Below are 115,343 nucleotides of genomic sequence, written 5' to 3' on the forward strand. Positions count from 1 at the left end.
GAGATCCGTCACCAGCCGGTCCGTCGTGCCGTCGGACAGCTCGACCGCGTCCCAGGACCGGCAGCCGCCCGTGGACCCGGTACCGGCCAGCGCGTCGGTCACCCCGTCCGGGGTGCGGTGCAGCGGGCGCGGCGCCCGGTCCGGGGAGAGCAGGTCCCGCAGCGACGCCCTCCGCACCCAGGGCGCCGTCAGATAGCGGACCCGGCCCGCCGCGCGCTCCACGACCAGGGCGCCCGCCGATGCCCCGTCCGCCCCGTCGACCCGGGCGAAGTCGAGCGCCGCGCCCTCGGACGGATCGGCGTTACGGGGCTCCGCGTACCGCACGACGCGCAGTCCGTCGTAGAACAGCACGACGGCCGACGCGCCCACCTCGCCCGCGTACAGCAGCTGCGGGGCCCCCATCGGAGGGCCCATGGGCGTCCGGGGCGTCGCTGACGTCCGCACTCCGCCGCCCGGCCGGGCCCACACCGTCAGCGCCCGCCGCAGCAGCCGGACGTCCTCCGTGCGGTCGCCCCGGGTGGGCCACGCGGTGAAGTCGGTACGCGGTGAGCGCCGCCAGAACGTCGCGGAGACCACCCGCAGCGCCCCCGGGTCCAAGGCCTCTTCCGCCGCCGGATTGCGTGCGTACGGGGGCGCGGCCGGATCCCCGCGCCCCCAGCCGCCGCCCGGCAGCCCGAGCAGCGTCCCGCACACGGCGGCCGCGGCGACGGCGGCCAGCGCGGCCCGCGCGTATCTGCGTCGGCGCGGCAGGTCCGGCGGCCTGGCCTGGAGCGAGCACGGGTCGAACTCGGGTGATGCCAGCAGCGCGTAGGGGGCGTCGACCCCGTCCGCCTCCCGCAGGGCCGCGTGCGGATCGGCCACCCCGGCGGCGGCCAGCTCCCGCCGGACCTCGCCGTCCGCGAGTGACTCCAGGCCGCGCAGGACGAACGCGGCGCGCGCCGGTCCGCGGAGCGCGGAGAGCCGCTGCCCCAGCGCGAGTTCATCGGCTCCACCGGAGTGCGGGAACAGCCGCAGCCCCCAGACCAGCGGCAGGGCGGGCGGCAACTGGGCGCGCTGCGGCCACCACCGCCGCGGCAGCTCCGCCGCCAGGGCGCCGCGCAGCACCCGCCGCCGGACGGAGGCGTAGTCGGGCCCGGCCGCCACCGCCGTACGGCTGGAACGGCGTGGCAGCGGGAGGCCCGCGCCCTGCGCCGGAGCGGCCCGGCGCGCGGCCTGCAGGGAGCGCTGGGCCAGGGCGTGGGCCGCCAGAACGCGCCGGGAGCGGCTCAGTGAGGGCGGCAGGACGAGATAGCCGAGCCGGACCAGTCGCGGGTAGTGCTCGACGAGCGAGGCCTCGGCCTGCTCCGCATCGACCGGGGCGGCGGCTGACGGTACCTCTGGCAGTGGGCGCACGTTCAGCTGAACGAGCGAATCGTGCGATGGTCACCCCGGGCCGGGCGCCCGGGGGCGGCCTCCTCCCCGCCCGGGACCTCGGGCGAACCCGCCCGGGACCTCAGGCGAACCGGGCCAGCTGGGGATCGACCGGGGCCGCCGTCATCCGGTTGGCCAGGGTCGACATGGTGTAGGCGCCGATCCCCAGGACCACTTCCAGCGCGTTGCGGGAGGTGTAGCCGTGGGCCAGGAACGACTGGAGGGTGTCCTCGTCCACGGCCCCGCTCGACTCGACCGCGGCGACGGTGAACCGGCGTACCGCCTCAAGCCGTTCGTCGGGGAGCGGCAGGGGGCTCTCGCCGCGCAGGGCGGCGATGAGCGCGCCGTCCGCGTCGAGGGCGGTGAGCTTCGCGGTGTGCATTGCCACGCAGAGGTGGCAGTCGTTGCGGGTGGCCATGGTCATGATCACGACCTCCCGGGAGAGCTGGTCCAGGGTGGTCGACTCGAAGAGCGCGCTCATCTTCAGGAAGCCGTTGAGCAACTCCGGTGAGGAGGCGAGCAGGGCGACGCCGGTGGGCAGGTAGCCCTGTCTCGCCGTCACGGCCGCCATGGCGGGGCGGGACGCGGCGGGGGCGGTCTCTGGGGTGTGGTCGGTGAAGACGGATGCGGGCATGGCTGACCCCTCGCGGTAAACTCGACAACGTGATTGACGAAAAGGTAAACCAGGTTGTCGAGTACCGCAATGGCTGAGCGCACCGGAGGGGGCTCGCGGGATGCCGCCGGTACGGGCTTCGAGCTGCCCATCCTGCTGTTCGCCGGCTTCCGGTCGATCATCGACGACCTCCACCGCGAGCTGGCCGGGCAGGGCCACCCCGGACTGCGCCCCGCCCACGGCTACGCACTCCAGGCGGTCGGCCGTGACGGGGCGACCGCCAGTGAGATCGGGCGACGGCTCGGCGTCTCCAAGCAGGCGGCCGGGAAGACCGTCGACAGGCTCGAAGGCCTCGGCTACGTCGAGCGTGCCGACGATCCGCAGGACGGCCGCCGCAAGGTCGTACGGCTCACCCCGCGCGGGATCGACGTGCTGACGCGGTCCGCCGCGGGCTTCGACCGGCTGCGCGCCGAATGGGTCCGGGTGCTCGGCGCGGAGCGGGTCGCGGCGCTGGAGGCCGACCTCCGCACGATGGCCTCCGCGGAAGCCTTCCGGCTCGACGTGGCGAGCTGGATCAACAGCTGAACGAGTCAGCGGGTCAACGGTCGACCGAATGTGCCGAGCACTTGGACTTTACGCACGAGAGATAGGACGTATCTGGCAAGCACCCTTCCCGGAAGCCACTCCGTGCGGCAGCATGCACGCGTCGGTACCCAAGAGATCCGACCACTCGTGGTCGAGAATGGCAGGGAACGATGGCACGACGCACCCATGTGCTCAGCGCGCTCGCACTGGCGGCCGCCGCCGCGCTCATCCCCGTACAGGCCACGGCGCAGCAGTCGGCGCATCCCGCCACCCCCTGCGGCGCACCCGTGAGACCCGCTTCGCAGATGAAGGTCGAGGCCTGCGACACTCCGGACCGGATCATCGAGAAGGCCGCGAACATCGTCCCCACGACGGGGCAGCTGGCCTGGCAGCAGCGGGAGGTCACCGCCTTCACGCACTTCGGGATGAACACCTTCACCGGCCGTGAATGGGGCTCCGGCACCGAGGACGAGAAGCTGTTCGCGCCGAAGAGCATCGACGCCGACCAGTGGATGCGCGCCTACAAGGCCGCCGGCGTCAAACAGGTCATGCTCACCGTCAAGCACCACGACGGCTTCGTCCTCTACCCGAGCCGCTACACCGACCACTCGGTCGCCCTCAGCCCCGGCAGCCCCGATGTCGTCGCCCTCTATGTGAAGGCCGCCCGCAAGGCGGGACTGAAGGTCGGCCTCTACCTCTCGCCCTCCGACGGCGCCGAACTCCCGCACGCCTGGCACGCCGACTGGGTCGACAAGATCGGCGCCAAGGAGGCCGCCGGCGAGACGCTGAGCCTGCCCGAGCGGATGGCCCTGGAGGACGGCGACCGCGCCCCCGCCGGCCAGGGCCGCTTCGGCAACGGCAGCGCCGTCACCGAGCGCACCATTCCCACCCTCGTCCCCGGTGACGACCGCGCCGCCCGGGTGAAGAGCGGCAAGCTGCCCACCTTCAAGGTGAAGGCCGACGACTACGACGCGTACTACCTCAACCAGCTCTACGAGATCTTCACCCAGTACGGCCCGGTCGAGGAGCTCTGGCTGGACGGCGCCAACCCCTGGTCCGGCTCCGGCATCACCCAGAAGTACGACGTCAAGCAGTGGTTCGACATGGTCAAGGCGCTCTCGCCCAACACCGTCGTCTTCCAGGGCCCGCAAGGCGTCCGCTGGGTCGGCAACGAGTCCGGCGTCGCCCGCGAGACCGAGTGGAGCGTCACCCCGCACACCACCGACCCGTGGACCGGCCTCGGCAGCCTGCCCAACGACTCGACCGACCCCGACATCGGTTCCAGGAGCAGGCTCCTCGAACCGGGCGTCAACTACCTCCAGTGGTACCCGGCCGAGGCCGACGTCTCCAACCGCCCCGGCTGGTTCTACCACCCGGAGGAGAAGCCCAAGACCCCGGCGCAGCTGATGGACCTGTACGAGAAGAGCGTCGGCCGCAACGCCTCGCTGCTGCTCAACGTCCCGCCCGCGCCCGACGGCCGGATCGCGGACGAGGACGTCACCTCGCTGACCGCCTTCGGGGCCGGTCTGCGCCGGGTCTACGGCACCGATGTGCGCAAGAAGGGTCCGGGCCCGTACACCTTCGACCGGGTCGCCGTCCGTGAGGACATCCGGCACGGACAGCGGGTGGAGAAGTTCGCCGTGGAGGCCCGGATCGACGGGACGTGGCAGCGCATCGCGGACGGCACCACCATCGGCCACGAGCGCATCCTGCCGCTGCCCGAGGCCGTCACCGCGACGGCGGTGCGGGTCAAGGTCCTGGAGACCAGGGCGAAGCCGTACCTGGGCGCGACGACCCTGCACATCGCCGCCGCGCCGGACAAGCCCTAACCGCGGTCGAGATACGCGAGTACGGCCAGAACGCGGCGGTTGTCGTCGTCGGAGGGCGGCAGGCCGAGCTTCCCGAAGATGTTCGAGGTGTGCTTGGCCACCGCCCGCTCCGTGATCACCATATGGGCGGCGATCGCCGCGTTCGAACGGCCCTGTGCCATCTGTTCCATGACCTCCTTCTCGCGCGGCGTCAGCCCGCCCATCGGCTTGTCCTGCGAGCGCCGCGAGAGCAGTTGCGAGATCACCTGCGGGTCCATCGCGGTGCCGCCCGCCGCGACCCGGCGGACCGCGTCGATGAACTGTTCGGCGTCGAAGACCCGGTCCTTGAGCAGATAGCCGATGGCGCCGTTGCCGTCCGCCAGCAGCTCACGCGCGTACAACTGCTCGACGTGCTGGGAGAGCACCAGCACCGGCAGGCCCGGTCTGGCGCGCCGGGCCGCCAGTGCGCACTGGAGCCCCTCGTCCGTGTGGGACGGCGGAAGCCGGACGTCGACCACGGCGACGTCCGGCTGCAACTCGGCCAGGGCCCGGGTGAGTTCGGGCCCCGTCTCGACGGCGGCCGCGATCTCGAAGTCGTACGCCTCCAGCATGCGCACCAGGCCGTCGCGCAGCAGGAAGAGATCTTCGGCTAGGACAACTCGCAAGGGATCTCCATGGTCACCATGGTGGGACCGCCCGCGGGGCTGCTGACGGCCATGATGCCGTCGAATGTACCGAGTCGGCGTTCGACTCCGCTCAGGCCCGAGCCCGATCCGGTGGTCGCACCGCCCTTTCCGTTGTCCGTGACGGAGATCCGCAGCATGTGGTCGCCGTGGTGCAGGTCCACCCAGATCCGGTCCGCGCCCGAGTGCTTCGCGGCGTTCGTCAGGATCTCGCTGACCGCGAAGTACGCGGCCGACTCGACCGGCGCCTCCGCGCGGCCGCTCAGCTCCACCTCGACCTCGGTCCCGATCGGCATCCGCAGCGCCAGCGCCTTGACCGCGTCACCGAGCCCGCGCTCCGCCAGGACCGGCGGATGGATGCCCCGCACCAGATCACGCAGCTCCGTGAGCGCCTCCGCGGACGACTCACGGGCCATCGCCAGCAGCTTCTTCGCCTGCGCCGGGTCCTTCTCGACGAGCGCCTCGACGGTGCCCAGATTCATGCCCATGGCGACCAGCCGGGCCTGCGCGCCGTCGTGCAGATCGCGCTCGATGCGCCGCAGCTCGGAGGCGGCGGTGTCGACCGCCTCGTGCCGGGTCTCGGTCAGCCGGTCGATGCGCAGGGCCAGTTCCTGCTCGTGCGTGGGGGCCAGCACCGAGCGGGCGATCGCGAAGTGCGCGTGCAGCAGCCGCTCGCTCAGCAGCACCCCGGCCCCGAAGATCACCACGCCGAGCGCGGCGGCGGCGAGCGCGGTCGCCTGGCTGTCGACGGGCACGAACCCGTACCAGTACCGCTCGTCCGTGTAGACCCGCCACAGCCCCGCCGCCAGGACGAAGCCCTCCAGCGGGTAGATCATCAGTACCGCCGCGAGGATCGACACGACATAGCCGGCCGTCATGTCGACCAGCAGCCACCACATGTCCCGCCAGGTGGCCGGGTCCTTCAGTATCAGCGTGGTCCGCTCCACCTGCCCGGTGAACCCGCTGCGGACATCCTCCGGGAACGGCCGGTACGGGACCGGGATCCGGACGTCCGACCAGGTGATCGCCAGCAGCCGACGCTGATTGGCGTGCTTGCGGACCGCCGTCATGACGTATGGGGTGGTCACCAGGCCGATGCCCACCGGGACGAGCGCGATGGAGACCACCGCCAGCACGAACAGCGTGACCGACCCCACGATCGACGCGAACGACAGCACCAGCCCGCGCCCAGCGGCCAGCAGTGCGGCCCTTGTCCGTCCGCGCGGCGTGTTCATATCGGTCCCTCTTCTCTCGCCGGCACTCCTGGCGGCCCCGGTCCGCACACAGTCTGACGCCTCGGGCGGCCCGGCCGTCAGCCGCTCTGACACCCGGCGGGGGTGTACCCAGCACCACCCCCGCGGCCTCGTCCTACGTCGCGGGGGAGTGGGTGTTCCAGCGGCTGGGGCGGCGGTCCCCGGATCCCTAGATTCGAGGTGTCTCGACAACCGGTCCTTCCACCGGTTCTTCCACCGGTTCTTCCAACGACTCTTTCAGGGGGCGAACACGCCATGAGGCGTAATCTCGCGGCACGTATCGGTGTGTGGAGCGCACACCACCGAAAGACGGCCATTCTCGGCTGGCTGCTCTTCGTCGTGCTCGCCGCGGGCATCGGCGGTGCGTCGGGCATGGTCGAGATGACCGACGCGGAGAACGGTGCGGGCGACTCGGCGCGGGCCGAGCAGATCCTCTCCGACGCCGGCCTCAGCCACCGGGCGGGCGAGCTGGTCATGGTGTCCTCCGAGCGGCCGGACGGCTGGCGGACCGCGGCGCGGGAGCTGGCCACCGCGCTCGGGAAGACCGGTGAGGTGACGGGCCTCAAGGCCCCGGTCCCGGCCGAGAACGGCAAGGACGCACTGATCACCTTCGAGATGAAGGGGGACGCCGCCACCGCGTCCGACCGGGTGCAGCCCGTCCTGGACGCCGTCGAGGGGGTCCAGAAGGGGCAGCCGGACGTCACGGTCCACCAGTTCGGCGACGCCAGCGCCGGGAAGTGGCTCGGCGACCTGCTCTCCGACGATTTCAAGAAGGCCGAGTTCACCGCCGTACCCCTGGCCCTGGGCATCCTGCTGGTCGCCTTCGGAGCCGTCGTCGCGGCGCTGCTGCCCGTAGGGCTCGCGCTGACCGCCTGCATGGCCGCCTTCGGTCTGCTCTCGCTCGCCAGCCACCAGCTGCACCTGTTCCAGACCACGTACTCCGTGATGTTCCTGATGGGCTTCGCCGTCGGCGTCGACTACTGCCTCTTCTACCTGCGGCGCGAGCGGGACGAGCGGGCCGCGGGACGCGACGCCGAGACCGCGCTGCGGATCGCCGCGGCGACCAGCGGCCGGTCCGTCCTGGTCTCCGGGCTGACCGTGATGGTCGCGATGGCCGGCATGTTCCTGTCCGGGCTGCTCCTGTTCAAGGGCTTCGCCGTCGCCACGATCATCGTGGTCTTCATCGCCATGATGGGCTCCGTGACGGTACTGCCCGCCCTGCTGTCCTGGCTGGGCGACCGGATCGACGCCGGTCGCGTGCCGCTGCTCAACCGGCGGAGCAAGCGGGGCGCGAAGAAGGAGAGCGGCCGGATCGCCGGAAAGCTGCTGCGGCCCGTGCTGTCCAGCCCGAAGTTCTTCGCCGCCGCCTCTGTCGTCGTCCTGCTGGTGCTCGCCGCGCCCGCCCTCGGCATGAAGACCGAGTCGCTCGGCCTGGAGAAGCAGTTCGGCTCGCACTCCGAACTGGCCGTCGCCTACCGCCACATCAGCGAGACCTTCCCCGGCGGCCCCGCCCCGGCCCAGGTGGTCGTCGAGGCCGACGACATCGAGGCCCCCGCCGTACGCAAGGCACTCGACGGCTTCGACAAGGTGACCGTCCACCGGGCGCAGAACGTCGCGGAGATCGAGGTCCCGATGGAGCGCGGGAAGGCCGATCTGACCGAACTGCGCGAGCACCGGCTGCCCGCCGCCTTCGACGGGACGGGCGCCCGCGCCTATGTGACCGGTGAGACCGCCGGGTCCGTGGACTTCACCGCCCAGCTCAAGAGCGGCATCGCGCCCGTCTTCCTCTTCATCGCCGCGGTGACGTTCCTGGTGATGCTGTTCTGCTTCCGCAGCTACGTCATCGCCGTGACCGCGATCCTGCTCAACCTGCTCTCGGTGGCCGCCGCCTACGGAGTGATGGTCGCCGTCTTCCAGCACGGCTGGGGCGCCTCGCTGATCGGCTCCGAGGGCGTCGGCGCGATCGAGTCCTGGATGCCGCTCTTCGTGCTCGTCGTCCTGTTCGGGCTCTCGATGGACTACCACGTCTTCGTGGTCTCCCGGATCCGCGAGGCCCACGGCCGGGGCCTCGCCACCCCGGCCGCGATCGACGAGGGCATCCGCCGGACGGCGGGCGCGGTGACCGGCGCGGCCGTGATCATGGTGGCGGTGTTCGCGGTCTTCGGGACGCTGTCCATGCAGGACATGCAGCAGATGGGCGTCGGCCTGGCCGTCGCGGTGCTGCTGGACGCGACGATCGTCCGGATGGTGCTGCTGCCCTCCGTGATGGCGCTGCTCGGTGAGCGGAACTGGCGGACCCCGCGCGGACTGTCCCGGCTGCCCGCCCTGGACCACAGCGAGCCGGAGCCCGGCCCGGCGCCTGACCCGGTGGGCGCGGTGCGGCACGGCTGACACCCGGCGGAGCAGAGCGGATAGGGGTGGGCCCCGGTTCCGGTACGTACCGGAACCGGGGCCCACCCCTATCCACCGCCCGTGCTGTACTGCCTGGGTCAGGGCGTGTACTTGTAGCCGACGCGCCGCACCGTCTGGATCGACCGGCGGTACTCGGCGCCCAGCTTGCGGCGCAGCCGGGCGACATGGACGTCGACGGTGCGCCCGTCGCCCACGTGCCCGTAGCCCCAGACCGTGGTGACCAGCTGGTCACGGGTGTGCACCCGGTTCGGGTGCGCCACCAGGTGGGAGAGGAGCTCGAACTCCAGGTAGGTGAGGTCGAGCTTGTCCCCGTTCACCGAGGCGGTGCGCTGCACGGGGTCGATGCGCACCGGGCCCGCGCCCGGTTCCTCCAGTACCTCCGGCACCACGTACTGGCCGGCCCGGACCGCCGCGGCGGGCGGCTGCTGGTCGGCGGGTACGAGCACCAGGTAGCCGACCATCGGCGGCCGGCCCGGCAGCGCCGGCAGGGTGTGCTGGGGTGCGGGCAGCCAGGTCGTGCCCGGCGCCAGGAACGCGGCCACGTCGGCCGGCTGGAAGACCTCGTCCGGCGCGACGGCCCGCAGCCGGTGCCGGTTGGGGGAGGGGGGACGGGAGGTGGTGGCCGCAGCGGCCGCCGACTGGGCCGCGGTGGCGGCGGATACGGCGGAGACGGTACGAGTGTTCGCCATGGGGTCAGCTCTTTCGCGCGAGGAGTCGTCTGTGGACGGACTTGCTGCGTGCGCGCGGACCGAAGACCGGGGTGAGCGGCTTTAGGGGGCCAGCGCGTTCAACGCGCGGCAACACACCCGGTCGAAGTCGTGATGCTGACGGGAAGGCCAGAACGGCTCCAGGTCGCTGCGACCTGTCGAGGTGTGCTGGATGCTGGCCATGCCCCCATTGAACCAGAGGAAACGGCCCCGCAGCAGACCTATCCCAGCCGTCGGTACGGACCCTTGGTGTTGAATCCCTCACCCCGGACGTACGAAGAGGCGCCCACCGGCCGTGCGGTGGGCGCCTCTTCGTACGCCGGGCGTGTGCAGGCGTGTGCGTGCGTGCGCGGGCGGGATCAGACCTGGGCGGCCTTCTCCAGCGCGGTGCAGCAGGTGTCGACGATCAGCCGCGTGACGACGTACGGATCGACGTTGGCGTTGGGGCGGCGGTCCTCGATGTAGCCCTTCCGGTCCTGCTCGACCTGCCACGGGATACGGACGGAGGCGCCGCGGTTGGAGACGCCGTAGCTGTACTCGTTCCAGGGGGCGGTCTCGTGCAGACCGGTCAGCCGGTCGTCGATGCCCGCGCCGTAGTGCTTGACGTGGTCCATCGGCTTCGAGCCCTCGCCGAGCGACTCGCACGCGGTGATGATCGCGTCGTAGCCCTCGCGCATCGCCTTGGTGGAGAAGTTGGTGTGCGCGCCCGCGCCGTTCCAGTCACCCTTGACCGGCTTCGGGTCCAGGGTCGCGGACACGTTGAAGTCCTCCGCGGTGCGGTACAGCAGCCAGCGCGCGATCCACAGGTGGTCGGAGACCTCCAGCGGGGAGACCGGTCCGACCTGGAACTCCCACTGACCGGGCATGACCTCGGCGTTGATGCCGGAGATGGCCAGGCCCGCCTTGAGACAGTTGTCGAGGTGCTTCTCGACGATCTCGCGGCCGAAGATCTCGTCCGAGCCGACGCCGCAGTAGTAGCCGCCCTGCGCGGCCGGGAAGCCGCCCTCGGGGAAGCCGAGCGGCCGGTGGCCGTCGAAGAACGTGTACTCCTGCTCGATGCCGAAGACCGGCTCCTGGCCCGCGAACTGCTCGGCGACCGGGCGCAGCGAGGCCCGCGTGTTGGACTCGTGCGGGGTCATGTCGATGTGGAAGACCTCGCACAGGACCAGCACGTCGTCGCCGCCGCGGATCGGGTCCGGGCAGGTGAAGACCGGCTTCAGCACCCGGTCGGAGGCGTGGCCCTCGGCCTGGTTGGTGCTCGATCCGTCGAAGCCCCAGATGGGCAGCCCGGCCACATCGGACGACGGGGAACCGGGCATGATCTTCGTCTTGGAACGGAGCTTGGCGGTCGGCTCGGTGCCGTCGATCCAGATGTACTCAGCCTTGAACGTCACGGAAGCCATCCTTTAGGGGTGCTGCGGTCTATGCAGCGCAGCTTCGCAAGACGCGATTTCCCGTCCGTTGCTCTCGTGTGAACCCCGTGTTACCTGGGTTTCCCGCACGAGACGGGCGTGTTTTACGGGCCTCAGCCGTGGGCCCGGTCCGGCCGTCGGCCCACTCGGGGCGAGCCGCCGGACAGCGGAACCGGCCGCGTCGTATACGGGGCTCGCGCGAGCCACCGAGGGTGCGCCGGTCCGGGGCGATCCTCATCGCATTCTCCGAGGCGCCGTCCGCACCGGGCACACTTGTGCCATGACGACATCCGTGAAACCCCTGCGTATCGGCCTGGTCGGTACCGGCCCCTGGGCCGGCCACACCCACGCGCCCGCCGTCGCCGCGCACCCCGGCGCCGTGCTGAGCGGGGTATGGGGCCGCCGGGCCGAGGCCGCGCGGGAGCTGGCCGAGGCCCATGGCACCCCGGCGTACACCGGTGACGCGGGGCTCGACGAGCTGTTCGCCGCGAGCGACGCCATCGCGTTCGCCGTGCCGCCGGACGTCCAGGCGCCGCTGGCCGCCCGCGCCGCGGCGGCCGGCTGCCATCTGCTGATGGACAAGCCGGTGGCGACGAGTGTCGCGGCCGCCCGCGAGGTGGCGGAGGCGGCGGAGCGGGCCCGGGTCGCCTCCGTCGTCTTCTGCACGCTGCGGTTCGCCCCGGAGACCTCGGCCTGGATCGCGGAACAGCACGCGGCGGGCGGCTGGTTCACCGCGCACGCCCACTGGATCGGCGCCCTGTGGGCCCCCGGCGCGGACAGCGAGTACGCCGCGTCCCCCTGGCGGCACGAGAAGGGCGGCCTCTGGGACGTCGGCCCGCACGCGCTCTCCGTCCTCATCCCGGTGCTGGGCGACGTGACCCGGCTGACCGCCGCCCGCGGCCCCGCCGACACCCACCACCTCATCCTCCGCCACGCCTCCGGGGCCTCCAGCACGGTGACGCTCACCCTGTCCGCCCCGCAGGCCGCGACCGGGGTCGAGGTGCAGCTCAGGGGCGAGCACGGCACGGTCGGGCTGCCCCGGTGGGACGGCGCCGTGGGTGCCTTCCGGGCGGTGGTGGACGCGCTGATCGAATCGGTGCGTACGGGGGTGCCGCACCCCTGCGACGTACGGTTCGGGCTCCGGCTGACGGAGCTGCTCGCGGAGGCCGAGGCACAGACGGGGGCCGGGGCCGGGGAGTAGCCGGCGCTCCCGGGACCGGTGGCGGGTCAGGGCCGCGGGGGTGTGCCGGCCGGTCCGGCGGCGGGGCCCTTTCCCGGGGCCGCGTCGCCCGGTCCCCGCGACAGCGCGGTGTGGAAGCCGTCCAGGAAGCGCCGGACGGCGGCCACCTCGGCGTCGTCGAAGCCGCGCAGCAGCTCGACGGCGCTCCCGATCGCCGCGCTCGACCCGGCCTGGCTGCGGCTGCGCGAGGCGGCGGCCGAATTCCCCTCGGCCCGGCCGGTCACCGGACCCCGCCCGACCCCCGAGGCCCTGCGCGCACTCGACATACCGGCCCTGGTACTGCTCGCCGGACAGGGCCGGGCCCATGACGCGGCCCGCGTGGCGGCCACCGCGAACAGGCTGCTGCCGCACGCGGAGACGGCCGTCCTGCCGGGCGTCTCCCACCACGCCCTGCCGCTCCACGGGCCGACGGCCGCCGAACTCAGCCGCAGAATGGCCCAGTTCCTCGGCGAGGCGCGATAGAGGCCCGCGGCCCCCGCCTCAGCGGCCCATCGCGTTCCGTACCGCCTCGTCCGTGCGCGCGACCACGGCGGTGCCGTCCTCTGCCGTGATGATCGGCCGCTGGATCAGCTTCGGATGCCCGGCGAGCGCCGTGATCCACCGCTCCCGCGCCTCTGCATCGCGCGGCCACTCCCTGAGCCCCAGCTCCTTCGCGTCCGCCTCCTGGGTCCGCGTGATGTCCCACGGCTCCAGCCCGAGCCGGTCGAGGACATCCCGGATCTCGTCCGGCGACGGCACGTCCTCCAGGTAGCGGCGGACGGTGTAGTCGGCGCCCTCCGCGTCGAGCAGCCGTACCGCGCCGCGGCATTTGGAACAGGCGGGATTGATCCAGATCTCCATGGGGCCAACGGTACGGGATGGACCCGCGAAAACCCCTCTGGCCAGGGGCGATTGTCAGTGCCGGGCAGTAAAATGGAGGGAGTTCGTGAGGGTTCCACCACCGTGCCAGGAGGTTGCCAATGGCCGTTGCCGCAGTCACGACCACGCCGCTCCACAAGCCCCTGCAGAAGAAGCGCCTGCCCGCCGGCCGTCCCCGTGAGTGGTACGTCACCCACAACCGGCGGCTGAAGGCGATGCGCCTGGCGATAGTCCTGCTCGACAGCGGAGTTCACCAGCCGTCGAGCGCGAGCAACGCCCGGATACGCACGGCCGCCGAGCGCCTCGGCATCCACCCGCCGTCCGACACCACCTGCCGCATGGTCCGCGCGCTCATCCGCTACGGCCGCTGACCGGAGCCGCCGGTCCCGCCCGCCGCGCCCCCGGGAGATCCGGGGGCGCGGCCGCGTCTCAGTAACCGTCGCAGGTGGCGGTGGCGAAGGCGCCGGAGGCCCGGTCGGTCCGCCGGGTGACGTCGTCCACCTCCACGGAGCACGCGACGTCGCCGCCGGACCTCCCGAGGCTGACGGCGAACGAGCCGCCGTGCATGAACCCCCTGGTCTCCAGCTCCCCGGCCCACGGCAGCGTCCGCAGGGTCAGCCGCCCGGTGGACAGGGCCTCGCCCTGCCAGGTGCTGTAGGTGAGTGTCACGTCCTTGGCGGTGCCGGTGACCTCGTACCTGATCCGCAGCCGCTCCGAGCTCTGCTCGGAGAGCCCGTGGGCCAGCACCGCGGAGACCGCGCCCGCGGCCAGCGCCAGGAGCACGACGGCCATCAGCAGCACCCACGGCCAGAGCCGCCGCCGAGGGGGCCGCGACCCGTCCGGCTCGCCCGGCCCGTCATCGGTCACCTGCTCGCTCATGCACCCACCCTCCACGCTCCGGCCCCGCCCCGCGACCCCGCCGCCCCTCACCCGTCCGGCCCACAGTGCGTGCGGCACCACCTGCCGCCGCCTTGACTTGGGACGGTCGACGAGTGCTGGGAGGCGCGATGACGAGGCGAGGCGTACGGGGCCTGGGCGCCGTGCTGGTGGCCGTGGTCGTGGCGGCGGGGGCCACGGCATGCTCGGGTCAGCCTGACCTCAAAGCGGACAACTGATCGTTGCCATCGACTAGTTGGCCATGAGACGGTGATTTCGAACACTCCGCACGGTCGTCGCGGGGGGCACTCTTCGGCCGACAGAACGGGAAGCCGTCTCCATGAGTCATCCGAACGACCCCGGCCCGTCGGCGGGAGCGGGGACGGGCCGGCTCCTCGCGGTCAGTGACCTGCACGTCGGCATGGCCGAGAACCGGCTGATCGTCGAGTCGTTACGCCCGTCCGGCGACCAGGACTGGCTCATCGTCGCCGGCGACGTCGCCGAGAAGATGGCTGACGTGGAATGGGCGCTCAAGCTGCTCTCCGAGCGGTTCGCCCACGTCATATGGACCCCCGGTAACCACGAGCTGTGGACGACGGAGAAGGACCCGGTGCGACTGACCGGGCAGGCGCGCTACGAACGCCTGGTCGAGCTGTGCGGAAAGCTGGGTGTGAGCACACCCGAGGACCCGTTCCCGCTGTGGCGGGGACCGGGCGGACCGGTTGCCGTCGCGCCGATGTTCCTCCTCTACGACTACACCTTCCGGGTCCCGGGCACGGCGACCAAGGAGGAATCCCTCGCCCGCGCCCAAGAGGCCGGCGTCATATGCACGGACGAGTACCTGCTGCACCACGACCCGTATCCGGCGCGGGAGGACTGGTGCCGGGCCCGGGTGGCCCTGACCGAGCGGCGGCTCGCCGCGCACGCCCCGGACATCCCGCTGGTGCTCGTCGGCCACTGGCCGCTGATACGGAAGCCCACCTCGGTGCTGTGGCACCCGGAGTTCGCCCAGTGGTGCGGAACGGAACTCACGGCGGACTGGCACCGCCGTTTCGACGTCGAGGCAGTCGTGTACGGGCACCTCCACATACCCCGCACCACCTGGTACGACGGGGTGCGCTTCGAGGAGGTGTCGATCGGCTACCCCAGGGAGTGGCGCAAGCGGGGCCACCCCCACGGACTGCTGCGCCGGATCCTGCCGTACGAACCGCCGCCGAAGGAGCCGGACGGCCGCGGTGAAGCGGCCGGGAGCCGGCAGGGGAAGGTGTCGTGATCGAGCGGCTGGTCCCTGCCTCGGTCTCCTGTGCCTGCTCCCGCGAGGACCACGGGGACGCCGACACGCTCTTCCCCGAGGAAGCGGCCCAGGTGGCGCGGAGCACGCCCGCCCGCAGAGCCGAGTTCGCCTCCGTCCGTGCCTGCGCCCGGCGGGCCATGGCCCGGCTCGGCCTCCCGCCCGTGCCCGTCCTGCGCGGCCCCAGGGGCGCGCCACTGTGGCCACCGGGACTCGTCGGCAGCATGACGCACTGTCAGGGCTACCGGGGCGCGGCTCTGGCCAGTGCCCGCGAATTCCGCTCGCTGGGCATCGACGCCGAGCCTCATGTTCAACTACCCTCTGCAATCCGCCAGGTGGTCGTGTCGGCCACGGAGGAACGGTGGATGGCTGTCCAGCGGCCGGCCCTCGCCATCCACTGGGACCGGCTGCTCTTCAGCGCCAAGGAAAGTGTCTTCAAGGCCTGGTATCCGCTGACCCTTCTCGAACTCGACTTCAATCAGGCGGAGATCGTTTTCCGTCGCACGGAGCAGGACGCCTCCGAGGGCACCTTCACCGCCCGACTGCTGTGCCGTGCACCCGGGATGCCGGGATCCTTCGAGGGCCGCTGGCTGGTATCGGGAGGCATCGTGGCCACCGCGGTCACCGTCCCGGCCGAATAACGAGATCTTGGAAAAAGTACTGCCCGACTCGATCGAGTGTATATATGCTCGTCGGGATTTCTTCGTGAGGAGGAGACCGGTGTCAGGTGAGAATTTGACGGCGCTCGCGCTTGAGGATGCCAGTGCCAATAACTCGCCGATCTTCACGTTATTCGACTCGGAAACGGTTGATGAACTCACCCGTGATCACATCCTGCGGCTGGCGGTCGGAGTGCTCGGCGCCGTTCGGATCAAGGGATTCTCCTCCCTGGCGGACTGCGAAGACGTGATGCGCAGTCTCGCCACGTGCGAGTTGGGCGGATACGACGAGGCGCTGATATTCCCGAGGATCGCGAAGCTGGGCCCCGCAGCGTACGACTTCTACGGTGACTACGGTCTCGGTGAGCGCTATTGGGAGCACGCGGAACAGTCCGTCACAACTCGGTCCACCCTGCTCCGCGGCGGCGACCCGATGGATGTCGCCCGGCAACGGCTGCGTTCCGCCTGGGGCGATGATCTGATTCCCGCGACGTCGGGCGGCCGGGAACTCTTTTCCGGCATGATTCGCGAGATCGCGAGCGGCGCGAAGATCCATTTCGATGAGATCGTCCGGGAATTCCCCGGTGTTCTCGATGAACCGCCCGCCAGTTTCCTGACGTTCAACTGGTATCTCTCGATGCCGGACGGCGGGGGCGAAACCCGTGTGCACCGCCACAGGTGGCAGCCGTCCGACGAACGGTACCGGGACGGCTACGGGTACACCGAAGAGGCCGTGAAGGGCGAACCGGTCGCCGTCGTCCAACCCGAGGCCGGGGACGCCGTCATCTTCGACTCGCGGAACTTCCACGCGGTCGAGCCGCCCCGGGGCGACGGGCGAAGGGTGAGCCTCTCCTTCTTCCTCGGAGTGACCGGCCGGGGGCCGCTCGCCATCTGGTCGTGACCCGTCCCGTGCGCCTGGTACCACTTCTGCCGCAGTCCAGGAAAAGGGGGATATATGCGTCTCAATGAGGAGCAGGTGGGGCTGTTCCGGGACCAGGGCTTTCTGCTGGTGGAGTCGGTCTTCGACGGGAGAGAGGTCGATGCCCTCCGGGAGGCCTTCCGCCGGGACGGTCTGATACCCGGTGAGCAGCGGATCATGGAGGAGCACGGTGACACCGTGCGCGCGGTGTACAGCTCGCACCGACGGCAGCCCGAGTTCGCGGCTCTGGTGCGGTCCTCCCGGCTGCTCGGTCCGGCACATCAGCTGCTGGACGAGGAGCTCTACCTCTACCAGTTCAAGGTGAACGCGAAGCCTCCGTTCACCGGCGACCTCTGGGCGTGGCACCAGGACTACCTCGCCTGGAAGATCGCCGACAACCTTCCGGCACCGCGACTGCTCAACGTCGGCCTCTACCTCGACGACGTGACCGAGTTCAACGGCCCGCTGATCTTCGTCCCCGGTTCGCACCGGAACGGCCTGGTGAGCGAAGGCAGACGGCAGGAGCAGAGATCCGAGCAGCATCTGGACCCGGACGACATACGGCTGACCGAATCCCAGATGGCCGGGCTCGTCCAGGAACACGGGATGCAGAGCCCCAAGTGCCCGGCCGGCTCCGTCGTGTTCTTCGACCCGGAAGTCGTCCACGGCTCCGCCCCGAACATGTCGCCCTTCCCGCGCAAGCTGCTGATCGCCACCTACAACCACGTGGCCAATCAGCCCCGCCCCGTGCAGGAACCACGGCCCGAGTACCTCATCTGCCGTGACACCAGGCCCCTCAGGGCGGCCGACGAACCGCTGGACTCCATCGTCGGAGGTGGGACGAAGTGAGCGAGCGTGCGGCACATGAGACGACCACGGGCAAGGCGGTCGTGCTGGAGGAATTCGGTCAGCCCCTGGTGCTCCGCGAGTTCGACGTCCCGCCCGCGGCACCCGGCGGGCTGGTCGTGGAGAGCCGCTTCGGCGGTATCTGCGGGACCGATCTCCACCTGCGGCAGGGCCACTTGGCCATACCCACCCCACTCGTGCTCGGGCACGAAGGACTCGGCACCGTGCACGAGCTGGGTGCGGGGACGGACCGGGACGCCCACGGCTCCCCGCTCGCGGTCGGCGACGACGTCATGTGGGCCTCCTCGATCGCCTGCGGACAGTGCGTCTTCTGCCAGGTGCACCGCGAGCCGACGCTGTGCGAGAACCGGCGGACCTACGGGGTGAACCGCCCGACCACGGAGGAACCCGCGCTCTCCGGCTCCTGGGCCGAATACATCGCGCTGCGGCGGGGGACCACGGTCGTCAGGCTGCCGGCCGGCGTGGGGCATGCGGCCGCGATGTCGCTGGCCTGCGCCGGGCCGACGATGGTGCACGCGCTGTACGAGCGTCGCCCGGTGCGCGTCGGTGAGGTGGTGGTGGTGCAGGGCAGCGGCCCCGTCGGGCTGGCCGCTGCCGCGCTGGCGCAGCTCGCCGGCGCGTCGAAGGTCATCCTCGTCGGAGGCCCGGAGCAGCGGCTCGGCCTCGCGGCCAAGGCGGGGATCGCGGACCACCACGTGAATCTGGTCGAGGCCGAGGACCTGAACGGCGCCATGGACCGGGTTCTCGACCTGACGGGCGGGCGCGGCGCCGACCTGGTCATCGAATGCACCGGGGTGCCCGCGGCGATCAGCCAGGGAATGCGGTTCTGCCGGCGCGGCGGCTCGTACCTGATCATCGGCCAGTACACCGACAGCGGTGACACCGTGATCAATCCCCACCAGATCGTCCACCGGCAACTCGACGTCGTCGGATCCTGGGCGTTCAGCGGCGCGCACCTCGTCGAGTACGTACGGCTGCTGCCCGCTCTCGCCCGCCGATTCGATTTGGCCAGTATGGTGACGACTTTTCCCCTGGAGGACCATCGTGCCGCTCTGGAAGCGGTGGCGAGCGGAGCGGTGATGAAGGCGGTATTCGTCAGTCGTCCGTAATTTCCGGCAGCGGGACAGGGCTTGCTCCAGTGGGCCCCAACTCGTAGCCTGACCAACCTGGTTGGTGCCCTTTGGAAGCGTCGTCGGATTTCGTCCGCAAAAGACGGAACTACTGACGCGCACGCTCACTCGGAAAGGTCGGACGTACGTTATGGAAGGCAAGTCCAAGTCATTACTCTTCCGAAACCGCGACTTCGGTCTGCTGTGGTCGGGTGAGTCGGTAAGTCTGCTGGGCAGCGAGATCAGCATCATCGCGTTGCCCTCATTGGCTGTGCTCGTCTTCGGTGAAGGTACTTTGGGCGTCGGTGTCCTTGTTGCGCTGCAATGGATACCGTTCGTACTCCTCGCACCACTGCTGGGTGTGTTCACCGACCGATTCCGTCGCAGGCCGTTGATGCACTTTGCCAACATCGGGCGTTTCATCACGCTCGGATCGTTGCCGCTGGCCGCCGTGCTGGGCCATCTCACCGTGACCCACCTGTATGCGGCCGCGCTGGTCAAGGGCATATTCGACGTGGTGTTCCAACTCGCTTACCAGGCGTATTTGCCTAATCTGCTGGAGCGGGAGGATTTCGCGGACGGAAATGCCAAGACCCAGCTGAGCCGGTCGCTGGCGGTCGTCCTGGGCCGTTCCGCCGGTGGTGGTCTGGTCGGCCTCATCGGTGCCGCCAAGGCCGTCACGGCCGATGCCTTCTCGTACCTGGTCTCAAGCCTCACTCTGCTCTTCATCCGGTCGAAGGAGCCGGCCCCCGCCGTCGCGGCGCGCGGATTCGGCGCGACGCTCGGGGAGCTCAAGGCCGGGGTGGCGCTCACCTTCGGCAACCGCCTGCTGCGCTATCTGACGCTGATGGCGACCTTCGGCAACATGGCGGTCTCGATGACGCTCGCGATGATCATCGTCTACGCGTACAAGGACCTGGACTTCGGTCCGGGACGACTGGGCCTGGCACTCGCGGCCGGCGGCTTCGCCGTCGTGGCCGGGGCGATGCTCTCCCGGAAGATCAACGCCAAGTACGGCATGGGCCGGACCCTGATCTTCACCCACCTCGTGCTCGGTGTGGCGTTCGTGCTGCTTCCCACCGCCCAGACGGGCGGCACGGCCTTCGCCTTCACGGTGATCGTCGTCTCGCAGCTCATCTCCTCGTTCACCTCCCCGATCGCGAACGTCGGCATCATGACGCTCATCCAGAAGGCCACGCCCCCGCAGGCCATGGGCCGGGTGGGCGGTGTGGCGCTGCCGTTCGTCTGGGGGGCCAACGCGATCGGCCCGCTGCTCGGCAGTGGCATCGCGGCGATCTCCAACAACGCGACGACCTTCTTCGTGGCCGCGGCGATGGCGTGGATAGCGACGATCTGGATCGTCCTGGGTTCTGTGCACACGCTCTTCGACGAGGTGCCGGTGGAGTTGCGGGTCGCAGTCTGAGTCATGGCGCAGGACCGTAGAAGGGGATGAGCTGCCTTGCAGGACCAGGACCAGGACACGACAGACAGCCTCGCGGCCAAGCGCAGACGGCTTGCGGCGATGCTGGCCGATACCGGACGAAGCACGGCGACCCGCACCGGCCCCGTTTCCTTCGCGCAACGGCGCCTGTGGATCCTGGACCGCCTGGTCCCGGGCAGCAGTGCCTACAACGTTCCCATCGTTCTGCGGACCCGGACCGCTCCTGATCCGGGCGCGCTGGGCAAGGCGCTGGGCGAGGTGATCCGGCGCCACGAAGTCCTGCGCACGGTCTTCCTCAGCAGTGACGGCGTCCCGGTCCAGCGGGTGTGCGCCCCCTACGAGCCGGTGGTCGACGTCTGCGACGTCAGCGCGGAGAGCGACCCGCAGGCCGCCGCGGACCAGCGGGTCAAGGCATCGATCAGGCAGCCGTTCGACCTCGCCAAGGGGCCCTTGCTGCGCGTCCTGCTCGTCAGGACGGGCCCGGAGGACCATCTGATCTGCCTGACCGTGCACCATGTCGTCTGCGACGGCTGGTCGATCGTGACGCTGTTCCGGGAGCTGGACGGGCTGTACGGAATGGTCCGCGACGGAGCCGAGGCACAACTGCCGCCCGTGGAGCAGCAGTACATCGACTTCGCGCTCTGGCAGCGGGCCCGGCTGTCCGGCGAGCGGGCGAAGGAGCTGAGCGCCTACTGGAGCGAGTGCCTCGACGGCGCACCGGGCCTGCTGCAGCTGCCCCTCGACGCCTCCCGGCCGGTCCACCACCGTGCCAACGGCGGGATCCACGAGTTCGCCTTCCCCGACCGGCTGCGCGAGGACATCCTCGCCTTCGCCGCGCGGGCGAGGACGACCCCGTTCTCCGTGGTGCTGTCCTGCTTCACCGCGCTGCTGCAGCGGTACAGCGCCCAGGACGACATCGTGGTGGGTGTGCCGGCCGCGGGGCAGACCCACAGCGAGCTGCAGTCGATGATCGGGTTCTTCGTCAACACCCTCGTCATGCGCATGGATCTCAAGGGCAGGCCGAGCCTGAACGAGGCGGTCGGCCGGGCCCGCGAGGTCGCCCTCGGAGCGTTCGCCCATCAGGACATGCCGTTCGAGAAGCTCGTGGTGGAGCTCCAGCCCGATCGCAACCCGACGGTCACGCCGATCTTCCAGGTTCTGTTCAACTTCCAGTCGGCGTCCAACGAGAGACTGCGGCTGCCGAACCTGGACGCCGCGCTCGTGCCCTTCGACACCGGGATCGTCCGCTTCGACCTGGAGTTCAACGCCTTCGTCGGTGAAGACGGGATGGGCGGGTCCTGGCTGTACAACCGTGACCTCTTCCCGGCGGCCGCCATCGCCCGGATGTCCGGACTCCTCGAACGCCTCCTCTCCGCGGCGGTCGCCCGGCCCGACGTCCCCCTCAGCGTCCTCGACCTGTTCGAGCCCGCCGATCTCGACGAGTTCGGCCGGGTCGGCGGCACGGCCCAGGAGCCGGTCCGGCCCGCGCCGCACCGCACGGAGCCGGGCCCGTCGCTCGTCCGCGTCCACCCGCCGTCGAGTCCGGACGCACACCGGCTGAGCGGCGAACTGCTTGCGGCATGGCGCGCGAGGGAATCCGATCCCGCACTGCGCCGGGCGGTCGCCCGGCGCGCGCACGGCTTCGAACTGCCGGCCGGGAGCGTGGCGGTGATCGCGGCGGACGCCCGTACCGTCGAACCCGACGAGGCGCTGTGGGTGCTCGACGCGGGCGCGCGGCTGGTGCTCGTCGAGGCCGGCGACGGACTCCTGGAGGCCGTGCTGGACGTACTGGCCGAGGAGGACGTCCACACACTCGGCATCGCGCCCGGCCTGCTGCACCAGGTGATCCGGGCCGTGGAGCGGGGAGAGGCCGCGCCCCGGCCGCGCCGGGTCCTAGTCACGGGTGAGGCCTTGGGCCTCGGCCTCGAACGGCGCTGCCTGCGGGCCCTCCCGGACACCGAGTTCTGGTCGGTCTACCGAGGCGCGGGCATCGGTGACATCGCGAGCCGCAGGTGTACCGGAGACGTTCCGGCGGGCCATGACGTGGCGGGCACCGTCTGCGCGGGGCTGGCCGTACGGATCCGGGACGCCGACGGGCAGTTCGTTCCCATCGGGGCGCCGGGGCGGGTGTGCGTCAGCACCGGGCCCGACGCGGCGGACGAGACCGGGACCGGCGATCTGGGCCGGTTCAGGGAGGACGGGACGCTGGAGGTGCTCGGCGCCGAGGCGGCTCAGACCTATGTGCGGCAGGTCCGGGTCCCCCGGGGCGAGATCGAGGAGACGCTGGCGGGCCACGGCTCCATCGGTGACGCGAGGGTCGTGTCCTCGTCCGACGGCAACGGCGAAGGGCCCGCCCGGCTCACCGCCTGTCTCACGCCCGCGGGGGAGTGGGGAGACCTCCCGCACCTGCGCGACTCGGTACGGGTGCACGCACAGCGGCTGCTGCCCGGCGTCCTCGTACCCGACGCGTATCTCTTCCTTGAGGAGCTGCCGTTGACGGGCCGGGGAACGGTCGACCTGGCGGCTCTGCGCGACATGGAGGGCGCAGAAGAGGCCGAGGACGAACGCGTCGCGCCGCGCACCGACACGGAGCGGCTGCTCGTCGAGATCTGGCGCTCCGTACTCGGGGTCGCGGAGGTCGGGATCCACGACAACTTCTTCCTGCTGGGCGGGCACTCCCTGCTGGCGATCCAGCTGATGAGCCGCGTGCGCCGGGCGACGCGCGTCGATCTCCCCGTGAGCGTGCTGTTCCGCTACCGCACGATCGCGGACCTCGCCGCGCGCATCGTCACCGTCTCCAGCGGCGGCGGGGCCGGCGGCAACCTGGTCCGGATGCAGTCCGGTTCCGCGCCACTGCCCCTGGTCGTGGTCCACCCCGCGGGCGGCGGCGTGTTCTGCTACGGCCCGCTGGCCACCGCGCTCACCAACCGGACGGTGTACGCCTTCGAGGGACGGCACCCGGGGGCCTCGCTCACCGCGCTCGCCGAGCACTATCTCGGCCAGTTGCCCGACGAGATCGTGGACGCGCCCTTCGCGCTCGCCGGCTGGTCACTGGGCGGCGTGGTGGCGTTCGAGATGGCCCGCGTCCATGCCGCGAACGGCGGCCCCGCCGTGCCCCTGACCCTGATCGACTCCGCCCTGTTCGAAGGGGATCCCGCGGCGCCCGATGCCGAGGCACGGCTGCTCGACGGGTATCTGCAAGGGGTGCGCGCGGACTTCGACCTGGCGCTCCCGGCCTCGCCCGACATGGCGTCGCTCCCGCCGCGCCGGGTGTTCGCGGACATCCTGGAACGCCTCGGCCCCGATGTGCCCGAGGTCCTCGACCTGGAGGAGATGATGCGCCAGTACTCCGTCTACCGGTCGCACATCCGGAACCTGGCGGGCTACCGGCCCGAAGCCCCCTACCCGGGGAGGGTGCACCTCCTGCAGGCCTCCAAGTCGCCCGCGGCGGCCCCGGCCTGGCGCCCGTACGCGCCCGAGCTGGTCGTGTCCCGGGTGGAGGGCGACCACTACAGCATCATGCGCAATCCGGGGCTCGCCGCCGTGCTCGCGGAGCTCGAACGGGTCCTCGCGGACGATCCCGCCTCGGAAGGGGGACCGGTCCGGTGACGCGGATACAGGACGCGGCAACCGTCGTCGGCGCGATCGGCGCGGCGGCCGCCGAGCACGCCGCGCTCCCGGCGATCGTCGACGGGGCGGACACCCTCTCGTACGAGGAGCTCTGGCGCGACGCGGGGAGGCTCGCGCGGCGCCTGCGCTCACGGGGCGTGCGGACCGGGGACATCGTCGCGCTGGCCGCCGCGCGCTCGCCCGCCCTCCTGGTCGGGCTGCTCGGCATTCTCCGCTCCGGCGCCGTGGTGCTGCCCCTGGACGTCACCTATCCGGCCGCCAGGCTGCGGATGATGCTGGACGACAGCGGCGCGGCCGTCGTGGTCGGCCAGGAGCACACGCTGGGACCGTTCACCGCCGACGGGCGGGAAGCCTGCGTACTGGAGGAGGCGCTGAGCGGTGAGGACGGCGGAGCCGGAGAGGAGCTGAAGGAACCGGATCCGGCTGACGGCTGCTATCTGCTCTACACCTCGGGGTCGACCGGTGGCCCCAAGGCCGTGCTGATGCCGCACGCCGGCCTCGCCAACCTCGTCCGCTGGCAGACCGGGGCGTCGGGCTGCGGCCCGGGGAGCCGCACCCTCCAGTACGGCGCGATCTCGTTCGACGTGTCCCTCCAGGAGATCTTCTCCACCTTCGCCGCCGGCGGGACGCTGGTCTGCATCGATCACGAGACCCGCCGCAATCCGGTCCGCACGTGGGAACTCGTCATCGCGGCCCAGGTGGAGCGGATCTTCCTCCCGTACGTCGGACTTCAGTCCCTCGTCATGGTCGCCGACGCGGTCGACGTGGAGGCGGCGTCCCTGCGGGAGATCATTCCCGGGGGCGAGCAGCTGCAGTGCACGCGGGCCCTGCGCGAGCTCATGGCACGGCTGCCGGGGTGCCGTCTGTTCAACCACTACGGCCCGGTCGAGACACACGCCGTCACGCACCATCCACTGGAGGCCGATCCCGCCCGGTGGCTGGCCCTCCCCCCGATCGGCACCGCCATACCCGGCAACCGCGTCCACGTCCTCGACGCCGACGGCCGTGAGCTGGGCGTGGGCGAGATCGGCGAGCTCTACGTCGCCGGTGCGCAGGTGGCGTACGGCTACTGGAACCGCCCCGGTCTGACGGCGGAACGCTTCCTGCCCGCGCCCGACGGCCACGGCGAGCGGATGTACCGCACGGGTGACCTGGTGCGCAAGCGTGCCGACGGCGCGCTCGACTTCCTCGGGCGGGCCGACGACCAGGTGAAGGTCCGCGGGTTCCGCATCGAGCTCGCGGAGGTCGAGGCGGCCGTCAGCGACCACCCGGCCGTGAGCGCCTGCGGGGTCACGGTCGCGGGTGACGAAGGCATCGACCGGGTCCTCGTCGCCTTCGTCCTGGCGAAGGAGTCCCTCGACGCGGACGCCGTGCGCGAGGAACTGCGGGAGCGGCTGCCCGACCACATGGTCCCCGGGGCGCTGACCGTGGTCGGGTCACTGCCGCAGTTGCCCAGCGGAAAGCTGGACCGCCGCGCCCTCCGGCTGATGGCGGACACCCACATGGCGGCGGCCCGGAACACCGGCTACTGACCTCCGCGCGGAGGCCGCTGTCACGAGGGGAGCGTCATCCGCCGTGCCAGCAGCTTCTCGTAGAAGGGCAGATGGAACCGCAGGTACCCGGCGAGTGTCGCGTTGTTGTCCGTGGTGGTCTCGTACGGGGAGGCCACCTCGGTGAAACCCTTCGTCCTGCTGGTCGACTCGTGCCACCGCCGGGTTCTGCGCCACTCCTCCCGCATCCCGGGCTGCCAGGACAGCGCCTCTTCCCGGTAGCCGATCCCCACCCCGGCGCAGTACGCGGCGACGGTGTCGGCGGGCCGCGCCATCAGAAGGTCCGAGTCGACGACCAGCGGCTCACGGCCCGTCGCCTCGACCGCGTCGTAGATCCCGGCCAGCCGCGCGAACCCGACCTCGTCCCGCTCCAGCGAGGGATTCAGCGCGAAATGCGAGGCGATCGCCTCCCGGGGGTGGCGGATGATGAAGGTGTGGGTCGCCTCCGCGAGGAACGCGGAGTCGGCCAGCAGGCCCGGGTAGTGGAAGTCCGTGGTGTCCTTGAAGAAGACCGGACGCCGCGCGGAGAGCTCCCGCAGCGCCGCGATCACCTCCGCCTCGCTGCGGGCCTGGACAGGTCCGACCTCGGCCACCCCGAAGTCCGCGACGTGCGAGAAGGGTTCATGAACCACGAGGAAGTCGCCCCGCTCCGCCATCATCCGCATGAAGGCCGTCGAGCGGCAACGCGGGGCGCTCCACAGCGCGAGGATCCGGGGACCGTTCTGCTTCGGCAGTGCCACTTTTCACTCCTGTGAGCGAGGTCGGAGGTCGATTCCGGAGACCGGCGTGTGCGGGTCCGCGGTCACCTGAGTGAGCAGCTCCACGACCTGGTCGATGCGCCGCAGACCGGTCTCCCGCTCCCACAGGCCGGTGTTGATCTCCAGCATGACCAGGAAGGCGTCCGCACGGATGATCCCGTGGAACGACAGCTCGTACCGGGCGGTGCCGTGCGAGAGGAGCTCGTAGCGGGATGTGCAGCCGTCCAGTTCGAGCGGCATCCAGTCGGCGAGCTGCAGTTCGCAGGTGACCTGGTAGAGGGGGTGGCGGTCCGGGCGCCGGTCGGGGCGGACCGCGTCGAGGATTTCGGCGAACGGCAGCCGCTGATGCTCGTACGACCGGAGCAGGCTCGCGCTCACCCGGTCCAGCAGCTCACCGAAGGCGGGGTCGCCCGAGCAGTCCACCCGCACGGGGACGACATTGAGGAAGCAGCCCATCAGCTGCTCGGATCCTCGCCTGGAGCGGTTCTCCGCGGGGACGCCGATCACGAAGTCGTCCTGCCGGCCCAGCCGGTGCAGCAGGACCACGACCGTGGTGAGGAAGACGGTGTAGGCGGTCACCCGGTGTTCCCGGGCAAGCCGGCTCATGGCGTCCGCGAGTTCCCTGGGCACGCGTCGGGCCAGGAACTCGCCCTCGTAGCTGGGCCGTTCGGGGCGAGGCCGGTCGGTGGGAAGGTCGAGCTCGGGTGCTCCGGCGAGCGTTCCCGTCCAGAACCGGCGCAGCCGGTCGCCTTCCCGGCCCGCGAGCATCTCCTGCTCGCCCGAGGCCAGCTCCGCGAAGTCGAGTACGAGCTCGTCCAGCTGTACGGGACGCCGCCCGGTCCGCGCGTTGTAGAACGCGGAGAGCTCGCGCATGAAGATCGTCATCGAGACCTCGTCGGTGACGAGGTGGTGGAACAGCAGGTGCAGTACGTGCTCGTGCTCGCCCAGCCGTACCAGGCGCGCGCGCACCAACGAGTCGCTCGTGATGTCGAAGCCCCCGTACGCGGTCTCCTCCTCCAGGGCCCGGCTCTGCTTCTGGAGGATGCTCGGCGGCAGGTGGCTCAGGTCGGTCACGGGGACGTCGAAGCCGCGGAACGGCGCGATCCGCTGCACGGGCTCGTTGTCGGTCTCCACGAAGTTGCCGCGCAGCCCCGCCTGCCGGGCGACGACGTCACCCACCGCGGCGCGCAGCGCGTCACCGTCCAGCGGTCCGTCGATGCGCAGCAGCAGGGGAATGGTGTGGGTGAGGAGCCCCGGGTTCACCTGCTCGGCCAGCCAGAGCTGCTTCTGCGCGGCGAGCAGCGGGACGAGCCGCTCGTCCCGGTCCGGGCGGGGCGGCGGCGCCGGTTCCGCCACGGGTTCGCTCTCCGTGGCGGAGGCGAGGAGGCGCAGCACGTCGTCCAGGTACGGATACCGCCGGCGCAGTTCCTCCGTGAGCAGGCCGGGCGTCGGGTTCTCGAACAGGATCCGGATACCCATCTCCGCGTCGAGGCTCTCGCTCACGTTCGCCACCAGCCGGGCGGCGAGCATCGAGTGGCCGCCGATGACGAAGAAGTCGTCATCGGGCCGCACCACCGGCAGTTCCATGGTCTCCGCCCACAGTTCGCACACCACGGAGAGCAGGGGGTCGTCGGAGGGCGAGGCGGGCGCCGCGGGGGCGCTGTGCGTCACCAGCTCCACGCCGGACACCAGCTGCACGGCGCCGGTCGGGCTCAGCCGTGCGGTGAGGCCCGTGGGGAGGACATGGTCCTGGTGGGTGACGTACAGAGGGGCGGGTGTGTAGGCGGACAGCGCGGGCGCGCCGTCCCCGAGCACGAGCCGGCCGGACTCGGGTGCGAGCACGACCGGCCATTCCCGGGGCAGCCCGGTGAGATCCACCGCCAGGACGGTTTCCGTGCCCGGGAGGGGGAGCGTCCGGATGACGCGCCCCCCGGGCTTCTCCCGCAGCCGTACGAGGTCGGCGTCGGTGATCGCACCGTCCACGACGGTGAGCGCGCCGGACCCGGGCGCGCCCATTTCGGCGCTCAGGGCCGATCTGACGGGCGCCTGCGCCTCGTGTGCGGCACGGCGTACGCCGTCGGAGGGGCCGGAGGCGAACGTGACGCGTGACAGGGGCAGCCGGGGCTCGTCGAGCAGCGCCCGCAGGAGCCGCTCGTAGTCCTTCATCAGCTCGGCTATGCCCTGCTCGGTGTAGAGCGCGGTGTCGTACTCGATCCAGGCCGCGGCGGTGTCCTTCGTGGCCTCGAATTCCACGATGGTGTCGAACCGCCCCCGCCTCCGCCGGACCTCGACCGGCGTGATCGGAAGACCACCGAACGAGGTGGTGCCCAGTGCGTCGAGCCTGGGGAGGAAGAGGTGCTGGATGAGCGGGGTCCGGCTGGGGTCGCGGGCGGGTCCGGCCAGCGCGAGGATGCGGCTCAGCGCCAGGCGTTCGTGGTCGACGGCGCTCGCCACCGTGTTTCCGCAGCGTTCGGTGAGCACCTCGAAGGAGGGGTCGCCGCTCAGGTCGAGGCGCAGGGGCAGCGTGTTCGCGAACTGGCCGACGAGATCGGCCGTTCCGGGGGCCGACCGGTTCGCCGCGAGGACGCCGAGGACGAAGTCGGCGGCCCCGGTGGACCTGTTCACCAGCGCGGCGAAGGCGGCGAGCGACACCGCGTAGGCGGTGGTGCGGTGCTCGCGGGCGAAGGCCACCAGCCCGGGGCCGAGGGCGCCGGCGAACCGGAACTCGCTCCGGTGCCCCTCGGTGCCCTTGAGGGCGGGGCGGGGGCGGTCGGTCCGCAGGTCGAGCGCGCTCGGGACGCCGGCGAGGTTGGCACGCCAGAATTCCCCGTCGGTCCGCTCCGCGAGGGGGAGCAGCGCCTCGCGCTCCCACTGCGCGAAGTCCCCGTACTGGAGACCGGGGTCCGGTATGGGGGAGTCCGCCCCTGACAGTGCCGCCGCGTAGTCCCGGCTCAGCTCGTCCACGATGACGCGGACCGCGGTGATGTCTGCGATCAGGTGGTGGACCGAGAGGGCGAGGACGTGCTCGTCCCCGGCGAGTCTCACCACGAGAAGGCCGAGCAGCGGTCCCGTCGCCAGGTCGACGGGGGCCGCGGCGAACGCGCTCGTCGCGGCGTGCATCGCCGGCTCCCGCTCGCCCGCCGCCCGTCCGCTCAGATCGAGCCAGGTCAGTGGTGGGGAGGACGGTGCGGGCAGCACGCGAAGGGCCGGTTCGCCGTCCGCCTCGTCCACCGTGCTGCGCAGAATTTCGTGCCGTCGTATCAGCGCGGATACCGCGTGGGCGAGGGCGGAAGGAGAGAGCGCGCCCCTGATCCGCATGGCGGTGCATTCATTCTGCGCCGCGCCGGAACCGCCGGCGTGGAGAAAGTGCTGCTGGATAGGGGCCAGTGGCACTCGGGATTTCTCCCCCTGCATATCTCCCCCATCAAGGATCACCACAACTACGCCTCCAAGTACGTTAGTTGACAGAACACGGCAGTGGCAGTGGATGCCGGACCTCGCTACGATCGCCCCGGTCGTGAGGATGTCGCGGATTGTCGAAGGAAATGGGTGGGCAGAACAGATGACGATGTCGAAGTGGTTCCTCAAATCCCCCTCGGATGACGCGGAGTACCGTCTTTTCTGCTTCCCGTACTCGGGTTGTGGCGCTTCGATGTTCCTGAAGTGGCCGTCCAGGCTCGGTGCGGTCGAAGTGCTGCCGCTCCAGCTTCCAGGCCGGGAGAACCGGATGCGGGAGCCGCACTACGGGACGTACGAAGAGCTCGCGGCGGACGTGGTGGACGGGATCGCGGGGTACCTGGACCGGCCGTACGGGGTGTTCGGGCACTGCGGCGGTGCGCTCCCCGCCTTCGAGACCGTGCTGCGGATACAGGAACTGGGGCTCCGCCCGCCCGAGCGCTGTTTCGTCTCCTCGCAGGTCGCGCCGCAGGACGGTCCGCACGGCCGGTTCCTCGGCCTGTCGGAGGACGGTCTGCGGGCCGAACTCTCCGGCCTCTTCGGTGAACTGGGATCGGCCGAGCCTCCCGCCGAGATGGTCGACATGTTCCTTGAGGTCATGACCGCCGACCTGGAGGCGAACAGGCGTTATGTGAAGCCGGCGGCGGGCCGTGCTCCCTGCCCGCTCACGGTGGTGGGCTGGGAGCACGACCACGAGGTGCCCCACGAGCTGATGGGCGGCTGGGCGCGGTGGGCCGAGGCCGACAAGGTCGTCCTCCCCGGCACGCACTACACCTTTCTCGGCGCACCGGCGGAGCTGATGGAGCGCCTGCGCTCCGGCCTGGTGGGCGGCTGACCCGCTGCCTCATTCCGCCAGGCCCGCAACCGCGCCCGGCGAGGCGAGATGCGCCTCTCCCGCCTCCCGCCAGAGCTGGCCGGCCGTGCCCATCCGGGTGCCCTCCACGGAGGCGATCCGGTAGGCCGTCGCCACGGTCGAGTGGGCCAGCATGCCTCGCACCCCGTGGAGGTGAAGAGCCTGGCGGGTGGATTGGAGGGCGTGCTCGGTCGCGGCCGCGAGCACCTGGGCGGCGTGGGCGGTGCAGTCCTGGCCCAGGTCGTGCCGCCAGGCCGCCTCATGCAGCAGAAGCCGCCAGCCGTCCGCCGTCCCGACCAGGTGGGCGAGCCGGTGGGCGACCGTCTGGAGCTCCACCAGCGGCCGCCCGAACTGCATGCGGTGATTGACATGACCGCGCGCGGTATCGAGGGCCCGGTCGGCGACGCCGAGGAGGACCGCCGCCTGCCTGATGCGCGCCGCGTCCAGGCTCCGCCGCAGCTCACCGCCGTCCGGGGTGGCCGGCGTCGCGGCAGCTCCGGTGAACTGCAGGCGCCGGCCCGGCAGGCCCAGCAGCATGCTCGTGCGTGAGACCGAGGTCGCGGGGTCCGGCTGGACGACGTACCAGCGAGCGTCTCCGCCCTGGGCGACCGCGCGGACCACCGCGAGGCTCACCTCGCAGTCCGGCAGGTGCTCACTCTCGCCCCAGAGCCGGTTGGCGCTGTCGGCGCGCAGGGTCGGTGCGGTGTGCACACCGATCGTGACGGCGTGAGCCGTGCCCTTGAGGACCTGCCCGACCAGGGAGTCCGGCAGTTCGCCGGCTGCCGCGAGCTCCAGGGCCAGTACGGTCTCCCGGTGGGCGGCCAGCGGGACGAGGCCGCGCCCCAGCTGCACGTTGACGACGATGTCCGCGCTGAGTCCGAGCCCGAACCCGCCGAGCCGTTCGGGAAGGCCGAGTTCGGGCACCCCGATCGCCGCGAGCTCGGCCTGGACGTCGCTCGTCCTGCTGAGAGCGGCGTCCACCGCGTCGGCGAGCTGGACCTGAAAGGGGTCCATCTGAAGATCCACGCCCTATCCCCCTGTCTCCACGTCGTCGAGCAACCGGGCACCGGTGACGATGTCGAGCAGAACTTCCGAGGCGCCGCCCGAGATCGTGAGCCCGGGGGCCTCGCGGTAGGCCGCCTCCAGCGCGGAGCCGCCGGTCTCGAAGCCCGGCTCGATGACCTGGGTGCCCAGGGCGTCGAGCGACCACCAGGAGATGGCCTGGGCGGTCTCGCTGCAGTGCCACTTGGCCAGCGAGGCGTCACTGATGTCGGGTCTGTCCTCCTGCAGGTGCTGAAGGGCGCGGCAGGTCAGGAGCCGGCTCGCGTCGAGCCGCGCCCGGTGTTTGGCGAACTCCGCCGCCTCCGCGCCTCGCGCCCCGCCCGTGTCCCCGTCGTGCGCGGTGAGACTCTGCGCCGCGAGGCCGAGCCAGTGTCCGGCCCTGGCGTAGTAGTCGAGCCCGCTGCGCTCCGCGGCGAACATCCGGGTGATGAGCGACCAGCCCTGCCCCGCGGCGCCGAAGAGCGCCTCGGGGCCGACGTGTACGTCCACCAGCGAGATGTCGTGGAACTGCTCGTCGGCGAGGCTGGGCAGCGGACGCACGGATACTCCCGCCGTGCTCATGGGGACGAGGAAGAGGCTGATCCCCTGGTACCGGCTCTCGCTGTCGTCCGTCCGGACGGCGCACAGGGCGACGTCGGCGTAGCCGCTCTTGAGGTTGTAGGTCTTGCGTCCGTTGACGACCCAGCCCTCGCCGCCCGGCCCCCGGGTGGCTCGGGTGGTGATGCTCGCCAGGTCGGAGCCGTGTTCCGGTTCGGTGAAGAGGATGCACGCGGTGAGGTCCCCCGAGGCGAGCCGGGGCAGGAGCGTGCGTTTCTGTTCCGGTGTGCCCGACTGCAGAATCAGGGAGCCGACGATCTGGACGGAGATGTAGTAGAGGCTCTGCGGTATTCCGTGTCTGACCAGCTCTTCCAGGAGTACGACGGTCTCGGTGAAGTCTCCGTCCCGGCCCCCGTATTCGGCCGGCCAGGAAGGGGCGAGAATACCCGCGCGCCCGAGATGACGGTAGAGCTCCCGGACGTCGCCGTCCATACCGTCGTCCCTCTGGTGCACCACCTGCAACAGGCGACGGGTCTCCGCGGCCGACAGGGTGGATTTGAGCTCTTGTCTGAAGTCAAGGGTTCTGTTAGGGACGCCGAAATCCATGGCTTGATCCTTGTCGAGACTCGATGTCAACACTACTGTGGCACACGTTCACAACCTTCGCAGTGCTTTGACAGCCCCTCAGATGGTTTGCTGTGCAGTGGAGTTGAGGATTCCGAGGCCGCACAGAGCGCGAAGCGTAAGACCCGAACATGCCATTCCGGTTTAACTGCTCGTCACTCTTGGTGGACTTGGAGAGAAATGAGTCAGCAAAGTGAGTTACTCCGAAGACTGCGCGGTATGTCGGCAGACCGCAGGGCGGATCTGATTTCCCGTCTCGACAATGTCTCACGAGGCGTGCGCACCGCACCATTGTCCTTCCGGCAGGAACAGCTGTGGCTGTTCGACAAGGTTTCCGCAAGCGGCGCGGCGTACGGACTCGGCTTTTCCATTCGTCTCCATGGGCCGCTCGACGAGCGTGCGCTGGAACTCGCGCTGAATGACGTGCTGGAGCGGCACAGCGTGCTGCGCTCCGTGTTCCCGCACGAGCACGAGACCGGGGTCCAGGTCGTACGGCCGCAGAGGCCGGTCCCGCTGGAGAGCGAGGCCTGCGGACCACAGGGCCCCGGGGAACACGGGGCGAGGATCGTCCGTGCGGAGCTGCGGAAGGGGTTCGACCTCAACGCCGAGGGCCCCGCGCGCTTCCGGCTGCTCCGGGTGTCCGCCGTCGAGCACGCCCTCGTCCTCGTCACCCACCACCTGGTCATGGACCCACGCTCCCTCGAAGTGCTGCTTCCCGATCTCGCGGAGGCGTACCGGGCACGCCGGGCCGGACAGGAGCCGTCCTTCGCCGGGGACGCCGCGCAGTTCGGCGAGTACGCGAGCTGGCAGCGCGCCTGGGTGGACGGCGAGGAAGCCAGGGACTGCGCCGAGTTCTGGCAGCGCGCCCTCGCCGCCTGGGAGAACACCGAACTGCCGGCGGACCGGCCGAGGTCCCGGCTTCTCGATCTGACCTCCGCCGCGGCGAGCAGCCCGCTCCCGCCCGAACTCGCGGCCTCGGTAAGAACACTCGGGGAGCGGCTCGGTGTGCCGGGCAAGGACGTCCTGCTGGGCGCCTTCTACGCGCTGCTGGCCCGGCACACGGCCGCCACCGATCTCACGGTCGGGATGCGGCACACCGTGCCCGGCCCCTTCGCACCCGGGCAGCTGGTCGGAGACTGCGGCAACCTGCTGCCGCTGCGCCTCGAAGGGCTGGACGGCCTGTCGTTCACCGAAGTGGTCCGCCGGACCAACGCCGTACGCGAAGAGGCCGAGAAGCACGGCGGCATCCCGTTCAAGCTCGTACTGGACGGCCTCCACCTCGACCCCGACCCGGCCAGACTTCCGCTGGTACAGATCGGCTTCGACGCCCGGACGCACGCGCCCGTGACCGCGTCGGCGGGCGGACTGAGCATGTCCGCCGAACAGCTGGACACGGGCGCCAGCCCCTACGAACTGTCCCTGGAGACCGTGCTCGACGGCCCGGAACCCGCGGTGACCGTCCGCTACGCGACAGCGCTGTACCACGAGTCCACCGCGCAACGGCTCGTCCACCGCTATCTGCGCCTGCTCGCGGCCGGCTGCGCCTCTCCCGAGGCGTCCCTGACCAGCATCTCGATCACGGGCCGGGACGAGCGGGAGAGCGTTCTCGACGAGTGGAACGCCCGCCTCGGACCGTACTCCGCGGACGCGGTGCACCAGGTGTTCCAGCGCGTGGCCCGGGAGCACAAGGACCGGGTCGCCCTCGCGGCGAGGGACGGGGAGACGACGTACGGAGAGCTGGAGACGCGGGCCAACCGGCGCGCGCACCGGCTGCTGGAGCTCGGGGTGGAGCCAGGAACCTGCGTGCCGGTCCTGGTCAGGCGCGGGCGCCCCTTCGTCGAGGCGATACTCGCCGTCCTGAAGGCCGGCGCCGCCTACGTACCGGTGGACCTCGGCCAGCCCGCGGAACGGGTCATGTCCATCCTGGCCGACTGCGACGCCCGGGTCGTCCTCGCCTCCGAGGGCGCGGAGGGACTGCTCGGAGCGACCGGGGTGCGCGTGGCGCACATGGAGGACGACGTATCCGGACTGCCCGCCACCGCACCCGACGTGGAGGTGCACCCGGAGCAACTGGCGTACGTCATCTACACGTCCGGATCCACGGGCGTGCCCAAGGGCGTCCTCATCGAGCACCGCAACATCACCGGCTTCATCCGGACCGTGCGGGACATGTTCGGCCTCGGCCCGCGGGACCGCATGCTGCAGTTCGCGTCCGTCGGCTTCGATGTCTCCGTGTTCGAGATCTTCGGCGCGCTGCTGTCCGGCGCCCGCCTGTACATGGTGGACGACGAGGAGCGGTCCTCCATCGACACCATCGACGCGCTCATGGCCGACCAGCGGATCACCGTCATCGACCTCCCGCCGGCGATCATGGAGCTGCTCACGCCCGAGCGCTATCCGGACCTGCGCGCCGCCTTCGTCGGCGGAGAGGCGTTCTCCGGCGAGCTGACGACCCGGTGGGCACGCCACTGCGCGTTCACCAACGGCTACGGCCCGACCGAGACGACGGTGACGGTGGTGGCCAAGCTCTGCGAGGGACGATGGGCCGAGTCACCGCCGATGGGCCGGGCCATGAGCAACCACCGCGCCTACGTGCTGGACGAGGACGGAGGACTGCTCCCGGCCGGCGCCGTCGGTGAACTCGCCATCGCGGGCAGGGGACTCGGGCGCGGATACCTGGGCCGCCCCGACCTCACGGCCGAGCGCTTCAGACCCGATCCGTACGGCCCGCCCGGCTCGCGGATGTACCTGACGGGAGACCTCGCGATCTGGCGGGACAACGGTGACCTCGCCTTCCTCGGCAGGGCCGACCGACAGGTCAAGGTCAGGGGCGTGCGGATCGAACTCGGTGAGGTCGAAGCCGCGTTGCAGGCCGTCCCCGGAGTCGCGCGGGCCGTTGCCGACGTGGCGGTCGACCCGCACCGCGGCACGCTGCTCGTCGCGTACGTGGTGCCCGAGGACGGAACGGAACTGCAGCTGGACGCCGTGCGGTCCGCACTGGGCAACCGGCTGCCGCCGACCATGATCCCCACCGTGCTCGTACCGCTGTCCGACGTGCCGCTGGCCCAGAGCGGGAAGGTCGACCGCAGGGCGCTGCCCGCGGTCGAGTTCGCCGGGCTGGAGAGCGCGGACGACAGCGACCTCCAGGACTCCACGCCCACCGAGCGCACCGTGGCGAGCGAGGTCTTCGCCACGCTGCTGGGCACCAGGGTGGCCAAGCACGTCAACTTCTTCGCCCTCGGCGGTACGAGCCTCCAGGCGATCCGGATCGCCCCCCGGGTGAAGACCGTGTTCGGCGTCGACGTACCGATCGCCGAGTTCTTCTCGGCGCCGACCGTCGCCGGACTCGCCCGCATCATCGACGACGCGCTCGCCAGGGAGAGCGAACGGCGCGACCAGCTCGCGAGCGCGCTCGATCTGGTGGAGGGCAGGAGCGACGAGGAGATCGCGGAGATCGTCCGCTCCAGATTCGGTGACGCCTCGTGACAGGGGCCGTGTTCACCGCCGAATCGCCGTGGATCCGCAGGTCGGCCAGGGCCGCGCCGGCGGTGCGGCTGATCTGTATGCCCTACGCGGGCGCGGGCGCCTCCGTCTACCGGGCCTGGCCCGGCCTCCTGCCCGATTCGGTCGAGGTCCTCGCGCTGCAGCCGCCGGGCCGGGAGGACCGCGCGCGGGAGGACCCGCCGGTGGACCTACGGGCCCTGGTACGCGCCTGCGCCATCGCGCTGCGGCCCTTCTGCACCGGGCGATTCGTGCTGTACGGGCACTGCGCCGGGGCTCTCCTCGCCCATGACGTGGCCCATGAGATGGCCCGGCGCTTCGACGTACGGCCGAGGCGCCTGATCGCGGCCGCCCAGCCGGCCCCGTACGTCGCCTCCGCGCAAGCGCCGCTGTACGAGCTCCCCGACGAGGAGTTCACCGAAGCGGTGCGCCTGCGGGGCGGGCTGCCCCGGGAACTGCTCGCCAACCCGGACATGCTGGAGTTCCTGCTGCCCATGCTGCGAGCCGACTTCGCGCTGTGGGAGCGGTACGAGCACGAGCGGCGGCCCGCGCTCCCCTGCCCGGTGACGACCCTGCGCGGCCGGGACGACCCGGTCGTGAGCGGTGATCTGGCGCGGACCTGGCGGGAGTGCACCGAGCAGGGCCACGACCACCACGAGGTCGACGGCGGCCACTACTTCGTCAACCGGATGACGCGCGGGACCGCACGGACGATCGCCCACGCGGTACTGGCCGAGTGAGGGGGGAAAGCGTGAGTGACAACGGCGGGACGCCGCGCACCGCACCGGCGGACCTGACGGGGATCGGCCTCCTCGCGGGCGCCGTTCCCGGCGTACGCGAGGCGGTGGCGGTCACCCGCCACCGGGTGAGGACACCCGAGGCATCGGGCGGGCCGAACCCCGAAGACCCGCCCGCCACGGGGGCGGCGGCCGGAACCCCGGTCCCGGACGACCGGCCGGCCGTCAGCACCGGCCCCGTACAGAGGATCCCGGCGGACGGCGTGGAAACGCTGACCGAGGCCCTGCTCAGGGCGGCGGAGCTGGCGCCGGACCGGGGCACGACCTTCGTGCTCCGGGACGGCAGTACGGACCGGCAGACCTACCCGGAGCTGCTGGACGAGGCGCTGCGCCTGCTGGCCGGACTGCGGGGGGCCGGAGTCGGCCGGGGCGAGGCCGTGCTGCTCCAGTGCGCGGACAGCCGCGCCTTCCTCACCGGATTCTGGGCCTGTGTGCTCGGCGGCTTCCTGCCGACTCCGGTGGGGCCCGCGCCCGACTACACGGCGGACAACGCCGTCACACGCAAGCTGCGGTCGGCCTGGCAGCTGCTCGGCAGGCCCTTCGTGCTGACCGACACGGAGCTGCGGGACAGCGTCGCCGGTCTGGGCCGTGGCTGGGGGGCCGGGTTCAGGGCCGGCTCCGTCGCGGAGCTGACAGCCGAAGAGGCCGCGGAACCCGAGACCGCCCACCCGGACCAGCCGGTCCTCAACCTGCTGACCTCGGGCAGCACCGGAACGCCCAAGTGCGTGCGGCACGCGCACAGGTCCGTCGTGGCGCGCAGCTACGCGACCGCCCAGGCCAACGGATTCACCGAGCACGAGATCACGCTGAACTTCATGCCCCTCGACCACGTCGGCGGCATCGTCATGTCGAACGTGCGGGACGTCTTCCTGCGCTGCGAGCACATCAACGCGCTCACGGACTCCCTCGTCCGCCGCCCGGTGAATCTCCTCGACTGGTGCGAGCGCTTCGCGGTCACCAACACCTGGGCGCCCAACTTCGCGTTCGCACTGGTCAACAAGCACGCCGAGGAGATCGAGGCGGGCAGCTGGGACCTCTCGCGACTGCGGCACATCTGCAACGCGGGGGAGGCGGTGGTGCCGCGCACCGCGCACCGGCTCCTCGAACTGCTGGCCCCCCACGGTCTGCCGCCCCTCGCGATGGTCCCCTGCTGGGGCATGTCGGAGACGTCGTCGGGAGTCACCTACTCCGCGATGGACGCGCGTGACCCCGCGGTGGGCACCGTCTCCCTCGACCCGGCCTCCCTGGACGGCCCGCTGATCGCGCTTCCGCACGGCACACCGCGCGCCGTCGTGCTCGCAGACGCCGGACCCCCGATAGCCGGAGTCGGCCTGCGCATCGTCGACCGCGAGGGCGAGGTCCTGCCCGAGGGCCGCGTCGGACGGCTTCAGGTCACCGGAGACACCCTGCTGCTCGAATACTTCGGGAACGAGCCCGCCAACGCGGCGAGCTTCACCGGCGACGGCTGGTTCGAGACCGGGGATCTCGCGTTCCTGCGCCAGGGCCGCCTCACGCTCACCGGCCGCGAGAAGGACATGGTGATCGTCAACGGCGCCAACCACCCCGTGTCCGACATCGAAGCGGTGGTCGAACAGTGCCCCGGGGTACGGCCGGCCTGCGCCGCGGTGTGCGCCGTCCGCGACGAGGAGGCCGACACCGGCGCGCTCCTGGTGTTCTTCGTACCCGCCCAGGACGCGGCCGGAGACCTCGACGGCACCGTCACCGCCATCCGGGCGGAACTCGCCCGGGACCTCGCGCTGCGCCCGAAGGCGGTCGTACCCGTGACCGCCGACGAGTTCCCCAGAACGGCCAGCGGCAAGATCCAGCGCAATCAGCTCGCAGAGGCCTATGCGGACGGGCGGTTCGACGGCCGGCAGTACGACCGGCGGCCCGCCCGCGACGAGACGGCCGACGACTGGCTGCTCGAACGGGTCTGGACAGCCGTGGACCCGGCCGGCGCGGCCCGACCCACCCGGCCGGTCCTGCTGTACGCGCCGGGGGACAGCGCCCTGACGGCACACCTCACCGCACTCCTCCCCGGCGGACGGATCAGGGTGCTCTCTGCCGGAGACCGGCCGAGGACCCCCGGGCCGGGGCACGCGGAGGTGGACCCCCTCGACCCGGAGCAGCACGAGCGCGCCCTCGCCCATCTCACCGGAAGCCTCGACGAGCCGCTCCGCGTGCTGTACGCGTGGGGGAGCGAGCCGGGACCGACGGCGGCCGGGACGGCACCGGACGGCCTCGCGGCGGCGCACCTGCTGGTCGCTCTCGGCGCCCTCGCGCGGGCCCACCCGGACGCCGAGGTCACCGTCCTCACCCGGCACGCCCTCGGCGTGGCGGCGGACGACGCGATCGACCCGGGCCGGGCGGCGCTGTCCGGCCTGGTCCGCAGCGCCGCCGCCGAGGGCCTGCTCGCCTCGGTCGGGCTGGTCGACGTGCCCGCGGAAGCCGACGCCGCCGAGAGCGCGCGGCTCGCGCTGGCCGGGTACGGAACCGACACGGTCGCCGTCCGCGAAGGCGTGGCGTACGCGCCTCGGCTGCGGATGACGGCCAGGCCCACCGAGCTCGGCGTACCGGCCGAGGCCCTGCGGCCCGGCGGCACCTGTCTGGTCATCGGTGGTCTCGGCGGTCTCGGCGCGATCGTCTCCGAGTACCTGCTCGCCGCCATGGGCGCCCGGCTCCTGATCACCGGACGCACCCCGGAGGCCGAACTGCCCCGCACGGGAGCCGATGCCGTGCTCCGCGATCTCCGGGAACTGGGCGATGTGCGCTACGCCGCCGTGGACGTCGCCTCCGCGGCCGCACTCCGCGAAGCGGTCGCCGAGGCGGAGAAGCACTGGGGGCGACCCCTGGACCTGGTGGTCCACACCGCGGGCGCGTCCCCGGCCCCGCAGTGGGAGGACCTCCCGGCGCATCAGTTCGGCAGGGAGAGCGTCCCCTGGCTGCGCACCATGCTGCACTCCAAACTCGAAGGCGGGGCAGCGGTCGGGGAACTGCTCGACGGCCACCCGGACACCGGTGTGGTGCTGTTCTCCTCGGTCAACGGCTTCCTCGGAGGCACCGCCTACAGCGCCTACGCCGCGGCGAACGCGGCGCTCGACGGCTTCGCGCACCGCTGGGCGGCCGGTGGCCGGTATGTGCGCTGTCTGGCCTGGAGCATGTGGGCCGGTGTGGGCATGAACGACGGCAGTCCGCTGATCGCCGCCGCACAGCGCCGCGGACTGCGGCTGATCGAACCCTCCGACGGGCTGGGGCTGCTGCTCGCCGCCCTGAACCAGCCCCGGCCGTACCTCCTGATCGGCGCCGACCCGGGCAACCCCCACCTGGCGGTACACCTCGCACCGGACCAGTTCGCCGGCGGCAGCACCGTGGTGGCCGTGGTCCCCGACGGTACGGTCGAACCCGAGACGGTCAGGAGCGCCGTGGCAGCCGCTCTCGCCCGGCGCGGCGTACTCGCCCAGGTCCTGGCCGTCCCGCAGATCGCCAGAGACACGGGGGGCGCCCCCGACGCCGGCCGGATCCTCGCCCACCGTGACGGCGCCGCCGGGCCCTCGCGGTACGTGGCTCCGCAGGGGCCGACGGAGTCGGTGGTGGCCCGGGTCATCCAGGAACAGCTGAAGCAGGGCCCGGTGGGACGGGAGGACTCGGTCTTCGCGCTCGGCGGCGACTCGATCCAGGTACTGCAGGTGGCGGGCAGCCTGGGCGAGTGCTTCGGGCGGGAACTCCCGGTCAGGCTGCTGTACGTCCACCCGACCGTCCGGGAGCTCGCCACGGCCATCGACGCCGGCGGTTCCGCCTGACTCGGCAGCCGGTCGCGCCCCGGACCGGGGCGCGACCCACCCGTAACCCTCAGACTCTGACGGCCTGTTGGATCACCGTGGCGACCTCGGCCCGGTGGTCGGTGAGGAAGAAGTGTTCACCGGGGCGGACGAACAGCTCGAACCGCTCCGAGGTCATCTCGCCCCAGCCGCGCATCTCCTCGGCCTTCACCTCGGGGTCGGCGTCGCCGCACCACCCCAGCACGGGGCAGCTCAGGGCCGGGCCCGGCGTGTACGTGTACCGCTCGATCAGGGCGAAGTCGGCACGCATCATCGGGATCAGGACGTCGAGCAGCTCTTCGTGCGCCAGGATCTCCTCCGAGGCGGCCCCGTAGTCGCGGAGTACCTGCACGAACTCGGCCCTGGGCAGCGTGGAGAACCGGGCCACCGGGCGGCGGACGGGCGGGGCGGGGCGGCCGCTGACGAACAGGAAGTCCGCCGGACCGCCCAGCCGTTCGAGGCGCCTGGCCACCTCGAACGCGATGATCGCCCCCATGCTGTGCCCGAACAGCAGGGGCCTGGTGGGGGCGCGGGCGATCAGGGCCGCGATCTCGTCGGCCAGGGCCGCCATGTCGGTGGGGCCCGGTTCCGCCATCCTGGGGCCCCGGCCGGGCAGCTGGACGGGGACGAGTTCGACCGTGTCGTGGAAGCGCGGGGCCCAGGACGCGTAGTAGCCGGCCGTCCCTCCCGCGAAGGGGAAGCAGTACAGGCTCGCGGAGGCGCCGCCGAGCCGGAACCGGTCGTCGAACCAGGAACCGGCCCGGACCCCGGCCGGGGGGCGTGGCGACCCGGTCATCCAGCGGCCTCCGAGAGGGTGCGTTCGGTGACCCCGGCCCGGGGGGTGAGCCGCACCGGCATGTTCTTGTAGCCGGCCACCAGGTTCGATGCCAGATGAGTCACCTCGCCGGCCGGTTCGACCCGCTCCACCAGATTCATCAGCTCGTCCAGGAAGATGCGCAGGCCGAGAGTGGCCAGACCCGCGCCGATGCAGTAGTGCGGCCCGACACCGAAGGCGACGTGCTTGTTCGGCTGCCGCGTCACGTCGAACTCGTACGGCCGGTCGAAGACCCGCTCGTCCCGGTTGGCAGAGCCCAGCCACACGCTCACCGGCTCGCCCTCCCGCAGGGTCCTGCCGTGCAGCTGGACATCGCGCAGCGCGTAGCGCATGAAGTGGCTCGCGGGGGACGACCAGCGCAAGGTCTCCTGGACGCACAGCCGCCTGAGGCCCACGTCCTCGCGGACCCTGCGGAACTGCCCCGGATGCTCGGCCATCAGGGCCACCAGCGTGGACGTGACGTGCGGTGTCGTGACGTTCGCGCCCAGCAGGAGCGCGTAGCAGTTGAGGACGAGCTGCTGCTCGGTCAGCGGAGCCCCGTCGACGTCCATCGCGCGCAGAATGCTCAGCAGATCACCGCCGTCGGCGTCGGAACGCCGCCGGGAGCGGACTTCGCTCAGGAAGAAGTCGAACAGCTCGTGGTGCGCCTGGCGGAGCGTGGCCTTCGAGTCACCGACCGAGTAGTCGGGGTCGTCGTAGGCGATCGTCATCGCCGTCAGCTCGGACATGCGCCGCCAGTTCTCCCGCGGCAGACCCATGAGCGTTCCGGTGAAGGCCATGGGGAACAGCAGCGCGGCCTGCGCCATGTCGAACACCCCGCCGTCGAGCGCCGGGCGCAGCAGGTCGCGGACGATCGCGCGTATCGGCTCCTCCTGCGCGGCGACGGCCCGGGGAGTCAGTGCCCGGTTCACCGGTTCCCTCAGCATCCGGTGCCGGGGCGGATCGGTGTCGGGCATCATCTCGTCGGAGGCGAAGTCGGGCATGCTCAGATCGATGATGCACAGCATGGTCCCGCGCCGGGAGGTGAACGACTCGTAGTCGCGCAGGACCATCGAGACGTCCTCGTGCCGCGTCAGCACCCAGAACGCCTCGCGGCCGTCGGCCGGGTCGCAGTAGTAGGCGGGGTCGTGCTCCCGCAGCCGAGCCCAGAGCGCGTGCGGATCGGCGGACGCGTAGTAGGTGGAGTCGAGCAGGTCGGCGTCCTTGAACTCGGCAGGGCCGAAGGGAGGTCGGGTAAGTCGCATGTCAGGCTCCTTCGCCGGTGTCCGCGAGCCGGGCGTTCACCTCGTGCGTGAGTTCGGTGACGACCGTGGCCCGGTAGAAGACCCTGGGCGTCAGCCGCACCCCGAATTCCTTGTCGATGACGTCCAGCAGCTCGATCGCCGACAGCGAGGTGCCGCCGAGCGTGAAGAAGTCGTCGCTGTCGCGGACGTGCTCGACCTTCAGTACGCGCCCGTAGACCTCGGCGATCTGCGTGCTTGTGGGATCAGGCATCAGGCATCCACCTCTACGGCTTCGGGTTTTCCGATGACACGTAGCGCGGCCGCTCCGATCGCGGCCGCGCTGACGCCGGCTTCCTCCAGGGCTTCCCGGTGTCCTCGTACGACGGTCCCCACGCGGCCGCGTACGGCCACCCGCAGATGCGGTACGGGACAGTGCTCACCGGCCGTCTCCGCCACGGCGTCACCGAGCCCGCCGTGGGGGCGGTGCTCCTCCACCGTCACCAGCCCGGCGGTGGCTCTCGCGGCGCGCACCACCGTCCCGGTGTCCAGCGGCGAGAGGGTGTGGACCTGCACCACGCGGCAGCGCACCCCGTCGGCCAGGAGCTCGTCCGCCGCCTGGAGGGCCATCAGTACGGGGAATGGCCCCATGGCCATGAGCGTGACGTCGTCGCCGGTCCGCAGGGTCACCATGCGCCCGAGTTCGAAGCGGGGAACGATGTCGTGCACGGCGGGAGTGGCCGAGCGTCCCAGGCGCAGGTACGCGGGTCCCGGCAGGGCGTGCAGGGAACGCAGTGCCGGGCCGATCTCCGACGCGTCCGCGGGCACCACGACGGTCAGGTCCATCAGCGCCCTGGCGACGGCCAGGTCCTCCAGCCCGTAGTGGGTCGTTCCGAAGTGCGTCGCGGAGAGGCCCGCGTGGGTGGCGACGATCCGTACGGGCAGTTCGTTGCCGACGATGTCGATCTTGAGCTGCTCGGCGGCCCGCATCGTGGCGAACGTGGCCATGGTGTGGACGTAGGGCAGGTAGCCGCGGGAGGCCAGGCCGGCGGCGATGCCGAACATGTTCGCCTCCGCGATTCCCACATTGACGTATCGCTCGGGGAACCGGGTGCCGAAGGTGTTCTCCAGACCGCCGGTGTCCGAGTCGAGGCAGATGACGCGTTCGTCGGCCGCTGCCAGTTCGATCAGCGCCCTGCGGTACGCGAGCCGGGGGGACTCCGGCCCCTTCCTGTCCGGCCCGTCCGGTGCGGCCGTCATGAGGGTGCCTGCGCTTCCAGGCTCGCGTACGCGCGTTTGAGCAGCTCCGGCCGCAGCGTGACGTAGTGGCTCGCCGTCTTCCCCTGCAGGAACGACACCCCTCGCCCCTTCAGCGTCCGCGCGATCACCGCGACGGGGCGCTCGCCGGGCCGGCGCAGGGCCGTGCGCAGGGCCTCCAGATCGTGTCCGTCGACCGTCCGCGTCTCCCAGCCGAACGCCTCGAACCTCGCGGCGAGGGGTTCGAGGCCCACGCGGTCCTCGGTCGGCCCGGTGATCTGGAGCCGGTTGCGGTCGATGACGGCGACGATGTTGTTGAGCCGCTGGTGCCCGGCGAACATCGCCGCCTCCCAGACCGTCCCCTCCTGCAACTCGCCGTCACCGAGCAGCAGATAGACGCGGCCGGAGCCGCCGGAGAACCTCTCGGCAAGGGCGAGGCCGGAGGCCAGGCTCAGGCCGTGTCCGAGCGAGCCGGTGGGGAATTCGACCCCGGGCAGTCCGCGGGGCGGATGCCCGAAGAGCCGGCTCCCCGGTGTCGCGTACCGGGTCAGCTCCTCCGGGCCGAGCCGTCCGGTGGCCGCGAGCGCGGCGTAGAGCGCGGGTGCGGCATGCCCCTTGCTGAGGATGAAGGCGTCCCGTTCGTCGAGGACTTCGCCGTAGAGCACGGCGAGGATGTCCGCGCAGGAGAGGCTGCCGCCCAGGTGCGCGCCCTGTGGCCCCGCGGCCATCCGCACGATGTCGCGACGCAGCCGGTGGGCGAGTTCCGCGAGCCGGCGCGTCATCGGGCGCCGTCCGTGAAGTGCCGGCGCCAGTCGTCCGTGCCCTGTGCGCGGGCGATGTCGCGGACCAGGTCGAGGTGCTCCCAGGCCTTCTCGAAGCCTCGGGCGTACAGCGGGAGCACGTCGGCGGCCGCCGGATTGAGGTGGCGCCGCTGAAGACAGAGCGAGCCGTCGATGACCTGACAGGACGAGGGGAACCGGGCGGCGATGTCCTCGTACGTCAGGTCCGCCGGGCGGAAGGCGGGGTGCGCGGGCAGCGGAGCCACCTGGTACTGCGAGACGGGCACTCCCTCGGCCCTGAGCACGCGGTGCAGCGCCCGGCGGACCGCGGCGGGCGCGATGCCCGCCATGTCCATCTCCTCCGGCACGAGGAGCAGCCGGATGATGTGCCAGGCGTGCGAGCGGTCCTCCGGCACGCGGGGGACCCGGAGCCCAGGCAGCGCCGCGAGCCGGCCGAGCAGGGCGGTGACGGCCAGGTCCCGGTCCTTCGAGTAGGCCGGGAGGCGGGTCAACTGCGAGCGGGTGAAGGCTGCTTGTACGGGGCCGAGCCGGGCGTTGCCGCCCGCGCCGTGCGCGATGTAGGTCCGGGTGGCTGCCGGTGCCCGCTCGCCGAAGTTCCGCAGCGCGAGCGCGGCCTCCCGCAGCGGACCGGAGTCGGTGGTGATCAGCCCGCCTTCCCCGCAGGTCGGCAGGTTCTTGCTCGGGTGGAGGCTGAAACAGCCGAGCACACCGAGCGCTCCGGTTCTCCGGCCCCGGTAGGTGGCGCCGTGCGCCTGCGCCGCGTCCTCGACCACCGCCAGTGCACCGGCCTCCGCCGTGGAGGCCAGCGCGTCCATATCGGCGGGCAGTCCGTGCAGATGGACGGGGAGGAGCGCCGCGGTCCGCCCCGTCAGCACCTCGGGCACCCGCTTCGGGTCCAGCGTGTACGTGTCGGGGGCGATGTCGGCGAACACCGGAGTGGCGTCGCACTGGAGGACCGCGTGGGCGGTTGCGTTCATGGTCAGCGCGGGGATGACGACCTCGTCCCCGCGGCCGATGCCGAGCGCGCCGAGCGCCACCCGCAGGGCCGCGGTTCCCGAGCTCACGGCCACGCAGTGAGCCGTTCCGACGTGCTCGGCCCATTCCCGCTCCAGCGCGGGGACTTCCACCTCCCCGGCCGCTGTCGCGGTCAGCCGGCCCCCGTGCAGCACGCGGAACACGGCCTGCTCGTCCTCGGACGTGACGACCGGCCAGAGCGTCGTCGCGGACGCGCCGCCGGAGGGGACGGCCGGTGTTCCGCCGAGCATCGCGAGCTTGCTCATCACACCTCCTTCGGCTTGTCTTCCCAGTGCGTGAGTACGCCTTCGAGGCGCTGGAGGCTCTGTTCCCAGTGCACCAGCAGCCGCCTGCCCAGGGCTGTCACCCGGTCCACGGGCGGGCTGTCCGCGACGGCTCCGTGTGCCGAGCCGACGCGCAGTCCCGTCCAGCTGTGTGCCACCAGGTCGACCCAGCGTGCGGCCTCCACCAGGTCGGGCCGCTCGAACCGCAGCCCCGCCCGGGTGAGGAAGGTGCTGTGCAGGCTCGTCTCGGCCTGGGCCGGCCAGCCGAGGACGTAGATCTCCTGGAGGGCGCGCGGGCCCTCGCGGCGGATCCGTCCGGGCAGCTCGTCGAGGAGGCGCGCGAGGACCGCGGGGCCCTCGGCCGCTCCGGTGCCGCGCATCGAGGCCACGTTGTCCGTCAGCACCTCGCGCAGCCAGGGCGGCGAGAGGGTGGGCTGCGGCCCGGTGGTGCGTACCTCCAGCCAGCGCCAGGCCGGGGAACTGCCCGCGAAGAACGGGTCGCTCGCGTCGTCGACGGCCAGGGAAGAGCGTGCCTTTTCGAGAACGGAACGGGGCAGGTCTCCGCGGTGGGCGGGCGGCATGGGGTCGGCGATCCGGTACACGTCGCGCTCCGGCTCGTACGCCGTGACGACGAGGAGGTGGGCCGCGTGGACGTCGTGGTAGGCCGGCCGGAAGGGCAGGTGGTAGTTGTTCACCGCGACGACGGGGGAAACGCCCCGCGCGAGTGCGGCCAGCACGTCGTGGTGGGCCGCGGCGGCGTCGCGAGGACTGTGCCAGCGCAGCGATACCGGGTGATGCAGGCAGAAGTATTCTTCGATGCGGTCACCGGCCGGATGGAAGTATTCCACCGATTCGACGGGGCCCCTGGGTGCGGAAAAACGCCATCCGGCGCCGAGTGCCTGGACCGGGTCCCATCCTGCACGTTCGAGTACGTAACCGATATCCATCTGCAGACAACTGCTCAGATCGTCGTACCAGGAAACAAAAGAGCCCCCTGCCGGGGCGTTCACCGAACGGTCTCGATGGTGAGGGCGAATACATGTAAGGCCGGGTTGTCGGGCAGCCGCAGTGCGCGTACGGGCTCTCTTCGCGTCACCGGTATCCGCACGGCCCACAATTGACCTGACAGGTTGTCCTGACGGTGGTGCGGATAGTGCATCGAGGGTGATGCCGCGGCAAGGGATTCACCGAAGTGTGCCTGCGCGGGCCAGAAATCAGAGACCCTGATCCACTCCGGATCGACCGCGCCGGAGGAGTAATGGATGTGGACGGTCTCCTCGCAGCGCCGTTCGGCGGTTGCTAATAAGTGCAGCCATTCCGCTTTGCTTTCGGGAAGCTGTAGATATTGGGCTTCGCAGCGGATGTTGTCGGGCTCGGAGTTGACCTTGTTGGTGGCCTCGAAGGGGACTCCGTCTACCGAGAGCCGGCCGGAAGGGATGGTTTCGAGTTGCAAACTGTTCCCCCAAACGTTGAGTCGGCCGTCACTCAGGTTCTGCCTTGCGGTAAGGGCGACGTTGTTGAGATGCGGTGCCAGATCGACCGCTGTCATGGTGTGTACACGTGACGTCTCTACGGGCAGAAAGTGGCTCACTCCTTGGCCCTCATCGATTCATGTGGGGTACCTGGGACAGCGCCTGCACTGGGGCTGGATGCTAGGCGACGCACTCAGGCCGAAGCAAGACTTAATGTTCTCATGGCCTACTCTTGACTGCCCCGTGATTCGAGTGTTCTACTTCCGCTGGATGTCAGGTCCATGCTCCTGGTGAGGGGAAAGTCAATATGACTGGTTCACCCAGCGAATGCCCTGAGTGTCACGCAACCGTTGCTGTGGACGCGGACGTGATGATCGCGGAGATTATTGACTGCGTGGATTGCTCCACAGGACTTGAGGTGGTGTCCGTGGACCCATTGATCCTCGCCCTGGCCCCCGAGATCGAAGAGGACTGGGGAGAATAGCTCGGTAGCGGGCGGCCTGGAAAGATCCAATGACGGGGGACGGGGGGCGAGTGCGGTCGTCGTATCCAGTAGTGCTGATTGCCACGCGTATCCGTGCTGAGGAACGCATGTTGCTCGAAGCGTTCCGGCGCCGCGCGGTGTCCTGCGTGCACGTGGACGACCGCTCTCTGGTCTACCGGGTGGGTGGACCGCCGCCGGAATGGCGTGCTGTTCTCAACCGTGCGATTTCAGCGACCAGAAGAATCGAAGTAAGCAGACTGTACGAGGCGTTGGACATCCCGGTGTTCAACTCGCTTGCCACACTGACGTGTTGCAGCAGCAAGATAGCCGGTTCGCTCGCCCTGCACCATGCCGGACTGCCGATCCCCGCGACCGCGATCGCGCTCGACGCCGCGTCCGGCGGTGCGGCGGTCGCCGAGGTCGGGTTCCCCGCCGTGGTCAAGCCCGTCGTCGGTTCCTGGGGGCGGGGCCTCGCCAAGGTCAACGACGCCGACGCCGCCGAGGCCGTCTTCGGTCTGCGGGACCAGCTGCCCTCACCGGTCCAGAAACTCCCCTACACCCAGGAGTTCGTACGCGGCCGCGACATCAGGGTGCTGGTCGTCGGCGGCCGGGCGGTCGCCGCGATCGAGCGGGCCGGCGAGCACTGGGTGCGCAATACCGCCCGGGGAGGGCAGGCACGGGCCTGCGTGCTCGACCCCGGGCTCACCGAGCTCGCGGAAGGCGCCGCGGCGGCGGTGGGCGGCGGCATCCTCGGGGTCGATCTCCTTGAGACGGACCAGGGGAGCCGGCTCGTGATCGAAGTCAACGGCGGGGTGGAGTTCCACGGCCTCGCGGCCGCGCATCCCGGGATCCCGGTCGCCGACGTGATGATCGACTACGTGTTGGGCAGGACTCCATGAAGGTTTCGGTCATCGGCGCTTCCGGCTATGCCGGCGGTGAACTCGTACGGCTGGCTCTGGGACACCCGGACCTCGACCTTGTCCAGGTGACGTCACGACGCCATGCCGGTGGCACGCTCGGAGTCGCGCACCCCAACCTCCGGCACCACACGGACATCACGTTCACGGCACCCGACCGCCTCGAAACCGTCGATGTCCTCTTCACCGCGTTACCCAAGGGCGAATCCCTGAGCCTGCAACCGAGGCTGAGCCGGGCCGCGACCCTGCTCGTGGACCTGGGGCAGGACTTCAGGGACCCAGCCACGAGCACGGATCCGCCCTTCGTGCCGGGACTCCCGGAGCTGTACAGGGCAGAGCTGGTCGGCGCGGACCGGATCAGCGTCCCCGGCTGCATGGCGACGGCCGCCACCCTGGCCATCAAGCCCCTGGCGGAAGCGGGACTGGTGGCCGGTGACGTCATCCTCGACGCGCGCACGGGATCCAGCGGCGCGGGAGCGGCACCGGGCGAGGCGACCCACCACGCGGAGAGACAGCACGCCTTACGCGTGTACCGGGCGGCCGGACACCGGCACGAACGGGAAGTCGGCCGGATGTGCGGGATCAGGGCGCGGATGACCGTGACCGCCGTGCCCCTGGTCAGGGGCGTCCAGGTCATCGCGCACATCCGCCCGCCCCGGCCGGTGTCCCGCGCGGAGATCTGGCAGACCTACCGCCGGCACTACGCCGGTGAACCGTTCGTCCGGCTCGTGGCCCGGCGGGCGGGACTGCACCGGCTGCCGGATCCGCAGTTCCTGACCGGCAGCAACTTCACCGACATCGGATTCGACGTCGATGACGACGGCGAACGCGTCGTCGTCGTCGCGGCGCTGGACAATCTCGTCAAGGGCGCCGCCGGGGGAGCGGTCCAGAGCATGAACGTCGCCGCGGGAATCCCCGAACGGACCGGCGTGGACTTTCCCGGATTGCACCCGGTGTAGGCGGGTGGCGGCCATGGACGGCGTACTCGTGGTGAAGCTCGGCGGCGGCCTGGACCCCGGCCGGACGCTCGACAATGTCGCGGCTCTGCACGGTGCCGGGACCCATGTGGTCCTCGTGCACGGCGGCGGAGCCGAGGCGGACCGGCTCGCCGGACAGCTGGACCGCCCGGTGCGGGCCATCGAGGCGCCCGACGGCACCCGGAGCAGAAGGACGGACGAGGAAGCGCTCGACGTCCTGGCCATGGCGCTGCTCGGCCGGGTCAAACCCGCCCTGGTCGGCGGCCTGCGGGCAAGAGGGGTGAGCGCGGCCGGACTGTGCGGCGCGGACGGCGCACTGCTGACGGCCGAACGCAAGACGGCGATCAGAAGCCGGGAGAACGGCAGGGTGCGGCTGATCCGCGACGACCGCGCGGGCCGGGTCACACGCGTCGCCCCGGCCATCCTGCGCACCCTGCTCGCCGGCGGCCTCCTCCCCGTGGTGTCCCCGCCCGCGGCCGACGAGGAAGGGCGGCTGCTCAACGTCGACGCCGACCAGGTCGCGGCGGCGATCGCCACGGCACTGGGCGCGGACGCGCTCGTCCTCCTCACCGACGTGCCCGGCGTGCTGCGCGACCCGGCGGACCCCGCGTCGGTCATGGCCCGGCTCGACTGCTCCGGACCCGAACAGGCGGCCGTCGGCGGCCGGATGCGGCACAAGGTGCGCGCCGCGGTCCGGGCCGGCCGGGGCGGGGTCCGGCACGTGGTCATCGGCCACGGCGGCATCGACGGCCCGGTGGACTCCGCGCTCAACGGCGCCGGAACCCTCGTGGTCGGAACACGGCAGGTGGGCGCGTGACCTCTTCGGCCGACCATCTCACCTGGCTCCTCAGATCGATGCTGTCCATCCCCTCCGTCTCCGGGCACGAGGGCCGGCTGGCCGTCTTCCTCGCGGAGCAGATGGAACACCTCGGCATGGACACCCACATCGACGAAGCCGGAAACGTGCACGGTGCCGCCGGGCCCGTGGGCGCGCCGACGGTGCTGCTCCTCGGGCACATCGACACCGTCCCGGGCGCCGTCCCCGTCTGCCGGGTGGGCGACCTGCTCTACGGCCGCGGCGCGGTGGACGCGAAGGGCCCCATGGCCGCACTGATCACGGCCGCGTCCCGCGCGACGAACGTACGCGCGGTGGTGGTCGGCGCCGTGGGGGAGGAGGTGGCGGGCTCCCGCGGAACCCGCCACCTGCTGCGCACGATGGCACCGCCCGACGCCGTGGTGATCGGCGAGCCGAGCGGCTGGGACGGCGTCTGCCTCGGATACAAGGGCAGGGTCGGAGTGGAGTACGAGGTCACCAGGCCGCCCCTGCACACCAGCAGCCCGGAGCCCACGGCCGTCGAGGCGGCCGTCGGCTTCTGCGCCCTGGTGAAGGACTACCTGCGGGCCCACCACGGGTCGGCGGATCCCGTCGCGTTCGACGCGGCGGCGGGCACCGTGGTGAGCCTGCGCGGAGACCTGAGCCGCGCCGAGGCGTTCCTCACCTGCCGAGTGCCCCTCGGATTCGACTTCGACGCCTTCGAGCGGCATCTGCGCCGCCACAGCGACGGCACGGTGGAGTTCGACGAGAGGGTCGCCGCGGTGCGCCGGCCGAGGAGCGATCCCGTGGCCAGGGCGATGCGCGCGGCCATCATGCTGCAGGGCGGCGAACCCGTCCTGAAACTGAAGGCCGGAACCTCGGACATGAACGTGGCCGACCGCTGGGGGGTGCCGATGGTCGCCTACGGGCCCGGCGACGCCCACCTGGACCACACGAGCGACGAGCACATCGTGCTGCCGGAGCTGCACAGATCGGTCGCCGTGCTCGACACGGCGCTCTCCCGGCTGGCCACGCTGCTGAAGAAACGGGCGGCGGACGCCACCCGGCCGCGAGAAGTGCTCTCCAGTGGCACGGGATGAGGGGAAGACGATGCGCGTCGAAGGACACATCGCGATGATCACGGGCGCGGCCCGTGCCCTGGGGCGTTCCCACGCCTTCACCTTCGCACGCGAAGGCGCCGACCTCCTGCTGGTCGACCGGTGCGAGGAGGACGGGCCCTACCGGCTCTCGAGCCGCAAGGAACTGGAGGAGACCGCGGCCGAATGCCGCCGCCTCGGCGGCAGGGTCCTGACGGCGGTCGCGGACGTACGGAGCCAGGAGGCCGTGGACGCGGCGGTCGCGGCGGGGCTCGAAGAGTTCGGCCGGATCGACATCCTCGTCAACAACGCCGGTCTGCTCGCCCCCGGCGGGGTCCGCTCGCACGAACTCAGCGAGCGGGACTGGAACCTGGTCATCGACGTCAACCTCAACGGGACCTGGCGCTGCTGCCGCGCCGTGCTGCCCGGCATGGTCGCGCAGCGCTCCGGCACGATCGTGAACACGGCCTCGGTCGGCGGGCTCGTCGCGTACGAGATGTATTCGAGCTACGTCGCCTCCAAGCACGCGGTCGTCGGCCTCACCAAGGCGCTGGCCCTGGAGTACGGCCGCTCCGGAATCCGGGTCAACGCGGTCTGCCCGAGCACGGTGGCCGCCGACGACCGCCTGGACACCGAGAGTACGGCGGCCGTGGCCCGGACCATGGGGGCGAGCCTGGACGACTACGAGCGCAGCTCCTCCTCGTACCACGCGATCGGCCGACTGGTGACCGCCCAGGAGGTGTCGGAGGCCTGCCTCTGGCTGGCCGGCCCCGAATCCGGCGGCACCACGGGCACGGCACTGGCCGTGGACGGCGGCTTCACCGCGCGCTGAGGCAGGCACCGCAATCCGGGAGAGGGAGGAGCGAAGTGACTGAGCAACGGGACGGGACAGGCCAGCGCGACCCGCTCGAACAGCGGCTCGCGGCGCTGGCGCCCGCACAGCGGGACCTCGTGATGCGGATCATGGAACAGAACACCCCGGACGCCGCGGCCCGCGTCCGGCGACGGCCGCCGGACCTCACCGAGATACCCGCGTCCTTCGAGCAGGAGCGGCTGTGGTTCATGAGCGAACTGCTCACGCACGGGGAGATCTTCCATGTGCCGACGGCGCTCAGGGTCAGCGGCCGGCTGCACGTCGACGCGCTGCGCCGGGCCCTCGACCGGCTGACCGCCCGCCACGAAGCCCTGCGCACGGTGTTCGTGGCGAGCGCAGAAGGCCCCCGGCAGATCGTCCTCGACAGCGTCGGCATCCCCCTCGTGGTGCACGCGCGCGGGAACGAGCCGGACCCGGAGGCGGCGGCTCGCGGACGGGCCGCCCAGGCGATCGCGGAACCGTTCGACCTGAGCACGGGACCGCTGCTGCGCTGCGAGCTGTACGAGCTGGACGAGGACGATCACCTGTTCGTGATCGTCCAGCACCACATCGTCTCCGACTACTGGTCGCTCGGGATCCTGCTGAGCGACCTCGGGGCGCTCTACGCCGCCGAGCTCGGCAGCCCGCTGGAGCTCGAACCGCTCGACCTCCAGTACCCCGACTTCGCGCACTGGCAGCGCGAGACCATGGACCGCGACGCGATGAAGCCCCAACTCGACTTCTGGCGCGACACCTTGGACGGCATACCGGAGGCGCTCGACCTGCCGACCGACCGCCCGCGCCCGGCGATCAGAGCGAGTCAGGGCAGATTCCACCGCGTCGAGTTCGACCCGTCGCTCGTCGCCGCCATGCGGCAGCTCGCCCACGAGAACTCCACCACCCTCCATGTCGCCTTCCTCGCCCTCTACTTCGGCCTGCTCTCCCGGCTGACCAGACACGAGGAGCTGGTCGTCGGCGTGCCGGTCGCGGGCCGGACCAGACCCGAACTGCAGCACATGCTCGGCTACTTCCTGAACTGGCTGGCGATCCGGGTCGACGTGAGTGGGCGGCCGTCGCTCCGAGAGCTCGTGGGGCGCACCCGGGATGCCTTCAACGCGGCACTCGCCCACCAGGACGTGCCCTTCGACATGCTGGTGCGCGAGCTTCAGCCGGCCCGGGTGCCCGGGGTCACGCCGGTCTTCCAGACGAGCTTCAGCCTGCGCGACGGTGCCCCGGAGCCACCTGACCTCCCCGGCCTCGATGTGAGCTTCGCCGACCTCGACGGCGGTGCGACGCACTTCGACCTGATGGCGGAGCTGTGGTGCGAGGACGACCGCGTCGTAGGCTATTTCCCGTACGACGACGAGCTGTTCGACGAGTCGACCGTGGCCTCGTACGTGCGGTGGATGGCACTTCTCATGAGGGCGGGCACGGCGGACCCCGGTCAGCCGCTCTGTGACGTACCGCTGATCACTCCCGCCGAGCACGAAGAACTCGCCGGCGCACCCGCCGCCGGCTTCCGCGACATCACCACCACGCTGCACGCCCGGTTCCGCGACCGGGCCGCGCGCGAGCCGGACGCGATCGCGGTCTGCGACGAGCGGAGCGCCCTCTCGTACGCGGAGCTCGACCGGCGCGCCGACCGTCTGGCGCACGTACTGCTCGGCCACCGGGCAGGGCCCGGGACGACGGTGGGGCTCATGGTCGAGCGGACCGCCGACCTGCCCATCGCCGTGCTGGCCGTCCTCAAGTGCGGCGCCGCCTACCTCTCCATCGACCCGGACAGCCCGGCCGACCGGACCGCGAGCCAGTTCGCGGACTGCGCCGTGCCGGTCGTGATCGCGTCGCCCGAGCTGACCGGGCGGCTGCCCGAGGGCCCGGCGCGGCTCGTCCCGCTCGACTGGGACGCCCCCGGGCTACGGGACGCGGAGCGGGAGCCGGTCGAGGTCGCGGTGGACCCCCGGTCCCCGGCCTACGTCATCTACACCTCGGGTTCGACCGGCTCCCCCAAGGGCGTGGTGGTGTCGCACGCCAATGTGCTGCGGCTGTTCGCCGCGGCCGACCGGGTCTTCGACATCGGCGGCGACGACGTGTGGACGCTGTTCCACTCCTCCGCCTTCGACTTCTCCGTGTGGGAGCTGTGGGGGGCGCTGCTGTACGGCGGCCGGCTCGTCGTGGTCCCGTACTGGGTGACCAGGGCGCCGGACGCCTTCCTCGAACTCCTCGAACGCGAAAGCGTGACGGTCCTCAGCCAGACCCCGTCCGCCTTCCTCCAGACGGCCGACGTCGCGTTCGCCAGGCGCCCCCATCTGGCCCTGCGCTACGTGGTGTTCGGCGGCGAGGCGCTGAACTTCGGCGCCCTGGCCAAGTGGTTCGAGGTGTCCGGCGAGCAGGGCCCCGAGCTGGTCAACATGTACGGGATCACCGAGACGACGGTGCACGTGACGTTCCGGCGGGTCGTCCGCGGAGACACCGCCGAGACGGACTCCCTCATCGGGGAACCGCTGGCGGACCTGTCCCTCTATGTGCTCGACACCGAACTGCGGCCCGTTCCGCCGGGAATACCCGGCGAGATATTCGTCGGTGGCGGCGGGGTCGCCCAGCGCTACCAGGGTGACCCGGCGCTGACGGCGCTGCGGATGCTCCCGGACCCGTACAGTCCCGTTCCCGGCGCGCGCATGTACCGGACGGGGGACATCGCCCTGCGCAGGCGGGACGGCGAGCTGGTCTACCGGGGGCGCTCCGACCAGCAGTACAAGATCCGCGGACACCGGGTGGAGCTCGGCGAGATCCAGTCCGCCCTTCTCGGCCTCGAAGAGGTGGCCAGGGGCGCGGCCTTCGTCGCCGAGGACCGGGGCACCGGCCCGGCGCTCCACGCCTGTGTGGTGCCGGCGGTGGAGCCCGCGCCGACGCCCACACAGATTCGGCGCAAGCTGCTGCGGACCCTTCCCGACTGGATGGTTCCCACGGTCGTCATGGTGCTGGACGAACTGCCGCTCACGCGTAACGGAAAGCTGGACCGGCGCGCGCTGACGGCACTGCGGCGCGAGGACGTCCAGCAGCACGCGCCCTCGACGCCGCCCAGCGGAGCGGTCGCAGAAGCCCTGGCGGCCGTCTGGGAAGAGATGCTCGGCGTCAGCGGGATCGGCGCCGAGGCCAACTTCTTCGAGCTCGGGGGGCACTCCCTCATGGTCGTGCAGTTGGTGTCGAGGATCCACGCCGCGTTCGGGAAGGAGATCCCGATGGAGACCCTGTTCCTGAAGCCCGGACTCCAGGCGATGGCTGACGCCGTCGAAGAGACCGGGATCTCGGAGAACACCGGCCTCGCGGTGGAGAGCGAGGACTGGATCGACGGGCTCTCCGAGTCCGAACTCGACGCCATGATCGCCGCGATGTCGGAGAGCGCGGAGGAGGGGGACCGATGAGCACGAATTCGATGACCACCGTGCCGGGCATGGTGGAGCACCACGCGAGGACGAGGCCCGACGCGCCGGCGATCCAGCACGGCGAGGACCGGGTCACCTACGCAGAGCTGAACGAGCGGGCGAACCGGCTGGCGAGGGTCCTGCTGGCCAACGGGGTGGGGCGGCAGGAAGTGGTCGCCGTCCACCTCGTACGGTCCATCGAATGGGTCGTCTCGATGCTGGCCACCCTGAAGGCGGGCGCCGTCTGCATGTCGCTCGACCCGAAGGCCCCCTCGGAGCGGACGGCGCGCGCCATCGCCCGCACGGCCCCGCCGGTCGTCCTGACGAGCGCGAGCGGGGCCGGGGAGCTGTCGGCGGGGGCGGCCCGGGTACTCGTGGTCGGGGAGGCGGAGGCGGAGGCGGCTCCGGGCGCGGAGACCGGTGATCCCGGCATCCCGGTCGGACCGGCCGACCTGGCGTTCGCCATGCACACCTCGGGCTCCTCGGGCAAGGTGAAGATCGTTCTGGCCCAGCACAGCTGGCTCACCCACGGGGTGTCCCACGGTGTCGCCGTCAACCGCACCGGCCCCTCGGACCGCGGGTCCTGGCTCGCGCCGACCGGTGCGGGGATCTCCGTCCACGAGGTGTGCATGCTGCTGTGGGCGGGGGCCAGCACGCACATCGCGGAGCCGGAGGTCGTGGCATCGCCGCCCGCCCTGCGCGAGTGGCTGCTCGACCACGGAATCACGCAGACCTTCGTCATCACCCCCGTGGGCGAGGTGCTGCAGTCGCTCGACTGGCCGCAGAACTGCTCCCTGCGGCTGATGACCGTCGGCGGGGACAAGCTGAACCACTGGGCACCGGAGGGCCTTCCGTTCGAAGTCACCGTCTCCTACGGGTCCCTTGAGGCCTTCCAGATCGCCAACTCGCTGTACCCATGGGAATCGCGGTGTACGGCCGCCACGGCTACGGCCGACGACCGCGCCGCCGCGCCGCCCGTGGGCCGGCCGCTGCCCGGGGTGCGCGTGCACCTCCTTGAGGAGGACCTGACTCCGGTGGCCGAGGGGACGATGGGGGAGGTGTGGGTCGACTCGCCCGCTCTCGCGCTCGGCTATCTGGCGGATCCCGCGCTGACGGCGGACAAGTTCCGCCCGAACCCCTTCGGCGCCCCGGGCAGCCGGCTCTACCGTTCCGGAGACGCGGGACGGCTGAGGGCCGACGGGGTGCTGGAGCACCGGGGGCGCATCGACGACGTGGTCAAGATCCGCGGGCACCGCGTCGAAGTGGGCGAAGTGGAATGGGCGCTGGGCCGTCACCCGGACGTGGCCCGGGTGTGCGTGGTGGGGGTGCGGGAGGAGGGGCAGAACCAACTGGTCGCCTGCCTGGTCACGCGCGGGCCCGTCACCCCCGGCGAACTGCGGTCCCACGCGGTGCGGCACCTCCAGGAGTTCATGGTGCCCGTCGCCTACGTACTCATGGACCGCCTGCCCGTGAACACCTCCAACAAGATCGACCGGCTCTCGCTGCCACCGGCCGACTGGCGCAAGTGGCGGCCCGCGCAGCCCTACCGCGAACCTCGGGGCGAGATTCCACGAGGGCTCGCCGGGCTGTACTCGGAACTGCTCGCCGTGGACCGGGTGGGCGCGGACGACAACTTCTTCGAGCTCGGCGGCGACTCACTGCTCGCGGCCCGCCTGCAGGCCCGGATCGACGGCCTCTTCGGAGTGAAGGTCGCGCTGCGGGACCTGATGGCGGCCGGAACGCTGGAAGAACTGGCCGGGCAGGTGACGCTGCGGCGTGCGAACGATTCCGGCGGTGAGACGCTTCCGCCGATCGTCCGAAGGAATCGGTGAGGAAACAGACAGCTCGGAATGTCCGTCACGGTCAACGTACGTACTTTATTCGGCCAGGAGGTAGCAGAATGAGCAATACAGGCCGCGACTATCACGTCGTCGTCAACGCGGAGCAGCAGTATTCGATCTGGCTGGTGGATCGTGAAATCCCGGCCGGCTGGTCGGAGACGGGCTTCAGCGGCCCCAAGGACGCCTGCCTGGAGCACATTTCCCAGGTGTGGACCGACATGCGCCCGCTGAGCCTGCGCGCCAGGACCGATTCGGGAGAGGTGTCCCGCAGCGCTCCGGCGTGAACTCGGTTCGTTGAGGTGAGTCTTGTGCGCTGAGAAATCCGTACCGCTCGTTGTGTGGATCGGTTGGTCCCGGGACCCGAGGTAAGTGGAGGAATTGTGGGCGAGATTGTGGGCGAGCAGCAAGTTCCCGAAACAGACGAAGCCGTTGCCATCATCGGAATGAGTTGTCGTTTCGCACCCGACCTCGACTCGCCCGCGAAGCTGTGGGCGACCCTCGTCGAGGGCCGCAGCGCGGTGAGCGAAATGCCGGACAAGCGCTGGGAGCCCTACGCGGCACAGAGCCCGGAGGCGACCGCGATTCTGCGGAGGACCACCCGGAAGGGAATGTTCCTCGAAGACATCGAGGGATTCGACGCCGACTTCTTCAAAATCACTCCGCGAGAGGCGGAGTACCTCGATCCGCAGCAGCGCATCCTGCTGGAGATGGCCTGGGAGGCGCTGGAGGACTCCGGACTGCCGCCTCTGGCCCTGCGCGGCTCCGAATCCTCTGTGTTCATGTCGGCCAACTCCAACGACTACGGCCGCCGGCTCCTGGAGGACCTGCCCAGATCCGGAGCCTGGGCGGTCAACGGCACCACCTTCTACGGCATAGCGAACCGGATCTCCTACTTCCTGGACATCAACGGTCCCAGCATGGCCGTCGACACCGCCTGCGCGGGATCCCTGACCTCGCTGCACCTGGCCTGCCAGAGCCTGCGGCTCGGCGAGACGTCCACGGCCATCGTGGGCGGCATCAACATCATGGCGAGCCCCGCCCTGAACGTCGCCCTCGACGCGGCCGGCGCGACCTCGCCCGACGGGCGGAGCAAGGCCTTCGACAAGGCCGCCGACGGCTACGGACGTGGCGAGGGCGCGGGCGTCATGGTGCTCAAGAGGCTGGTGGACGCCCGCCGCGACGGAGATCCGGTGCGCGCGCTGATCCTGGGCAGCGGTGTGTTCCAGGACGGCAGGTCCGACGGCATGATGGCGCCGAGCGCCGACGCCCAGGAACACATGCTCCGCCAGGTGTACGGCCGGGCCGGGATCGCCCCCGCCTCGGTCGGCTACGTGGAGGCGCACGGCACCGGCACCCCGGTCGGTGATCTGGCGGAAGTACGGGCCCTCGCCCGGGTCTTCGGCGCCGGCCGGCCGGCCGGCAGCCCCTGCATGCTGGGCAGCCTCAAGCCCAACATCGGCCACGTCGAGGCCGCTTCGGGTATCGCCGGCGCCATCAAGGCCGTACTCGCGATGGAGCACGGCGAGCTTCCCAGGAGCCTGCACACCGAGGCCAACCCCGACCTCGAACTCGACAGCGGCGGTCTGCGCCTGGTCAAGGAGACGACACCCTGGCCCGCCGGCGAGCAGCCCCGCCGGGCAGGCGTGTCGAGCTACGGCGTCGGCGGAACGATCGCCCACCTGATCCTCCAGGAAGCCCCCGCACCGGCCCCGTCGCCGGATCCGCAGGAGGTTCCCGTCTCCGGGACGCTCCCGGCCAACACGCGCCGGCTGTTTCCGCTGTCGTCGATGTCCGAAGCCGGGCTACGCTCCCTCGCCGGGGTGACGGCCGACCGGCTGCGCGAGAACCCCGGCGTCTCCCTGGACGCCGTCGCGCACACCCTGGCCCACCGCCGCTCGCACCTGGAGGCGAGGGCGGCGCTGGTGGCCGGCTCGGTCCAGGAGCTCGTCACCGGACTGGACACCCTGGCCGCCGGGGAGCGCACCCCCGAGCTGATCACCGGACGCTCCAACCCCGCGCGGGGCTCGGGGGTGGTCTGGGTGTTCTCCGGGCACGGGGCCCAGTGGACCGGAATGGGCCGGGAACTCCTGCGCGAAGAACCGGCCTTCGCCGAGGCCGTCGACGCCCTGGCGGAGATCTTCGGCGAGGAGCTGGGCTGGACACCTCGCGAGGTCATCGACAACGGCGGGCCGTGGACGGTGTCCGTGGTCCAGGCGATGACGTTCGCGATGCAGATCGGCCTCGCGCGGACGTGGCGCGCCAAGGGAGTGACGCCCAGCGCGGTCATCGGGCATTCCGTGGGCGAGATCGCGGCGGCGGTGGCCGCGGGCGCGCTCGACATGGAGGAAGCCGCCCGGTTCGCCTGCCGCCGCGCCGCGGCACTGCAACGCGTCGCGGGCCTCGGCGGGATGGCACTGGTCGGAGAGTCGCTGGCCGATGTGGAGCGCCACCTCGCGGGCTGGGACGACATCGTCGCCGCGATCTCCGCGAGCCCCAGGTCGACCGTCGTCTCCGGCGACCGCGCCGCGGTGGAGGGCCTCATCGACGAGTGGGGTTCCGCGGGGATCCAGGTCAGACGGGTCGACACGGACGTGGCGTTCCACAGCCCGCACGTCGACGCGGTCCTGGACGAGGTCACGGCAGCGGCCGGCCGGCTGACCGCGAAGGAGCCGCGGATCACCCTGTACAGCAGTGCGCTCCCCGACCCGCGTTCCCGCGCGGCGAGAGACGGGGAGTACTGGCGCACGAACCTGCGCGAGCCGGTCAGGTTCGCCCAGGCGGTGCGGGCGGCCCTCGATGACGGCGAGCACACCTTCCTGGAGATCTCCACGCACCCGGTGGTCGCGCACTCCATCACCGAGACCGCGGAGGACGCCGGGGCCGAGGACGTTCGCGTCGCGGTGTCCCTGCGGCGCGACGTCTCGGAGACGGGCCGGCTCCTTCGTAGTCTCGCCGAACTGCACTGCGACGGCGTGGAGATCGACTGGCCGGGCCGCGAGGGCACGCTGCTGCCGCTGCCCACGACCCAGTGGCAGCACCGCCCGTACTGGATCTTCCCCGAGACGACGGGCGAGAGCCATGGCCGTGGACACGACCCGGACAGCCACACCCTCCTCGGCGGCCGGATGACCGTCGCCGGCGCACCGGCCCAGCAGGTCTGGCAGACGCACCTGGACATGGACAGCCGCCCCTACGCGCAGAGCCACAAGGTCGTCGGCGTCGAGACGGTACCTGCTTCGGTCGTCCTCAACACCTTCGTGACGGCGGCGGCGCACGGCGACTCGGTTCCGGGGCTGAAGGACATCGTCTTCCGCACACCCCTGGCGGCCCTGCCTCCCCGGGTGGTGCAGGTCGTGCTCGACCAGAACCAGGCGCGCCTCGCGAGCTGCATCCAGCGGGACGCCGGTGACTCGACGGCCACCCAGGAGCTGGAGTGGCTGACGCACACCACCGCGACGGTCGACAGGACGGCGGTGGCCGGCACGCGGCCGATGGAGGACGTCCGGGCCATCAGGGACCGTTGCCCGGAGGAGTGGACCTGGACCCGGGTCGACACCATGTTCAGGAACATGGGGGTCGAGGGCTACACCTTCCCGTGGGTGGTCACCGAACTGCGCCGCAACGAGGTCGAGCAGCTGGCCACGGTGATCATCGACCACGAGCCCAAGCTCCACCCGAGCAGCTGGACCGCGGTCATCGACGGCGCCCTCACGGTCAGCGGAGTGCTCGTGACCAAGGAGGACGCGACGACCCTGCGTACGTCCTCGCACATCGAGGCCATGGTCTTCCGAGGCCCGCCGCCCGGCCGGGTCACGGTGCACACCACGCGTTCGGCGACCGATCCCGACACCACCATCGATGTGCTGGTGGCCGACGAGAACGGTCAGGTGGTGTGCGAGGTCACCGGCCTGCGCTACACGATCGTGCAGGACCGGCCGGGCGGCATCATGGCGCCGAGCGAGCTCGTGCACGAGCTCGACTGGCGGTCCGTCGAGCTCCAGGACGGCGTCACGCCCGGACAGCTGGTGCTGCTGGGCGACGACTCCGTCACCGGAGCGCTCGCCGGCCACCTGGGCAGATCCGGCGTCCGGTGTGTCCGCGTCGAATCGGCCGCGGACCTGGAGAAGCTGTCACTCGACACACCGGGCGCGCTGCTGGTGGCCCCGACGCCGCAAGGCGTCGGTGAACCACCCGAGTCCGCCGCGGAGCGCAACGCGTGGACCCTGATCGACGCGGCGCAGTCGCTGAGCCGCCGTCTTGCCGAGCGGGCGGACCCCACCGCCGAATCACCGCTGAAGCTGTGGTGCCTGACCCAGGGCGTCCGCGAAGCGGAACAGGAGTCGGCCCTCGCCCACGCGCCGCTCTGGGGAATCTCCCGGATCGTCGCGGGCGAGCGCCCCGACCTGTGGGGCGGGGTCGTCGATGTCCCGGAGGCCGCCGCCCTCGACAGCGACGCCGCGGACCGGCTGCTCAAAGCCCTGTCCGGCCTCCCGGGCAGTGAGGACGTCATCTCGCTGACCAAGGAGGGCGCTTCGGTGGCGCGGCTGACCCGGATCGACCGCGCGGCCGGCCCCGGCTCCGTGCAGTGCCGTCTCGACGGTACGTATCTGATCACCGGCGGCGTCGGGGCACTCGGCCTTGAGGTGGCCCGTCATCTGGTGGACCGGGGCGCCCGCCGCCTCGTACTCGTGAGCAGGCGCGGACTGCCGCCGCGGGCGCGGTGGGCCGGGATCGAGGACGCCGGGACGCGGCGCCAGATCGACGCCGTCCTGGCCCTGGAGGCACTGGGCGTGACGGTCCGCGTGCTCGCGCTCGACATAGCGGACGCCGAGAGGGCCGCGGCGGCACTCGACCCCTCGGCGCTCGGGCTGCCGCCCATCCGCGGTGTGGTCCACGCCGCGGGAGTGGTGGCCGACGCCCTGGTCGACAACGTCGACTTCGACGGACTGCGCCAGGCGATGGCACCGAAGATGCGCGGAGCGATGGTCCTGCACCGCATGTTCCCGCCGGGAACGCTCGACTTCTTCGCGCTGTTCTCCTCGTGCGGACAGCTCGCACGACTGACCGGCCAGGCGAGCTACGCGGCGGGCAACTCCTTCCTCGACGGACTCGCCGCGTACCGCAACGCCGGCGGCTCCACGGAGACGACCAGCCTGGCGTGGACCTCGTGGCGCGGAGCCGGCATGGCGGAGACCACCGCGGGCACGACGACCATCGAGGCGGAGTCGCGCGGTCTGGGCAGCATCTCCATCACCGAGGCGTTCCGCGCCTGGTCGTTCAGCGACCGTTTCCACAGCCCGTACTACGCGATCATGCGGGTGCTCCCCGAGCGGCGGCTGCCGGTGTTCAGCGAGCTGACGAGCGTCACGGAGACCGAATACGCCGGTGAGGCGGCCGGCAGCGTCACCGACTGGCTGGAGCTGCCGGAGGAGGAGCTGCGGGACCGGGTGGCGCGGGACGTCAACGAACAGGTGGCCGCCGAGCTCAATCTGCCGGCCGCGGACATCGACCCGAACCGTCCCCTCGTCGACCTCGGCGTCGACTCGGTCCTCACCGTGGGGCTGCGCGTGCGGCTGAACCGAAGGTTCGGCATCGACCTGCCGCCGACGATCCTGTGGAGCAATCCGACGGTGGCCGCCCTGGCCGATTTCCTGGTCGACGACCTGAGGAGCCAGGCGGCGGACCTCGATGTCCAGCCGGCCGGTTGAGCCCTTCCGGCACCCCGGCCACAGGACCCGTCTCCAGAGAAGCGGAAGAAGCGGAAGAACCCCTCGGAGGAACCATGGCAGCAGCGCGGCAGGACCTCATCGACCGGCTCGTGCGGGAGTTCGACTGGCACGATCCCGAGTACACACCCGACGTGGCGCAGGACGTCAACCGCGAAGTGCGCGAGCAGGCGGCGGTGACCTACACCGCGGCGCACGGAGGGCTGTGGGTCCTGTCGCGCCACGCCGACGTCAGAGCGGCACTCAAGGACCACAAGACCTTCAGTTCGGGGTCCGGCGTCTTCTACCCCAGAGCCGCGGGGATGCCGAAGTTCTCCCCGATCGAATTCGACCCGCCGGAGCACGGAGAGCTTCGCGCGCTCATGGCGCCGCCCCTGCACAACGAGGAGGTCCGGCGCCTCGAACCGCGGATCCGCACCCTTGCCACCGAGCTCATCGAACCCATCGTCGAGCGCGGGTACGGCGACTTCTCCGCCGAGCTGGCGAACCCGTTCGCGATCGGAGTGCTCGCCCTGACCATCGGCCTCTCGGAGCAGGCCCAGGGCAGGGTCCGCGAACTCACGAGCAATCTGTGGAAACACCTGTCCAAGGACAGCGAGGCGGACAGCTTCTGGCCGCAGTTCCGCGAACTGCTCGCCGAGGAGGTGCGCGACGCCCGAGCGAACCCGGGGGACTTCTACATCTCCCGCCTGGCCAACGCGGAGATCGACGGGGAGCCGATCTCCGACGAGCGGCTCCACTCCGTCATCGTCTCGCTGTGCATAGCGGGACACCAGACCACCCTGAACACCCTCAGCCGCATGCTGTGGCACCTCGCGGGCAACCCCGAGCTCCAGCACCGGCTCAGGGAAGAGCCCGATCTCATGTCGGTCGTGGGCGACGAGACGATGCGCCGGTGGTGTCCGACCGACCGCTTCACCCGGTTCACGACGCGTGAGGTGACGATCGACGGCACGGTCATTCCCAGCGGCTCCAGGGTCGTCCTGCTGCTCGACGCGGCCAACCGGGACCCGGCGAAATATCCCGAGCCGGAGGAATTCTCGCTCGATCGCGGAAATTCGCACCAGCATCTCAGCTTCGGATTCGGTATCCATCACTGTCTCGGCGCGTCCCTCGCCAGGCTGGAGTTCAGGACGGTGCTGCGTGAACTGGCGCAGCACCCCGTCTACCACCTCACGGAAGAACCGGACCGCCACTTCGAGAACGGGCGTCACATTGTCTTCGACCGGGTGCCGATCCGATTCGCGGAAAGGCCGACGCATGGATAGCCGGAACGATGACATGCCGGAATCCGAAGCCCCCGCTCTTGACGGGCTGCTGAGGATCGCCGGCGGTATGTGGGCCTCGCAGACCCTGTGCGGGGCCGTCGACCTCGGGCTGTTCGACTTCCTGGCGGAGGGGAAGGGGGCCTCGGCGGCGGAAGTGGCCGAGGGGCTCGGTGTCGCCGGCCGGCCGGCCGAGATCCTCCTGACCGCGTGCGCCGCACTCGGACTGCTGCTGCCGGACGGTACGCACGGGAAGGACGTGCGTTACGTCAATACGCCGGCCGCAGAGGAGTACCTGGTGCGCGGCAGGCCGCGCTATTTCGGCGACTACATCGAGATGCTGAGGAGCCACACCTCGCCGGGATGGCTGCGCGTCACCGAGGCCATCAGGTCCGACAGCCCGAGCCGGTGGGCCCCGGACCAGCAGGAGAGGATCTTCGACGCCGACAACCGCGCGAGCACCTTCTGGGACGGCCTCCGGCCGCTGTCCTCGATGACCGCCGGTGTGCTGGCGGCCGAGGTCGATCTCAGCACGACACGGAGGCTTCTCGATGTCGGCGGCGGCGGTGGGGCCTTCGTGATCGAGCTGTGCCGGCACTACCCCCGGCTGGCCGCCACGGTGTACGACCTGCCGCACGTGTGCGCGTACACCGCGGGGAAGATCGCGGACGCCGGACTCTCCGACCGGATCGGCACGCACCCGGGGGACTTCTTCCAGGAGCCGGAGCTGCCGACCGGGCACGACGCCATTCTGCTGTCCATGATCATGCACGACTGGGACGAGGCGCGTAACCGGGAGCTCCTCGCCAAGTGCTGTCGCGCACTGCCCAGCGGTGGCCGGCTCGTGATCAGCGAACTGCTCGTCAACGACGAGAAGACAGGTCCGCTCGACGCGGCTCTCATGAGTATGAACATGCTGGTCGGGACGTGGGGCCGCAATTACACGGCGGCCGAATACAGCGAGTGGCTGCGTGCGGCGGGATTCGGTCAAGTGAATACGGTTCGCTTCTCGGCCCCCGGAGCGAACGGTGCGGTACTCGCACGAAAGCCCTGATCCGGATGAGCCCCCGGAGACACGCTGACACGCTCGCGGCACCCGCTGCGCGACCGCGCTCCTCTCCCTCGAATGGGTGAATGAATGCGGCTGTGCGGGTGCCGCACCGGTACCCCGTGCGAAAGTCGTGGAGGCGTGGCCCTTTTGGTTTGTACCGGTCGAAGGTGCTGACGTCCGGACATCTCGCGTCCGGGCCGCATCTCCTGAGTTGAGTTCTGGATTCGATCATGGCGATCAGTGTGCAGGTGACGTTCGACGCCCGGAATCCCGCCAGGCAGGCGGAATTCTGGGCTCTCGCTCTGGATTACGTGGTGCAGCCACCGCCGCCGGGATATGAATCATGGACGGAGTTCGCGCAGGAGATCGGGCTGCCCCCGGAGCGCTGGGACTCGATGGCCGCGGCGGTCGATCCGGACGGTGTCGGGCCCCGGGTGCTGTTCCAGAGAGTGCCCGAGGGCAGGACCGTCAAGAACCGTGTGCACCTTGATGTGCAACTGCGGTCCGGGGAGGGGCACACGCCGGACGCCGGCGTGACGAAGCTGACCGAGCACGTGTCGAAGCTCGTCGACGCCGGGGCGAAGGTGGTTCGTGAGGTCAGGGAGCCGACGGGGAACTGCACCGTGATGCAGGACCCCGAGGGCAATGAGTTCTGCGTGGCATAGAAGTACCTTGATCAAATTCCGTCAATTGAACGAAGTTGGCCGAGAAGGCCCTTGTGTCTTACCGGGTGTGAATTCTCGTTGCGGAATCATGTCGAACATCTATAATCACTACATTGCCCGCATGGCCTGCGGTAGTGAACCGCCCGGAAGGAGCATCGTCATGCCCAAAGGACTCACTCAGGATGCAGGTTGGCAGATCGGCGTCTCCGCGACGCTTCCTTTCCCGCGTTCGGTCGTCTGGGAGTTCATGGTGAGCCCCGAGGGCATCGCGCTCTGGCTCGGCGAAGGGGCGGAGCTTCCTCCGTCGCCCACCAAGGGGACGACGTTCGAGACGGTCGACGGCGTGACCGGGGAGATCCGCAGCTACCGGCCGCTCGACCGCATCCGGGCCACCCGCGGCACGACGACGGTACAGCTGGCGGTCTCCAGCTCCGGCGACCGAAGCGTCCTGCGTTTCCACCAGGAGCACCTGGCGAGCGCGGAGGAGCGCGAGCAGCAACGCGCCCACTGGCAGGGCGTGATGGAGCGGGTCACGAAGGAGCTGAGCTGATCGGCGGAGCCGGTCCGCTCACCGCGACAGACCGAAGAGGGCCGCTTCCCCACCGGGGAAGCGGCCCTCTTCGGTGTTTCTGACCTCAGGCCGGCGGCCGGGCTGACCGGCCGCCCCGCCCCTTAGAGGTCGAAGTACAGCTCGAACTCGTGCGGGTGCGGGCGCAGCTGGATCGGGGCGATCTCGTTCGTGCGCTTGAAGTCGATCCACGTCTCGATCAGGTCGGGCGTGAAGACGCCGCCTGCCAGGAGGTACTCGTGGTCCGCCTCAAGGGCGTCGAGGACGGCCGGGAGGGACGTCGGGACCTGCTGGACGTTGGCGTGCTCCTCGGGAGCCAGCTCGTAGAGGTCCTTGTCGATCGGCTCCGGCGGCTCGATCTTGTTCTTCACGCCGTCCAGGCCGGCCATCAGGAGGGCCGAGAAGGCGAGGTACGGGTTGGACGACGGGTCCGGGGCGCGGAACTCGACGCGCTTGGCCTTCGGGTTGGAGCCCGTGATCGGGATACGCATCGCGGCCGAGCGGTTGCGCTGCGAGTAGACCATGTTGACCGGGGCCTCGAAGCCGGGGACCAGGCGGTGGTAGGAGTTCACCGTCGGGTTGGTGAACGCCAGCAGCGACGGGGCGTGCTTCAGGATGCCGCCGATGTAGTAGCGCGCCATGTCCGAGAGGCCCGCGTAGCCCTGCTCGTCGTAGAACAGCGGGTCGCCGCCGGCCCACAGGGACTGGTGGACGTGCATGCCCGAGCCGTTGTCACCGAAGATCGGCTTCGGCATGAAGGTCGCGGTCTTGCCGTTGCGCCAGGCGACGTTCTTCACGATGTACTTGAAGAGCATCAGGTCGTCGGCCGCGGCGAGCAGCGTGTTGAACTTGTAGTTGATCTCGGCCTGGCCGGCGGTGCCGACCTCGTGGTGCTGGCGCTCGACCTGGAGGCCGTTCTTGTCCAGCTCCAGGGAGATCTCCGCACGCAGGTCGGCGAAGTGGTCCACCGGCGGGGTCGGGAAGTAGCCGCCCTTGTAGCGGACCTTGTAGCCGCGGTTGTTCTCCTCCGACCCGGTGTTCCAGGCGCCCGCCTCGGAGTCGATGTGGTAGAAGCTCTCGTTCGCCGACGTCTGGAAGCGGACGTTGTCGAAGACGTAGAACTCGGCCTCGGGGCCGAAGTACGCGGTGTCCGCGAAACCGGTGGAGGCGAGGTAGGCCTCGGCCTTCTTGGCCACGTTCCGCGGGTCACGGCTGTACTGCTCGCCGGTGATCGGGTCGTGGATGAAGAAGTTGATGTTGACGGTCTTGTCGCGGCGGAAGGGGTCGACACGGGCGGTCGACAGGTCCGCGCGGAGCGCCATGTCGGACTCGTGGATGGCCTGGAAGCCGCGGATCGACGAGCCGTCGAAGGCGAGCTCCTCGGTCGGGTCGAAGACCGCCGCCGGGATGGTGAAGTGCTGCATCACACCGGGCAGGTCGCAGAACCGGACGTCGATGAACTTGACGTCTTCGTCGGCGATGTACTTCTTCACGTCGTCGGCGTTCTGGAACATCCAACTCCTCCTACTCCCGGCCCGGGGTGGGACGGGGTTGCAGCTCGTTGTGCGGCCAGTGCGGTGGCACACGCTGGACCCGACCATAGGCAGACCGGATTTCTCAAGCATGACCCATTTGTTTCGCTGAAGTTAACCGGGCCGGGTGTGAGTAGCGCCTCGTGACCGTGCGGTGACCGGTTCCGGACGGGTTCCGGGCGGGTTCCGGGCAGGTTCCGGACCGGTTTCCGGGGGCGCAGGAACGCGGCCGCTCCACCCGCCCGGCAGCGGCCGGGGGCGGGCGCAGTACCGTGGTCGGGTGGACAATAGGCAAGCAATCGGATCGTGGCTCTCCGGGCCGCGTGCGGCCGCCGAGGACATGGGCGCCGACTTCGGGTACCGGGGCAAGCGGCTCGGGCTCCCCGAGCAGGGACCGGGGGCCGCCGCGCCGCTCGGCCGCCGCTTCGGCGCGATCTTCATCGACTGGGCGCTGTGCATGGTGATCGCATACGGGCTGTTCGCTCGCGGTGACCAGCAGGCGGCCGGCAACTGGGCGGTGGGGATCTTCCTCGTACTGAGCCTGCTCACCGTCGGCACCATCGGCTGCACGCCCGGCAAGCGCCTCATGGGCATCAGGGTCGTCGCGGAGGGTGGCGGACGGCTGGGGCTCGGGAGGGTGCTGGTGCGCACCGTGCTCCTGTGCCTGGTGATCCCGGCCCTGGTCTGGGACCGCGACGGCCGGGGGCTGCACGACCGGGTGGCCCGCGCCGTCCAGATCCGCGGCTGAGACCGGATACCGCGCGCAGGACGGACAGAGACGGATACGGAGAGGGCGGGTCCGAACCAGGAGTTCGTGACCCGCCCTCTCCGTATCCGGAGGCCTGCTCCGTACGTCAGCGCATCTTTCCGCCGCGCGGCATCCGCATGCCCTTCGGCATCGGGCCCTTCGGCAGCGGCATGTTGCTCATCAGGTCACCCATCGCGCGCAGCCGGTCGTTGGCGGCGGTCACCTGGGGGCCGGTCAGGACACGCGGCAGCTTCAGCATCTTGGTGCGCACCTTCTTGAGCGGCACCTGGCCCTCGCCGTTGCCGACGATGATGTCGTGCACCGGTACGTCGACGACGATGCGGGCCATCTTCTTCTTCTCGGCAGCGAGCAGGGACTTCACCCGGTTCGGGTTGCCCTCCGCCACCAGCACGATGCCCGCCTTGCCCACGGCACGGTGGACGACGTCCTGACTGCGGTTCATCGCGACCGCGGGCGTCGTGGACCAGCCGCGGCCCACGCGGTCCAGTACCGCCGCGGCGGCGCCCGGCTGCCCCTCCATCTGCCCGAAGGCGGCCCGCTCGGCACGCCGTCCGAATACGATCGCCATCGCGAGGAGGGCGAGCACGAAGCCCAGGATGCCCACGTAGATCGGGTGGTTGATCAAGAAACCGATCGCGAGGAGGACACCGAAGGTGACGATTCCCACACCCGCGACGACAAGACCGATCTTGGAGTCGGTCCGCCTGGTCATCTTGTAGGTCAGAGCGATCTGCTTGAGCCGCCCCGCGTTCTCGGCGCTGTCCGCGCCTTCAGTGGTTTTTGCCTTCCTCGCCATGCAATGAAGTTTACGTGGCCTAAGAACGGTGCTCGGCCACGGCCTCCAGTACGGACTCGGACTCGACCCGGTCCTTGGCCCGGCGGCGGTCCTCCAGGACGGCCGTCCAGGCGTTTCGGCGGGCGGTGCGCTGGCCGCTGCTCAGCAGCAGCGACTCGACGGCGCGGAGGGCGTTGGTGACGGACGGAATGGCTGTGGCGCGTACCGGCGCGGCCTGCATCGTGGAAGTCCCCTCGGAACGGATGCGCGGACTGAGCGGCGCTCAGTGGGCGGACTGTGTTGCGCGGACTGGATACGGAAGCGGCGTGGCCAGCGGCCGGGAAGCCACTGCGCTGCGTGCATCCAGGGTCACTGCTCGGTGTTACCAGCGCATGACCGGTCGGTCAAACACCAATGAAACCTTGATAGCGGCGCCGCGCACGTCGGCGCGGCCCATCCGCGCCTCCGACCTGCGAGGAGCGGACGGGCTGCGTCGAATCAGCTATTACTGCTCAGTAACTACTTGTGCCCGGTTTCACACGGGCGTCCGGCTACGCGGTCGGCGCGGCGGCGGCGTCGCGCCGCTCGACCGCCTGCTGGAAGAGCCGGCCCGCGCGGTACGAGGAACGGACCAGCGGCCCGGACATCACACCGGAGTAGCCGATCGCGTCGGCCTCTTCCTTGAGCTCCACGAACTCGTGCGGCTTCACCCAGCGCTCGACCGGGTGGTGGCGCGGGGTCGGCCGCAGGTACTGGGTGATCGTGATGAGCTCGCAACCCGCGTCGTGCAGGTCGCGGAGCGCCTGGCTCACTTCCTCGCGGGTCTCGCCCATGCCGAGGATCAGGTTGGACTTGGTCACCAGACCGGCCTCGCGGGCCCGGGTGATGACCTCCAGGGAACGCTCGTACCGGAAGCCGGGGCGGATCCGCTTGAAGATCCGCGGCACCGTCTCCACGTTGTGCCCCAGCACCTCGGGGCGCGAGGAGAAGACCTCCGCGAGCTGCGCGGGCTCGGCGTTGAAGTCGGGGATCAGCAGCTCCACCTTGGTGTAGCCGCCCTCCCGCTCCGCCGTCTGCGCGTGGATCTGGCGCACGGTCTCCGCGTACAGCCAGGCACCGCCGTCCTCCAGGTCGTCGCGGGCGACGCCGGTGATGGTGGCGTAGTTGAGGTCCATCGTGACGACGGACTCACCGACGCGGCGGGGCTCGTCCCGGTCCAGCGCCTGCGGCTTGCCCGTGTCGATCTGGCAGAAGTCACAGCGCCGGGTGCACTGGTCGCCGCCGATGAGGAACGTGGCCTCGCGGTCCTCCCAGCACTCGAAGATGTTGGGGCAGCCCGCCTCCTGGCACACCGTGTGCAGACCCTCGCTCTTCACGAGCTTCTGCAGCTGGTTGTACTCGGGGCCCATCTTCGCCCGGGTTTTGATCCACTCGGGCTTCCGCTCGATGGGGGTCTGGCTGTTCCGGACCTCAAGGCGCAGCATCTTGCGCCCGTCGGGTGCGACAGCGGACACTCCGGCACTCCCCTTTGCTTTCACTGCATTGGATTCTTCGGCGAACACCAGGGTACGCCCGTGGTTCATGCGGCTTTACGTCTGGACCAACCGGTGGCCGGCAGGGCCTATTCCCGGTGCGGTGTTCCGAGCGTCACGCCGTGGCCACGGCATCGGCCGGGCGCTCGATGACGCGCGGAGCGAGTTCGGCGTTCTCCAGGACGTCCCGCAGGTGCTTCTCGACGACCGGGAGCACGTCCGTGATGGTGAGATCGCGGCCCAGCTCGTACGCCAGTGAGGTGACGCCCGCGTCCCGGATGCCGCAGGGCACGATCCGGTCGAACCAGGTGTTGTCCGGGTTCACGTTGAGGGAGAAGCCGTGCATCGTCACGCCCTTGGCGACCCGGATGCCGATCGCGGCCAGCTTGCGGTCCTCGCGGCGCTGTCCGGCGTTGGACGGGGCGTACTCGGGGCCGTTCAGCCGGGCGTCGAACTCCTCGTCCTGGAGCCTGGGGTCGAAGTCCAGGGAGAGGCCGCCGATCGCCGGACGCTCCTCGACCGGGTCCCCGAGCACCCATACGCCGCTGCGGCCCTCGACCCGGCTGGTCTCCACCCCGAAATCGGTCGCCGTACGGATCAGCGCGTCCTCCAGGCGGCGGACGTGCGCGACGACGTCCACCGGGCGCGGCAGCTTCTGGATGGGGTAGCCGACCAGCTGGCCCGGCCCGTGCCAGGTGATCTTGCCGCCCCGGTCCACGTCGATGACCGGCGTGCCGTCCAGGGGGCGCTCGCTGTCGAGCGTGCGCCGGCCCGCCGTGTAGACGGGCGGGTGCTCCAGCAGCAGACAGGTGTCGGGGACGGTGTCCTCGAACCGCGCCGCGTGCACCTCGCGCTGCTTCTGCCAGGCCTCCCGGTAGTCGACGGATTCCTCGCCGAATCCCAGACGGACGAACCGAAGCTCAGTCACGGCAGCAGCCTTTCTCCTTGCGGTGCCGGAAGTGGGGAAGTCTCCCCGCGCCACGTCACCATGCACCGAATCGCGCCACCCGCAACTGTACGACCGGCGTTCGGGTGCCGGCCGGGCAGGTGGTTCCCGTCAGCTTCTCCGCAATCCTCACACGATCGGATGAAAGTGAAGCGAAGGGGGCCGAGGTCGCCCCGGAGGCCGCTAAATTCGCGCCGTTCCATAAGGGCTGCCCGCCCGGCCCCGAAGGCAGGAGACCGTACAGCTGATGTCGGATCGACCTCCGCAGCGCACGCCCAACCGCCGACTCGCCTCGCTGATCACCGAAGCCGGGTTCTCCAACGCCGGCCTCGCCCGCCGGGTGGACCAGCTCGGCCTCGAACACGGCCTGGACCTGCGGTACGACAAGACCTCCGTGACCCGCTGGCTGCGCGGACAGCAGCCGCGCGGGACCACCCCGGCGCTGATCGCGGAGGTCTTCACCCGGCGGCTGGGACGCAGACTCTCCGCCCAGGACCTGGGCCTCGACGCCTGCGCCCCCGTCTACGCGGGCCTGGAGTTCGCCGCCACCCCCGCGGAGGCGGTCGACATCGTCAGCGGGCTGTGGCGGAAGGACTCCGGCAGCCATACGGAGCTGCGGAAGATCGCCTTCACCCCGGCAGGACTGGTCGTCCCCAGCCGGGACTGGCTGATCGGCCGGGCGGACGAGTGGGTGGCGCGCGGCATCGAGCCCGGAGCGGTCGTGGGGGCGGCCGGCGGACCGGTGAGGAACGGTGGCGCTCCCGGCACCCAGCCACCCGGCGGCCCACGCGGGACGTCCGGACCGTCCGGACCGAACGGTGGCTACGGCGCCGGAGCGAACGGGCACCCCGGCGGCGGTCTCGGCGTGGTGCCGGAGCAGGGCGGGGCCCCCGGTCCCGGCTCCCGGAGGCCCGTCCCGGTCCGCCCGCCCGGCTCACCCCTGGCCCACGGGCTTCCGGGAGCCCTCGTTCCGCCGGGGACGCCCGGGACGCCGCACGCCCCGGCTGTCCCGGGCGTTCCGGGCGTTCCGGGCGTCCCCGGCGTGCCCCGGCAGCGGCAGACGGAGCGGGGCTCCGGCCAGAAGGTCAGCAGCGGAGACGTCGCCGCCCTCAGGTCGGTCGCCGAGCTCTTCCGCACCCTCGACAACGCCTACGGCGGCGGCCATGCCCGCCAGGCCCTGGTGCGGTACCTGGAGCACGAGACGGAGCCGATGCTGCGCGGCACGTACGACGAGGCCACCGGGCGTCGGCTGTTCGCCGCCGCGGCCGATCTGACCCGCCTCGCGGGCTGGACCTCGTACGACATCGCCGCGCACGGGCTCGCCCAGCGGTACTTCGTGCAGTCCTTACGGCTGGCCCAGGCCGCAGGGGACCGGGCCTACGGCAGCTACGTACTGATCACCATGAGCAGGCAGGCCGTCTACCTCGGGCACGGCAGGGAAGCGGTGCAGCTGGCGCGGGTGGCCCAGCAGGGCATCGGCTCGGCGGCGCCGAACGCGGTACTGGCACTGCTGCACGCGGTCGAGGCGCGCGGGCACGGCGTCCTCGGGGAGGCCAAGGCCTGCCTGGCCTCCCTGGCGCGGGCCGAACGCGCGCTGGAGGTATCGCGTCCGGGAGACGAAGTGCCGCACTGGGCGCGCTACTTCGACGAGGCCCAGCTCGCGGACGAGTTCGGGCACTGCCACCGGGACCTCCAGCAGTACCGGGCCGCCGCGCAGCACGCGGAGCGCTCGCTGCAGCTGCGGGCCCCCGCGTACGCCAGAAGCAGGCTGTTCTGCCGGGTGGTGCTGGCCTCCGCGCGGCTCGGGCTCGGGGAGCTCGACCAGGCCTGCCGACTGGGCGCGGAGGCCGCCCAGCAGTCGGCCGAGATGCGCTCGGTGCGCGCCACCGAGTACGTACGCGACTTCGAGCGCCGCCTCGAACCGTTCCGGGACGCCGCCCCGGTACGCGGGTACCGGGAGCGGGTCGCCGCACTCGGCTGACACCCCCTAGGCCGCCTCCGGGAACGCGGTGGTGCTGGTGCGGCCGGGCCGTACGTCCAGGTCGGTGAGGATCGCCTCGGCCGCGCGGCGGGCCGAGGACAGCGCCCCTTGGACCGTGCTCGTGTCGCGGTGGTCGCCGCACACGTACAGCCCGGCGAGCAGCCGGACCGGGCGGTGGAGGTCGTGCGGCGCCGCCATGGCGGGCACCGCCTCCGGGTCGTGGTGGGCGGCCAGCAGCTCCCAGTCGCCGGTCGGCGTGCCGTGCAGCACGGCGAGATGGGCCAGGACCGCGCGGTCCAGGTCGGGCGGCGGGGTGCCGAGCACCGTCGAGCTGACCAGCGTCCGGCCGTCCGGGGCGCGGGCCGGGTCGACCTCGCTCATCACCGCGGTGTGTGCGACGGGGCCCGAGCGGTCGGCGTCCAGCACCAGGGAAGCGCCGGTCCGCGGGGGAGCGGGGGCGGTGTGGTGAAGCACCGTCACCGGGTGGAAGGACGGCACCCGTAGACCGGGCAGCAGTTCGGCGGCGGCGCCCGCGCCGGTGGCCAGCAGCAGTGAGCGGCAGCCCAGTTCGCCGTGCTCCTTGGTGCGCACCGAGGTGATGTCGGCCGCTGTGACATGGACGCCCGTCCGTACCGTGCCGGGCGGCAGCGCCGCCGCCAGCAGCTCGGGCAGCGTGCCGGAGCCCCCCGACGGCACGCAGAGCCTGCCGCTCGCATAGCTGCGCAGGGCCAGATCGGCGCACCGGCTGGACGTGGTGAGCCCGGGGTCGCTGAGCAGCGCGGTGAGCAGCGGGCGCACGAAGCCGTTGAGCGTACGAGGGGAGAGGCCGCGGCCGGGCAGGGCTTCCAGCGCGGTCCGTTCGGGCCGGGCCAGCACCCGCGCCCGGGGGGTCGCGGCCAGCCGGGACAGCGCCGCGCCGAGCCTGGCCTGGTCTATCGCGCCGCCCATGGCTCCGGTGATGGTCCCGCCGAGCGGCGCCCTGGAGGCGCTCGCGAGGGCGCGCGCCGCCTTGAGCGCGCCGCGTGCGTTGCGCGCGCCCCGGGCGCTCCGTATCTCACCGGTGCGGTGGTGGCGGCCCTCGCTGTGGACGAGCACGCCGGGGGCGAAGTTCCGCAGGACGAGTTCGCCGAGCCCCGGTGCCGCGTACAGCTCGGGATAGGAGGTGTTGAGGAGCGGGCCGAGGAGGTCGAGCCGGAACCCGTCCACCTCCTCCGTCATCATCCGGCCGCCGACCCGGGGGCCGGCCTCCAGGACGCTGACGCTCACTCCCGCGCTGGTCAGCTGGTGAGCCGCTGCCAGGCCGGCGATCCCGGCCCCGATGATGACGACGTCCGCGTGGTGTGCCGTGCTGAGCACGTGCCCTCCCCGAGTCGGCGCGATTGGTGGGAGGGTTGTGCCCTCAACAGGCCACCGGAATGCGCGAGTTCGACATGAGGCTAGGAGTGCGGCCGGATATCGGCGCAGTCGCGCGCACCGGGGCACCGGTGCACGGGGTCGCACATCCGTCTGAATTCGTCTACGGGTGGGGTTCCTGGCGTCGCTGGGGCTTCCGGGGTCCGGGGCATCCGGCAGCCGGGGGTGGCGGCGGGCCCGCCGCCACGGTCCGGAACGGGCCGGATCAGCGCAGTGCCGCGCGGATGGCGGCGTCGATCCCCGGGAAGGCGAACGAGAACCCGGTGTCCAGCAGCCTTCCCGGCAGCACCCGCTGACTGCCCAGTACGTCCCCGGCGAATTCGCCCAGGGCGATCCGCAGCGCGGGCGCGGGCGCGGTGAAGAGGGTGGGGCGGCGCAGCACCCGGCCCATGGCCGCCGTCACCTCGCCGTTGGTGACGGGGTCGGGGCCGGTCAGGTTCACCGCGCCGGACAGCGCGGGGGTGTCGAGGATGTGCCGCAGGGCCGCGATGTGGTCGTGCAGCGCGATGAAGCTCCAGTACTGCCGCCCGTCGCCCAGCCGCCCGCCGAGCCCCGCGCGGAAGAGCGGGAAGAGCCGGCCCCAGGCCCCGCCCTCCCGGGCGACGACCAGCCCGGTGCGGGCGTGCACGGTCCGCACCCCCGCCTCCTGCGCGGCGGCCGTGGCCTCTTCCCACTCCACGCACACCGACGGCAGGAAGCCGTCGCCGGGCGGTGCGCTCTCGTCGACCGCCCGGTCACCGGTGTCGCCGTAGAAACCGATCGCGGAACCGGCCAGGAGCACCTTCGGCGGGGTGTCGAGCGAGGCGACGGCCTCCGCGATGGCGGCGGTGCCCAGCACCCGGCTGTCCCGGATCTCATGCTTGTACGCCTCGGTCCAGCGGTGGTCGCCCACCCCCGCACCGGCGAGGTGGACGACGGCGTCGCAGCCCACCAGTCCGGCCACGTCGACGTAGCTCCGCTTCGGGTCCCACTCCACCTCGTCGCCGGACCGGGCCGGGTGCCGGACCAGCCGGACCACCTCGTGCCCGTCGGTGCGCAGGGAGCGGACCAGGGCCGCTCCGATGAGTCCGGTCGATCCGGTGACGGCGATACGGGAGTGCGGCATGGGGCCATCCTGCCGTACCGGGCGGGCAGAAGGGGCGTGGCACAGTTGCGCGCATGTCCGAGATTCATACGCACCCGGCCCACTCCGTCCGTCCCTCGGTCCTCTCCGACGAAGCCGCGCTCGGTGAACTGGACCGCGCCACCTGGTCGACGCTGCACGCCGTGTCGCCCCGGCCGCAGCCCCCGTACGCCCCGTTCTTCGACGACGCCCACCGGCCGCCGGACTTCCTGGTGGCCGAGGTACGGGACGAGACGGGCGGGACACGGCTGGCCGGGTACACCAGGCTCGTCCCGCCGACCCCGCTGGCCTGCAACACGCACGTACGCCAGATACAGGGCCTGGCCGTGGCCGACTGGGCGCGCGGCCGGGGGATCGCCAGGGCGCTGCTGCGGGCGGCGATGGCGGCGGCGCGCGACCAGGGCGCGAACCGGCTGACCCTGCGGGTGCTCGGGCACAACGCGCCCGCGCGGGCGCTGTACGCCTCGGAGGGGTTCGCCGTCGAGGGGGTGCTGCCCGGTGAGTTCTTCCTGGCCGGCCGCTATGTCGACGACGTGCTGATGGGGCGCTCGCTCGCGCCCTGAGCGGTTCCTGCGCCCGGTGGGGCTCAGCCGCCGCCGAACCGCTCCTGGAGCGACGGGAAGCGCTCGGCCAGGGCCGCGCCGTCCTCGATGCTGAACGGGATGCCCTCCGGCTCTGCGGGCTGGGGCGGCAGCCCGAGGTCCGGCGTGACCACCCCGGTGAGCTGTTCGTACGCCTCGTCGGCGGCGTATCCCAGCTCCTCCGCGTCCCCGTCCAGCTCCTCGTCGAAGTCGTCGAGGAGCTCCGCGAGGCTGTCCGGATCGTGTACGGCGCCCTCGAAGGCCTCCCGGCCCTGGCCGATCAGCCAGCAGCGGAAGTAGTCGAAGGCGTCGTCGCTCGCCCCGCCGAGCAGCAGGGCGGCGGCGCCCCACAGCTCCCAGCGGTAGGCGCGGTTGTAGCGGGCCTCGAAGTGCCTGGCGAAGTCCAGCACGGAATCGGGATCGAGCTGCACCAGCCGTTCGACCAGCAGATCGGCGTGGTCCTCGGGGTCGCCGTCGGCGGCCTCGCGGGTGCTGTCGATGAGCTCCCAGAATTCCGTCTCGTCCATCACGGGTCCAGCATCTGCCCTGGCGGCGGGCGATGCACGCGGAGACACCGAAATGAAGCCTTACGGTCTCCGCCGCGGGGGTGATCGTCACCGGGGCCGCCGGTAGAGCGAGTGCAGCCGTTCGGCCGCGTCGGTGAAGCGGGTCCGCAGCCCGTCCGGTTCCAGGACCTCCAACTCCGGTCCCAGGGAGAGCAGCTGGCCGTACGCGACATCCAGGGACTCGACCGGCAGAGTGACCGTGACCCAGCCGTCGGGCCCCGGCGGCCCGGCCGCGTCCAGGGCGTCGTGGGCGGCGGCCCGGTCCACGGTGTGCGGCAGCCGGGCGGCCGCGGTCTCCGAGAGGCGCAGCGTCACCTCGGTGCGCAGGAGCGACCGGGCGAACTGTGCCGCGCGCTCGTCCCAGAACCCCGGCAGGTGGAAGCCCTCGTCCCGGACGAACCGGGTGTCGGACACGGTGACGGCCGTGAACCGGTCGATCCGGTAGACCCGGAAGTCGTCCGCGGCACGGGCGCAGAGGTACCAGACCCCGGCCTTGAGTACGAGTCCGTACGGCGACAGCTCCCGCTCCACCTCGGTGTCCCCGCCGGGCCGCCGGTAGCGCGCCAGCACCTTCCGGTCGTCCCGGACCGCCTCCGCGACGGCGGGCAGCAGCGCGGGGGTGACCGGTTCCCGGTACCAGCCGGGCGCGTCCAGGTGGAAGCGGCGGCTGACCCCGGTCGAGGCGTCCCGCAGGGAGGGCAGCAGGGCCGCAGAGACCTTCAGCCGGGCGGCGTCCCCGGCGTCCGCCAGCCCCATCTCGCGCAGCGCGGAGGGCAGCCCGGAGAGGAAGAGCGCCTCGGCCTCGTCACGGGCGAGCCCGGTGAGCCCGGTGCGGTACCCGCCGACGAGCCGGTACCCGCCCGAGCGCCCCCGCTCCGCGTAGACCGGGATCCCCGCCTCGGAGAGCGCCTGGGCGTCCCGGGTGACGGTCCGCTCCGACACCTCCAGCTCCTGGGCCAGCTCGGCGGCGGTCATGGCGGGGCGGTTCTGCAGGAGCAGCACCATTCTGATGAGCCGGGCAGCACGCATGCGGCCATTGTGGCCGCGGTGAGGCGACGTGTGCCCGGGGGCTCAGCCTCTGCCGGACGGGCCGGACGGGCCGGACGGGCCGGAGGAAACGGAGGACGGGGAGCGGGGTGGGCCCGCGCCCCGTCCTCCGGGCCGTCAGAGCCCGTACCGCTCGCGCGCGTCCTTGACCGCGGACGCCGGCACCTCGCCGCGACGCGCCAGCTGGGCCAGGGCCGCGACGGTGACCGACTGCGCGTCCACGCCGAAGTGGCGGCGGGCCGCATCGCGGGTGTCGGAGAGGCCGAAGCCGTCCGTACCGAGCGAGGACCAGTCCTGCTCCACCCACTGGCTGATCGAGTCCGGCACCGCGCGCATCCAGTCGCTGACCGCGAGGACCGGACCCGGTGCGCCCTCCAGCGCCTGGGTCACGTACGGCGTCCGCTGCTCACCGCGGAGCAGCGCCTCGTCGCACTCCAGTGCGTCGCGGCGCAGCTCGCCCCACGAGGTGGCGGACCAGACGTCGGCCGTGACACCCCAGTCGGAGGCCAGCAGCTCCTGCGCCTCCAGGGCCCAGTGGATCGCCGTACCGGACGCCATCAGCTGGAGGCGCGGCGCGTCCGCCTTCGCGGGCGTGCCCTCCTTGAACCGGTAGAGGCCCTTGACGATGCCCTCCTCGACGCCTTCCGGCATCGCGGGCTGCGGCTTCGGCTCGTTGTAGACCGTCAGGTAGTAGAAGACGTTCTCGGCGTCGGGGCCGTACATCCTGCGCAGACCGTCCTGGACGATCACCGCGATCTCGTACGCGAACGCCGGGTCGTAGTTGAGCGACGCCGGGTTCGTGGACGCGATCAGGTGCGAGTGGCCGTCCGCGTGCTGGAGGCCCTCACCGGTCAGGGTCGTACGGCCGGCGGTGGCGCCGACCACGAAGCCGCGGCCGAGCTGGTCGCCGAGCTGCCAGAACTGGTCGCCCGTGCGCTGCCAGCCGAACATCGAGTAGAAGATGTAGAACGGGATCATCGGCTCGCCGTGCGTCGCGTACGACGTGGCGGCGGCGATGAAGTCGGCCATGGCGCCGGCCTCGGTGATGCCCTCGTTGAGGACCTGGCCGTCCTTGGCTTCCTTGTAGTACATCAGCTGGTCGCGGTCGACCGGGTCGTACGTCTGGCCCAGCGGCGAGTAGATGCCGGCCGACGGGAACAGCGCCTCCATGCCGAAGGTGCGGGCCTCGTCGGGGACGATCGGAACCCAGCGCTTGCCGGTCTCCTTGTCCCGCATCAGGTCCTTGGCGAGGCGGACGAAGGCCATCGTGGTGGCCAGCTCCTGCTTGCCGGAGCCCTTCTTCAGCGCGGCGAACGCGCGCTCCTCGGGCGCGGGCAGCGCCACCTGGTGCACCCGGCGGGCCGGGGCGGGGCCGCCGAGGGCGGCACGGCGCTCCTGGAGGTAGCGGACCTCGGGGGAGTCGGCGCCCGGGTGGCCGTACGGCACCAGGCCCTCGTCCAGCTTCGAGTCCGGGATCGGCAGCTCCAGCAGATCGCGCATGGCGCGGAACTGCTTGCCGTCGAGCTTCTTCATCTGGTGGTTGGCGTTGCGCGACTCGAAGCCGGGGCCGAGCGTGTAGCCCTTCACCGTCTGCGCCAGGATCACCGTAGGAGCACCCTTGTGCTCCAGCGCCGCCTTGTACGCCGCGTACACCTTGCGGGCCTCGTGGCCGCCGCGCGAGGTGTGGAAGCACTCCGCGATCTTCGCGTCCGTGAGCAGCTTCGCCAGCTCGGCGAGCGCGGGCTCGGCGCCGAAGAAGTGCTCGCGGATGTAGGCCACGTCACGGGTGGCGTACGTCTGGAACTGCGCGTCCGGGACCTCCCGGAGCCGGCGCACCAGCGCACCCGTGGTGTCGAGCTGGAACAGCTCGTCCCAGGCGTTGCCCCAGAGCGTCTTGACGACGTTCCAGCCGGCGCCGCGGAACGCGCCCTCCAGCTCCTGGACCACGCGGAAGTTGGCGCGGACCGGGCCGTCGAGGCGCTGCAGGTTGCAGTTGATGACGAAAGTCAGGTTGTCGAGCTGCTCACGGGCCGCGAGGGCGAGGGCTGCGGTCGACTCGGGCTCGTCCATCTCGCCGTCGCCCAGGAAGGCCCAGACGTGCGAGTTCGACGTGTCCTTGATGCTGCGGTTGGTCAGGTAGCGGTTGAAGCGCGCCTGGTAGACCGCCGAGAGCGGGCCGAGGCCCATCGAGACGGTGGGGAACTCCCACAGCCAGGGCAGCCGGCGCGGGTGCGGGTAGGACGGCAGACCGTCGCCGCCCGCCTCCTGGCGGAAGTTGTCGAGCTGCTGCTCGCTGAGCCGGCCGTCCAGGAAGGCGCGGGCGTAGATGCCGGGGGAGGCGTGGCCCTGGATGTAGAGCTGGTCGCCGGAGCCGTCCCCCTCCTTGCCGCGGAAGAAGTGGTTGAAGCCGGTCTCGTACAGCCAGGCGGCGGAGGCGAAGGTGGCGATGTGGCCGCCGACGCCGAACCGGGAGCCTCGGGTGACCATCGCGGCCGCGTTCCAGCGGTTCCACGCGGTGATCTTCGACTCCATCTCCAGGTCGCCGTCGAACGCGGGCTCGGCGGCGGTCGGGATGGAGTTGACGTAATCGGTCTCCAGCAGTTTGGGCAGCGCGAGACCGGCGCCCTCGGCATGCTGGAGCGAGCGGCGCATCAGGTATGCGGCGCGGTGCGGGCCTGCGGCCTTGGTGACGGCGTCCAGGGAGGCCGCCCATTCGGCGGTCTCCTCGGGGTCGCGGTCCGGGAGCTGGTCCAGCTCGCTCGGAAGCTTTCCTACGGGGTCGGTCATGATCGCCGCCTTCCGGTGAGGAGGGGGGTGGAGAAAGGTCCCTGACTGGCAGGACAGGGCGATGGGGCCGGTGGGCCCGCGGATGAACTGTAAGTCTCCGATCGATGATCGATCAAAGGATGAAAGGCAAAACTTCTCGATATGGAGAAAGTGGCATGGCGTGCCGCAGAACAGGGCACGCAGTGACGGGATATAGCGCCCAAAAGGGGCGCTCAACTGCACAGGCGAGCGCCACTCGCGTCACATGCGCACCATGGTCGGCGCCCGTCCCGCTCAGGTGCCCGCCCGTGCAGCCCACCCGCCCCTCCCGCTCAGGCGCGCGGGGCGCAGCCGAGCACGTGTGCCTTGACCATTACGCCGATGTCCGGGTCCTTGCGCAGGAACGCCTCGATGAGCGCCTCGTGCTCCTCCGCGTACGACTTCTGCACCGTGCCGAGCCAGCGGATCGAGAGCGCGGTGAACACCTCGATGCCCAGCCCCTCCCAGGTGTGCAGCAGCACGGCGTTGCCGGCCGCCCGGACCAGCTCGCGGTGGAAGCCGACCGTGTGGCGCACCTGGGCCTCCCCGTCGGCCAGCCGGTCGGCCTCGTACAGCGCGGTGACGTGCGGGGCGAGCCGTGAGCAGTTCTCGCCCAGCCCGGGGGCCGCAAGCTCCGCCGCGATCTGTTCCAGGCCGGCCCGGACCGGGTAGCTCTCCTCCAGATCGGCCGCGGTGAGGTTGCGGACCCGGACGCCCTTGTTGGGTGCCGACTCGATCAGCCGGAGCGTCTCCAGCTCCCGCAGCGCCTCGCGCACGGGGGTCTGGCTGACCTCCAGTTCGGTGGCGATGCGCCGCTCCACGATCCGCTCGCCCGGCTTCCAGCGCCCGCTGACGATCCCGTCCACGATGTGCTCGCGGATCTGTTCGCGCAGCGAGTGGACGACGGGCGGGGTCATGTGGGGCTCCTTCGGGCAAACCGGTGCTGCCTGCACCCAACTCGGCTGCCGGAGCGACCGGTGGTGTCTAGACAATACGGCGGCGCCCCCGCCCGGGAGTGTTCCGGACGGGGGCGCCGCTGGTGAGGCTGGTTACAGCCGCGGTGCTCAGAGGCCGAGCTCGACCTCGAACTCACCGGCCTCCAGGATCGCCTTGACCGAGGTCAGGTAGCGGGCGGCGTCGGCGCCGTCCACCAGACGGTGGTCGTAGGAGAGCGCGAGGTACGTCATGTCGCGGACACCGATGACGGTGCCCTCCTCGGTCTCGATGACGGCCGGGCGCTTGACGGTGGCGCCGATGCCCAGGATGGCTGCCTGGTTCGGCGGCACGATGACGGTGTCGAACAGCGCACCGCGCGAACCGGTGTTGCTGATGGTGAAGGTGGCACCGGACATGTCGTCCGGCGTCAGGCCGCCACCGCGGGCCTTGCCGGCCAGCTCGGCGGTCTTCTTCGAGATACCGGCGATGTTGAGGTCGCCCGCACCCTTGATGACCGGGGTCATCAGACCCTTCTCGGCGTCCACGGCGATGCCGATGTTCTCCGAGTCGAAGTACGTGATCGTGCCTTCGTCCTCGTTGATCCGGGCGTTGACGACCGGGTGGGCCTTCAGCGCCTGGGCGGCGGCCTTGACGTAGAACGGCATCGGGGAGAGCTTGACGCCCTCACGGGCCGCGAAGGCGTCCTTCGCCTTGTTGCGCAGCTTCATCAGCTTGGTGACGTCGACCTCGACGACCGTCGTCAGCTGAGCCTGCGAGTGCAGCGCCTTCATCATGTTCTCGCCGATGACCTTGCGCATGCGGGTCATCTTGACCGTCTGACCGCGCAGCGGGGAGGCCTCCAGCTTCGGCGCCTTGGAGGCGGCCGGAGCGGCGGCGGGTGCCGGGGCAGCGGCGGCGGCCTTGGCGGCCTCCGCGGCGGCGACGACGTCCTGCTTGCGGATACGGCCACCGACGCCGGTGCCCTTGACCTCGCCCAGGTCGACGCCGTTCTCGGCGGCGAGCTTGCGGACCAGCGGCGTGACGTACGCGCCGTCGTCACCGGAGGTCGCGGCCGGAGCAGCGGCCGGAGCCGCCGGGGTGACCGGAGCCGGAGCGGCGGCCGGTGCCGCGGGAGCGGCCGGAGCCGGAGCCGGAGCAGCGGGCGCCGGGGCGGCCGGAGCCGGAGCGGCGGGAGCTGCCGGGGCCGGAGCCGGAGCGGCGGCCGGGGCCGGAGCGGCGGCCGGGGCCGGGGCAGCGGCAGCCGGAGCAGCGGCCGGAGCGGCGCCGGGGGCACCGATGACGGCCAGCTTGGCACCGACCTCCGCGGTCTCGTCCTCGGCGACGACGATCTCCAGCAGCACACCGGAGACCGGGGCCGGGATCTCGGTGTCGACCTTGTCCGTGGAGACCTCAAGGAGGGGCTCGTCCTCCGTGACCTCCTCGCCGACCTCCTTCAGCCAGCGGGTGACGGTGCCCTCGGTGACGCTCTCACCGAGGGCCGGAAGGGTGACGTCGGTGCCGGAGGCACCACCGGCGGGGGCGGCGGCGGGAGCCTCGGCCGCGGGGGCCGGAGCCTCTGCGGGGGCCTCGGCGGCCGGTGCCGGGGCCGGGGCCGGGGCGGCCTCGGGCTCGGGCTCGGCGGCCGGCGCACCGGTGCCGTCGTCGATGAGGGCCAGCTCGGCGCCGACCTCGACGGTCTCGTCCTCGGCGACCTTGATGGAGGCCAGGATGCCGGAGGCGGGAGCCGGGATCTCGGTGTCGACCTTGTCGGTCGATACCTCAAGCAACGGCTCGTCGGCCTCGACGCGCTCGCCCTCGGCCTTCAGCCAACGGGTGACAGTGCCCTCGGTGACGCTCTCGCCGAGCGCCGGAAGGGTTACGGAAACCGACATGGTTTCAGTTGCTCCTTACGAATGTGCGGAAGTAGGTCGGTCGTCGCGCCCGTCGACTGGTCAGTCGTGGGAGTGCAGAGGCTTTCCGGCCAGGGCCAGGTGGGCTTCGCCCATCGCCTCGTTCTGCGTGGGGTGGGCGTGGATGAGCTGCGCGACCTCGGCCGGCAGCGCCTCCCAGTTGTAGATCAGCTGGGCTTCGCCGACCTGCTCGCCCATACGGTCACCGACCATGTGGACGCCGACCACGGCACCGTCCTTGACCTGGACGAGCTTGATCTCGCCCGCGGTCTTGAGGATCTTGCTCTTGCCGTTGCCCGCGAGGCTGTACTTGAGGGCGACGACCTTGTCCGCTCCGTAGAGCTCCTTGGCCTTGGCCTCGGTGATACCGACGGAGGCGACCTCGGGGTGGCAGTACGTCACCTTCGGGACACCGTCGTAGTCGATCGGAACGGTCTTCAGACCGGCCAGCCGCTCCGCGACGAGGATGCCCTCGGCGAAGCCGACGTGCGCGAGCTGGAGGGTCGGGACCAGGTCGCCCACGGCCGAGACGGTCTCCACGTTCGTCCGCATGTACTCGTCGACGAGGACGTAGCCGCGGTCCATCGCGACACCGGCCTCCTCGTACCCGAGGCCCTGCGAGACGGGGCCGCGGCCGATGGCGACCAGCAGCACCTCCGCGTCGAAGGTCTTGCCGTCGGCGAGGGTCACCCGGACGCCGTCCTGGGTGTACTCGACACCCTGGAAGAACGTACCGAGGTTGAACTTGATGCCGCGCTTGCGGAACGCGCGCTCAAGAAGCTTCGAGCTGTTCTCGTCCTCGACCGGGACCAGGTGCTTCAGGCCCTCGACGATGGTGACGTCGGTGCCGAAGGACTTCCACGCCGAGGCGAACTCGACGCCGATGACGCCGCCGCCCAGCACGATCGCGGACTTCGGGACCCGGTCCAGCTTCAGCGCGTGGTCCGAGGAGATGACGCGGTTGCCGTCGATCTCCAGGCCCGGCAGCGACTTCGGCACGGAGCCGGTCGCCAGGAGCACGTGGCGGCCCTGGACGCGCTGGCCGTTCACATCCACCGAGGTGGGGGAGGAGAGCCGTCCCTCACCCTCGATGTAGTGCACCTTGCGGGAGGCGATGAGACCCTGCAGACCCTTGTACAGGCCCGAGATCACGTCGTCCTTGTACTTGTGGACGGCCTCCATGTCGATGCCCTCGAAGGTGGCCTTGACACCGAACTGGTCGGCCTCGCGCGCCTGGTCCGCGATCTCACCGGCGTGCAGCAGGGCCTTCGTGGGGATACAGCCGTTGTGCAGGCAGGTGCCGCCGACCTTGCCCTTCTCGATCAGAGCGACGTCCAGGCCCAGCTGCGCTCCGCGCAGGGCCGCGGCGTAACCGCCACTGCCACCGCCGAGGATCACTAGGTCGAAAACGGTGCTGGCGTCGTTCGCCACGTCACGTCCTCCATGCATGTGCGCCGTACGCCGGGCCCCGTCATCGGGGTGTGACCGGCCGGTCGGCTGGTGTGCGGCCGCTTTTGTCATTCGGCCCTGTGGTGGGGGCCCTGTCCTGCCGAGAACCCATCTTCGCACTTGTTGACGGTGGGCGGGACGCGGGGCCCTGGTCCGGGACGGACGATCGTCCGTCTCAGCGGGTTACCGCTGCGTAGGGAGGGCTGATTTCGTCGAGAGCGAAACCCGCCCGGACCCGGCAGCGGTGCCGTGGGTGCAACACGGACGGCCCCGGACGTATGCCCGGGGCCGTCCATCAGCTACGTGCTCAGCCGAGGTCTCCGGCCGCCGTGCGCTCCGCCAGCTTCACCAGGGTGCGGACCGCGGATCCGGTGCCGCCCTTCGGCGTGTAGCCGTACGGGGCGCCCTCGTGGAAGGCGGGACCGGCGATGTCCAGGTGCGCCCAGGCGATGCCCTCGCCCACGAACTCCTTCAGGAACAGGCCGGCCACCAGACCGCCGCCCATCCGCTCGCCCATGTTGGCGATGTCGGCGGTCGGGGAGTCCATGCCCTTGCGCAGGTCTGCGGGGAGCGGCATCGGCCAGGAGGCCTCACCGACCTCCTCGGCGATCTCGTGGATCGAGGTGCGGAAGGCGTCGTCGTTGGCCATGATGCCGAACGTGCGGTTGCCCAGGGCCAGCACCATCGCGCCGGTCAGGGTCGCCACGTCGACGATCGCGTCCGGCTTCTCCTCGGAGGCGCGGGTCAGCGCGTCGGCCAGGACCAGACGGCCCTCGGCGTCCGTGTTGAGCACCTCGACGGTCTTGCCGCTGTACATGTTGAGCACGTCACCGGGGCGGGTGGCGTTGCCCGACGGCATGTTCTCCGCCAGCGCCAGCCAGCCGGTGACGTTGACGCGCAGGCCCAGGCGGGCGGCCGCGACGACGGAGGCGAACACGGCGGCGGCACCGGCCATGTCGCACTTCATCGTCTCGTTGTGGCCGGCCGGCTTCAGCGAGATGCCGCCCGAGTCGTAGGTGATGCCCTTGCCCACCAGGGCCAGGGTCTTCTCCGCCTTCGGGTGCGTGTAGGCGAGCTTCACCAGGCGCGGGCCGCGGGAGGCGCCCTGGCCGACACCGAGGATGCCGCCGTAGCCGCCCTTGACGAGCGCCTTCTCGTCGAGCACCTGCACCTTGACGCCGTGCTCCTTGCCGGCGGCGGTGGCCACGGCGGCGAAGGACTCGGGGTACAGGTCGTTCGGCGGGGTGTTGATCAGGTCGCGGGCGCGGTTGATCTCCTCGACCAGCGCGACGGCACGCTCCGCGGCGGCCTTGAACGCCTTGTCGCGGGGCTTGGCGCCGAGCACGGCCACCTCGGCGAGCGGCAGCTTGGCGCCACTGGAGGCCTTGGGGGCGAGCTTGTTCTCGCCGCGCTGGTAGGCGGTGAAGGCGTACGCGCCCAGCAGGGCGCCCTCCGCGATGGCCTCGGCGTCCTCGACGGTGCCGATGGGCAGCGCGAAGCCGGCCTTCTTCGAGCCGGTGAGCGAGCGGGCGGCGGAGCCCGCGGCCCGGCGCAGGGCCTCGGCGTCGTAGGCGCCGTCCTTGGCCGGGACCGGGCCGAGTCCGGCCGCGATGACGACCGGGGCCTTCAGGCCGTCGGGCGCGGGGAGCTTGGTCAGTTCGCCCTCGGCACCACTGGCGCCCAGGGTCTCCAGGACGGCGGCGAGCTTTCCGCCGAACGCCTTGTCGACGGCCTCGGCGCCCGGTGCGAGGACCAGGTCCTTGTCGCCCTTGGCGACACCGACGACGAGTGCGTCGGCGCGCAGTGTCGCCGCACCGGAGGTGCTGAGAGTGAGAGCAGTCACGGTGGTGAAATCTCGCTTCCGTAGAGTTCTGTGCCGGTCGAGGGGGTGGGCCGACCGTGCCCGGCGCATCGTAGACGCCGCCGCAATGTGCCGGGAATGAGCCTACGCGCGCCCTTGGTGCCCGATCACGGCGGCGGGCCGAGTACGCGTCCGGGCCGTCGTAAGGTTGTCCTGCCGGGATGATCTTCCTGGGGGGAACGGGCCACGACCGCAGCGCGGTTGGCGGCACGTCGGTGAGCGGGGAGAACGATGCGAGAGCGGCTGGCCGCAAGGGTGACCGGAGGGCCGGCCGTGCTGCCCGTCGCCGTACTGATTCTGCTGGCCGTGCTGGCGGGCTGCACCTCGGCGCCGGAATCCGCCGGGGCCGGGCCGTCCGCCGGGGCCCGCTGGCAGCCCGAGCCGGGCACCGACTGGCAGTGGCAGCTCTCCGGCCGGCTGGACACCACCGTGGACGCCCCGGTGTACGACATCGACGGCTTCGATCACGGCGCGTCGCAGGTGGCCGCGCTGCACCGCAAGGGGCGCAAGGTCATCTGCTACCTCTCCACCGGCGCCTGGGAGGAGTTCCGCCCGGACGCGGACGACTTCCCGGCGGCGGTCCTGGGGAAGAGCAACGGCTGGGCGGGGGAGCGGTGGCTCGACATCCGCCGCACCGACGTGCTGGAGCCGCTGATGGAGGCCCGGATCGCGATGTGCGCGAAGAAGGGCTTCGACGCGGTGGAACCCGACAACATGGACGGCTACCGCAACCGCTCCGGCTTCCCGCTGACCGCCGCCCACCAGCTGCGCTACAACCGGCTCGTCGCCCGCGCCGCCCACCGCCACGGCATGGCCGTCGGCCTCAAGAACGACCTCCCGCAGATCCCGGAGCTGGTGGGGGACTTCGACTTCGCGGTCAACGAGCAGTGCGCCCAGTACGAGGAGTGCGAGGAGCTCAGCCCGTTCGTGAAGGCGGGCAAGGCGGTCTTCCACGTGGAGTACGAGCTGCCCGTGGCCCGGTTCTGCGCCGGCTCCCGGCGGCTGGGGCTGAGCTCGCTGCTCAAGAAGTACGAGCTCGGCGTCTGGCGCGAGCGGTGCCCGGCGGCCGGAGCCTGACCGGACGTCTCAGCCGAGCGTCAGCCCCATCAGGGTCACGGTCGCCGCCGTCTCCGCCAGCGCCCCGAACACATCGCCGGTCACCCCGCCGAACCGCCGCACGCAGTGCCGCAGGAGCAGCTGGGTGACCGCGAGAGCGGCCGCGGCGGCGAGCCCGTACCTCAGCGCCCCGTACCCGCCGAGCAGCGCTCCCGCGCCCGCGCAGGCCGCCACCGTCACGACCGCGACCGCCACCGCGCCCCGCACCGGCACCGCGCCCGCCACCGCGGCGCCCAGCCCCTCCGGGCGGGCCGCTGGGACCCCGTCGCGGGAGGCCAGGGTGAGGGCGAGCCGGGCGACGACGCCCGCCACGACGGCCGCCGCCGCGCCCCGCGTCCAGCTCTGCGCGTACAGCTGCTCAAGGGCCGCCACCTGCGCGAGCAGCGTGAACAGCAGGGTGATCACACCGAACGGCCCAATGTCGGACTGCTTCATGATCCGCAGCGCGTCCTCGGCCGGTTTCCCGCTGCCGAGGCCGTCGGCGGTGTCCGCCAGACCGTCGAGGTGCAGCCCCCTGGTGAGGGCGGCCGGCACCGCGGCGCTGACCACGGCGGCGAGCAGCGGCCCGGAGCCGGACAGCAGCAGCAGGCTGCCGGGCACCGCAGCGAGGACCCCCACGACCAGACCGGCCAGCGGGGCGCACAGCATTCCGGCCCGCGCCGCCGCACGGTCCCAGCGGGTGACGCGGACGGGGATCACGGTGAGGGTGCCGAAGGCGAAACGTATGCCGTGGCTGTTCAGGGAGGTCACGGCGCGCAGGCTAATCGGTGGGCGCGGCCGATAGATTGTCCGAAACGCCATGGAGCGGGGCGAAAGCGGCTTATCGGGAGTGGGTGGCATGGGTCACTGGTTCGATCAGAACATCGTCGAGCCGGGGAAGCTGCCCCTGCTCCTGGCGCTGGCCTCCTTCGTGCTGACATTCGGGATCACCAGGGTCATCACCCGGATGATCCGCGCCGGCAAGGGACCGTTCCGCAACTTCACCCCCGGCGGGGTCCACGTCCACCACGTGGTGCCGGGGGTGCTGCTGAGCGTGGTCGGCGGCTTCGGGGCGGTCGGCAGCGGGCGGCACGGTGTCACGGCCGGGATCTGTGCGGTGGTCTTCGGTATGGGCGCCGGGCTCGTGCTGGACGAGTTCGCGCTGATCCTGCATCTGGACGACGTGTACTGGACGGAGCAGGGCCGCCAGAGCGTGGAGGTCGTGGTCCTCACCGCCGCGCTGGTGCTGCTCGTGCTCGGCGGGTTCTCGCCGCTCGGCGTGAACGACCTGAGCGACGATCAGCAGCAGGGCCGGCTCAGCGCCGTGCTCACCGTCGTCGTCAACTTCTGCTTCGTGCTGATCTCGCTGTTCAAGGGCAAGGCGCGGATGGCGGTGGTGGGCACGCTGGTCCCGTTCGTCGCCCTGATCGGCGCGGTCCGCCTCGCCCGGCCGGCCTCGACGTGGGCGAAGCGGTTCTACCGCAACCGGCACCGGGCCCGCTCCCGCTCGGTGCTGCGCGCCTACCACCACGACGTCCGCTGGGCGGGCCCGCGCCGCAGGTTCCAGGACCTGATCGGCGGCGCGCCCGACCGGGTCCCGGCGCCCACGCCCAAACCCTGACGGCGGCGCAGCAGCCTGCGCCGGTCGTGCCGGGCCGAGACCGCGCACAGCAGGAGGGCCGCCGCGATGGCCGCCAGATGCTCCTTGCCCGCCAGGTTGTCCTTGAGGACGACCTCGGCCACCATCGCCCCGATCACCAGCGCCCCGGTGAACCAGGCCCGGTGGACGTGGGCGAGGTAGACCGCCAGGGCGACCACGGCGGCCGAGGGCCCGGTGTCGGTCTCCAGCGCGTCCGAGAGGGGCAGCCCGAAGAGCCCGTCGGGGCCGACCGCGACGCCGATGCGCGCGTACAGCGTCCCGGCCAGCGTCGCGACGTACGCGATCAGCAGCGTCCGCCACCGGCCCAGGCAGATCTCGGCGATTCCGAACACCAGCAGCAACTGCGCCAGCGCACCCCAGACGGGCAGGTCCGGCGCGGGCACGAACAGCGACAGCGGGGTACGCAGCAGAGCCGCCCACAGCGGATCCTCGGCCCGCACCGCACCGAGCGTCTGCACCGGCCCGAAGCCCCAGGACCGGTTCTGCACCACCTGGAGCAGCCCGGTGAGAGCGACCGCCGCCGGCGTCATCGGGACGGCCCGCAGCCGCTCGGCTGTGAGCGCCGCCCGTACGGTCGCCCACAGCGGACCCCACTCCCGGCGGGCCGCCCGGCCGAGGGCGCGCACCGGTCTCATCCACGCGGTCCGAGGTGCGAGCGGTGCAGCCACTTGGGCAGTCCGGGCGCCTCCAGGAACCCTTCGGCGCGGCCGGCCGCGATGCCGATGCGCAGCAGGTCGGAACTCTTCTCGAAGAGCAGGAAGCGCGGTTCCCAGATCGGCCGGTACTTGGCGTTGGCGCGGTAGAGCGATTCGATCTGCCACCAGCGCGAGAAGAAGCTGAGCAGCGAACGCCACATTCTGAGCACAGGCCCGGCACCGAGCCGGGAGCCCCGTTCGAAGACCGAGCGGAACATCGCGAAGTTCAGCGAGACCTGGGTGATGCCGATCTCCTCCGCCCGTTGCAGGAGTTCGATGACCATGAACTCCATCAGGCCGTTCTCCGCGTCCCGGTCACGGCGCATCAGGTCGAGCGAGAGTCCGTTCGGGCCCCAGGGGACGAAGCTCAGCACGGCGCGCAGCTCGCCCTGTTCGCCCTCCTCCGGGGACGTGCCGGTGTACCGGCATTCGAGCATCACGCACTGCCCGTCGGCCGGGTCACCGAGCCGGCCCAGCGCCATCGAGAAGCCGCGCTCGGTCGCCCCGTCCCGCCAGTCGTCGGCCCGGCGCACCAGTTCGGCCATCTCGGCCTCCGGGATCTCCTCGTGCCGGCGCACCGTGACCGCGTAACCGGCCCGCTCGACCCGGTTGTACGCCTGGCGGACGGTGCGCATCGCCCGTCCCTCCAGGGTGAATTCGGCGGTCTCCACGATCGCTTCGTCCCCGAGCTCCAGGGCGTCGAGCCCGTGCCGGGCGTAGACGGTGCCGCCCTCCTCGCTCACCCCCATCGCCGCCGGGGTCCAGCCGTGCTCGCGCGCCTCGGCCAGCCAGGGGCCGATCGCGCCGGGCCAGGCCTCCGGGTCGCCGATCGGATCACCGGAGGCCAGCGAGACCCCGCCGACCACCCGGTAGGTGACGGCCGCCTTGCCGGTCGGGGACCAGATGACGCTCTTCTCGCGGCGCAGGGCGAAGTATCCGAGCGAGTCCCGGTCGCCGTGCTTGCCGAGCAGGACGCGCAGCGCCTCCTCGTCCTGCGGGCTGATCGGGTCGACCGCCCGGCGGGAGCGGAAGGCCGCGTAGACGACGGCGATCAGCAGCAGCGTGGACATGATGTTGATCACGACGTTGACCCAGCCGGGCGTGCTGATGCCGGGGAACCGGGAGTCGTTGTCCGCGACGGACACCAGCCGCAGCGCCCCGTAGCGCCAGCGGTCCAGGAACGTCGAACGGGCCTCGTCGTGCGCGGTGTTGGTCGCGGCGACCAGGGCCGCCGCGATCAGCGAGGTGACCAGCAGCCCGACGACCGCCACCAGCGCGGCCAGCTTCGGATTGGACCGGTCGCCCTTCGCGTAGAACTCGCGCCGGCCGAGGGCCAGCGCGAGGACGAAGGAGCCGGTCAGCGCCAGCGAGATCCAGTTCTGCGGGTACCGGCGGATCTCCGGGAAGCCGATCACCGATGCGAAGAGCAGCAGCGTGAGCCCGCTCAGGACCATGTTGACGATCCACGCGGCGCGTTTGCGCCGCCGCATGGTGACCGCGAGGAAGAGCGCCACCACGCCGGAGGAGAAGCCCGCTGTGAGCAGATAGGGCGTGAAGTAGTTCTCGGTGTTGTGGCGCCGGAGATCCTGTCCGAAGGTGACCCAGGCGGCGCTCAGGAAGTTGATGAACGACACGACGCGCAGGTACCAGATGGCGAAGGCCGCGCCGCGTCGTGACCGGACGGTGCTCTGTGCCGGGACGGCGCCCTGCCCGGCTTCCTCGCTGGCCAATCTGACCTCTCCCATGAAAAGCGATCATATGGGGCATCGCACTTCATAAAGGGCCAGCCTGCGGACGGTGTCCGGCGACCGCAGCCCGATCGGTCAGCTGCTTCTCGTCAGTTCCCGGCCGGTTCGCTCTCGTTGGCCCCTTCGCCGGCGGCCGCCTCGCCGTCGTCCCCGTTGCCGGGCTCTTCCTTCTCTTCCTCTTCGTCCTCTTCGGCGGCCGGTGCGCGCTCGGGCAGCTCCGCCGCCAGCGCGGCAGCGGCCTGCACGAACGGAAGTGCAAGCAATGCCCCGCTTCCTTCCCCGACCATGACGCCGTGGTCGAGCAGCGGGTTGAGCGCCATCCGGTCCAGCGCCTTCGCCTGCGCCGGCTCCCCGCTCACGTGCCCCGCCAGCCACCAGTCCGGCGCCCGGAACGCCGCCCGCTGGCCGACCAGCGCACAGGCCGCGGAGACCACCCCGTCCAGCACCACCGGCAGCCGGCGCACCGCGCACTGGAGCAGGAAGCCGGTCATCGCCGCCAGATCCGCGCCGCCCACCGTGGCCAGCAGCTCCAGCTGGTCGCCCAGCACCGGCCTGGCCCGGCGCAGCGCGTCCCGGATCGCCGCGCACTTGCGCATCCACGCCAGGTCGTCGATGCCCGCGCCGCCGCGCCCGGTGACGACCGAGGCGTCGGTGCCGCACAGCGCCGCGATCAGGGTGGCCGCGGCCGTCGTACCGCCCACGCTCAGGTCACCGAGCACCACCAGGTCCGTGCCGGAGTCGGCCTCCTCGTCGGCGATCGCCATCCCGAGGCGCACCGCCTGCTCGGCCTCCTCCGCCGTCAGCGCGTCCTCGATGTCGATCCGGCCGCTGCCGCGCCGCACCCGGGTCCGTACCACCTGCTCGGGCAGCAGCTCCGGGTCGCAGTCCAACCCGGCGTCGACGATCCGCACCGGTACGCCGAACCGGCGGGCCAGCACGGCGGCCGGTGTCGCCCCCTCCAGCGTGGCCCGCACCAGCTCGTAAGCGGTCCCGGCCGCCCGGCCCGAGACATCCAGCGACGCCACCCCGTGGTCACCGGCGAACAGCACCACCCGAGGCTGTTCGATCGGCCGGACCGGTACGGCCTGCTGGGCGGCCGAGAGCCATTCACCCAGCTCGTCCAGGCGGCCGAGGGCGCCCGGGGGCACCGCGAAGCGCTCCCGGCGCTCCTCGGCGTCTCGCCGCACACCACCGTCGGGGCGTTCGATCAGGTCGGAGAAGTCGTCCAGATTCACGGGGGTCTGCCTCGCGGGTCGATACGTCGTGTGGGCCGGGGGAGCCCGGCGGCGGACTCGGAGACCGCCGTGACCTCCCCTTGCGGAACAGTACCTGCCGCGATTTCCGGCCCCTGCCGGTACGCCGTGCCCCTCAGCAGCTCAGCCGCGCAGCGGCAGCGACTGCCCGGCCACCACCAGCAGTACCTGTTCGCACTCATCGGCCACCGAGGCGTTCAGCCGTCCCAGCTCGTCCCTGAACCGCCGCCCCGCCGCGGAGGCGGGCACCACCCCGGAACCGGTCTCGTTGGTCACCAGGACGACGGTGCGCCGCGTCCCGCGCACCGAGGCCACCAGCTCGCCCGTCCGCTCGCGCAGCGCGCTCCGCCCGCCACCGGCCCACGAAGCGTCGTCCCAGGCGTCCACCCGGTCCATCGCGTCCGTCAGCCAGAGCGAGAGGCAGTCGATCAGCAGCGGGGGCCCGTCCGAGGACAGCAGCTCCGCCAGCTCGCAGGTCTCCTCGGTGCGCCAGGCGGCGGGTCTGCGCTCCCGGTGCAGTCCGACCCGGGCCGCCCAGTCCGCGTCGCCGTCGCGGGCGCCGCCGGTCGCCACGTACACGACCTCCGGATACGTCTCAAGGCGCCGCTCGGCCTCGACCGACTTCCCGGACCGCGCGCCGCCGGTGATCAGGGTGCGCCGGGGGACGTCCGGTGCGGCGTGGTACCCGCCGACCGGCAGCGTCGTCCCGTCCGGCACGGCCCGCGCCCCGGCGGCCGTGAGCCGGCGGTCGAGCGCGGGCCCGTACGGCGCGTCATGGTCCAGATGGACGGCGACCACCTCGGTGGCCGGCCCGACCGCCTCGACGGCCCGCAGCCGGGCCACGGCGTCGGGCCTGCCCACGACATCGCAGACCACCATGTCGTACGGCTCCGCCATCCGGTCGGCGAGACCGGCGGGGGCGCCGCCCGGCGGCAGGTACAGCAGCCGCTCGCCCTCCGGCGCGATCACCTCGTACCCGGTGCCCGGCGCGTCCATCGGCACGGCCCGCACCCGGTGTCCGCTGATCAGCGTCAGCACCTGCCCGTCCGGCACCCGGCCCGCCGGAGGCAGCCCGGGAGGCAGCTCGACGGCGGGGCCGTCGTGCGGATGGGTGAGCAGCACCTGGCGTACGCCGGTCAGCGAATGCCCCGCGCGGGCGGCGGCGAACACCGCCCCGGGGGTGAGATCGAGCAGCAGCGCGTCATCGACCAGCAGAGCGGTCGCGGCCCGGCTGCGCGGTCCGTGGGCGGTGGCGCAGGCGGCGCAGGGGCATTCCGGCCGGGGCAGCCCGTCGGGGGCTCCGGTGCCGAGCAGAGTCAGTTCCACGGTCCGATCCTCCCGCGTACCCGCACGGGGTGCGCGACGTGGGGTGCACCGGCGTGCCCGCCCCCCTCCCCCGCAGGTCCGGAGCCACTAGGCTGCGGAGCGTAACAAGTGACCCAGGAGGCGGACATGGCGTGGACGTGGCGGTTCGAGAAGTCCGACGGTACGGAGACGGAGCCGGCCCTTCAGCCGGAGGAATTCACGACGCAGGGCGACGCGGAGTCCTGGATCGGTGAGTACTGGAAGGAACTCCTCGACGGCGGGGCGGCTCAGGTGACGCTCTTCGACGACACGACGAAGATCTACGGCCCGATGAGCCTCCAGGCCGAGCAGCCGGAGCAGGCGGAGCAGGGCTGAGCCGGACGGCCGCCGGGCGCACCCCTCGGGGTCCGTCCGGCGGCCGCGCGGCCCTCCCGCGCGCCCGCCCCGGCTCTCAGATCTCGCCCAGGGTGACCTGCGCGGTCTTGTCCGCCTCGCTGCGCTGATACGTCACGGTGACCTTCTCGCCCGGCTTGTCCGAGGCCAGGGCCTCCGACAGGGACGTGATGGTGGTGACCTGGGTGTCACCGATCTTGGTGATGATGTCGCCCACCCGCAGCCCCGCCTTCTCCGCCGCGCCGCCCTTCGAGAGGCTGACGATCGCGACCCCGGCGGGCTTGTAGCTGTTGTCGACGACGGTACGGCCGGTGATGTCCAGCGCCGCCCGGCCCGAGTCGGTGACCTTGCCGCTCTTGATGATCTGGTTCGCGACCGTCTTCACCATCGAGACCGGGATCGCGAATCCGATCCCCGGCGCGGCACTGCCGCCCAGCTGCGGGTCGGTCGCCGCCAGCGTCGGGATGCCGACGACCTCGCTGTCCAGGTTGACCAGCGCGCCCCGCTGTTGCCCGGGTTGATCGCGGCGGAGGTCTGCACCATGTTCGCGATGGTGGCCCCGGTGCCGCCGCCCGCGCTGCTCTCGCTGACGGTCCGGCCGAGCGCGGAGACGATCCCCTGGGTGACGCTGCTGGACAGCCCGAGCGGCGATCCCATCGCCAGCACGATCTGCCCCACCGCGACCTTGTCCGAGTCACCGAACTTCGCGGCCTTGAGCCCCTTGGGCACCTTGTCGAGCTTGATGACGGCGAGGTCCTGCTCCGGGTAGGCGGCGACCAGCGAGGCGCTCAGCACCCTCTCCCCGGTGGCCGAGCTGACCTTGAAGGTCTTCTCCTTGCCGACGACGTGGGCGTTGGTGACGATATGGCCCTCGGTGTCGTAGACGATGCCGGAGCCGAGGCTGTCCGACGCGTCGATCTGCACCACGGAGGGCAGCACGTCCTCGATGACGGACTGGTATTCGGCCTGCAGATCGCCGGTGGCCTTCGAGGCCGAGCCCTGTTGGACCTGCCCGGCCTTCGTCGCGCCGGGCCCGGAGGAGTTCGAGTTCGAGTCCGAGCAGCCGCCGGCCAGCGCGATCGCACAGACACCCGCGGTCAGAGGCAGCAGCAGCCGGCGCGCACGGAGGCGGGAGTGAATGGAATTCATGTCCGGATTATTGCTTTCAACCCCATTGGTGGCTCGTTGAGCGCACCCGCCCGAGCGCAGCCGGGGCGGCCTCTCAGCCCCGCACTCCGCACAGGTGCAGCAAGGCCGCCACCCTGCGGTAGGGGTCCGTGCGGCCCGCCCGGTCCTCCGCCGCCAGCACGCGTTCCAGCTCCGCCGCGGCGGGCAGCGCCACGTCGTTGCTCACGTTGTCCGTGAAGACCCGCACCCCGTACCAGGCGTGCAGCGGCGCCGCGATCCCGGCGAGCGTCGCGGTGAGGGCGTCGAGCCGGTCCGCGCGCACGGACACCCCGAGCCGGTTGGTGTAGCGGTCGGTGTCGAACGCGGCCAGCGCCGCGTCCCAGTCCCCGGCGGTCCCGGCCCGCATCGCCAGCGCGTCCGCGTTCCGCACGAGCAGCGACAGCAGCCCGCCGGGTGCGAGCATCCGGGCCAGCCCGGCCACCATGGCGTCGGGTGCCTGGACGTACATGAGCACGCCGTGGCAGAGCACCACGTCGAAGCTGCCGGGCAGGAAGTGCACCCCGGTGTCCTGGCCGTTGCCCTCGATGAGCCGGACCCGTTCACGGATCCCCGCGGGCTCGCCCGCGAGCGCCTCACGCACGGTCCGCAGCATCTCGGTATCGGATTCGAGCCCGGTCACGGTGTGCCCGGCGCGGGCGAGGCGCAGTGCCTGCGTGCCCTGGCCGGTACCGACGTCCAGGATCCGCAGCCGCTGCCCGACCGGGAAGCGGCCCGCGATCTGCTCGTCCAGCTGCCGGGCGACCAGCTCCTGGCGGACGGTGTCGCGCAGCCCGCCGAGCCCGTCCAGCCACGCCGAAGCGGCTCCGGAGAACCGGGCACCGGCATCACCGGGCCGGCCGGCGGACGCGCCGCCGGCCGAGCCGAAGAGATCCGTACTCAGGGCCGCTCTCCGCGCTTGACCTGCGGCTTGGGCAGCCGCAGCCGTCGCATCTGGAGCGTGCGCATCAGGCCGTAGGCGACCGCGCCGCGCTTGGGCGTATCGGGGAACCGCTCGTTCAGCTGCTTGCGCAGCCGGAACGTCAGCCCGATCGAGTCGACCACGATCAGCACGATGACGCCGAGCCAGAGCAGCAGCGAGATGTTCTGGATGCCCCGCACCTGGATCACGCTGAGAATCAGGATGACCACGGCGAGCGGCAGGAAGAACTCCGCGATGCAGAAGCGCGAGTCCACGAAGTCACGGACGAAGCGCCGCACCGGGCCCTTGTCACGGGCCGGCAGATAGCGCTCGTCACCACTGGCGAGCGCCTCACGCTGCTTGGCCATGTCCACGCGGCGCGCCTCGCGCTGGCGCTTCATGGCCTCCTTGCGGTCGGTCGGCGCTCCACTGGAGGCACGACGGCGCTGCGTTTGGGCATCGCTGCGCTTGGGGGTGGGGCGACCTTTGGGGGCCTGCGGGTCGCGGGGCGTCTTGGAGAGGTCCGCCGTCACCTTGCCGGTGGGGGCCTTCTCTTCCTTGGAGCGGCTACGGAACACAAGGCCCAAGGGTACGGGGTCGATCGCCGCGGCCCCAGGCCGGCCGGGAACGATCCGGCAACGGCCGGCGTCCTCAGCTGTGTACGAGCGGGACGATACGGGCGTTGCGGGTGGGATGACAGGGGCATCACAACCGGGGTGATCCGGGTGCTGTCAACGGATTCCCCGAGCTTCACCTACTCCCTGCGCCGGAGCGCCGGGCGGTGTCAGTCGTCCTTGGGGAGGAGCACATCCTTGCTCGAACAGTGCGGTAATAGAGACAGGGCCCGTACTGTGGGTTCTGTTGGAGTGCTGGAGCCCAGTTAAGTCAGAAGGGGGCGCGCGAAGCCCATGAGCGGTGTCATGAAGCGTATGGGGATGATCTTCCGCGCGAAGGCAAACAAGGCCCTTGACAGGGCCGAGGACCCGCGCGAGACCCTCGATTACTCGTACCAGAAGCAGCTGGAGCTGCTTCAGAAGGTACGCCGCGGTGTCGCCGATGTGGCGACGTCGCGCAAGCGTCTGGAGCTGCAGCTGAACCAGCTGCAGGGCCAGACCTCGAAGCTGGAGGACCAGGGCCGCAAGGCACTCGCGCTCGGTCGCGAGGACCTGGCCCGCGAGGCGCTGTCGCGCCGGGCGGCCCTCCAGCAGCAGGTCACCGACCTGGAGACGCAGCACACCACGCTGCAGGGTGAGGAGGAGAAGCTCACTCTCGCGGCCCAGCGGCTGCAGGCCAAGGTCGATGCCTTCCGTACCAAGAAGGAGACGATCAAGGCCACCTACACCGCGGCCCAGGCGCAGACCCGGATCGGGGAGGCCTTCTCGGGCATCTCCGAGGAGATGGGCGATGTCGGCCTGGCGATCCAGCGGGCCGAGGACAAGACCCAGCAGCTCCAGGCGCGCGCGGGCGCGATCGACGAGCTGCTCGCCTCCGGCGCCCTGGACGACCCGACCGGCACGGCGAAGGACGACCTCACCGCCGAGCTGGACCGGATCTCCGGCGGCTCCGACGTGGAGCTGGAGCTGCAGCGCATGAAGGCCGAACTGGCCGGCGGCTCCTCCTCGCAGCAGGCCATCGAGGGCGGCCCGCAAGACGCCGCCCAGCAGCAGTCCCAGGACCGGTCCCCGCACAAGTTCGACAAGAATTAAGGCAGCGACATGATCGTACGGATCATGGGGGAGGGCCAGGTACTCCTGGCCGACAGTCATCTCACCGAGCTCAACAAGCTCGACAACGAACTGCTCGCCGAAATGGAGAGCGGCGACGGCCCCGGCTTCCGCTCCACTCTCCACGCGCTCCTCGCCAGGGTGCGCGAACTCGGCACGCCCTTGCCGGACGACTCCCTGGAGCCGTCCGAGCTGATCCTGCCGTCACCGGAGGCGACCCTCGAAGAGGTACGCGCCATGCTCCGCGACGACGGTCTGATTCCCGGCTGAGAACCGGCGGCTCCAGCACCCGCACCGACAGTGCCCCGCGCCCGGTCCGCCGGACGCGGGGCACTGTCGTGCGTACGACGGCCGGCCGACGGCATTCCGCTCGCCGCGGGCCGGACCGATTCCCGCGCGACACGCCGTAACGTTGCTTGACGTGACCACCCTCGGAACCGGCGTGCTGCGCGTCCGGCACTGGCTGCGCGACCATCCGCTCGCGCTGGACGGAGCACTCGCCCTGTGCGTGCTCACCGCCATGATCATCGGCTCGTTCGCCGACCCCGGCTCGCACAGCGGACACACCTTCGGCACCCGCACCCCCGACGCGGGCAGCGTGCTGCTGATGGTGCTGGGCGCCCTCGCCCTGGTGTGGCGCCGCCGCCACCCGATGGCCGTGCTCGTCGCCACCTGCGGACTGACGGTCGTCGAGCTGGTGCTGGTGGACCCGCCGGCCCCGGTGGTGATGAGCGTGGTCATCGCGCTGTACACCATCGCCGCCCGCACCGACCGGCCCACCACCTGGCGGGTCGGGCTGCTCACGATGGCCGTGCTCACCGCCGCCGCGATGCTCTTCGGCTCCGCGCCCTGGTACAGCCAGGTGAACTTCGGCGTCTTCGCCTGGACCGGGATGGCGAGCGCCGTCGGGGACGCGGTGCGCTCCCGGCGCGCCTTCGTCGACGCGATCCGGGAGCGCGCCGAACGGGCCGAGCGGACCCGCGAGGAGGAGGCCGGGCGACGGGTGGCGGAGGAGCGGCTGCGGATCGCCCGCGACCTGCACGACGTCGTCGCCCACCACATCGCCCTGGTCAACGTGCAGGCCGGGGTCGCGGCCCACGTCATGGACAAGCGCCCCGACCAGGCCAAGCAGGCGCTCGCCCACGTCCGCGAGGCCAGCCGCTCCGCCCTCAACGAACTGCGGGCCACCGTCGGGCTGCTGCGCCAGTCCGGCGACCCGGAGGCGCCGACCGAACCCGCCCCCGGCCTCGCCGTCCTGGACGAGCTGGTGAAGACCGTGCGCCGGGCCGGGCTGCCCGTCGAGGTGGCCTGCGCGGCCGGCGGGAACCCGCCGCTGCCCGCCGCCGTGGACCTCGCCGCGTACCGGGTGATCCAGGAGGCGCTGACCAACGTCCGCAAGCACGCGGGCCCCGGCGCCAAGGCCGAGGTGAGCGTCGTACGGGTCGGGGCCACCGCAGAGGTCATGGTGCTCGACAACGGCCGGGGCAACCAGGGCGGCACGGCCGACGGGGGCGGCCACGGACTGCTCGGCATGCGGGAACGGGTCACGGCCCTGGGCGGCACCCTCAACGCCGGACCCCGTTACGGCGGAGGCTTCCGCGTCCATGCGATCCTGCCCGTCAAGGCCCTCCCGCAGCAGCCGGATCAACCGGACATGGCGGGCCGGACGGGGGAGAACGCATGACACCGGCCATCAAGGTCCTGCTCGCCGACGACCAGGCGCTGCTGCGCAGCGCGTTCCGGGTGCTCGTCGACTCGGAGCCCGACATGCGGGTGGTCGGTGAGGCGGCCGATGGTGCGGCAGCGGTGGAGCTGGCCCGCTCGACCGGCGCCGACGTGGTGCTGATGGACATCAGGATGCCGGGCACGGACGGGCTCACCGCGACCCGCATGATCAGCGCCGACCCCGAACTCGCGGGCGTACGCGTGGTCATGCTCACCACCTTCGAGGTGGACGAGTACGTGGTCCAGTCGCTGAGGGCCGGTGCCTCCGGCTTCCTGGGCAAGGGCGCGGAACCGGAGGAGCTCCTCAACGCCATCCGGATCGCCGCGGGCGGCGAGGCGCTGCTCTCACCGGCCGCGACCAAGGGGCTGATCGCCACGTTCCTGGCGCAGGGCGGCGGTTCGGGCGAAGAGGGGCCGGGTGCCGCTGAGTACTCCGCGCGCCTCGCGGCCCTCACCACCCGGGAGCGCGAGGTGCTGGTCCTGGTCGCGGCCGGGCTCTCCAACGACGAGATCGCGGAGCGCCTGGTGGTCAGCCCGCTCACCGTCAAGACGCATGTGAACCGGGCGATGGCGAAGCTGGGCGCCCGCGACCGTGCGCAATTGGTGGTAATCGCCTACGAATCGGGCCTGGTGCGCCCCAGGGCGGAGTGAGGGTGCAGCCGCGGCGTACTCCAGCTGCGGTATGCGGCGGATAAGAAAGCGACCTGGGATTGACGCTTTCGGCTCCGGCGGTAGGAGATCGTATAAGTGGGCGGGGTCTGTCCCCGAGTTACCCGCCCACCTGCCGCGTAAGCCACAGAAGAGAGACCCACCCATGTCCTGGCTGTCCAGATTCAGCCTCGCGCAAAGGGCCCTGATCGGGCTGATCTCGATCGTTGCGCTCGTGTTCGGAGCGATCGCGATCCCGCAGCTCAAGCAGCAGCTGCTGCCCACCATCGAACTCCCGATGGTGTCGGTGCTCGCCCCCTATCAGGGTGCGTCCCCCGATGTGGTCGAGAAGCAGGTCGTCGAACCGCTAGAGAACTCGATCAAGTCCGTCGACGGCGTCACCGGAATCACCTCCACCGCCGGCGAGGGCAACGCCGTCATCATGGCGTCCTTCGACTTCGGCGACGAGGGAACGAAGCAGCTCGTCGCGGACATCCAGCAGGCGGTGAACCGCGCCCGTGTCCAGCTGCCCGACAGCGTCGACCCGCAGGTCGTCGCCGGTTCGACCGACGACATCCCGACCGTCGTCCTCGCCGTCACCTCCGACAAGGACCAGCAGGCCCTCGCGGACCAGCTGGACCGCACCGTCGTCCCCGCCCTTGAGGACATCGACGGCGTCGGCCAGGTGTCCGTCGACGGTGTGCGGGACCTCCAGATCTCCGTCACCCCCGACGACAAGAAGCTCGCCGAAGCCGGTCTGAACGCGGCCTCGCTCTCCCAGGCGCTCCAGTCCGGCGGCGCGACCGTCCCGGCCGGTTCCTTCTCCGAGTCGGGCAAGAGCCGCACCGTCCAGGTCGGCGGCGCCTTCACCTCGCTGAAGCAGATCGAGGACCTCCGGGTCATCGGTCAGGACCCGACGGGCAAGCCCGGCGAGCCGGTCCGGGTCGGTGACATCGCGACGGTGAAGCAGGAGCCCGCCACCGCGGACTCCATCACCCGCACCAACGGCAAGCCGAGCCTCGCCGTCATGGCCACGATGGACAAGGACGGCAGCGCCGTCGCCATCTCGGACGCGGTCAAGGAGAAGCTCCCCGACCTGCGCAAGGACCTCGGTGCCGGTGCGGAGCTGACCGTCGTGTCCGACCAGGGCCCCGCGGTCTCCAAGGCCATCTCGGGCCTGACCACGGAGGGTGCGCTCGGCCTGGTCTTCGCGATCATCGTCATCCTGATCTTCCTGGCCTCGCTCCGCTCGACCCTGGTCACCGCGGTCTCCATCCCGCTCTCCGTGGTCCTCGCGCTGATCGTGCTCTGGACCCGTGACCTCTCGCTCAACATGCTCACCCTGGGCGCGCTGACCATCGCGATCGGCCGGGTCGTCGACGACTCGATCGTCGTCCTGGAGAACATCAAGCGTCACCTCAGCTACGGGGAGGAGCGCCAGTCCGCGATCCTCGCCGCGGTGAAGGAGGTGGCCGGAGCGGTCACCGCCTCCACCCTCACCACGGTCGCCGTCTTCCTGCCGATCGGTCTGGTCGGCGGCATGGTCGGAGAGCTGTTCGGCTCGTTCTCGCTGACCATCACCGCGGCCCTGCTGGCCTCCCTGCTGGTCTCGCTGACGGTCGTCCCTGTGCTGTCGTTCTGGTTCCTGCGCTCCCCCAAGGGCAGCGTGGAGGACCCGGAGGCGGCCCGCCGCAAGGCCGAGGAGAAGGAAGCCCGCAGCAAGCTCCAGCGGCTTTACGTCCGGGTGCTGGGCTTCGCCACCCGCCGCCGCATCGTCAGCGTGGTCATCGCCGTCGTCGTGCTGATCGGCACCTTCGGCATGGCCCCGCTGCTGAAGACCACCCTCTTCGACCAGGGCGAGCAGGAAGTCCTCTCCATCAACCAGGAGCTGGCCCCCGGCACCAGCCTGGCCGCCGCCGACGAGGCGTCCAAGAAGGTCGAGAAGCTCCTCGCCGCCGACAAGGGCGTCGAGGAGTACCAGGTCACCGTCGGCTCGTCCGGCTTCATGGCCGCCTTCGGAGGCGGCACGGGAGCCAACCAGGCCTCCTACCAGGTCACGCTGAAGGACCCGGCCGAGTACGACGCCACGGAGAAGCGCCTCGACGAGGCCCTCGGCAAGCTCGACGGCATCGGTGACACGACCATCGCGGAGGCGGGCGGCTTCGGCAGCCAGGACCTGAGCGTCGTGGTCAAGGCCGCCGACGCGGACGTCCTCGCCAAGTCCTCCGAGCAGGTCCGAAAGGCGGTGGCGGGTCTCAAGGACGTCTCCGACGTCCAGAGCGACCTGTCGCAGAGCATCCCGCGCATCTCGGTCACGGCAAACGCCAAGGCCGCCGACGCCGGATTCACCCAGGCCACCCTGGGCGCGGCCGTCGCGGGCGCCGTGAAGGGCACGCCTTCCGGCAAGGCGATCATGGACGACACCGAGCGCGACGTCGTCATCAAGTCCGCCCACCCGGCCGCCACCATGGCCGAGCTGAAGAACCTGCCGCTCGGCCCGGTCAAGCTCGGCACGATCGCCGACGTGAAGCTGGTCCCCGGACCGGTCTCCATGACCCGGATCGACGGCCAGCGCGCCGCGACGATCACCGCCAAGCCCGTCGGTGACGACACCGGCAGCGTCAGCGCGGCACTCCAGAAGAAGGTCGACTCGCTGAACCTCCCGGACGGCGCCACCGCCACCATCGGCGGCGTCTCCGAGGACCAGAACGACGCCTTCGCCAAGCTGGCCCTGGCCATGCTGGCGGCCGTCGCGATCGTCTTCATGCTGCTGGTCGCCACCTTCCGGTCGCTCATCCAGCCGCTGATCCTGCTGGTCTCCATCCCGTTCGCCGCCACCGGCGCGATCGGCCTGCTCCTCATCACCGGCACCCCGATGGGCGTCGCGGCGATGATCGGCATGCTGATGCTGATCGGCATCGTGGTGACCAACGCGATCGTGCTGATCGACCTGATCAACCAGTACCGCCGACAGGGCATGGGCGTCGTCGAAGCGGTCATCGAGGGCGGCCGCCACCGTCTGCGCCCGATCCTGATGACGGCACTGGCGACCATCTTCGCGCTCCTCCCGATGGCGCTCGGCGTCACGGGCGAGGGCGGCTTCATCTCGCAGCCGCTGGCCGTCGTGGTCATCGGCGGTCTGGTCACCTCGACGCTGCTGACGCTGCTCCTGGTGCCGGCGCTCTACGCGATGGTGGAGCTCCGCAAGGAGCGCCGCGCGAAGAAGAAGGCCGACAAGCGCGCCGCGAAGGCGGGCGTCCCGGGCCAGGCCGATTCCGAAGAGGCCCGGGAGACCGAGCCCGCGCAGGCCTGACCGAGTTCGGAGCCCGATACGACGGAGAGGGCCCCGTCCCACGCGAGTGCGTGGGACGGGGCCCTCTCCGTTTCTACGGCTTCCGCCTGCTGCCTCTTGCTACTTGAGTGAGGAGACGAACGCGCCCCAGGCCTCGGTCTGGACGACGAGCGAGGGTCCGGCGGGGTTCTTGCTGTCGCGCACGGGGACGATGCCGGGGAAGTCGTCGGTGATCTCGACGCATTCGCCGCCGTTGGAATTGCTGTAACTGCTGCTGCGCCAGTGGGCGGTGCTCAGCTCGGGGGAGTGGTTCATGGTGGGTATTCCTCCATCGCGGTCCGGTTCGGTTCCGCCGACTCGTCCGGGCTTTCGCTTGCCGCCCGAGCCGCCGTTACTTGAGTGAGGAGACGAACGCGCCCCAGGCCGCAGCCTCGACCACGAGCGCGGGTCCGGTGGGGTTCTTGCTGTCGCGCACGGGGATGACGCCGGAGAAGTCGTCACTGACCTCCACGCATTCGCCGCCGCTCGCGTTGCTGTAACTGCTGCTGCGCCAGCGGGCGCTGCTCAGCTCGGGGGAGTGGTTCACGGTCGGTAGCCCTTCATCGCGGTACGAATCCGTTCCGCCGACTCGTCCAGCGTGAGGGAGTTGGCCCGCAGCACGTCGTACTGCTGTCGCCACCTCTTCACTGCGGCCGGATCCTCGTAGAGATGACCGGCACGGAAGCTCTCCTCGTACGCTACGCAGACGCCGTCCGGCGGAGTCAGCAGAGTCAGCGCGCCACCCAGCAGCCGGTGGAGCCCAGCGCTGAACGGCATCACCTGAACCTTACTGTTCGGCGCGTTCACCTGCTCCAGCAGTGAAGCCAGTTGCTCGTGCATGCAGTCCGGGCTCCCCAGCGGCCGTAGCAGCACGCTCTCGTCGATGATCGCCCACCGGAACGGCGGATTGTCCGACCGCAACCGGTCCTTCCGCGACATCCGCGCTGCCACGAGCTCCTCGACCTGCTCCGGGCAGAGATCCTCGTCGCAGCGGATCAACGTGCGCGCGTACTCCTCGGTCTGTAGCAGCCCTGGCAGTGTCTGCGCCCCGTACTGCTCTATCACTTCGGCACGGGACTCGAAGTCCATGTACCGCTTGTACTGGTCGGGATGGATCTCGCGCCGGGCGAGCTCGTACAGCCCGTGGAAGCGGTCGTCCGTCCCGAAAGCGATGTCCAGCCGGCTGGGGATGTCCGGTGGCGGCATCAGGTCGGCCGTCTCGATCCGGGCCAGCGTGCTCTTGCTGGAGTTCACGATGTCCGCGAGCTGTACGAGCGACAGCCCCGCCCGCTCGCGGTGGCGGCGCTGCTCGGAACCGAAGTAGTGGCGGGCGGACAGATACGGGGTGAGGGCCTGGGGTTTGAACGTCACGGTGCGTGCCTTTCGTGCGTCCCGTTCCCAAGGACGGGACGGTGGCACCCTGTTGGGGCGAGGTTCCCCAGGGCGACGATTGCGGCACACACCGTAACCGCCCTTTCGTGCCGCGCACCAGAGGGCCTTCTCCGAAGGTGGTCATCGACGCGATGTTCGACGCGCAAGGCGAGGCCATGCGGCTGCTCCCGTGGACCAACGAGCACGGCGGTCCGTGCTGGCTCAGCACGGCGAGCCCCGACGGCCCGGTCTCCCGGATGGCCGACGAGCTTGAGGCCGACCTGATCGCCTCCGCCGAGTACGTACTCGAAGAGGCCCGTGAGGTACTGGCGGAGACCGTGGTCGGGGAGCAGGAGCTGCGGTTCGCGGGCATCCGGCTCGCCGAGTCGCTGGGGGACACCCTGCGGATCGCGGCGAGCCGGGGCGGGCGGTTGACGAACGGGGAGGGCTCCGGCTGACGGGACGGTGAGTCTCAGGCGGGACCGGTCAGGGCCTGGACGATCCGGAGCCACGTATCGCCGTGCGGATGGGCGTGCTGGACGCTGAGGGCGCAGATCTCCCTCAGCAGCCGGACCCGGATCTCCTCCCGGGCCCGGGGCAGGAGCGTGGCCAGGTCGTTCGGCTCCACGGCGTCGACCGCCCCGGAGAGCACCATGCTCGCCTGGGCGTGCGTGAGGGAGGACAGCTTGTCGTCGAAGACCTGGCCCTCCACGGCCGCCGCGTGCATCAGCGCGGTGCCGTCCCCGGCGTCCAACGCGCGCTCCACGTAAGCCTGGAGCGCGCCGCGGTCCTCGACCAGGCGGAACGCGGCGTCCAGCCCCTCGGCGCGGGCGACATCGAGGACGGCGACGTGCGTGAGCGGGGTGGCCTCGGGCGGCTGGACCTGGAGGAGGCGGGGGTGGTCCTGGAGGAAGGCCCGCGACTCCGCCCAGTCCGTGCAGTCCACCCACTCGGCCAGCTGCTCCCTGAGAATCAGCGGATCGTAGGCGGCGGTCACGCCATGGTCCATGACGATCTCGCGGAGCGCGGCATGCCGCTGAGCGGTGCCGGGGTCGAGGAGAGCCGCTTCTTCGAGGGCGGCCGCCGTCTCCGGGCTGCTGAGCGCCTCGGCGTTCCGGGACCAGAAGTCGCGTGACTCCGGCCAGTTGGGCGCGAACATCCAGGAACTGACGAGGTTCAGCGTCTCCGGCGACAGTTCGAGCCAGGCCGGTACGGGAGAACCGGTCTCCGCCTCCCACGCCGTGCGGACGGCCTGGGGGTCGCCGTACCCGCGCAGCGCCCGGCGGGCCCGTACGGTCACGGCGTTCGCGCCGGAGCCCGGCTTGGACTCCCCGTCGAGAAGGGCCACGAGCTCGCGTACACCGGCCGAGGCGTGGGGCGCGGGGCAGCCCAGCAGGAAGATGCTCCGCTCGGCACCGAGACGGTGGCCGGTCGCGGGGTGGGCGGAGGCGAACTCCGCCACGGTCTCGTCGAAATGCCGGACCGCGGAGGTGTGGTCGCCGGTGCGGGCGAGGGCCTGCGCCAGGTTGACGAGAGCGGAGACCAGGTTCTTCTCGAAGGCTTCGGGATTCTCCAGCGCCAGCGTCCGGTAGGCGGCGGCCGCCTCCTCCGCCGCGCTCACCGCTCCTTCGGCGTCGTGGTCCGCCTCCAGGTGCTGGCTGAGGTTCTGGAGGGCGGAAGCCAGCTCGGGGAGGTGGACGCTGCCGGGTTCTTCCCCGATGAGCCCGCGCAGGATGCGGACGCCCTCCCCGGCCGCCTCCAGGGCTTCCTTCCGGTTGCCGGTGGCGCCGAGATTCTGCGCCAGGGTGCCGAGCGAGCCCGCGAGCGCGGAGCGGAGAGCGGGCTCATGTGCGGCGAGTTGACGGAAGAGGGCGACCGCTTCCTCCGAGGCGCTCAGACCCGCCGCCGGGTCTTCGGCCCCGTGCAGGTGGGCGGCGAGACGGGTGAGTGCCGTGGCCAGGTCCTGCCGGAAGGCGGCGGGCTGCTCGGCGGCGAGCGCGCGGCGGATGCCGACCGATTCCTGGGCCGCCGCGAGCGCTCCCGAAACATCGCCCAGGTTCGCGCGACGGTTGCCGAGGTCGCTGAGAGCGGTGGCGTACCGAGGCAGGAAGGCCGCCGGGTCCCCGGCGGCCAGACGCCCCCAAAGGGCGGTCGCCTCCTCGGCGTTGGGCAGGGCCGCCGCAGGCTCACCCGTGGCGGCGAGGTGCGTGGCGAGATGGCTGAGCATCGTGGCCAGCCCCGGGAGGGCCGAGGCAGGCCGGGCCCGGGTCAGCTCGCGCTGGAGGCGTACGGCCTCGCTCGCGAGGATGACCGCCGATGCCAGGTCTCCGGCGGCGGCCGTCTTGTTGGCCAGCGAGGACATGGAGCGGGCGAAATCCGGCTGGAAGACGTCGTGGTGCCGCGTCGCGACCTTGGCGTACAGGAGCGCGCTGTCCCGGACGGTAGTGAGAGCCTCCGCGTGGTCACCCGTGGCGGAGAGCCGGTCCGCCAGGTTGTTGAGGGCGTCCGCCAACTGCGGCTGGTAGGCGGCCGGATGGAGCGCGACGAGCTCCCGGCAGAGCTCCACGGCCTTGTGTGCGGGCGCCAGGCACCGGTCGAGATCACCGGCTTCCTGCCGGTCCACGGACAGCTGGACCAGGGCAGCGGCGAACGGGGCCAGGAACTCGTCGGGGTGCGAGGCGGCGAGCTCCTGGCAGATGTCCACGGCCTCCTGCGCGGCGGCCACGGCCGTCCGGGGCTGCCCGACGGCTGCCAGCTGCGCCGCCAGGCCGGTCAGCGCGGCGGCGAGACCGGGGCGGAACACCGCCGGGGCCCGTTCCACGTGCTGCCGGTAGACACTGACCGCCTCCAGCGTCAGGGCGACCGCTCCCTGAGGGTCACCGAGGTCGCTGACCCGTCGGCCGAGACCGCTCAGCGCGGGAGCCAGATCGGGGCGGGACGCGCTGTCGCCCGCTTCGGCCTGGCTCCGGCGGAGCCCGGCCACTTCGCGCGCCGACGACAGGGCCCCTTCACGGTCGCCGGTCGCCGCGTACGCGTGCGCTACGCCGATGAGGGCGCGCAGCAGCGCCGTACCGGACGCCCCTGAGCCGCCGCGTTCCAGCTCCCGGTACAGGCCGGCCGCCTCCCGCGCCGCGTCCAGCGCACCCGCCAGGTCCCCTTCCGCCCCGAGCCGGTCGGAGAAGCTGGACAGGGCCTGGGCCAGCACCTGCGCCGCGCCCGCCCCGCCCCGCTCGACCAGCCCCCGCAGCATCGCGATCCCCGGTGCGCCCGCCCGCACCGCGTGCGGCGCCAGCCCCCGCACCACGTACGGATCGACCGCCGCCCAGTCCTCGCCCACCGCTCGCCGCCCGGCGTGATCGACCAGCGCGGCCAGCACCGCCTCACCGGCCCCGGACCTGCCCGGTGGCACGACGGCGTGGTGGAACAGCCGGTACACCGTCTGCCCGTCCTCCGAGTCCTCGACGACGTAGCGGCCGTAGGCGGCCAGCAGCCAGTCCACGTCGCTCCCGTCGTACGACACGTCACCGCCGCCGCCCAGCGCCCCGGCGACCTCCTCCCACACGCCCCCGGCGGGCATCCCGCGCCCGGCCGTCCAGGCGAGGGCCGTCAGCAGGTCCCGGGCGGCGGACGGCAGTCCGGTGCCGTCCGCCCGCACCCGTACCGGCCCCGCCCGCAGGTCCTCCTCGAACGCGGCCTCGACGGAATCGGGCAGCCGGTCCCCGGCGGCACCGGCGGAGGCCGCCGACAGCGAGCCCGCCACCAGCCGCGCGAACAGGAACCCGTCCTCCACCGCCGTAGGACGCGCGGCGACCGCCTCGCCCGCCTCCCGCGCCCGGTCCTCCGGAACCCCGGCCGCCACGCACCGGTTGAACACGTACGCACCGATGTCCGCCCGGGTCTGCTGATCCCTCCCCAGGTCCTCGACGGTGACCGCCGCGCCGGTCAGCCGGGCGAGGGCGTCCGGCAGGGTCTCGCCCCGGTACCCGCCCTCCGCGATACGGCCGGCGAACGCGCTCTCGCGGGAGCCGAGCAGGACCCGGCTCGTCCGGCAGAGCGGGAGGACCAGCTCCTCGATCATGGCGCGGAGGTGCTCTGCGGGTACTTCGTCCAGTCCGTCCAGCACCAGCACCGGCCGCGGGGACAACGCGCGCAGCCCGGCCCGGAAGCCCTCGGTGTCGCGGGGTTCCGTCAGCCCGAGCTGCCGGGCCAGCTCCGAGGCCGCCCGGAGCGGGCTCAGGTTCCGCAGGAGCACGGAGGCGAGGGGGCGGCGCGAGACCGGGGCGGCGTCGCGCCGCACATGGCCGCTGAGCGTCGCGATCCGGTCCAGCACGGCCGACTTGCCGCAGCCCGCCGGGCCGGTCACCAGGAAGAGCCCGGGACCGTCGTCCGCCTCCAGCCACGCGGCGACCCGGCCCAGTACCTCCTCGCGGCCCGTGAAGAAGGAGCCGTCCGGCAGCCCGGCCGCCCCCTCCACCGGCTCGCGTCCCTCGTCGCCCGTCACACCCGACTCACGCACCATTGCCCGTCCCGCTCTCCGTCACACCACCGACGCGGTCATCACGACGTGCCCCGCGCTTTCCGTCCGCACCGGTCCGTCCTGGCCGTGTCCGCTGCGGTGAGTAGCAGAGTAATTACGGAAAAGGGATCGTGAGTGCCGTACGGCGGAAACCGGCCCACCCCCACCAGCGACGCGAAAGGCCCCGGGCAACCGCCGGAAGGCGGCCCGGGGCCCTTCGTGTTACTGGGTTACTGGTGTGGGGCTATGGCAGTGCCAGCATCCGTTCCAGCGCGAGCTTCGCGTACTTCTCGGTCTCCGGGTCGACCTCGATCCGGTTGACGAGATTGCCCTCGGCCAGCGACTCCAGCGTCCACACCAGGTGCGGCAGGTCGATCCGGTTCATCGTCGAGCAGAAGCAGACCGTCTTGTCGAGGAAGACGATCTCCTTGTCCTCGGCGGCGAAACGGTTCGCCAGGCGGCGCACCAGGTTCAGTTCGGTGCCGATCGCCCACTTGGAACCGGCCGGAGCCGCCTCCAGGGCCTTGATGATGTACTCCGTCGAGCCGACGTGGTCCGCCGCCGCCACGACCTCGTGCTTGCACTCCGGGTGCACCAGCACGTTGACGCCGGGTATCCGGGCCCGCACGTCGTTGACGGACTCCACGGAGAAGCGCCCGTGCACCGAGCAGTGCCCGCGCCACAGGATCATCTTCGCGTCGCGCAGCTGCTGGGCGGTGAGGCCGCCGTTGGGCTTGTGCGGGTTGTAGAGGACGCAGTCCTCCAGGGTCATCCCCATGTCCCGGACGGCGGTGTTCCGGCCCAGGTGCTGATCGGGGAGGAACAGCACCTTCTCCCCCTGCTCGAAGGCCCACTCCAGGGCGCGCTTCGCGTTCGAGGAGGTGCAGATCGTGCCGCCGTGGCGGCCGGTGAAGGCCTTGATGTCGGCGGAGGAGTTCATGTACGAGACGGGCACGACCTGCTCGGCGACACCGGCCTCCGTCAGCACGTCCCAGCACTCGGCGACCTGTTCGGCGGTGGCCATGTCGGCCATCGAGCAGCCGGCCGCCAGGTCCGGCAGCACGACCTTCTGGTCGTCGGTGGTCAGGATGTCCGCGGACTCGGCCATGAAGTGCACACCGCAGAAGACGATGTACTCGGCCTCCGGACGCGCCGCCGCGTCGCGCGCCAGCTTGAAGGAGTCACCGGTCACGTCCGCGAACTGGATGACCTCGTCGCGCTGGTAGTGGTGGCCGAGGACGAAGACCTTCCCGCCCAGCTTCTCCTTGGCCGCGCGGGCGCGTTCCACCAGGTCCGGGTCGGACGGGGAGGGCAGGTCGCCGGGGCATTCGACGCCGCGCTCGCTCCTTGGGTCGGCGTCGCGGCCCAGCAGGAGCAGGGCGAGGGGCGACGGCTGGACGTCGAGTTCCTGGACTGGGTGGGCCGTGGTCACGTCACGCACCCTTTCTTCTCTGCGAGGGGCTTCTCTACGAGGAGCCTTTTCGTCGAATTGACATTATCTATCATAACCGCTTCACGTCACTTTGACGATGCCGATAACGTCAATGTGACGCACCCGTCCGAGGGGCAGGTGTGCGAGCATGAATGGAACAGGCAAGCGCGCGGCCCGGAATGAATCCGCGGTTCCGGCGGTTGCAACGTCGGCAAGCAGACTCCGTACAACCCGGGAGAGAAGCAGATGTCCGTATCGGACGAGACCACCACCGTGAGCGACGGCATCCTCCTGTCCGACGCCGCCGCAGCCAAGGTCAAGGGCCTGCTGGAGCAGGAAGGCCGTGACGATCTGGCGCTGCGCGTCGCCGTCCAGCCCGGCGGCTGCTCGGGCCTGCGGTACCAGCTCTTCTTCGACGAGCGCTCGCTCGACGGCGACGTCGTGAAGGACTTCGGCGGCGTCAAGGTCGTCACCGACCGGATGAGCGCCCCGTACCTGGGCGGCGCCTCCGTCGACTTCGTCGACACCATCGAGAAGCAGGGCTTCACGATCGACAACCCGAACGCCACGGGTTCCTGCGCCTGCGGCGACTCCTTCAGCTAGAGCGCCCGCACGACAGCGACAGCGATACGGCGGCGGCCCCCAGGATCCGATCCTGGGGGCCGCCGCCGTATCGCTGTGTCTACTTCTGCGGCACCTCGCCGCCGGACTCCGCGTAGACCACCTTCCGGTCGCCCAGCGGCTGGTCCAGGGTGACCGTACGGGTCAGCTTCTTGGCGATCTTGACGCACATCTTCTCCGGGTCCGGCTTCGACTCCGTCACGGTCACCCGCACGGTGTCGCCGTCCTCCTTCGCGCTCGCCGAGTACGTACTGCACACGCCGCCCCAGAACGTCACCGAGAGCGTCCGCCCGTCGGCGCTGTACGACTGGACCGTGCCACCGGCGCGGGACGTGGCGCCACCGTCCGGCGTCTTCTCCGACGGGGCGTCCATCGTCAGGTAGGCCGGGTCCACGGCGACCTGGGTGACCGTGTTGCCCGTACCGCCCGCGGCCGGCCGGACCGTGAAGATCCAGGACGGCACGAGCAGCTGCTTCCCGTCCGCGTACTGGGCCGACAGGCCGAAGACGGCCTCGTCGACCGTCACCGTCGTCGTCGGCGGCTCCGCCCCCGTCCGTGCGCCGCAGGACTTCCCGGACGGCTTCGTGTCACCGCTGAGCGGCGCCGCGGTCGCGCATCCGCCGATGTTCTTGCGGCCGTCCGAGGGCTGCGCCGCGTTCAGCCGCTTCAGCGCGTCGGCCGCGCCGATCACCGGGTACTCGGCGCCCTTCTCCAGGCCCTTCAACTGCCCGCCGCCGCCGATCACCTCGCCGTCGGTGCCGACCTGGATGCCGGTCGCCCAGCCGTACGTCGGCAGCCCGTCCACCACCGGGTCCGCGTTCACCACACGGGCCGAGCCCATCAGCTGGCGGGCGTCGAGGGCGGCTGCGTCCTGGCCGGTCGCCTTCAGTACGGGCGCCGCCGCCGCCATGGCGGCCTTCTCGCTCACCGGTGATCCCGAGCCGCCGGGCGCCACGTGCTCGCCCGAACAGGTCGCCTTGTGCCCGCAGTTGTCCGTGCCGCCGGAGCCGTAACGGGCGAAGGTCCAGGTGCCGGGTGCCTGCTTGCCGACCCGCAGCACCGGACCCGAGCCGTCCCCGCCCGAGCCCACCTTCCAGGAGGTGCCCTCGGCCTGCGGGGTGCCGTCGAGGCCGAGCGCCTTCGCCAGCCGGGTCACCTCGGCGGCGGAGACGGTTCCGCTCGGGCGCCGGACCGCGGCCTTCGCCGGGCCGTCGGGCAGT

Annotated in this window: 92 protein-coding genes and 1 pseudogene (2 of these 93 cut by a window edge); 45 read left to right on the forward strand and 48 right to left on the reverse strand. The window is 71.2% G+C overall.

Going from position 1 to position 115,343, the window contains the following annotated elements; all coding sequences use genetic code 11:
* Both RLT59_RS28590 and RLT59_RS28595 read right to left on the reverse strand, forming a co-directional pair.
* Nucleotides 1-1,392, reverse strand: the 5' portion of a protein-coding gene (locus tag RLT59_RS28590; RefSeq protein ID WP_311306049.1) for a hypothetical protein. 555 nt of this gene lie to the left of the window's left edge; 1,392 of the gene's 1,947 nt are visible here — the first part of the coding sequence; the start codon lies at nt 1,390-1,392; the stop codon falls past the left edge of the window.
* 100 nt (nt 1,393-1,492) lie between these two features.
* Nucleotides 1,493-2,044 carry a carboxymuconolactone decarboxylase family protein gene (locus tag RLT59_RS28595; protein WP_311306050.1) on the reverse strand — a complete coding sequence of 184 codons (552 nt, stop codon included), beginning with the start codon at nt 2,042-2,044 and terminating at the stop codon, nt 1,493-1,495.
* Between the two features lie 69 nt (nt 2,045-2,113).
* Between RLT59_RS28595 and RLT59_RS28600 the strand changes: the two genes are divergently transcribed.
* Nucleotides 2,114-2,608 carry a MarR family winged helix-turn-helix transcriptional regulator gene (locus RLT59_RS28600; protein ID WP_311306051.1) on the forward strand — a complete coding sequence of 165 codons (495 nt, stop codon included), beginning with the start codon at nt 2,114-2,116 and terminating at the stop codon, nt 2,606-2,608.
* 170 nt (nt 2,609-2,778) lie between these two features.
* Nucleotides 2,779-4,437, forward strand: a complete 1,659-nt coding sequence (locus RLT59_RS28605; protein WP_311306052.1) for an alpha-L-fucosidase — start codon at nt 2,779-2,781, stop codon at nt 4,435-4,437.
* On the opposite strand, the gene RLT59_RS28610 is transcribed toward RLT59_RS28605, so the two are convergent.
* Nucleotides 4,434-5,081, reverse strand: a complete 648-nt coding sequence (locus RLT59_RS28610) for a response regulator transcription factor (RefSeq protein WP_311306053.1) — start codon at nt 5,079-5,081, stop codon at nt 4,434-4,436. The two genes, RLT59_RS28605 and RLT59_RS28610, sit on opposite strands and share 4 nt — an antisense overlap.
* Nucleotides 5,066-6,334 carry a sensor histidine kinase gene (locus RLT59_RS28615; protein ID WP_311306054.1) on the reverse strand — a complete coding sequence of 423 codons (1,269 nt, stop codon included), beginning with the start codon at nt 6,332-6,334 and terminating at the stop codon, nt 5,066-5,068. Before RLT59_RS28615 ends, RLT59_RS28610 begins: the two co-directional genes overlap by 16 nt.
* Before the next feature lie 273 nt (nt 6,335-6,607).
* Here RLT59_RS28615 and RLT59_RS28620 point away from each other — a divergent pair, with 273 nt between their 5' ends.
* Nucleotides 6,608-8,743: an MMPL family transporter gene (locus tag RLT59_RS28620; RefSeq protein ID WP_311306055.1), complete on the forward strand. Its 2,136-nt coding sequence runs from the start codon at nt 6,608-6,610 to the stop codon at nt 8,741-8,743.
* Nucleotides 8,744-8,841: 98 nt separating this feature from the next.
* Here the strand turns inward: RLT59_RS28620 and RLT59_RS28625 are convergent, their stop codons facing one another.
* Nucleotides 8,842-9,453, reverse strand: coding sequence for a winged helix-turn-helix domain-containing protein (locus RLT59_RS28625; protein WP_311306056.1), 612 nt, complete (start codon nt 9,451-9,453; stop codon nt 8,842-8,844).
* 377 nt (nt 9,454-9,830) lie between these two features.
* Nucleotides 9,831-10,865, reverse strand: coding sequence for a glutamine synthetase (glnII, locus tag RLT59_RS28630; RefSeq protein WP_311306057.1), 1,035 nt, complete (start codon nt 10,863-10,865; stop codon nt 9,831-9,833).
* 298 nt (nt 10,866-11,163) lie between these two features.
* On the opposite strand from glnII, the gene RLT59_RS28635 reads away from it, so the two are divergent.
* On the forward strand, nt 11,164-12,084 hold the full coding sequence (locus tag RLT59_RS28635; RefSeq protein WP_311306058.1) for a Gfo/Idh/MocA family protein: 921 nt from the start codon (nt 11,164-11,166) through the stop codon (nt 12,082-12,084).
* A 42-nt stretch (nt 12,085-12,126) separates the two neighbouring features.
* Nucleotides 12,127-12,585, forward strand: a complete 459-nt coding sequence (locus RLT59_RS28640) for an alpha/beta fold hydrolase (RefSeq protein ID WP_399126275.1) — start codon at nt 12,127-12,129, stop codon at nt 12,583-12,585.
* An 18-nt stretch (nt 12,586-12,603) separates the two neighbouring features.
* On the opposite strand, the gene RLT59_RS28645 is transcribed toward RLT59_RS28640, so the two are convergent.
* A complete protein-coding gene (locus RLT59_RS28645; RefSeq protein ID WP_311306059.1) occupies nt 12,604-12,963 on the reverse strand; it encodes an ArsC/Spx/MgsR family protein in 360 nt (119 codons plus the stop codon).
* A 119-nt stretch (nt 12,964-13,082) separates the two neighbouring features.
* Here RLT59_RS28645 and RLT59_RS28650 point away from each other — a divergent pair, with 119 nt between their 5' ends.
* Entirely contained in the window at nt 13,083-13,352 is a 270-nt protein-coding gene (locus RLT59_RS28650) for a hypothetical protein (RefSeq protein WP_311306060.1), read from the forward strand.
* Nucleotides 13,353-13,410: 58 nt separating this feature from the next.
* Here RLT59_RS28650 and RLT59_RS28655 read toward each other — a convergent pair whose 3' ends face one another.
* Nucleotides 13,411-13,860, reverse strand: a complete 450-nt coding sequence (locus RLT59_RS28655; RefSeq protein ID WP_311306061.1) for a hypothetical protein — start codon at nt 13,858-13,860, stop codon at nt 13,411-13,413.
* A gap of 337 nt (nt 13,861-14,197) precedes the next feature.
* On the opposite strand from RLT59_RS28655, the gene RLT59_RS28660 reads away from it, so the two are divergent.
* The 8 genes from RLT59_RS28660 to RLT59_RS28695 all read left to right on the forward strand — a co-directional run bounded on the left by RLT59_RS28660 (nt 14,198) and on the right by RLT59_RS28695 (nt 25,305).
* Nucleotides 14,198-15,130, forward strand: coding sequence for a metallophosphoesterase family protein (locus tag RLT59_RS28660; RefSeq protein ID WP_311306062.1), 933 nt, complete (start codon nt 14,198-14,200; stop codon nt 15,128-15,130).
* Nucleotides 15,127-15,789, forward strand: a complete 663-nt coding sequence (locus RLT59_RS28665; protein WP_311306063.1) for a 4'-phosphopantetheinyl transferase family protein — start codon at nt 15,127-15,129, stop codon at nt 15,787-15,789. Before RLT59_RS28660 ends, RLT59_RS28665 begins: the two co-directional genes overlap by 4 nt.
* 7 nt (nt 15,790-15,796) lie before the next feature.
* Nucleotides 15,797-16,708 carry a 2OG-Fe(II)-dependent halogenase WelO5 family protein gene (locus RLT59_RS28670; protein ID WP_311306064.1) on the forward strand — a complete coding sequence of 304 codons (912 nt, stop codon included), beginning with the start codon at nt 15,797-15,799 and terminating at the stop codon, nt 16,706-16,708.
* Nucleotides 16,709-16,762: 54 nt separating this feature from the next.
* Entirely contained in the window at nt 16,763-17,575 is an 813-nt protein-coding gene (locus RLT59_RS28675; RefSeq protein ID WP_311306065.1) for a phytanoyl-CoA dioxygenase family protein, read from the forward strand.
* Nucleotides 17,572-18,702: a zinc-binding dehydrogenase gene (locus RLT59_RS28680; protein ID WP_311306066.1), complete on the forward strand. Its 1,131-nt coding sequence runs from the start codon at nt 17,572-17,574 to the stop codon at nt 18,700-18,702. Before RLT59_RS28675 ends, RLT59_RS28680 begins: the two co-directional genes overlap by 4 nt.
* A 64-nt stretch (nt 18,703-18,766) precedes the next feature.
* Nucleotides 18,767-20,125 carry an MFS transporter gene (locus RLT59_RS28685; protein ID WP_311306067.1) on the forward strand — a complete coding sequence of 453 codons (1,359 nt, stop codon included), beginning with the start codon at nt 18,767-18,769 and terminating at the stop codon, nt 20,123-20,125.
* Between the two features lie 36 nt (nt 20,126-20,161).
* Nucleotides 20,162-23,752 (forward strand): condensation domain-containing protein, encoded by a 3,591-nt coding sequence (locus tag RLT59_RS28690; protein ID WP_311306068.1) that lies wholly within the window; start codon nt 20,162-20,164, stop codon nt 23,750-23,752.
* Nucleotides 23,749-25,305: an amino acid adenylation domain-containing protein gene (locus RLT59_RS28695; protein ID WP_311306069.1), complete on the forward strand. Its 1,557-nt coding sequence runs from the start codon at nt 23,749-23,751 to the stop codon at nt 25,303-25,305. Before RLT59_RS28690 ends, RLT59_RS28695 begins: the two co-directional genes overlap by 4 nt.
* A 20-nt stretch (nt 25,306-25,325) precedes the next feature.
* Here the strand turns inward: RLT59_RS28695 and RLT59_RS28700 are convergent, their stop codons facing one another.
* On the reverse strand, nt 25,326-26,063 hold the full coding sequence (locus tag RLT59_RS28700; protein ID WP_311306070.1) for a sulfotransferase-like domain-containing protein: 738 nt from the start codon (nt 26,061-26,063) through the stop codon (nt 25,326-25,328).
* 3 nt (nt 26,064-26,066) lie between these two features.
* Nucleotides 26,067-29,495: a condensation domain-containing protein gene (locus RLT59_RS28705; protein ID WP_311306071.1), complete on the reverse strand. Its 3,429-nt coding sequence runs from the start codon at nt 29,493-29,495 to the stop codon at nt 26,067-26,069.
* A 148-nt stretch (nt 29,496-29,643) separates the two neighbouring features.
* On the opposite strand from RLT59_RS28705, the gene RLT59_RS28710 reads away from it, so the two are divergent.
* A complete protein-coding gene (locus RLT59_RS28710) occupies nt 29,644-30,372 on the forward strand; it encodes a thioesterase II family protein (protein WP_311306072.1) in 729 nt (242 codons plus the stop codon).
* A gap of 9 nt (nt 30,373-30,381) precedes the next feature.
* Here the strand turns inward: RLT59_RS28710 and RLT59_RS28715 are convergent, their stop codons facing one another.
* Both RLT59_RS28715 and RLT59_RS28720 read right to left on the reverse strand, forming a co-directional pair.
* On the reverse strand, nt 30,382-31,404 hold the full coding sequence (locus tag RLT59_RS28715) for an acyl-CoA dehydrogenase family protein (protein WP_311306073.1): 1,023 nt from the start codon (nt 31,402-31,404) through the stop codon (nt 30,382-30,384).
* A 15-nt stretch (nt 31,405-31,419) separates the two neighbouring features.
* Nucleotides 31,420-32,595 (reverse strand): acyl-CoA dehydrogenase family protein, encoded by a 1,176-nt coding sequence (locus RLT59_RS28720; protein ID WP_311306074.1) that lies wholly within the window; start codon nt 32,593-32,595, stop codon nt 31,420-31,422.
* A gap of 294 nt (nt 32,596-32,889) precedes the next feature.
* Between RLT59_RS28720 and RLT59_RS28725 the strand changes: the two genes are divergently transcribed.
* From RLT59_RS28725 to RLT59_RS28735, 3 genes are read left to right on the forward strand one after another with little or no spacing between them, the layout of a single operon-like run.
* A complete protein-coding gene (locus RLT59_RS28725; RefSeq protein ID WP_311306075.1) occupies nt 32,890-36,099 on the forward strand; it encodes a non-ribosomal peptide synthetase in 3,210 nt (1,069 codons plus the stop codon).
* A complete protein-coding gene (locus RLT59_RS28730; protein WP_311306076.1) occupies nt 36,096-36,854 on the forward strand; it encodes a thioesterase II family protein in 759 nt (252 codons plus the stop codon). The genes RLT59_RS28725 and RLT59_RS28730 overlap by 4 nt, the downstream gene beginning before the upstream one ends.
* Nucleotides 36,855-36,865: 11 nt before the next feature.
* Nucleotides 36,866-40,711, forward strand: a complete 3,846-nt coding sequence (locus RLT59_RS28735) for an SDR family NAD(P)-dependent oxidoreductase (RefSeq protein ID WP_311306077.1) — start codon at nt 36,866-36,868, stop codon at nt 40,709-40,711.
* A 49-nt stretch (nt 40,712-40,760) separates the two neighbouring features.
* On the opposite strand, the gene RLT59_RS28740 is transcribed toward RLT59_RS28735, so the two are convergent.
* The 8 genes from RLT59_RS28740 to RLT59_RS28775 are packed head-to-tail and all read right to left on the reverse strand — an operon-like array spanning nt 40,761 to nt 47,688.
* Nucleotides 40,761-41,525, reverse strand: a complete 765-nt coding sequence (locus RLT59_RS28740; protein WP_311306078.1) for a thioesterase II family protein — start codon at nt 41,523-41,525, stop codon at nt 40,761-40,763.
* Entirely contained in the window at nt 41,522-42,808 is a 1,287-nt protein-coding gene (locus RLT59_RS28745) for a cytochrome P450 (protein ID WP_311306079.1), read from the reverse strand. Before RLT59_RS28745 ends, RLT59_RS28740 begins: the two co-directional genes overlap by 4 nt.
* 1 nt (nt 42,809) lies before the next feature.
* Nucleotides 42,810-43,058 (reverse strand): phosphopantetheine-binding protein, encoded by a 249-nt coding sequence (locus RLT59_RS28750; protein WP_311306080.1) that lies wholly within the window; start codon nt 43,056-43,058, stop codon nt 42,810-42,812.
* Nucleotides 43,058-44,044, reverse strand: a complete 987-nt coding sequence (locus tag RLT59_RS28755) for a transketolase family protein (RefSeq protein ID WP_311306081.1) — start codon at nt 44,042-44,044, stop codon at nt 43,058-43,060. The genes RLT59_RS28750 and RLT59_RS28755 overlap by 1 nt, the downstream gene beginning before the upstream one ends.
* Nucleotides 44,041-44,823 (reverse strand): transketolase, encoded by a 783-nt coding sequence (locus tag RLT59_RS28760; protein ID WP_311306082.1) that lies wholly within the window; start codon nt 44,821-44,823, stop codon nt 44,041-44,043. The genes RLT59_RS28755 and RLT59_RS28760 overlap by 4 nt, the downstream gene beginning before the upstream one ends.
* On the reverse strand, nt 44,820-46,121 hold the full coding sequence (locus RLT59_RS28765) for a DegT/DnrJ/EryC1/StrS family aminotransferase (protein ID WP_311306083.1): 1,302 nt from the start codon (nt 46,119-46,121) through the stop codon (nt 44,820-44,822). Before RLT59_RS28765 ends, RLT59_RS28760 begins: the two co-directional genes overlap by 4 nt.
* Nucleotides 46,121-47,086: a BtrH N-terminal domain-containing protein gene (locus tag RLT59_RS28770; protein WP_311306084.1), complete on the reverse strand. Its 966-nt coding sequence runs from the start codon at nt 47,084-47,086 to the stop codon at nt 46,121-46,123. The genes RLT59_RS28765 and RLT59_RS28770 overlap by 1 nt, the downstream gene beginning before the upstream one ends.
* Before the next feature lie 59 nt (nt 47,087-47,145).
* Entirely contained in the window at nt 47,146-47,688 is a 543-nt protein-coding gene (locus RLT59_RS28775) for a beta-sandwich domain-containing protein (protein WP_311306085.1), read from the reverse strand.
* Between the two features lie 230 nt (nt 47,689-47,918).
* On the opposite strand from RLT59_RS28775, the gene lysW reads away from it, so the two are divergent.
* From lysW to RLT59_RS28840, 14 genes are all read left to right on the forward strand, one after another.
* Nucleotides 47,919-48,095, forward strand: a complete 177-nt coding sequence (gene lysW, locus RLT59_RS39475; RefSeq protein ID WP_399126285.1) for a lysine biosynthesis protein LysW — start codon at nt 47,919-47,921, stop codon at nt 48,093-48,095.
* 29 nt (nt 48,096-48,124) lie between these two features.
* On the forward strand, nt 48,125-48,994 hold the full coding sequence (locus RLT59_RS28780) for a RimK family alpha-L-glutamate ligase (protein ID WP_311306086.1): 870 nt from the start codon (nt 48,125-48,127) through the stop codon (nt 48,992-48,994).
* Complete coding sequence (argC, locus tag RLT59_RS28785; protein WP_311306087.1) at nt 48,991-49,971, forward strand: N-acetyl-gamma-glutamyl-phosphate reductase; 981 nt, start codon at nt 48,991-48,993, stop codon at nt 49,969-49,971. The genes RLT59_RS28780 and argC overlap by 4 nt, the downstream gene beginning before the upstream one ends.
* 13 nt (nt 49,972-49,984) lie before the next feature.
* The gene (locus tag RLT59_RS28790) at nt 49,985-50,806 is read left to right on the forward strand and encodes a [LysW]-aminoadipate kinase (protein ID WP_311306088.1); all 822 of its coding nucleotides are present in this window, start codon (nt 49,985-49,987) and stop codon (nt 50,804-50,806) included.
* The gene (locus RLT59_RS28795; protein WP_311306089.1) at nt 50,803-51,903 is read left to right on the forward strand and encodes a M20/M25/M40 family metallo-hydrolase; all 1,101 of its coding nucleotides are present in this window, start codon (nt 50,803-50,805) and stop codon (nt 51,901-51,903) included. The genes RLT59_RS28790 and RLT59_RS28795 overlap by 4 nt, the downstream gene beginning before the upstream one ends.
* A gap of 10 nt (nt 51,904-51,913) precedes the next feature.
* Entirely contained in the window at nt 51,914-52,732 is an 819-nt protein-coding gene (locus RLT59_RS28800) for an SDR family oxidoreductase (protein WP_311306090.1), read from the forward strand.
* A gap of 35 nt (nt 52,733-52,767) precedes the next feature.
* Nucleotides 52,768-56,178 carry a non-ribosomal peptide synthetase gene (locus RLT59_RS28805; RefSeq protein ID WP_311306091.1) on the forward strand — a complete coding sequence of 1,137 codons (3,411 nt, stop codon included), beginning with the start codon at nt 52,768-52,770 and terminating at the stop codon, nt 56,176-56,178.
* On the forward strand, nt 56,175-58,010 hold the full coding sequence (locus RLT59_RS28810) for an AMP-binding protein (protein WP_311306092.1): 1,836 nt from the start codon (nt 56,175-56,177) through the stop codon (nt 58,008-58,010). Before RLT59_RS28805 ends, RLT59_RS28810 begins: the two co-directional genes overlap by 4 nt.
* Before the next feature lie 68 nt (nt 58,011-58,078).
* Entirely contained in the window at nt 58,079-58,303 is a 225-nt protein-coding gene (locus tag RLT59_RS28815; protein WP_311306093.1) for an MbtH family protein, read from the forward strand.
* A 108-nt stretch (nt 58,304-58,411) separates the two neighbouring features.
* Nucleotides 58,412-63,727 (forward strand): type I polyketide synthase, encoded by a 5,316-nt coding sequence (locus RLT59_RS28820; protein WP_311307894.1) that lies wholly within the window; start codon nt 58,412-58,414, stop codon nt 63,725-63,727.
* Nucleotides 63,728-63,801: 74 nt separating this feature from the next.
* Entirely contained in the window at nt 63,802-65,013 is a 1,212-nt protein-coding gene (locus RLT59_RS28825) for a cytochrome P450 (protein WP_311306094.1), read from the forward strand.
* 13 nt (nt 65,014-65,026) lie between these two features.
* Entirely contained in the window at nt 65,027-66,064 is a 1,038-nt protein-coding gene (locus tag RLT59_RS28830) for a methyltransferase (RefSeq protein WP_311306095.1), read from the forward strand.
* Between the two features lie 227 nt (nt 66,065-66,291).
* Nucleotides 66,292-66,726, forward strand: a complete 435-nt coding sequence (locus RLT59_RS28835) for a VOC family protein (protein ID WP_311306096.1) — start codon at nt 66,292-66,294, stop codon at nt 66,724-66,726.
* A 160-nt stretch (nt 66,727-66,886) separates the two neighbouring features.
* Nucleotides 66,887-67,276 carry an SRPBCC family protein gene (locus RLT59_RS28840; RefSeq protein WP_311306097.1) on the forward strand — a complete coding sequence of 130 codons (390 nt, stop codon included), beginning with the start codon at nt 66,887-66,889 and terminating at the stop codon, nt 67,274-67,276.
* A gap of 122 nt (nt 67,277-67,398) precedes the next feature.
* Here RLT59_RS28840 and glnA read toward each other — a convergent pair whose 3' ends face one another.
* Nucleotides 67,399-68,808 carry a type I glutamate--ammonia ligase gene (gene glnA / locus RLT59_RS28845; RefSeq protein WP_311306098.1) on the reverse strand — a complete coding sequence of 470 codons (1,410 nt, stop codon included), beginning with the start codon at nt 68,806-68,808 and terminating at the stop codon, nt 67,399-67,401.
* Nucleotides 68,809-69,106: 298 nt separating this feature from the next.
* On the opposite strand from glnA, the gene RLT59_RS28850 reads away from it, so the two are divergent.
* The gene (locus RLT59_RS28850; protein WP_311306099.1) at nt 69,107-69,574 is read left to right on the forward strand and encodes an RDD family protein; all 468 of its coding nucleotides are present in this window, start codon (nt 69,107-69,109) and stop codon (nt 69,572-69,574) included.
* 106 nt (nt 69,575-69,680) lie between these two features.
* Here the strand turns inward: RLT59_RS28850 and RLT59_RS28855 are convergent, their stop codons facing one another.
* The 4 genes from RLT59_RS28855 to lipB all read right to left on the reverse strand — a co-directional run bounded on the left by RLT59_RS28855 (nt 69,681) and on the right by lipB (nt 72,830).
* Nucleotides 69,681-70,391 carry a DUF4191 domain-containing protein gene (locus tag RLT59_RS28855; RefSeq protein WP_311306100.1) on the reverse strand — a complete coding sequence of 237 codons (711 nt, stop codon included), beginning with the start codon at nt 70,389-70,391 and terminating at the stop codon, nt 69,681-69,683.
* A 19-nt stretch (nt 70,392-70,410) separates the two neighbouring features.
* The gene (locus RLT59_RS28860) at nt 70,411-70,611 is read right to left on the reverse strand and encodes an SCO2195 family GlnR-regulated protein (RefSeq protein ID WP_311306101.1); all 201 of its coding nucleotides are present in this window, start codon (nt 70,609-70,611) and stop codon (nt 70,411-70,413) included.
* A 310-nt stretch (nt 70,612-70,921) separates the two neighbouring features.
* Nucleotides 70,922-71,884 carry a lipoyl synthase gene (gene lipA / locus RLT59_RS28865; protein ID WP_311306102.1) on the reverse strand — a complete coding sequence of 321 codons (963 nt, stop codon included), beginning with the start codon at nt 71,882-71,884 and terminating at the stop codon, nt 70,922-70,924.
* A gap of 133 nt (nt 71,885-72,017) precedes the next feature.
* On the reverse strand, nt 72,018-72,830 hold the full coding sequence (lipB, locus tag RLT59_RS28870; RefSeq protein WP_311306103.1) for a lipoyl(octanoyl) transferase LipB: 813 nt from the start codon (nt 72,828-72,830) through the stop codon (nt 72,018-72,020).
* A gap of 265 nt (nt 72,831-73,095) precedes the next feature.
* Here lipB and RLT59_RS28875 point away from each other — a divergent pair, with 265 nt between their 5' ends.
* Nucleotides 73,096-74,829, forward strand: coding sequence for an NsdA family TPR-like regulatory protein (locus RLT59_RS28875; protein ID WP_311306104.1), 1,734 nt, complete (start codon nt 73,096-73,098; stop codon nt 74,827-74,829).
* Between the two features lie 6 nt (nt 74,830-74,835).
* Here the strand turns inward: RLT59_RS28875 and RLT59_RS28880 are convergent, their stop codons facing one another.
* Both RLT59_RS28880 and RLT59_RS28885 read right to left on the reverse strand, forming a co-directional pair.
* A complete protein-coding gene (locus tag RLT59_RS28880; RefSeq protein WP_311306105.1) occupies nt 74,836-76,185 on the reverse strand; it encodes an FAD-dependent oxidoreductase in 1,350 nt (449 codons plus the stop codon).
* A gap of 262 nt (nt 76,186-76,447) precedes the next feature.
* Nucleotides 76,448-77,347: a TIGR01777 family oxidoreductase gene (locus RLT59_RS28885; protein WP_311306106.1), complete on the reverse strand. Its 900-nt coding sequence runs from the start codon at nt 77,345-77,347 to the stop codon at nt 76,448-76,450.
* A 53-nt stretch (nt 77,348-77,400) separates the two neighbouring features.
* Here RLT59_RS28885 and RLT59_RS28890 point away from each other — a divergent pair, with 53 nt between their 5' ends.
* Nucleotides 77,401-77,928, forward strand: a complete 528-nt coding sequence (locus tag RLT59_RS28890; RefSeq protein ID WP_311306107.1) for a GNAT family N-acetyltransferase — start codon at nt 77,401-77,403, stop codon at nt 77,926-77,928.
* A gap of 23 nt (nt 77,929-77,951) precedes the next feature.
* Here RLT59_RS28890 and RLT59_RS28895 read toward each other — a convergent pair whose 3' ends face one another.
* From RLT59_RS28895 to RLT59_RS28925, 7 genes are all read right to left on the reverse strand, one after another.
* Entirely contained in the window at nt 77,952-78,473 is a 522-nt protein-coding gene (locus tag RLT59_RS28895) for a DUF4240 domain-containing protein (RefSeq protein ID WP_311306108.1), read from the reverse strand.
* An 87-nt stretch (nt 78,474-78,560) separates the two neighbouring features.
* Entirely contained in the window at nt 78,561-79,541 is a 981-nt protein-coding gene (locus tag RLT59_RS28900) for a helix-turn-helix transcriptional regulator (protein ID WP_311306109.1), read from the reverse strand.
* Nucleotides 79,542-79,676: 135 nt separating this feature from the next.
* Nucleotides 79,677-82,346, reverse strand: a complete 2,670-nt coding sequence (gene aceE / locus RLT59_RS28905; RefSeq protein WP_311306110.1) for a pyruvate dehydrogenase (acetyl-transferring), homodimeric type — start codon at nt 82,344-82,346, stop codon at nt 79,677-79,679.
* Between the two features lie 311 nt (nt 82,347-82,657).
* Complete coding sequence (locus RLT59_RS28910; protein WP_311306111.1) at nt 82,658-83,281, reverse strand: GntR family transcriptional regulator; 624 nt, start codon at nt 83,279-83,281, stop codon at nt 82,658-82,660.
* A gap of 147 nt (nt 83,282-83,428) precedes the next feature.
* A complete protein-coding gene (sucB, locus tag RLT59_RS28915; protein ID WP_311306112.1) occupies nt 83,429-85,192 on the reverse strand; it encodes a 2-oxoglutarate dehydrogenase, E2 component, dihydrolipoamide succinyltransferase in 1,764 nt (587 codons plus the stop codon).
* A 60-nt stretch (nt 85,193-85,252) separates the two neighbouring features.
* Complete coding sequence (lpdA, locus tag RLT59_RS28920) at nt 85,253-86,641, reverse strand: dihydrolipoyl dehydrogenase (RefSeq protein WP_311306113.1); 1,389 nt, start codon at nt 86,639-86,641, stop codon at nt 85,253-85,255.
* 325 nt (nt 86,642-86,966) lie between these two features.
* Nucleotides 86,967-88,502: a leucyl aminopeptidase gene (locus RLT59_RS28925; protein WP_311306114.1), complete on the reverse strand. Its 1,536-nt coding sequence runs from the start codon at nt 88,500-88,502 to the stop codon at nt 86,967-86,969.
* Nucleotides 88,503-88,751: 249 nt separating this feature from the next.
* Here RLT59_RS28925 and RLT59_RS28930 point away from each other — a divergent pair, with 249 nt between their 5' ends.
* The gene (locus RLT59_RS28930; protein WP_311306115.1) at nt 88,752-89,597 is read left to right on the forward strand and encodes an endo alpha-1,4 polygalactosaminidase; all 846 of its coding nucleotides are present in this window, start codon (nt 88,752-88,754) and stop codon (nt 89,595-89,597) included.
* A gap of 9 nt (nt 89,598-89,606) precedes the next feature.
* Here RLT59_RS28930 and RLT59_RS28935 read toward each other — a convergent pair whose 3' ends face one another.
* Nucleotides 89,607-90,386 carry an adenosylcobinamide-GDP ribazoletransferase gene (locus tag RLT59_RS28935; protein ID WP_311306116.1) on the reverse strand — a complete coding sequence of 260 codons (780 nt, stop codon included), beginning with the start codon at nt 90,384-90,386 and terminating at the stop codon, nt 89,607-89,609.
* Between the two features lie 88 nt (nt 90,387-90,474).
* On the opposite strand from RLT59_RS28935, the gene RLT59_RS28940 reads away from it, so the two are divergent.
* The gene (locus tag RLT59_RS28940) at nt 90,475-91,236 is read left to right on the forward strand and encodes a hypothetical protein (protein ID WP_311306117.1); all 762 of its coding nucleotides are present in this window, start codon (nt 90,475-90,477) and stop codon (nt 91,234-91,236) included.
* On the opposite strand, the gene RLT59_RS28945 is transcribed toward RLT59_RS28940, so the two are convergent.
* From RLT59_RS28945 to RLT59_RS28960, 4 genes are all read right to left on the reverse strand, one after another.
* Nucleotides 91,137-91,910 (reverse strand): hypothetical protein, encoded by a 774-nt coding sequence (locus tag RLT59_RS28945; protein WP_311306118.1) that lies wholly within the window; start codon nt 91,908-91,910, stop codon nt 91,137-91,139. The two genes, RLT59_RS28940 and RLT59_RS28945, sit on opposite strands and share 100 nt — an antisense overlap.
* Nucleotides 91,907-93,715 (reverse strand): phosphatidylglycerol lysyltransferase domain-containing protein, encoded by a 1,809-nt coding sequence (locus RLT59_RS28950; protein WP_311306119.1) that lies wholly within the window; start codon nt 93,713-93,715, stop codon nt 91,907-91,909. Before RLT59_RS28950 ends, RLT59_RS28945 begins: the two co-directional genes overlap by 4 nt.
* A 92-nt stretch (nt 93,716-93,807) precedes the next feature.
* Nucleotides 93,808-94,953 (reverse strand): nicotinate-nucleotide--dimethylbenzimidazole phosphoribosyltransferase, encoded by a 1,146-nt coding sequence (cobT, locus tag RLT59_RS28955; RefSeq protein ID WP_311306120.1) that lies wholly within the window; start codon nt 94,951-94,953, stop codon nt 93,808-93,810.
* A gap of 141 nt (nt 94,954-95,094) precedes the next feature.
* Entirely contained in the window at nt 95,095-96,297 is a 1,203-nt protein-coding gene (locus RLT59_RS28960) for a bifunctional adenosylcobinamide kinase/adenosylcobinamide-phosphate guanylyltransferase (protein ID WP_311306121.1), read from the reverse strand.
* Nucleotides 96,298-96,423: 126 nt separating this feature from the next.
* On the opposite strand from RLT59_RS28960, the gene RLT59_RS28965 reads away from it, so the two are divergent.
* Nucleotides 96,424-96,651 carry a hypothetical protein gene (locus RLT59_RS28965; protein WP_311306122.1) on the forward strand — a complete coding sequence of 76 codons (228 nt, stop codon included), beginning with the start codon at nt 96,424-96,426 and terminating at the stop codon, nt 96,649-96,651.
* 76 nt (nt 96,652-96,727) lie between these two features.
* On the opposite strand, the pseudogene RLT59_RS28970 reads toward RLT59_RS28965, so the two are convergent.
* The 3 genes and pseudogenes from RLT59_RS28970 to RLT59_RS28980 all read right to left on the reverse strand — a co-directional run bounded on the left by RLT59_RS28970 (nt 96,728) and on the right by RLT59_RS28980 (nt 99,333).
* Nucleotides 96,728-97,818: pseudogene (locus tag RLT59_RS28970) on the reverse strand (S1C family serine protease).
* Between the two features lie 73 nt (nt 97,819-97,891).
* A complete protein-coding gene (locus tag RLT59_RS28975) occupies nt 97,892-98,644 on the reverse strand; it encodes a class I SAM-dependent methyltransferase (protein ID WP_311307895.1) in 753 nt (250 codons plus the stop codon).
* 89 nt (nt 98,645-98,733) lie between these two features.
* On the reverse strand, nt 98,734-99,333 hold the full coding sequence (locus tag RLT59_RS28980) for a DUF3043 domain-containing protein (protein WP_311306123.1): 600 nt from the start codon (nt 99,331-99,333) through the stop codon (nt 98,734-98,736).
* Between the two features lie 342 nt (nt 99,334-99,675).
* Between RLT59_RS28980 and RLT59_RS28985 the strand changes: the two genes are divergently transcribed.
* From RLT59_RS28985 to RLT59_RS29005, 5 genes are all read left to right on the forward strand, one after another.
* Nucleotides 99,676-100,461, forward strand: coding sequence for a PspA/IM30 family protein (locus RLT59_RS28985; protein ID WP_311306124.1), 786 nt, complete (start codon nt 99,676-99,678; stop codon nt 100,459-100,461).
* Between the two features lie 9 nt (nt 100,462-100,470).
* Entirely contained in the window at nt 100,471-100,749 is a 279-nt protein-coding gene (locus RLT59_RS28990) for a PspA-associated protein PspAA (RefSeq protein ID WP_311306125.1), read from the forward strand.
* Between the two features lie 151 nt (nt 100,750-100,900).
* The gene (locus tag RLT59_RS28995; RefSeq protein ID WP_311306126.1) at nt 100,901-102,163 is read left to right on the forward strand and encodes a sensor histidine kinase; all 1,263 of its coding nucleotides are present in this window, start codon (nt 100,901-100,903) and stop codon (nt 102,161-102,163) included.
* On the forward strand, nt 102,160-102,855 hold the full coding sequence (locus RLT59_RS29000) for a response regulator (RefSeq protein WP_311306127.1): 696 nt from the start codon (nt 102,160-102,162) through the stop codon (nt 102,853-102,855). The genes RLT59_RS28995 and RLT59_RS29000 overlap by 4 nt, the downstream gene beginning before the upstream one ends.
* Before the next feature lie 163 nt (nt 102,856-103,018).
* Entirely contained in the window at nt 103,019-106,165 is a 3,147-nt protein-coding gene (locus tag RLT59_RS29005; protein WP_311306128.1) for an efflux RND transporter permease subunit, read from the forward strand.
* Between the two features lie 99 nt (nt 106,166-106,264).
* Here the strand turns inward: RLT59_RS29005 and RLT59_RS29010 are convergent, their stop codons facing one another.
* From RLT59_RS29010 to RLT59_RS29020, 3 genes are all read right to left on the reverse strand, one after another.
* Nucleotides 106,265-106,459, reverse strand: a complete 195-nt coding sequence (locus RLT59_RS29010; protein ID WP_311306129.1) for a DUF397 domain-containing protein — start codon at nt 106,457-106,459, stop codon at nt 106,265-106,267.
* A 76-nt stretch (nt 106,460-106,535) separates the two neighbouring features.
* On the reverse strand, nt 106,536-106,730 hold the full coding sequence (locus tag RLT59_RS29015) for a DUF397 domain-containing protein (RefSeq protein ID WP_311306130.1): 195 nt from the start codon (nt 106,728-106,730) through the stop codon (nt 106,536-106,538).
* Complete coding sequence (locus RLT59_RS29020) at nt 106,727-107,554, reverse strand: helix-turn-helix domain-containing protein (protein ID WP_311306131.1); 828 nt, start codon at nt 107,552-107,554, stop codon at nt 106,727-106,729. The genes RLT59_RS29015 and RLT59_RS29020 overlap by 4 nt, the downstream gene beginning before the upstream one ends.
* A 107-nt stretch (nt 107,555-107,661) precedes the next feature.
* Here RLT59_RS29020 and RLT59_RS29025 point away from each other — a divergent pair, with 107 nt between their 5' ends.
* On the forward strand, nt 107,662-108,012 hold the full coding sequence (locus RLT59_RS29025; protein WP_311306132.1) for a hypothetical protein: 351 nt from the start codon (nt 107,662-107,664) through the stop codon (nt 108,010-108,012).
* Nucleotides 108,013-108,026: 14 nt separating this feature from the next.
* Here RLT59_RS29025 and RLT59_RS29030 read toward each other — a convergent pair whose 3' ends face one another.
* Together RLT59_RS29030 and nadA are read right to left on the reverse strand one after the other, a co-directional pair.
* Nucleotides 108,027-112,073 (reverse strand): AAA family ATPase, encoded by a 4,047-nt coding sequence (locus tag RLT59_RS29030; protein ID WP_311306133.1) that lies wholly within the window; start codon nt 112,071-112,073, stop codon nt 108,027-108,029.
* Nucleotides 112,074-112,314: 241 nt separating this feature from the next.
* Nucleotides 112,315-113,502, reverse strand: coding sequence for a quinolinate synthase NadA (gene nadA, locus RLT59_RS29035; protein ID WP_311306134.1), 1,188 nt, complete (start codon nt 113,500-113,502; stop codon nt 112,315-112,317).
* Between the two features lie 246 nt (nt 113,503-113,748).
* On the opposite strand from nadA, the gene RLT59_RS29040 reads away from it, so the two are divergent.
* Nucleotides 113,749-114,105 carry a HesB/IscA family protein gene (locus RLT59_RS29040; RefSeq protein WP_024488899.1) on the forward strand — a complete coding sequence of 119 codons (357 nt, stop codon included), beginning with the start codon at nt 113,749-113,751 and terminating at the stop codon, nt 114,103-114,105.
* A 79-nt stretch (nt 114,106-114,184) separates the two neighbouring features.
* On the opposite strand, the gene RLT59_RS29045 is transcribed toward RLT59_RS29040, so the two are convergent.
* On the reverse strand, nt 114,185-115,343 hold the 3' portion of the coding sequence (locus RLT59_RS29045) for a hypothetical protein (RefSeq protein WP_311306135.1). 317 nt of this gene lie beyond the right edge of the window; the window shows 1,159 of its 1,476 coding nt (coding positions 318-1,476); the start codon falls outside the window, past its right edge; its stop codon occupies nt 114,185-114,187.

The sequence above is a fragment of the Streptomyces sp. ITFR-6 genome, from assembly GCF_031844725.1.
Lineage (GTDB): Bacteria > Actinomycetota > Actinomycetes > Streptomycetales > Streptomycetaceae > Streptomyces.

Coding starts and splice junctions, on each gene's coding strand:
- RLT59_RS28595 (WP_311306050.1), bottom strand. CDS start 2,044: ATGCCCGCATCCGTCTTCACCGACCACACCCCAGAGACCGCCCCCGCC.
- RLT59_RS28600 (WP_311306051.1), top strand. CDS start 2,114: ATGGCTGAGCGCACCGGAGGGGGCTCGCGGGATGCCGCCGGTACGGGC.
- RLT59_RS28605 (WP_311306052.1), top strand. CDS start 2,779: ATGGCACGACGCACCCATGTGCTCAGCGCGCTCGCACTGGCGGCCGCC.
- RLT59_RS28615 (WP_311306054.1), bottom strand. CDS start 6,334: ATGAACACGCCGCGCGGACGGACAAGGGCCGCACTGCTGGCCGCTGGG.
- RLT59_RS28620 (WP_311306055.1), top strand. CDS start 6,608: ATGAGGCGTAATCTCGCGGCACGTATCGGTGTGTGGAGCGCACACCAC.
- RLT59_RS28625 (WP_311306056.1), bottom strand. CDS start 9,453: ATGGCGAACACTCGTACCGTCTCCGCCGTATCCGCCGCCACCGCGGCC.
- RLT59_RS28635 (WP_311306058.1), top strand. CDS start 11,164: ATGACGACATCCGTGAAACCCCTGCGTATCGGCCTGGTCGGTACCGGC.
- RLT59_RS28645 (WP_311306059.1), bottom strand. CDS start 12,963: ATGGAGATCTGGATCAATCCCGCCTGTTCCAAATGCCGCGGCGCGGTA.
- RLT59_RS28650 (WP_311306060.1), top strand. CDS start 13,083: ATGGCCGTTGCCGCAGTCACGACCACGCCGCTCCACAAGCCCCTGCAG.
- RLT59_RS28655 (WP_311306061.1), bottom strand. CDS start 13,860: ATGAGCGAGCAGGTGACCGATGACGGGCCGGGCGAGCCGGACGGGTCG.
- RLT59_RS28660 (WP_311306062.1), top strand. CDS start 14,198: ATGAGTCATCCGAACGACCCCGGCCCGTCGGCGGGAGCGGGGACGGGC.
- RLT59_RS28675 (WP_311306065.1), top strand. CDS start 16,763: ATGCGTCTCAATGAGGAGCAGGTGGGGCTGTTCCGGGACCAGGGCTTT.
- RLT59_RS28705 (WP_311306071.1), bottom strand. CDS start 29,495: ATGCAGGGGGAGAAATCCCGAGTGCCACTGGCCCCTATCCAGCAGCAC.
- RLT59_RS28710 (WP_311306072.1), top strand. CDS start 29,644: ATGACGATGTCGAAGTGGTTCCTCAAATCCCCCTCGGATGACGCGGAG.
- RLT59_RS28715 (WP_311306073.1), bottom strand. CDS start 31,404: ATGGACCCCTTTCAGGTCCAGCTCGCCGACGCGGTGGACGCCGCTCTC.
- RLT59_RS28720 (WP_311306074.1), bottom strand. CDS start 32,595: ATGGATTTCGGCGTCCCTAACAGAACCCTTGACTTCAGACAAGAGCTC.
- RLT59_RS28740 (WP_311306078.1), bottom strand. CDS start 41,525: ATGACCGGGTCGCCACGCCCCCCGGCCGGGGTCCGGGCCGGTTCCTGG.
- RLT59_RS28745 (WP_311306079.1), bottom strand. CDS start 42,808: ATGCGACTTACCCGACCTCCCTTCGGCCCTGCCGAGTTCAAGGACGCC.
- RLT59_RS28750 (WP_311306080.1), bottom strand. CDS start 43,058: ATGCCTGATCCCACAAGCACGCAGATCGCCGAGGTCTACGGGCGCGTA.
- RLT59_RS28755 (WP_311306081.1), bottom strand. CDS start 44,044: ATGACGGCCGCACCGGACGGGCCGGACAGGAAGGGGCCGGAGTCCCCC.
- RLT59_RS28760 (WP_311306082.1), bottom strand. CDS start 44,823: ATGACGCGCCGGCTCGCGGAACTCGCCCACCGGCTGCGTCGCGACATC.
- RLT59_RS28765 (WP_311306083.1), bottom strand. CDS start 46,121: ATGAGCAAGCTCGCGATGCTCGGCGGAACACCGGCCGTCCCCTCCGGC.
- RLT59_RS28770 (WP_311306084.1), bottom strand. CDS start 47,086: ATGGATATCGGTTACGTACTCGAACGTGCAGGATGGGACCCGGTCCAG.
- RLT59_RS28775 (WP_311306085.1), bottom strand. CDS start 47,688: ATGACAGCGGTCGATCTGGCACCGCATCTCAACAACGTCGCCCTTACC.
- lysW (WP_399126285.1), top strand. CDS start 47,919: ATGACTGGTTCACCCAGCGAATGCCCTGAGTGTCACGCAACCGTTGCT.
- RLT59_RS28780 (WP_311306086.1), top strand. CDS start 48,125: ATGACGGGGGACGGGGGGCGAGTGCGGTCGTCGTATCCAGTAGTGCTG.
- argC (WP_311306087.1), top strand. CDS start 48,991: ATGAAGGTTTCGGTCATCGGCGCTTCCGGCTATGCCGGCGGTGAACTC.
- RLT59_RS28790 (WP_311306088.1), top strand. CDS start 49,985: ATGGACGGCGTACTCGTGGTGAAGCTCGGCGGCGGCCTGGACCCCGGC.
- RLT59_RS28800 (WP_311306090.1), top strand. CDS start 51,914: ATGCGCGTCGAAGGACACATCGCGATGATCACGGGCGCGGCCCGTGCC.
- RLT59_RS28810 (WP_311306092.1), top strand. CDS start 56,175: ATGAGCACGAATTCGATGACCACCGTGCCGGGCATGGTGGAGCACCAC.
- RLT59_RS28815 (WP_311306093.1), top strand. CDS start 58,079: ATGAGCAATACAGGCCGCGACTATCACGTCGTCGTCAACGCGGAGCAG.
- RLT59_RS28825 (WP_311306094.1), top strand. CDS start 63,802: ATGGCAGCAGCGCGGCAGGACCTCATCGACCGGCTCGTGCGGGAGTTC.
- RLT59_RS28830 (WP_311306095.1), top strand. CDS start 65,027: ATGCCGGAATCCGAAGCCCCCGCTCTTGACGGGCTGCTGAGGATCGCC.
- RLT59_RS28835 (WP_311306096.1), top strand. CDS start 66,292: ATGGCGATCAGTGTGCAGGTGACGTTCGACGCCCGGAATCCCGCCAGG.
- RLT59_RS28840 (WP_311306097.1), top strand. CDS start 66,887: ATGCCCAAAGGACTCACTCAGGATGCAGGTTGGCAGATCGGCGTCTCC.
- glnA (WP_311306098.1), bottom strand. CDS start 68,808: ATGTTCCAGAACGCCGACGACGTGAAGAAGTACATCGCCGACGAAGAC.
- RLT59_RS28855 (WP_311306100.1), bottom strand. CDS start 70,391: ATGGCGAGGAAGGCAAAAACCACTGAAGGCGCGGACAGCGCCGAGAAC.
- RLT59_RS28860 (WP_311306101.1), bottom strand. CDS start 70,611: ATGCAGGCCGCGCCGGTACGCGCCACAGCCATTCCGTCCGTCACCAAC.
- RLT59_RS28875 (WP_311306104.1), top strand. CDS start 73,096: ATGTCGGATCGACCTCCGCAGCGCACGCCCAACCGCCGACTCGCCTCG.
- RLT59_RS28885 (WP_311306106.1), bottom strand. CDS start 77,347: ATGCCGCACTCCCGTATCGCCGTCACCGGATCGACCGGACTCATCGGA.
- RLT59_RS28890 (WP_311306107.1), top strand. CDS start 77,401: ATGTCCGAGATTCATACGCACCCGGCCCACTCCGTCCGTCCCTCGGTC.
- RLT59_RS28895 (WP_311306108.1), bottom strand. CDS start 78,473: ATGGACGAGACGGAATTCTGGGAGCTCATCGACAGCACCCGCGAGGCC.
- RLT59_RS28900 (WP_311306109.1), bottom strand. CDS start 79,541: ATGCGTGCTGCCCGGCTCATCAGAATGGTGCTGCTCCTGCAGAACCGC.
- aceE (WP_311306110.1), bottom strand. CDS start 82,346: ATGACCGACCCCGTAGGAAAGCTTCCGAGCGAGCTGGACCAGCTCCCG.
- RLT59_RS28910 (WP_311306111.1), bottom strand. CDS start 83,281: ATGACCCCGCCCGTCGTCCACTCGCTGCGCGAACAGATCCGCGAGCAC.
- sucB (WP_311306112.1), bottom strand. CDS start 85,192: ATGTCGGTTTCCGTAACCCTTCCGGCGCTCGGCGAGAGCGTCACCGAG.
- RLT59_RS28930 (WP_311306115.1), top strand. CDS start 88,752: ATGCGAGAGCGGCTGGCCGCAAGGGTGACCGGAGGGCCGGCCGTGCTG.
- RLT59_RS28940 (WP_311306117.1), top strand. CDS start 90,475: ATGGGTCACTGGTTCGATCAGAACATCGTCGAGCCGGGGAAGCTGCCC.
- RLT59_RS28945 (WP_311306118.1), bottom strand. CDS start 91,910: ATGAGACCGGTGCGCGCCCTCGGCCGGGCGGCCCGCCGGGAGTGGGGT.
- RLT59_RS28950 (WP_311306119.1), bottom strand. CDS start 93,715: ATGGGAGAGGTCAGATTGGCCAGCGAGGAAGCCGGGCAGGGCGCCGTC.
- RLT59_RS28965 (WP_311306122.1), top strand. CDS start 96,424: ATGGCGTGGACGTGGCGGTTCGAGAAGTCCGACGGTACGGAGACGGAG.
- RLT59_RS28985 (WP_311306124.1), top strand. CDS start 99,676: ATGAAGCGTATGGGGATGATCTTCCGCGCGAAGGCAAACAAGGCCCTT.
- RLT59_RS28990 (WP_311306125.1), top strand. CDS start 100,471: ATGATCGTACGGATCATGGGGGAGGGCCAGGTACTCCTGGCCGACAGT.
- RLT59_RS29000 (WP_311306127.1), top strand. CDS start 102,160: ATGACACCGGCCATCAAGGTCCTGCTCGCCGACGACCAGGCGCTGCTG.
- RLT59_RS29005 (WP_311306128.1), top strand. CDS start 103,019: ATGTCCTGGCTGTCCAGATTCAGCCTCGCGCAAAGGGCCCTGATCGGG.
- RLT59_RS29010 (WP_311306129.1), bottom strand. CDS start 106,459: ATGAACCACTCCCCCGAGCTGAGCACCGCCCACTGGCGCAGCAGCAGT.
- RLT59_RS29030 (WP_311306133.1), bottom strand. CDS start 112,073: ATGGTGCGTGAGTCGGGTGTGACGGGCGACGAGGGACGCGAGCCGGTG.
- RLT59_RS29040 (WP_024488899.1), top strand. CDS start 113,749: ATGTCCGTATCGGACGAGACCACCACCGTGAGCGACGGCATCCTCCTG.